Raw genomic sequence first — 83,560 nt, 5'->3', positions numbered from 1 at the left:
ATTATACAGACTTTAAAAATGGAACAGGCCAATATTACGATTACTATTATGATACAGGCATTTTAAAAGAAAAAGGCTATTATCGTAATGGTAAAAAATATTATGCTTGGATTGTTTACGATAGACAGGGTAACGAAACAAAAAGAGAGTATTATAATAATGGTGTTATTGTTAATGAATAGATTGGGTTTTAAATTATGAGAATTCCTATTCTATGTTTTATTGTAGTTTTTGTGTGTTCATGTAAGACTAAATTAATAGAAGTTCCTAATGTTGTTTATGAGAAAGTAGAATATTATCCTCATGACCATAATCAACCGTTGGAGGATGATGTAATTGTTGGTTTTGTTAAATTACCAGATGGAAAGATGTTAATTTCGGCTCCAGTTAAATTAATTGTTAACGATTCTACATGCGTAAATGCTTATTCAGACTTTGATGGTCAATTCGCTTTTTTATATGAAAAAGAATGGTAGTTGGATGTATTTTAAAGCGAATGATTGTGATGAAAAAATCACATACAGAAATGGAGTAAAATGGGGTTCTTATAGCTTTAAAAATAAATTTAATAACATTACGGGCCAATATAAAAAAGGGGGAAAAGCAGGTATTTGGATTAGTAAAAGTTCTTTTTTAGAAATAATAACTAAAGAGTTTTATAAGAATGGTAAATTAGATAAGAAAGAAATAATAAATTGAATTGATTGAGGAAGTAAAGTTTTTAGATGCTGTAACTCTAAACGAATCTTTACGTAATATATTTGAGTATAATCTAGTTTTATCTGTCAGTGTCTAGCCTTTCCTAAATAAGCATATATTAAAATATATTTTAATTACTCATTTCTTATAATTACAAGCACTAACTATTATAATTCTTAATGCTTCCTTAAAATTATTTTAATCTTTTCGATAAAGTGTTATAAAATTTGTTTGCAAATTTACAAACTCCGCTCTCCGTTTTTAAACATCTACAAATCAAGGTTTTTAATGATCTTCTCTGTATACTATCCATAAGTGTCTTGCGCTTTTTAACATATATTTTATGGGTTTCCCGTAGTAGAGCTACGGTTTTTGTGTAAAAAACACATGTTCTGTTTTATATAAATTGTAAGCTTAAACATATATAAATTATTATCTGTATTTATTTAGCTACTTTAGTCAACTCAATTAAAAATAGTTTCTTGTAAGGAAGTTGTTTTTTTATTAATTAAAGCGGCTTTATGTTTAGCCGTAAGTAAAATAATATTAATCCAAAGAAACAACAAGTTATTATTTAGTACTTTAAAATTATTAACCAAACTTAAAGTATTAAAAAATGAGAGACTTAAAAGTATTACTAGCTTTAACAGTATTATGTACTGGATTACTAACATCTTGTACAAAACAAGAATTAAATGAAGAAAAATTAAATGAAAAAAATCAAATTACTTTTAAAACAGACAAACCAAAAATCAGAAGACCAGGAAACGCAAATTAAAAATGTGGTCACTATAATTTTATTAATCTTGTCTGGAGTAATTCTTTTTTCAGACAAGATTTTAAATTATTACAATGTTAATGCTAATATAGAGTTTCGATATTATCTTGATTTAGAATCTTTCATATGGCATGTATCTCAAACGATTAGTCCTATTATAATTCTGTTAGCTTTTGCTTTATGGTTAAAAAATAGAATAGTAAAATATTCTCTATTAGCTCCTTTATCAATATATTCAATACAAGTTATGTATATCTTGCGAGATGAACATTATATCGCTAAAGACTATTTTTGGTTCTATACTATATTTTTTGTTGTTACATTGATATTCTGTTATTACTTTCTCAGTATTTTTATTAAAAAACATGCTCTTAAGGTTTCACTGCTAAAATTAAATATTAAAGATTTAATATCTTATATATTTAAAGTAGAGAAAGACAAAACCGTAAATGAAAACGAAATGTGGAATGTTTTAGAAAAGGTTTCAGATGAGTAGAAAGATAGAAATACTAAAAAAACTTCATGAATCTGGAAAAATTAAAGAAACTGATTTTCTTGATAAAATCAAGGTGTTAGAAAAAGAAATAGAAGCTAATAATTTTCAGATTGAATCCTTGAAAAATAAGAGGAATTTGAATAACAAACCTAACACTTTTTCAAAAGAATATATTCTTAAAATAATTTAACGAAAAAATATTACTACTTTTTTAGTTCTGTTCTCTTTAAAATGTTTTTCGCAAAACCAATATAAGACAAAATCTGGTATTATATATATAAAACTAATGACATCATTAATACAGGAAGACCATTAACCATTTAGGATGAATATCCTTCTTTACTCAAGATACTAAAGTTGAAGACTATATTAAAAATAAAAATTTAATTAATAAAAATGTTGTTTTATCTAAAATAGATACAACTAAGGTGTCTGTTCAGTTTCTTTTTTATTATAAGAAAAAAAAAATTATACTGAAATTGATGAGGCTATTAGAAATAAGGAGGTTATATCTCTATTTTCTAGAAAACTGGCAAATAATAGTAAAGTTAGTAATTTTATAATATGAAAAATTAAAATAACTAAAAGAGTTGTGTGATGATGAAACTCTAACGAAACAAGAATTTGATGCTGAAAAGAATACTAGAAAACTAATTATTATATTTTATTCACTGAAAAAGCCTTATTTTTAATTAAGCCTTTTATTACTTTAAATCAGAGCTTAAAATCTTTATAACTCCTTCTTGAACCTTTGTAGTTAGCCATAACTGGTATTTTTGGATTTGCTCCAACTTTTTCTCATTGTCTATTATGAAATCAACAACATCTTCAATGCTTTTTAAGTTTTCAATTCTTTCTGCTGTATTAACAAGCTGACTCTCTATTTCAAGGTTTTCTGTGTTATTAAATATTGAGTGAAGTAATTTCACTTTTGATATAGATAGGTTTTCACTTTGTTCCCAATTAATCACTGTTCTTTTTGATACACCTGCTTTATTTGCAAGTTTTTCTTGTGACCATCCTCTAGATTCTCGATGTTTCTTGCATTCTAAACCATTCATATTAATTAATTATGTTTTGTAGTGATATATTTTAAATAAAAAAGTGAAATAATTTCGCTTTTTTATTGTTTAGTGAAATAATTTCACTAAACTTGTATCGTCAACGAGTAAAGATAAACAAAAAGACAAGTTTAACAAGCCGTTAAAAAACATAAAAAAGATTATTTGGGGTTAGTATGATTAGTAGTTGAGAAACCACAGGGTATTTTAAGTCTCTCTTAAATAAATAATTTGGCCCTGTGGTTTTAATTAAAAAACACGTTTGTTAAAATTGTGTATGCTGCTAAAGTTTATATATTACTTTTAATTCTTACAAATACAGTATCTTTTACATCTAAATAAAGAAAGCAAATTCCTTATTTTTGAAATGCAAATTAGTATAGCAAACATATTTATTATTAGTGTTAAAGCAGGCTAAATAATGAGAACAAAACCATATTAAATGCGAGTAGAAATAATTTATTTAGGACTAAAAGTAGCACCAATTAAACTATCGTACGAGTTTTACCGAAAATGCGATAAAAAAGGAAAACCCAAAACAATGGTTTTAGGTGGTGGCGTAAAAGTAAAGTTAGAGGCCAATTATGAAACCATGCGTTTTTTAGAAGAAATTTTATCTATAGACGAGCGCTATAAAAATAGAGATTTAACAAACCCAACAGATAGCGAAAGTTATAAAAAAGTTTCCATTAATATTTATGATGATGAAGATTATAACATACGTAGTCTAGAACTACTAGATAGCTACATTTCTAACTTTAAAGAGGTTTTTTACACAGTAAAGGAGCATATTAAAAATGAAGAAACTAATAACTTTGTAAAGTTAGAATTTAAATCTGCTTCACAAATTATTAATAAAGGAGAGGCTGTAAATGTATTTGGCTGGTGGCTAACTCACCCAATTACAAATGCACCATATAAAACGCCAGTAAATACTGTAGAGGAAAAAGAAACAGATTTAAAATTTATAGCTAATTTTGAAAGATTAAGCTCTTACAAAGGAGAGTTTGGGTTTGATTGGATGCGTGATGAGTATAAAGATATTTGTGATAACTATGAAGCTCTAAAAAAAGAGTATAACCCAACTACTATTAATGGTAAAGAATATTTTGTGCCTTGGCTTAGTATGTTTCCTAAGCAAAACAATGTCTCATTACTTTTAAAAGTAAAACAAGTAAAAGGGAATAATGGAAAGGTAAAAAAAGATGATATAGTAAAACTTCCTACAAAACATGGCATACGTTTTGAGCCTAATGAGGTAAGAGTAAAAGATATTAAAGAAAACGGGGTGTTAATTAATGTGTTTTGTGATAGCCCGTTAAGTAGCGATACCGAAATAAGCTTGTTAAATAAGAATGATGCTACTGTGGGGAAGATTATGTTTTTTAAAAATGATGAAACAAGAAGATTTGGAGTTAAGTTTGTTAAAGTACTAGGAAACGAAGAAGATAATAAATATAATAATCTTACTTTTAATAGATTACAACCTTCTTGGGTAAATAAAACTATAACAGCTTTTAATGAAACATATTTTAATCAAGCATTAATTCAAGTAAAAAATGATGGGATAGAAGAAATGATAATAGATGTAGATGATTATGAAAATAGAGGAGTTTTAGAAGCTTTTATAAGTGATGGTAAAAAAGGTATTCCGAGATATAAAAATGGTTTTGATGAAGAGCTTTATAAGCAATATGTGAAAAACAATGGAGAGTACAGAGGCGTGATATTCTTTTTAAGTGCATTTCAGCAGCCTGATGATCGACAAGGACATGCGAAATTATATCCAACGGAACTAAATTATATTTTAATGACACCTAGCTCAGTTGGGACATCCAATTTACACTCTTATGCACACGAATTGGGACATACTTTAGGTTTAGATCACACTTGGGTGACAGAAGAGGATAATCGTAAGAGGTTGCAAGAAATTGAAAAATATATAGAAAAAAATAAAGCCAACGTAAAAATTTATCTTGATCAATATAAGGATTTACCAGACTCAACTCCTGTGAAAAATAGTCAAAAAACGCTAGGTGATATTCGCCAAGAGACGAAAGAAAAATTAAAAGTAGTATTGAAAGATATAGAAAATGAAAAAGCATCTAGATTGAAGTTTGTTTCAAAAAAAACTTTTAATAAAGCAACTACAGATAATATAATGGATTACCCAGGTTATGATTTACCTGATGGTACCAAAATAAGAAATTATTTCTCAGGTGTAAGCTTTTGGAAATGGCAATGGATAATAATGAGAAATGAAATAACAGCATATTATGGAGAATAGTATATTAAAACAAATAGTTTTTTTAATAATTGTTTTTTTATACACTGTAGCATATGCTCAAGACTTAAAAAAATTCGGTTATGTTTCGCTTACAGACTACGAATACGAAGAGATTATTAAAAATGGTATTCCAAAAACTATGGATGGGAATTTTATTGTCACCTCTCAAAAAGAAGGTAAAATCATTTTTCTATCAATAAAACATTTTAAAGATGGGAAAAAAGTAGGTGAATGGAAAACTTTTTGGAACTTATTAGGTAATGGGTTAAAACTTAATTTTGTAGCGAATTACCAAAGTGATGTGCTCAATGGGTATTATTTTAATACTGATAATCATACTTCTTCTGAAAAAGGTTTCTATAAAAATGGGAAAAAGAATGGTAGTTGGATGTATTTTAAAGCGAATGATTGTAATGAAAAAATCACATACAGAAATGGAGTAAAATGGGGTTCTTATAGCTTTAAAAATAAATTTAATAACATTACTGGCCAATATAAAAAAGGGGGGGGGAAAGCAGGTGTTTGGATTAGTAAAAGTTCTTTTTTAGAAATAATAACTAAAGAGTTTTATAAGAATGGTAAATTAGATAAGAAAGAAATAATAACTGAAACGATTTTGATTAAATAAAAAATTTAGGCTAATCAAAAAGCTTTTGGCAATGGCAATGGAGAGCTATGCAATATGATATAAAAACCTATTACACAGAATAACTATGAAATATAATTATATTATATATTTTTTCTTTTCGTTTTTAAGTTTTTCTAGTTGTTTTGGAGGTAAGATGATTATAGAGGAAGTTGAATTGATTGAGGAAGTAAAGTTTTTAGATGTTGTAACTCTAAACGAATCTTTACGTGATATATTTGAATATAATCTAGTTTTATCTGTCAGTGAAGAAGGATTATATAAGTATGTTAAAGATTCTACATTATATAATGGTAGTTTTTATATGACGCTACATGATAATTTTGATAGTGATACGGGGGAAATTCCATATGGATTTCTTTCAGGTAAAATAGAAGATGGAAAAAAAGAAGGTAATTGGGAAAAAGGAATATTAACCAATAAAGGAGCGGTAATAGTTAAACTAATAAACTATTCTAATGGGGTTTTACATGGCAAATATCAAGTTTTTGATCTAAAAGGAAACGTTTTAACACCAAATGAGGTGCATCCTTTATTTCCAGAGGAATATAAAGATTATACAGACTTTAAAAATGGAACAGGCGAATATTACGATTACTATTATGATACAGGCATTTTAAAAGAAAAAGGCTATTATCGTAATGGTAAAAAATATTATACTTGGATTGTTTACGATAGACAGGGTAACGAAATAAAAAGAGAGTATTATAATAATGGTTTTATTGTTAATGAATAGATTGGGTTTTAAATTATGAGAATTCCTGTTCTATGTTTTATTGTAGTTTTTGTGTGTTCATGTAAGACTAAGTTAATAGAAGTCCCTGATGTTGAAGAAGTGGAGTATTATGCTCATGATTATAAAAAATTCGGTTATGTTTCGCTTACAGACTACGAATACGAAGAGGTTATTAAAAATGGTATTCCAAAAACAATGGATGGGAATTTTATTGTCACCTCTCAAAAAGAAGGTAAAATCATTTTTCTATCAATAAAACATTTTAAAGATGGGAAAAAAGTAGGTGAATGGAAAACTTTTTGGAACTTATTAGGTAATGGGTTAAAACTTAATTTTGTAGCGAATTACCAAAGTGATGTGCTCAATGGGTATTATTTTAATACTGATAATCATACTTCTTCTGAAAAAGGTTTCTATAAAAATGGGAAAAAGAATGGTAGTTGGGTGTATTTTAAAGCAGATAATAATGAGGAATATATCACATATAAAAAAGGTGTGAAAAATGGTACTTATAAGTCTAAAAAAGAAGATTTTATTATAACGGGAAAATATAAAAAAGAAAAGAAAGATGGTGTTTGGATTATTGAAAATACGTTCACAAAAGAAGTAATCAAAGAATTTTATAATAAAGGAGAGCTTTATAAAAAAATAGAGATAAGTCCATTTGATGACTATTAGTCTAATCAAAAAGGCCTTTAGCAGTAGCAATTATGTGCTTTTTTACCAAGTAAATAGATGTTCCTCTATTGCATTTTTATTTAGAATGGATTCTCTAAATATTTTCGTTTGTAAGACAAATATCATAATTGATTATGAAAGTTTCTATTCTATGTTTTATCATTGTTTTATAGTGTTCCTCTATAACTAAAATAACAAAACCACATTTTAAAAATAAAATGTGGTTTTATTATATATTTTCCAGCAACTATATTACTTAAAAAATCAAGCCTTAAGGCTTACTATTCAATTAAACTATAATAGTCTTTCTCAGGAATGTCTATTAAATATTTCTTTCTAGATTTATTATTAAGATTAGGTTTTCTTAACCAAGGATTATGAAGTTTTAATATCTTATAATTAATACCAAATTGCTCTGCAAATTTAGTTAAATTAGTTACCGCTGTATCTACCTCAACTTTATAAGTTGGTATATGAGTATATAAATCTTTATCTCTAAAATTAAACCCATATTTTTTAGGGTTATTCATTATTTCTTTAAGTGCTACAATTCTAAACATATAACGCCCTGTTTCCTCATTTAATAGCAAATCGTAATAATTAGAAACACCTTGTTCTTTTAATCGCCTAGCTATACCAGCATTACCAGCATTATATGCAGCAGCAGCCAATGTCCACGATCCTAATTTTGCTTTAGCTCTTAACAAGTATTTACAAGCCACATGAGTTGCTTTTTCTAAATGATAACGTTCATCTACATTATCATTAATTTCTAAACCATTTTCCCTTCCTGTAGTTTTCATGATTTGCCAAAAACCACGTGCTCCAGCTGGAGAAACGGCATTGGTTAGGCCACTTTCTATAACTGCTAAATATTTAAAATCGTCTGGTACTCCGTACTGCGCCAAAATGGGTTCTATTATTGGAAAATATTTCCCTGAGCGTTTAAATAATAATAACCCGTTAGATTGCCAATAGGTATTAACCAGCAACTCTCTATCCATACGTTCTAAAATATCTGGATTTTTAAGCGGTAAGGTTTCTCCAGAAAACTCTAAGTCTTCGGGTACTTGAAGCGCATAGACATTATAATCATTTATCAATTTTGTTTCAAAATTCTCATCAGTTGGAGCATCTTGTAAAGCGTAAATAAATAATACACATAAACTTAATAACCCAAAAAACATCAATGCCTTTTGTACAATTTTCATCTTCAAATAGTTTTCTTTAAATATAAAAAATTTCGCTTAGTTATCTAAAATAATACGTGGTAAATTCTCATTAAACCACTTGTATTTATTAATAATCATAATATGTGTTCCATTTTTAATCGTTATACAGTTAGATATTTTTTTAATTGGAAAAACAGAATCATTATCTCCATGTATATGGATAATTTCAGGTTGGTAAACTTCTTGGCTCCAACACACCATTTCTTTTATAGCCCAACTTAAATATTTACTATCATTAACAGATAAATATTTTTTATACAATTCTAAACGCTTTGTTACCGTATCTCCAAAAGCATATTTTTCAAAAAGGTCTATTTTACTAACCAATTGTGTTGGGACTAACTTATAGGCCTTTATTGTTTTTGCTAAAAGCATATGCTTTGGTATTTCATGCATAGATTTAACACTGGATACTATAATAAGTTTTCTAACTTTTATATGCTTACTTATTTCTTGAACTAAAACGCCTCCAAATGAGACTCCTAACAGCACAATATTATTATGTTTTATATTTTTAGAGAGTCGTAAAGCATACTCTGTAATAGATTCATCTTTATTAGGTATTATCCATTCTAAGTAATAAATCTCAAATTTATGCTCTGGTAATTTAATATTTTCAAAAATCTTGGGGCTTGCTGCCATTCCAGGCATTAAGTAAACAGGTATTATCTCTTGATCCATAAGCCATTAACATTACGTTAACATTATATTAACGGTTTTTTTTTGTATTTTTGCAAAAACAAAGTTAAAAAAATAGTCCTCGCTATTTAAGCTTCCTAAAAAAAATAAAATAAAAACTACCATGGTTGATACTGCAGAATTAGTAGATAACGATTTTTTACGTCAGTTTGAGATAAAGGTTGATGATAGTCTCGCAAAGATAGAATATTCTCTTCAAGAGCGTAAAATTTTTTTAACAAAGTTGATTGTTCCTGAAGAAATTAAAGATAAGAACTTTAGTAAAGAATTTTTAGAGCTTGTTTTTGAACAAATTGGAGAGCGTAACTTAAGTGTTGTTCCAACAAGCCCAGAAATTGCTAAATTTGTAAGAAGCAACAGGAAATATAAACGTATGTTACCTGTAGGTTTAAGAATTTAATTAGATCTTATACGATATAAAAAAAGCGAAACTTTAAAAGTTTCGCTTTTTTTATATCTATATTTTATAGTTATAGCTTGGTGTAAATTAACGTTAAATCCTTAGTTGCTATGACTTCTGTTAAGTCTTCATTATAAATTTTATGTGCATTCTTAAAAACCCTTATTAGTTTATTACCATTTAAACTTGCCATTCTATCATTAATCATAACCCTATCTCCTTCTTTAGTATAAGAAGATGCTGTTCCTATAACACCTTCTGGACATATTACATTAAAAAAGTATTCATTATCTGTTTTATCTAATAAAACAATATCTATTTCTGGATTAAATGTTTCGTTTGAAGCTACAATACCTCGTTTATCAAAAACTAAAGTTTCATTATTAACACAAGTAACTTCATCTAAAAGATTGGTTGTAGTTGCACCATCTTTGTTTAAATCGACAGGAATATCAACACTCCAAGTAGTTAACTTCCAAACTCCTATAATATTATCATCTTCACTAGAACATGATACCCATATTAATGATATGCATAATGCACATATAGTTAAAAAAAATCTTTTCATATTGAGGGAATACAAATTACATTTTCAAATGTATGATATAAGCTTCATCATGCAAAATAAAACCGCATAATAATACACTGAAAGTAAATGATTTGCATTATAATAAATATTATAATACAATCTTAGAGGTAATTCCCTTTCAAATTAATTGATCTAATTGCTTCTTTTAAAAGATTTTTTTAAAGAAACTCAAATCGAACTATGCCATCATCGTCAATTTTAGTTAACTCGACTGGATGTAATGTATTTACAAGCTCGGGGTTCCAAGGCGCTTTAACTTTTACATAATTTTCTGTAAAGCCATGAATATAACCTTCTTTATTTTCGCTTTCGAACAAAACTGTTTTAGAAGAATTTAATTGATTTTCATAAAATGCTCTACGCTTTTTAACAGATAAACCTCTTAGCATCTTACTACGTTTACTTCTTACATTACCAAGTACAATACCTTCCATTTCTGCTGCTTCTGTATTATCTCGCTCGGAATACGTAAATACATGTAAATAAGAAATATCTAACTCACTTAAAAAATTATAAGTTTCCAGAAAATGTTCATCTGTTTCTCCAGGAAAACCAACAATAACATCTACACCTATACAAGCATGAGGCATTACTTCTCTTATTTTAGAAACTCTATCTACATACAATTCGCGCATGTAACGTCGTTTCATCTTTTTAAGAATAGTATTACTTCCAGATTGTAATGGAATATGAAAATGAGGTACAAAGGCTCTTGATTTTGAAACTAAATCGATAGTCTCATTTTTTAATAAATTAGGTTCTATTGAAGATATACGTAAACGCTCAATACCTTCTACTTTATCTAACTCTGTAACTAAATCTAAAAACGTATGTTCGTGTTTTTTATTACCAAACTCTCCTTTACCGTAATCTCCAATATTTACGCCTGTTAATACAATTTCTTTTATGTTTTGTGCCGAAATTTCTCTAGCATTCTTTAAAACATTATCCATCGTATCGCTTCTAGAAATACCACGAGCTAATGGAATGGTACAATAGGTACATTTATAATCGCAACCATCTTGAACTTTTAAAAACGCACGTGTTCTATCTCCAACAGAATAGGAACCTACATAAAAATCTGCTTCTTCTATTTCGCATGAGTGTACTTCTCCATAATCATTTTTAGATAGATCATTTAAATAATCGGTAATCTTAAATTTTTCGGTAGCACCAAGTACTAAATCAACACCATTAACATCTGCTAATTGTTCTGGTTTTAACTGTGCATAACACCCTACAGCAGCAACAAAAGCTTCAGAATTAGATTTTTGAGCTTGCTTAACAATAGTTTTAAAACGCTTATCTGCATTCTCTGTTACAGAACAGGTATTAATGACATAAATATCTGCTTTCTCTGAAAAATCAACTCTATCAAAGCCTTCTTCGGTAAAACTTCTGGCGATGGTAGAGGTTTCTGAAAAATTCAGTTTACAACCCAAAGTATAAAATGCGACTTTTTTTCTCATTTGTTGACTTTCGTTTCCGTTAGGATTAAAATGTATTTATATTTACCTGTTTTCTAATTTAAAAGCCTGCAAAGTTACATAATTGTTACAAGTATTACAATCTGGTTAAGAAGACTTATAATAAAAACAATTAATTCATAATAACTCAATGACAAAAGCCCAAATACGTATTAATGAAGTTATTACTTTTTTAAAAAACAAAGATATTTTCCTTGGCTATAGAAAACTTATGGATTGCGCTATTGACACTCAAGATTTGGATATCTATGAAGACGTTATAGCGCTTACAGATTGGAAAGAAAAAAATCCTTTAAAAGAAGAGCTTCTAATAAAAAAATCTTTAGAGGTTTTAAATAAAATTTCTAAAATCTCTATTACAGAATATAATACTGAAACCCCAGCAGTAATAGGAACAGAACTTACAAAAAGCTATGGCTATAATCGGTTTACTTTAGGACCTATTTCTATTAAAATACATAAAGGTGAAGTTTATGGATTAGTTGGTGAGAATGGAAATGGAAAAACTACACTTTTAAGAGTTTTAGCCAAAGAATTAAAGTTTAATGATGGATCATTGCTTTTTAATTTAGATTCTAAACATCATGATGATTATGATTTGCGCTCCAATTTGGTTTACATTCCGCAAAGAACTCAAAAATGGTATGGGAGCTTAAAAGACAATCTTAAATTTGTTTTATCCAGTTATGGAGTACCTCCCAAAGAAAACGAAACTCGAGTTTTAATGATGATTGCCCGTTTTGGATTATGGAATTATAAACATTTAAAATGGAATGAATTATCTTCTGGATATAAAATGCGCTTTGAGCTTGCCAGAACCCTTTTAAGGCAACCTGAAATTTTATTTTTAGATGAACCTTTAGCTAATTTAGATGTACTGGCGCAGCAGGTTATTCTAGAAGATTTAAAATCTATTTGCAATTCCATTAACAACCCCATAGCTTTAATATTAAGCTCTCAGCAACTTTATGAGGTCGAAAAAATATCTGATAAAGTTATCTATCTAAAAGATGGAAAATACAAAGAGAATACAGAGGTTATTGAAGAAGACTCTAAAAACCATTTAATTGTTGAAATAGATTGCCAATGCGAACGAGACACTTTAAAACAAGTTTTTACTAATTTAGGTTTAGAAAAACTAATATTTAACGGCGGTATTTATGTTGCTTATTTTTCTATTGAAACTTCTTTCTCCTCAATTCTAGAAGCTTTAGGAAAACACAAAATAGAGGTTACCTATACTCGTAATATTACCAAATCTACGCGTCGATTCTTTGTATCTTAAAGCTTAACCAATGAAAAATTTTATATCTAAAACCAATAAATATTTAATACAAAAACATCCCATTATTTGGAACACAAAATTAGTTTGGATGTTATCTATAGCATATATACTACATGTTATATTTTTTATGCTGGGTTTTGTTGCCTTAGCAAACCCAGAAGTACTCCATAATTACCGTGCAAAATCTATTTTTTTTGACAATAGCACTGTTTTTATTAATGTTATTTTATCCATACTCTTGTTAGTGTTATGGCTTATATATTTATTTAAAAATAATGCCTTCAAAAGCTTTTACCCGACTTCTAATTTAAAAATTTTTAAACAGTTTGCTTGTTATCTTGTTATTGTTTTTAGTTCTATAAGCTTCTTTTTATCTCATAATTTAGGTTTAAAAAGTTATATAAATAGCACTTACAATAATGACAGAATAAAAAAAGAGATACAAATATCTAATGATGCTGCATTGTTTTTTTCGCAAAACCTCAACGATTATACATTAAACCAACGTAGATATCCTGAGCCTCTTAATACATTATACTGTGAAACTTATCAAGGTACTAAATTAGCATCCGATTCTGTGACTCCTCATTTAAGTTTTTTAGATTATAATTATCGTTTTTATACACTTAAAACTAAAAAAGGATTAGGTCGTAATATATATAATGACTCTACTTACAAAAACTTTATCTACTATAAAATAAAAGATACGGTACACACTTATTTTTATAAAGATGCTGTCTACGATGTTTCAAATATTATAAAATCTGCTACACCTAGTTATTATAATTACTCAAAAACATTTTATGTAGCTGAAGATGAAAATCTGCACGAACTCGATATTACTTATAATAGTAACGACAACTACTATAATGATTATGATAACAGTTATTATAATAAAGAGTTTTCTATTAGAAATGAAATTAGAAATAAAAAAAATCATGAGTTATTAACACGAAATAACACTCAAGAAATTAAACAATTATTAGCTAATTTTTTAGCTGTAGTTAATCAATACCGAGTAGCACATAACCTTACTACTAATGAGTGGTTTGATTTAATTTACAATCCTAATGATTTTGAATTAAAATCCTTAATAAGAAGTGAACCTAAAAGACAATATGAGTACGGATTTGATGAAGCTAAAAATGCACCTGAGGTTTTTTATAAAAATCATGTCACAGATTTTTATTTAGATGATAATGCGCTTCATCAATCTTTTGAAAATATTGAATACATAAAGTCAAGCAATCTCTTCATAGAAAGTATTCATTTTTTTATGTGGGCATCCTTCTTATTGTCTGCTATTATTTTCATGTTTAGAATTACTGGACTAAAAGCGCTTTTGTTTAGTATTATTACTATTGGTTTACTTAGTGTTTTAGTAGGTTTACTTACCGTATTATGCGAATACCTTACGAATTTTCATGGTAATAGTATTAGTTATTTTGCTTTATATTTAATTTTTGTACTAGGGACTATTATTTTATCTATTCCTATATGCTGCGCAAAGCGTATAAAAAAATCTATTGTAGCTATTTGTTTAAACATATCTATTGGCGGATTACCGCTTTATATTTTTTTAATAATTTCTATAATTTCAATGCATCAATCTGACGCTTGTGGGTATTATAGCTTTAATACAAATAGTGAAGTCTGTTTCAATTTATTAGGAAGTATAGGCACCCTTTGGAGCTACATTCTTTTTATAATAGGATTGGTTTTTATTTACTTTTACTCCAAAGTGATAAAAAAATGGAAAGCTTTACCCGAAGGATAACACTTAAACTCTACTATTTTTAATGAATACGGTTAAAACTTACTATAAAAAACTAACAGCATATTTATTTATAAGTAGTATTGCTATAGTCTTTTTTTCTTGTAATAATAGTTCTAAATCTAATAAAGACCATCTTGTTTTTAGATATAATGAACATAAAAACATAGGCTCTTTAGATCCTGCCTTTGCTAAAGATAATGCCGATATATGGGCTACCAATCAATTATTTAATGGGTTAGTACAAATGGATAAAAACCTAAATGTGAAACCCTGTATTGCTAAAAACTGGACGGTTTCTAATGATGCGCTCACCTACTCTTTTTCGCTTAGAGATGATGTTTACTTCCATAAGCATGAGTTATTTGGAAAAGATTCTACCAGAACTGTAAAAGCTTCAGATTTTGTATATAGTTTTAACCGGTTAATAGACAAAAAAGTGGCTTCTCCAGGAAGTTGGGTTTTAAAAAAAGTTGATCATTTTAAGGCGATTAACGACACACTATTTCAAATTCAATTAAAACAAGCTTTTCCAGCTTTTTTAGGACTACTAACTATGAAATACTGTTCTGTAGTACCTAAAGAAATTGTTAGCTATTATAAATCTGATTTTAGAGCGCATCCTATTGGTACGGGACCTTTTAAGTTTAAGCGTTGGGAAGAAAATATAAAACTCGTTTTTAGAAAAAATACTGCTTATTTTGAAAAAGATACCAATGGAAATTCTCTACCATATCTTGAAGCTATTGCGATTACCTTTTTGCCAGATAAACAAAGTGAATTTTTACAATTTGCACAGGGTAATATTGATTTTGTTTCTGGTTTAGATGCATCTTACAAAGATGAAATTTTAACTGCTAATGGCAATCTAAAACCTAAATATGCGGAAAGTAAAAATATGATTCGTGGCCCTTATTTAAACACAGAATATTTGGCATTTTATATGGATTCCGATATACCAGAAATTCAATCTGAATTACTTAGAAAAGCTGTTAACTATGGCTTTGACAGAAAAAAAATGATGATATACCTACGCAACGGCATTGGTATTCCTGCTCATGGTGGTTTTATACCTAAAGGCTTACCTGGTTATAGTGCCTCTATTGGTTATAATTATCAGCCAGAAAAAGCAAAACAATTAGTAGAACAATTTAAAGATAAAACAGGTAATAAAACGCCAGAAATAACCATTACAACTATTAGTAATTACTTAAGTTTTTGCGAATATATACAACGTGAGCTTCAAAAAACAGGACTTATTGTTAATGTAGATGTTATTCCTGCTGCAACCTTAAAAGATGCTAAAGCTAACGGACAACTGGATTTATTTAGAGCTAGTTGGGTTGCAGATTATCCTGATGCCGAAAACTATTTATCTTTGTATTACAGTAAAAACTTTGCGCCTAACGGCCCTAATTACACGCATTTTAAAAGCGACCTATTTGATTTATGGTACCAACAAGCTTTTACCGAAACTTCTACTAAACGTAGAGAGCTACTTTATACTAAAATGGATTCTTTAGTTATGAGTAAAGCACCTATTATTCCTTTATTTTACGATGAAGTTGTACGTTTTACTGGGGAAAATGTTAAAGGTTTGGGTATAAATCCAACTAATTTATTAGATCTAAAACGTGTTAAGAAAAACTAACGCGTTATACTTTTCTTTTTATTAGCTAACATGCTTATTTATGGTTTTATTTTATTGCATATAATGCCTTAACTTGTTTAAAGTTGGTTGAGTCGTTTATTTCGAAAAAATAATCGAGCTGCCATTTTTGAGTGCGTTCTGCTTGCTTATTTTTAGCAATGTCCCAAATGGGATAAACACGAAACCCTCTTTTTCCTTCTTTTTTATTTGTTGAAATTATTCCTTTTTTAATTAAGACCTGTTTTGGAAATACAAATTGTCCGTTTCTATTTTCTGTTTGTACATTTATAACATAACAGTCAATTTGATCGGTTTCTTGGAACGGTTCTATAGATTCACCTTCACTACGCTTCCAAAATGTTACAAATTGCCCAACTTTTTTAGGTGTAATTTTAGCATTACGATAAACAATATGTAATCCGTTAAGCTCAAATTGACAAGCATCGTATGCCTTACTTTCGGGTTCTATTTGTAAATTATAAATTTGTAGCCCGCATGGGTCGTAAATTTTAGTTTTAATGTGATTTAGGGTGTTGTTCATAATACATTATCCTTTAATTAATTTGGCATAAAAGCACCGCAACCTTCATAATACACTCCTGTTTGTTTTGATAACAAATACATATAGCCCGTTTTACCCTGCAACTCTTCTAAGGTCCATTTTTTAGTTACATTAGCTGTAACCTCCCATCCTTTTAATATTAAAAATGTTCTTTTTGGGGTTATTTTAAAAGGGATATTAGATTGAGATAATTCCTCTCTTAATAATTCCATGTACTTTTTTTTTGAGGCATAAAAATTAAAAATAACTTTAAGGTCTGTATCTTCGTTTACACCTCTGGTTTTCCATGTACGCCACATATTCTCATTGTATTTAAAATGAGATTCTAATTCTTTTTCGTTACTCATGTTCTATATTTTTGATACTCCAACAATATTTATATTCTTTTATAAACCTTTAAAATCAAACATATTACAAAGTTCTAAGAATTCTGTATAAATATTTTCTTCATCCCATTCATTTCCTTTGATTTTTGACATCTTTACATTAGGATCTCGCATAGCTTTACCTTTATTTTCCTCGTAAACTTCTCCTGCCAAATACTCGAAATCTTCAAATATAGGATCTTCATCATCAAACACTGCTTTAAACTTAGAAGTGTTATAATCTTTAATTAACTCATACGCCTCTTTACCTTTTGAAACCACCCAAAGCCTAAAATAATCGAAACAATCATCTCCACAACCTCTGCGTACAATATAAGCTAAAGCCCAAACATTCCAATGATTTAATTCATTTTGATAAGTCAACAATAATTTCTGAAACCTTTTCATTTCAGGTGCTTTAAACCTTAGTAGTTTTTCTTTCAATATTTCAAAAAACTCATCTTTGGTTTCCCCTTCTTTTCTACTATTGTCTATCAATTCCCAAAAAACTGTTTCATCAATTTTTCTTTTATCAATAATGATTTTTTTAGAAGGTTCGTCAAAAGGTTCTTGTTTTAAATTATGTATACTCTGTATTTCTCTATTGAAATTTTTCACTTCCTCAATATCTCCCATTTTCTCTAATCCACTTTTACATAACTCAATTGCATTTAAGTAATACTTTCCCCAAAATGCTGCATTTTCTTTTTCGTCGTCTGTCCATTCACCATATGGTTTTATATAAGATGTGTTAATAGCTTCCAATTCAGACCAAGTTATGTTGGGGTAATCAATCTTTAGGTTATGAATTTGATATATCCAAAAATTTTTAGCGTTGTATCTTATAACAGGTGTCCATATTCTTTTATATAATTTTAGCTTTTTTTCTTTAGTTAATTGTTCTACTAAAGGAGTCATAAACTCAATACAGTTTCTTGAAGTATAATCATCTAGTATGTATGCTATAAGTTTATTATACTTCTTTTCTTTTATCCATTTATCTCTAATGAGCTCCTTGCTTTCTTCAAAATCTTTATCTTCTTCATGTAAAAGTTTATAAACTTCATCATAAAACTCACTTCGTGCAGACATACTTCTATTTTTATAATTTTATTACTAAATGCTGATAAACGAATTTTGTATTATACTTATTTTTTAATAAACTTGATTTTGCTTTAATCATTAAATATGGTGCATGTTTAAATCCTGATAAATGCATGCTAATTATAAATTTATCGAGGAAAATTCTGTTTATTAATCATTTTATTACAAATAACTACTCCAAGATTTTTGCCCTTCTTGAATTTCTTTTTCTTCGTACGTTTTATTGTACTTATTACTCGCTCGACTACCAAAAAAGACAGGAATATGTTCTGCTGGCGTAGTATCGAAATCGTTAATTGTAGTTGTTCCCAACGTCGCTAATTGTCTTAACTTAGGTAAATTTTCTACAAATTTTATAGATGCTAAATTTTTACAATCCATAAGCTCTAATACTTCTAATTCTTTTAACGCGCCTAAAGGGCTAAAATCTTGCATTTTCCAACAAATATCAAACTCTAAATATTTAAGTTTATGTAATGTTGATATACTTGAAATATCTGTAAGACTACGTACTCCTCCAAAAGAAATACATTTTAAATTAGTAAGGGTTTCAATACCTTTTAAAGATTTTATTTTTGCAGTTTTAAAACTTAAACTTTTAAGATTGGTTAAACTGCTTAATTTAGTGAGGTCTTTTTCATCAAATCCTGAAATAGTTAGATGCTCTAAACTACTACTTAAAACATCCAAATTTATCATCTTTTTTTTAGAGTAAACATAAATATGGAGTTGTTTTAACGATTTTGGTAGTTTATCAAAATCCAATACAAAATCTACATCTTTGTATAAAGGAACAACTAAACCTTGAAGATTAGGTAATTCATATATAAAAGAATTTTCTACTCCATACTGCATCCCGACATCTAGATATTCTAGGTTTTTAAAAATCTCAATAAATTGTTCTATAAATTGTTTTTCAAATTTCCCAAAAAGTCTTACCGTGTATTTATTCTCTAAAAAATCGGGATTAATATTATCTAAATCTGAATTTGGTTTCACCATTAAATATGGCGAATCTTTAAAACCTGATAAGTGCATAATAAATTAAAAATATCGCATTAAACATTGTTTATAAAGCATAAAAAGACATTATATTAATTTTGAAAATCATAAATTTTTGTTGACAAGTATTACACATTTACATTTTTAGTTTATTTTTTTAAAGTTATGTAATTAACTCCTAAATAATCATATATTGTAGGATCAATTGCTAAAGTATTTCCTGTTCTCATATTTTCAATAATTACAAAATCATGATCTTTAAAAAAAGGAGATTTAAAGTACTTATGAATGTTAATATCTAATAAATAAAGTTGACCTTTGTGTGGTGTGGCTACCCATATACTATCAAGGTCATATTTTTTTAAAAGATAGTTACAGCTTGCAGAGAAAAACGCAGCATACCCAATACAATTAGCTGTTCTTGTGCTTATTAACTTATTAGGGTCTCTATAGTTTTTAGTAGCAGTAAACCTTAATTGTTGTGATGTTACTGAAAGCCCTATATCTATTATTTTTTCAATTTTAAGACCTTCATTATTAATCAATTTTGTTTCAATTGAATTCACTAACTCCCCATTTACAATTAAATAATTTGTTCTTTTTTCTATAGGTTTATATGTAACAACATATCTATATATCCATCCTTTAAATACAACTCCAATTAATAATACAATCAATAAAGTTTTCATTATTCGTTTTATAAATCTCATAAATATTTAGATTAACTCTCTTGATTTAAAGAGATAATACTTCCTAAAATTAGAGCATAAATACTTATTTTGATAATAAAAAAGATAGCCATCATTAAAAAATACATCCAAACAATCTTCTTTTGTTTTTTTAAGGTTATTAAATTAAATACTAAACATATAGGAATTTGAATTACCTCTAAAAAAGGAGAAAAAATGAAAATCAAACCTGATGCATCTAATAAAAAATTAGGGATGTAAACTTCAAAATACATCACTAAAATATTAAATACAAATAGACCAAATATTATAATACTTGCACATATATTAATCTTCCAAAATAACTTCATTAATCAAACGGATTTAAGTCTTTTATTTTTTCTTTTATCCTCTCCATTCTTTCTTTATTTTTTTCAAAAGATGTTTTTCTTCGATGTTTAGGATCTGGATTAGTTCTTGCAGTAATCATGTCTTTAGGCTTATTAATAACATGCAATAGTCCATCCACAAAAATAGATGCTACTTCTTCTGATAATGGTTCAAAATGACCTAAAGCGTCATTAAATTCCTCTAAACCTCCACTATCCTTATCTTTCATTCTTAAACCTAAATACCATGAAGCAAACTCATCTAAATGTTCTGTAATTTTCTCTTCTACTTTAGCCCTATTGATTAAATTATTATTCCCATCAAATTTACCTCCAAGCATTTTTAAGAAGTACAGTGTTCTATTATCCCACTTACAATCAAAATAATCCAGTAAGGCCTCATGTATAGTTGAAAAATTTTCAGTTGGATTATCTATTTTTGATGGATTATTTTCATCCATACCAACTATGTATGATGCTATATCTCCTTCTAAATTTACCATAGTACCATAACTATGACCATTTATAGAAAACAAAGTTTTTGCTCTTATTTTTGAATTTTTAATTCTATCTACTGACAATTTTCCAACTCCCCCTCCTAAATCACCAACCCATGTGCATATTTCTAAACCTGTACCTCCTTGCGAGGGGATATGTATACTTTTCGCGACTTCGCTTTTTCTTGCTTCTAAACCAATAATTAAATGACCAAAATCAACAGCTACATATGGGGTATCAAAAACTTCATAGCTTTGGTACAATGAATTAAACAAATCAGATTTACACTCTTCTAAACATTTTAATTTTTCTCTTGCATCTGGAGGAGTTGTTGTTGTCGTATATGGAATATTAAATGCAATATTCCTCATTGTACTTTTCTCCACTGAATAATCTAAGCTCCATTTTGTGCCATAATAAATGCCTCTTAATATATGTATTCTATCCCCCATTTCATCATAGCCATTAAGTATTAACATTTCTTCTGCTTGTTTTACCAACTCTACCAATTCTTTAAAATTTTTAGCTGGCTTAGATTTTTCACATGAGCATTCAACATTCAACCTTAAGTCTTTTTTGTAACCAATAGATGATACTTCTAAAATAAAAGTATTCATAATCTTAACTTCCTTGTTGCTTAATTATCTCGAGTTCAAGTTTTTCTATGTTCTCAATTATTTTATAATTAGAAATAGTGTCATTAGGTAAAACCTTACCATTATATTTAAAATCTACATTTTTATCATCTAAAGTAATAGATAATAATTCACCTATTAAACTTTCAGTTTCAATATTTAAAAAAACTTTTTCTCCAATCTTCCCTTTATCAATTCTATTTCCATCAAGATTCGTTAAATAATAATCCAAAACTTTTGGTTCTCTACTCTCCTTTGATTTGTATGGCATTCTTTCACTTGGCGGAATCCAACTTACATTCCATCGTTTTACAAAATCTGCTCCGTAGTTTTGAATTGCGGGCGAAATGGTAATAATGGTTTGCATGGGGTCTTCTCCGTTGGCGTCAAAGATTTCTTTATAAAAAATAAGCAGCGCATCGTTAAACTCGTAGGTTTTTGTTGGCGGATAATCGAACCCATCTTTATAGAAACAGATTTTTCCTTTTTCCATTTTATCAACTTCTTCCCAAGTTTTATCCTTATTCTCTTTAGTCATCCAACGTAAAATAAGGTCGCTATCTTTTCCTGTTGCGAAACAAAGCGTTATTAAACCTCCCATAATTTCTGTTTTAGGCTTTCCGTTTACTCTTGTATCTCTATAATAATGCATCTGGGTCCAGAGTAATTCTATTTCTTGACCTAGTACGAACAGTTTTGCTTTTGTCATTCTTTTTCTTAAAAATTTTATAAGGATATTAACTTTAGAAACCTCTTTTTCTACCGGTGATCTACACTTATTCCCCTAATTTTATTAGTAATATTTCCTTAAAATATTACGCATGGAAATATAGTATTTTTCCATACAAATGTAATGTTAAATCTTACTTATATTATTGACATATTCTGAATATTAACACGAATAAATCCCACTTAAAGATATCCTTTAAATAATGTTGTACTAAAAAAATATTCAGTAATTTTTAGTTGAATGATCAAGTCTTTAAATAGAACTCATAATTATACAGATGCTATTGACTACGATTATAACAATTAATCAAGAAAGAAATAAATTATAAGACACCGTCTAAAGAACCTTCATATAGGAAACTCATAGTACCATTTTTTGATTCTCCTGTCTCCAGTTTTTCAATTCTGGTCATTTCAACTTTATAGAAGCCCACAACTTGTATATCATTTTGTCTCATTATATAAATTATTTCGACTATAACAAGAGGTATTAATTACTTTACTTCCAGGTGTAGATGGACACATCAATTTATGCCTGTTATTTGCATCATGACTCGAAGTCAATGATCCTTTATAAGATTAGTCCATAAATAAGGTTATTGTTTTGCCCTTGATTAGATAAACTCCCTGTAATAAAAACGTTATCAGAATCTCTAACTTGTCTGATTCCTTGAATAAAAGTCATTCCAGATTCTGGATAATTGAATGCCGAATATTTAAAAGTTAAAAATATAACCATGTCTTAAAGTTAGACTAAGTTCTAACATCTAATAAACGTATAAACATCCGAAAATTAAATACAGGTAATTTGGCTGGAGTCCTAGATAAACCTACCCGCTTTTCAATTGATATTTTAAAGTAGATAAAGAAAAGAGTGACCATTAATTTTAAGATATTTCATATAATTTGTAGGTTTGTTTTAATATTACATTAAACACATCTAATTATACCTTTATAATTCACATAGACTAATAGGGCGTTTATGAAGAAAGAAAATAAACCCAAAAAAATAAAGACTCCTTGGCCAACTAAAGATGTTATGGAACAAGTTTATAAAATGAAACTTTGGGGAAGTAACCAATCTAATTTTTATTCTGGTGCAGGATCACATCATCCTGAGGTAGTAAATCCATATCTAGATGTTTTAGTATCGTTTTTAACATCTTTTAAAACCCCTCTTACAGTATGCGATTTAGGCTGCGGCGATTTTAATATAGGTAAAGAATTGGTTAAACATACCAAAAAGTATGTTGCAATAGATATCGTAACAGACCTTATAGAACATAACAAAGAAAAGTTTAAAGAGGAAAATTTAGAATTCCATTGTTTAGATATTGCTCTAGATAATTTACCTTCTGGAAATTGTGCCATATTGAGACAGGTACTTCAACACTTGTCGAATACTGAAGTACAGAGTATAGTGAGTAAATTAACTAATTTTAAATATGTTATTTTAACGGAGCATTTACCAGAAGGAGATTTTACACCCAATATAGATATTATTTCAGGACAAGGAATTAGACTAAAAAAACAAAGTGGTTTAAACTTATTAGCTCCACCGTTTAATTTAAAGGTAAAAGAAGAAAAACAACTATCATCTATTTTTTTAAATGATTGTAAAGAGGTTATAGTAACTACGCTTTATACAATTGCTTAACTACTGTTTATATAATTATACAATTTTAGTTAAATTCCAAAAACGATCAAATTATATAGTTTGACTTTTGTTTTTCTAACTTTTCTCTTGTATTATTACCATATGTAACTCCACATGTATTTACATTAGCTCTTTGATTTCAATATCAAAAATCGTATCACCAACAACTAAACAGTCATTTAAATGATAATTATATCTATTTATTATAAGGTTTACAATATCAGGTGAAGGTTTTTTATTTTTCGTATCTTCTTCACCTCCTATAAATGTAAAAATGTGGTAGATATTCTGCTTTTTGAGAATTTTTATTAATGCATCCCTTCCTTTGCTTGAGGCTACAGTTAAATTTATTCCTTTGTGATGAAAATCTAATAAGTTGTCTTTTAAACCATTAAAAAGAGATAAGTAGATTATGTATAAAAAAACCTTTAAATATGATGTTTTTAAATAAAGTATAAGAATTAGAAAAAGCCAAGAAAACATTGTATCTTGATTAGTTTTTTAGAGCATTATAGTTGATGTAGTTTATACCTCATACAAAATTATTAACATGAATAAAAAAATCTCTATAACAAATGTTATAGAGACTATATTGTTAAAACCTAAAATGAGAACAGATATTTTCTTACCTGCCTATTTAATTAATCTCTTCTATATTTTTTAGTTTCCTCAAACACATACTCAAGAATTGCTTGATCTTGTTCTGTAAACTCTATTTTTCGTCTTGCCATAACAACTTTAGACACTTCAAAAGCTTTCTTAGTTAAATACGTTGTAAAACCACTACTACCTCCCCAACTAAAACTTGGCACAAAGTTTCTAGGAAATCCACTACCAAATATATTAGCGCTAACGCCAACAACCGTACCTGTATTAAACATGGTATTAATACCGCATTTACTATGATCTCCCATCATGAGACCACAAAACTGTAATCCTGTTTTTGCAAAACCTTCGGTTTCATAATCCCATAAACGAACTTCGGTATAATTATTTTTTAAATTTGAATTGTTAGTATCTGCACCTAAATTACACCATTCACCTAACACTGAATTACCTAAAAAGCCATCATGTCCTTTATTAGAATAACCAAAAATAACAGAGTTACTAACCTCTCCTCCTACTTTACTGTGTGGCCCTACTGTTGTTGGTCCATAAATTTTAGCTCCTAATTTTACAGTTGCACTTTCACATAATGCAAAAGGGCCACGTATAATTGAACCTTCCATTATCTCAGCATTTTTACCAATATAAATTGGTCCAGCACTCGCATTTAGTGTTGCAAATTCTAATTTAGCACCTTCTTCTATAAAAATATTTTCTGGAGCTATAATATTATTACTCTCTGGAATAGCTTGCGAATTTCTATCTTCTTTTAATAATATAAAATCTTGTTGAATAGCTTCTCCGTTTTTAGAAAAAATATCCCAAGTATTCTCTATTTCAATAATATCTTTATCGAACTCAATAGCTTCAAAAGTATCAAAATCAATATCATCTTGTGTTTCTTTAGTAAAAAATGCAATAACATCCTCTCCTTTAAAAATAGCCTGATTCTCTTTTAAACTTTTAACCATTTCAACAAGCTCTGCAGTTGGAAGATAAGCTCCATTAATCATAACATTTTCTTCCATTTCTACCATTGGAAACTTCTCAGACAAATAATCCTCTGTAATTGTTGTAGTTGTTGAGCCTAAAAACGTTTCCCATTTTTCACGAATAGTTAAAATTCCAACTCGAATATCTGCAACAGGTCTTGTAAAAGTAAATGGTAATAAATTATTACGCGAAGGACCATCAAAAAGAATATAATTCATTTTTAAATAAGAGTTTAAAGCTAAAGACTTAAAATTTTTAATCTTAAACCTTTAATCATATTAGTACAATCAAAAATAGCTTAATTGTGTAAAATAAAAAAGCCTTTCCGTTACAGAAAGGCTCAATATATATTATATAACACTTAAATTTATTTTTTAAACTTAGCGTATTTAGTTTTGAATTTATCAATACGACCAGCTGTATCTACTAATTTAGATTTACCAGTGTAAAAAGGATGAGACGTTCTTGAAATTTCCATTTTAACAAGTGGATACTCAACACCATCAACCTCTAGAGTTTCATTAGTATTTGCTGTAGATTTAGTTAAAAACACATCATCGTTAGACATATCTTTAAATGCTACTATTCTATAATTTTCTGGATGTATACCTTTTCTCATCGCGTTTATTCTTTTCAATTTTGGAAGTGCAAATTTAAGTGTTTTTTATAAATATGCAACACTTTTTATTATTTTTTATTTCAATTACAAATGTAACGTTTTACTACCTTTGAATACTAACAAATCAACTAACAAAATTAATCATATAAAATATTATGGAAAAATCTTTGAAATCTATTGCTACTAATTTCGGTCTTTATTTAGGTTTATTGCTTGCTTTAATTACTGTTATAGCTTACTTAGTAAGCTTAGAATTGTTAACCAATACTTGGGTTGGAGTTTTTATAATGATAGCTATAATTGTTTTTGGTATTATTTCGGTTGCCAAAACAAAACAAGCTCAAAACGGTTTTGCCTCTTTTAAACAATCTTTTACATCCTACTTTATAACCGTACTTTTAGGTTTATTAATTAGCACATTAGTATCTTATTTGTTATTTAATTTTATTGATACAGAAGCTGCAGAAGTATTAAAAGAGAAGACCATTGAAAAAACGGTTCAAATGCTTGAAGGGTTTAACTCTCCTAGTCATGCCATAGATAAAGCTGTAGAACAAATTGAATCTCAAAACCAATATTCATTAGGCAATATAGCTAAAGGATTAGCTGGATATCTTGTCGTTTTTAGTATCATAGGACTAATAGTAGCAGCTGCTATGAAAAAAAGTAATCCAGAGGCAGAATAAATTCAGTATTTTTGAAGGGTTAAAATTTTGAAAACACTTAAATGAACATATCTGTAGTTATACCACTACTTAACGAACAAGAGTCTCTAACAGAACTACATGATTGGATTGCTAAAGTTATGCAATCCAATCGTTTTTCATATGAAATTATTTTTATTGATGATGGTAGCTCAGATAATTCATGGCAAATCATTTCAAAACTATCAACGAAAGACAATAACGTAAAAGGCATTCGTTTTTTAAAAAACTTTGGTAAATCTCAAGCACTACATGCAGGCTTTAAAAAAGCGCAAGGCAGTGTTGTTATTACTATGGATGCCGACTTACAAGATAATCCAGACGAGATTCCAGAGCTTTATAGCATGATAATTAATGATGGATTCGATTTAGTTTCTGGCTGGAAAAAAAAGCGTTACGATTCGGTTATTGCAAAAAACCTCCCTTCAAAACTATTCAATTGGGCAGCAAGAAAAACATCTGGTGTTAAATTAAATGATTTTAATTGCGGGCTTAAAGCCTACAACCTTGATGTTGTAAAAAATATAGATGTAAATGGTGAAATGCACCGTTACATTCCCGTACTTTCTAAAAATGCTGGTTTTGGTAATATTGGCGAAAAAATAGTAAAACATCAAGCTAGAAAGTATGGAGAAACCAAATTTGGCATGAACCGTTTTGTTCATGGTTTTTTAGATCTTATAACTATTTGGTTTTTATCTCGATTTGCAAAAAGTCCTATGCATTTATTTGGAGCTCTTGGCTTTATTATGTTTGCCATTGGATTTGGATTTTCCTTTTATTTAGGAATCGATAAATTATTTTTAAATCGCTCTGGTCGTTTAATAACACAGCGCCCAGAATTTTACATTGCATTAGCCACCATGGTAATTGGTACTCAGTTTTTTGTTGCTGGTTTTTTAGGTGAGCTAATTCTACGCAACAAATCAGACAAAAAGCGTTATTTAGTTAAAAACGAATTAAACCTATAATAATAGCTTTTATCATAAAACCTATAAATCTTAAAAACAACTAAAACGTTTGCGTTAAGTTTGAGCATTTACACTAAAAAAAAAGGATTAAACTAACTAACGAATTGTTTACTTTTGTAGTCCATCTTTTTATATAATTTATGATACATATAGAACCTAAAATTTTAGATAGAATAAACACGTGGTTAACTCCTGCTTTTGATGAAGATACTCAATCCTTTATAAAGGAAAGTATGGCTAACAATCCAGAAGAAATACAGGAAAGTTTTTATAAAGATTTAGAATTTGGTACTGGCGGTATGCGAGGTGTTATGGGCGTTGGCACCAATCGTATAAACAAATATACATTAGGTAAAAGTACGCAAGGATTAAGTGATTATTTACACCAATCTTTTCCAGATGAAAAATTAAAAGCTGTTATAGCTTACGATTGTAGACATAATAGTAAAACACTTGCAAAAGTAGTTGCCGATGTCTTTTCTGCAAACGGCATTGAAGTCTATTTATTTGAAGACTTACGTGCGACACCAGAATTATCATTCGCTGTAAAACATTTAAACTGCCATTGTGGTATTGTATTAACGGCTTCACATAACCCACCAGAATACAACGGTTATAAAGTATATTGGCAAGATGGTGGTCAATTAGTACCTCCTCATGATAGTGGTGTTATTAATCTTATTAACGACTTAGATTACGCAAATATTAAGTTTGAAGCAAACGATAAACTTATTAATTATATAGGAAAAGATGTAGACGATGTATTTATCGATGCTTCTGTAGAAAACGGTAGTGTTGGCGCTTCACAAACTGCTAAAGACAATTTAAATATTGTATTCACATCATTACACGGTACATCTATTACAGCTGTACCAGAAACATTAAAACGTGCTGGTTATAAAAATGTCCATATTGTTAAAGAACAAGAAGTTCCAAATGGCGACTTCCCAACTGTAGCTTCTCCAAATCCAGAAGAACCTGCAGCTTTAAAAATGGCCTTAGAATTAGCAGATACAGTAAACGCAGATATTGTTATAGGCACAGACCCAGATTGTGATAGGCTAGGCATTGCTGTACGTAACTCAGAAAATAAATTACAATTACTTAACGGAAATCAAACGATGGTCTTAATGACCGATTTCTTGCTTAAAAAGTGGAAAAAAGAAAATAAGATTAATGGTAAAGAATTTATTGCATCTACCATAGTATCTACACCAATGCTAAATAAATTAGCAGAAGCTTATCAAGTAGAAAGCAAAATTGTATTAACAGGTTTTAAATGGATTGCTAAACTAATAAAAGACTTTCCAGAATTAAACTTTATAGGTGGTGGTGAAGAAAGTTTTGGATACATGGTTGGTGATTTTGTACGCGATAAAGATGCCGTTACCTCTACCCTTTTAGCTTGTGAAATAGCTGCTCATGCTAAAGATAATGGAAGTTCTTTTTACAATGAACTTATTAAACTTTATTTAGAGCATGGTTGTTATAAAGAAAAGTTAGTATCGCTAACTAAAAAAGGTATTGAAGGTGCTCAAGAAATCAAACAAATGATGATTGATGCCAGAGAAAATCCTCTTAAAACAGTAAATGGCTCGAAAGTCGTTAAAATTGAAGATTACGATACATCAATAGCCAAAAACATGCTTACGGGTGAAGAAAATGCTATCGCTGTTCCTAAATCAAATGTATTAATATATTATACAGAAGATGGTAGTCAAGTTGCTTTAAGACCAAGTGGTACTGAACCTAAAATAAAATTTTATGTAAGCGTTAATACCGCTTTAAATTCTGTTGAAGATTTTAAAGAAACAGAAGCACAACTGGATTCTAAAGTTGATGCTATTTTAAAAGACATGAACCTTATTTAATGGATTACTTAAAGAAACTTTCTCGTTTTATTATTCCTTATAAAAAGTACGCCTTTTTAAACATTTTTTTTAACATTCTATACGCATTATTTGGTACACTTTCGTTTGTATCACTAATGCCTATGTTAAAAGTTTTGCTAAACACCGCCGAACGTATTAGAGAAAAACCTAATAAAATTAAGTACGACGGTATATTAGAATACGGTAATTACCTTGAAGATTCTTTAAATTATTTTATAACACAAAAAATTGAAACAGATGGACAGTATAGTGTCTTAATTTTAATGATCTGTGTTGTATTATCTACTTTTTTACTAAAAAATGCAGCTGGTTATTTTTCTAATTTCTTCTTAGCATACTTAAGAAATGGTATTTTAAAAGATATTAGAAATGAGCTATACGAAAAAACAGTTGAGTTACCTATTTCATATTTTTCAGAAAAAAGAAAAGGAGATATTATCGCTCGTATTTCTACAGATGTTAACGAAATTCAAAACTCACTATTAGCCATCTTAGAACTTTTAGTAAGAGAACCTCTTACTATCATCTTTACCATAATTGTAATGTTTACAATTAGTGTTAATCTTACTATTTTTGTTTTTATATTCATTCCTGTTTCTGGATTAATAATTTCATGGGTTGGAAAAAGTTTAAAGAAACATTCCAGTAGAGTCCAAGAAGAAAACGGAATATTTCTGTCTATTTTAGATGAAACTCTTAATGGACTTAAAGTAATTAAAGGTTTTAATGCCGAAACAAAATTTAGCAAAATATTTAAAAACTCGACTTCTAGGTTATTTAAATTTTCAAATAATTTAGCACACCGTCAAAACTTAGCTTCACCTACATCTGAATTTTTAGGCATAGTCGTAATTGCTGTTATTTTACTTTATGGAGGTAAAATGGTATTAGTAGACAAAATACTAACCTCGGATGAATTTATTACTTATATGGCTTTAGCATATAACATTTTAACTCCTGCAAAAGCAATTAGTAAAGCTACTTATAAAGTAAAAACAGGTAATGCATCTGCAGACCGTGTTTTAGAAATTTTAAATACAAACTCAAGTTTAAAAGACAAGCCTGATGCCATAACAAAAGACAGCTTTATTCAACAAGTTAAACTAAACAATGTTTCTTTTAAATACGAAGACGATTTAGTACTAAAAAACTTTTCTATTAATGTTCCTAAAGGAAAAAGTATTGCTCTAGTAGGACAATCTGGCAGTGGTAAAAGTACAATTGCAAACTTAGTCACTAGGTTTTATGATGTCACAAACGGAAGTATAACTATTGATGAAGACGATATAAGAGATTTAACAAAACAATCTTTACGTAGTTTAATGGGTCTTGTTACTCAAGATTCTATTTTATTTAATGATACTATAAAAAATAATATTTTAATAGGAGATGAAGACGCTAGTGATCAAGAGATAATTGAAGCATTAAAAATAGCTAATGCCTGGGAATTTGTTAAAGAATTACCTAAAGGCATCGACACAAATATTGGAGATTCTGGAAACAAATTATCTGGAGGACAAAAACAACGTTTAAGTATTGCTCGTGCAGTTCTTAAAAACCCACCTATCATGATTTTAGACGAAGCGACCTCAGCCCTTGATACAGAAAGTGAACGTTTAGTACAAGTAGCCTTAGAAAACATGATGAAAAACAGAACATCTATTATAATTGCGCATAGGCTATCTACTATTCAAAATGCAGATGAAATTGTTGTTCTTAACAAAGGGGAAATTACCGAACAAGGTAAACACAAAGACCTCATCGCTCAAAAAGGAGTCTACCAAAAATTAGTAGAAATGCAAAGTTTGTAATAAAACAATATATAAAAAGAAAAAAGGATAGAAATTTAGATTTCTATCCTTTTTTTGTTCATTGCTAGACTTGGGGACGACTAACAACATTAGTAGGTTTCTGATACAAATATACAGTAAACACCCCTATCTAACAAGAAAAAATTACATTTTATCGTCAATTAATGCATTTCATCGATTTTAAATAGATTAATACACTGTTTTTCAAAACATTAAAATATCGCCCTAAAAAAGAAAAAAACAGTTTAAACTTTTAGTATATTTATTAGTCTAAAGACTAAACAATTTTTGTGATAGACGAAACACAACTATTAGAGGAATTAAAATCTGAAAACGAAAAAAACCAAGCCTTTAAAGTGTTATTGAAGCTTTATAAGGAACGGTTATATTGGCACATTCGTAATATCGTTAAATCACATGATGATGCAGATGATGTACTTCAAAATACGTTTATTAAAATTTATAAAAACATTCATAACTTTAAAGGAGATAGTAAATTATTTTCATGGATGTATCGCATTGCTACTAATGAATCTATTACATTTATAAATAAAAAAGCCAAACAATTACAAATTACAAATGAAGAAGTGCAACAGCTTGCCATAAATAATTTAACTTCAGATGTTTATTTTGAAGGTGATGCCATTCAACTTAAATTACAACAAGCTATTGCTACTCTACCAGAAAAACAACAATTGGTTTTTAACATGAAGTATTTTGAACATATTAAATACAAAGATATGTCTGAAATTCTTAAAACTAGTGAAGGTGCTTTAAAAGCATCCTATCACATTGCTGTAAAAAAAATTGAAACTTATATAACTAACAATTAAACCTTTTAAATAGATTTAAGTCAAAACTACAAGATGTTAAACAATGAATAACAACAACTTACATAATATAAAATCTACAGGTTTTACAACCTCTAACGATTATTTTGAGTCTTTTGATGAAAAAATGTTAAGTAAATTAAAAAATGAAAATTATTTTGATTCTATTAAAAATACAGGTTTTAAAGTTTCTGAAAATTATTTTGATACATTAGAAGACGCTATTATAAGTAAGGTTTCTAACGAAAGAGAACCCAAAGTCATTCAAATATTTAGTAAAAGAAATTTGGTTTATATTTCAAGTATGGCTGCTGCTATTTTATTATTATTTAATCTTGCCATTTTTGATGATAAGCCAACTTTTGATTCCTTAGACATTGAAACGGTTGAAAATTATATTATGAATCAAAATATAAATTCTTTTGAAATAGCCTCTCTCTTAACAGATGAAGAACTTTCAGAAGAAAACTTTATACAAAACCAATTAGAAGAAAAAACAATTGAAGATTATATATTGAATAATATAGAAATTGAAGATTTGATTATTGAATAAAACATATACTAATGAAAATATTATTAATCCCCATATTAACATTATTCTTATCAATAAGTGCTCTAGGACAATCTAAGAAAGACCAAATTAAAGCACTTAAAGTGGCTTTTATTACAGAAAAACTAGAGCTATCTGAGAAAGAAGCTCAAAAATTCTGGCCTATTTATAACACTTACGATGATACCACAAGAAGAATTAAACAAAAAAATATACATAGTATACGACGTGAGATTAGGAAAAACATAGAAACCCTTACAGATGAGCAAGCTCTAAAGTTTTTAACTACTTTGGGAGAAGCAGAAAAACAACTAGTTATACAGCGTAAAAAATTAACAGAAAAGTTAAAAGGTGTTATTTCTCCTAAAAAAATAATCTTGTTAAGAATCTCGGAAGATGATTTTAATAGAAAAATATTTGAGCAATTTAAAAAAAGACATAAAACAAATAAAAAGAAAAATTAAACCAAAAGAGAAGTCAAAACGACTTCTCTCTTTTTATACCTCTTTTAAAACTCTTCTATTTATATTTTATAAAAAGAACCTTAGACACTCTTCCTGCTCCTGCAGCATATGCTACAGAATCATTTAAAAACCGAATAGTATAAAAACCTTCATCACTTAAATGTTTCCAAGTATCTCCTGAGTCATTAGAATAATCTATACCTTTAAACCCAACAGTTACCAATTCTTTACCCGCTCTATTTGGTATATATTGCACACAACTTCTATAACCAGGGTTTTTATTTTGTGCAACTAATTGCCATGTTTTACCTCCATCATCTGTTCTAATTTTATTATCAATATTATTATCAGGTTTGGTATAATCGCCGCCAATAGCAAATCCATTTAATTCATCGTAAAAATCTATAGAATATATACCTGTTGTCTCTAAACCTTGGACAATAGGTGTGTTATAAACCTCCCATGTATGTCCCTTATCTGCTGAATATAAAACCCTACTAACCTTCCCTCCTGTTGCAACCCATGTATGATTCCCTACAATAGCAATATTAGAATCACTGGCCGCAAAAGCAGCTTCACCTTCTTTAGCTTTTGGTAAATCTGCACAAGGTGATTTAGTCCATGTATCACCGCCATCTCTAGTTATAATAATACTCATACAACCATCTATTGGATCACCAATGACAATCCCTTCTTCTTCATTCCAAAAATCCATAGAATCGTAAAATGCTTTGGGGTGGTCTTCTTTGTAAACAACCTCATCTTCTAATTCTCCAAATTTAAATAATAAAGCAGGAGAAGCTATGCTCATAGTAAAACCGTTATTTAAATTTCCAGCTAAACACCTAAAGTTTGGAACAATAGTATCATGCCCTAATTGAATTAAGTTCTTATACGCTAACACATCTTGATTAGTAGAAATCACACCTATTCTCCCTGTAGATGTAGCAAAATAAACCAGACTTTCATCATAAACCTCCAAAGCCCTTACATTTAGCAATGAATCTTGTAAAAGCGTTTCAATTTGAACAGAAGAAAAATTCCTTATTTTAAACCTTTGTTTTTTTTCGCAAGAAAAAAATACTGCTAATAAAACTAAAATTACGATGTGTTTCATTTTCAAAAGATTTCCTTAAAAATAGAAAAGCTTCACTAAAAATAGCGAAGCTTTTCATTTAAAAACAAATAATAAAATCAAATCGTGCTTCTTAAAATTTTTACATGCCGCTTTAACCGTTCCACATCGACCTCTAAAGTACCATTATAAACACCTCGAATATACCCTTCTTTATCTACCAAAATAAAGTTTTCGGTATGTATAAACTCACTTTCATCTTGTGTTTTTTTAAAATCTTCATCTGCAAAATACCCATGTCTTGCTATATCATATAATGCTTCTTTATCTCCAGTAACCAAATGCCATTTTATACTATTTACATTATTATTCTTTGCATAATCCTTTAAAACGGAAATTGAATCTTTCCAAGGCATTACTGTATGCGACAATAATTTAATAACTTCATCATTTTTATAAAACTCTTGTAAATTCCCCATATTTTTAGTGAGTTTAGGACAAATCCCAGGACAACTTGTAAAAAAGAAATCTACTATATATATTTTTCCTTCATATGTTTTATTTGTAACTATTTCTCCATTCTGATTTATAAATGAAAAATCAGGAATTTTATGCGTTCCTTTAGTCCATTGCGGCGTAAAATCTGCTGAGTTAAAATAAGGTAACTTAGCCACTTTTTGTTTCGCTTTATTTTCTTTACATGAATATAAAACTAAAACTAAAAACAATAATGATATATATTTCTTACTAAAACTCATATTTATTTTACATTCCAGCCTGCAGAGTTATATCATCTGAATTGACTGTTACTTTATAACATTTCTTTAAACCAATTAACCCATAACGCTCACCATTTACAACTTCATAGTTAGCTTTAATAGCTCCATCTATTTTCCACAAACGCTGGCTTCCAACTTCTTTACCCTTTTTATAATTAAATTTTCTAAAAAGCTGACCAGTTTTATACCATTCTTTTACACTGCCATGATACTCTCCTTTATTATTAAAATGATATTCAAACTTTAAAATGCCATTATGCCACCAAGCTTTGTGAGTACCTGTTTTAAAACCTTTAGAATAATAACGCTCCATAAACTTAGTTCCATCATCATACCATTGCTTTTCGTACCCATGCTTTCTTCCTCCTAAATATTCAATTTTAGATTTTAATTTTTCGTTTTCATATTTAGCTACCAATTCTCCATTAAATGGTGTTTTTTTATAAAACAAAACACCATTTTCAAGTCTTAAATTAGAATCTAAAACATCTAAAGTCTTCCTACTTCTTTCTGCTGAGTTGCATGAATAAAATAGACATATAAAAAGGGCTAAATATTTTAAACTCTGTAGCATCTAATTAGTTATATTTCCTGGTATCCCAAAAAATCCATTTCCATTAATATAAGGATCTTGATTTGTTATATGATAATGATATATACCTTCAGGAAAATCTGCAGTTGCGCTTGTATGACCATGATAAGCATCTAAATCGTCATTAGTAATTACAGTTCCATTCTCCATAGGACCATATACAGGAAAACCATCCGATAGTAAACCTAAAAAAGCATCTTCTCCAAATTCTTGAGTTAAATATGTAGGTTCTATATGATAATGATATTGATCTCTTCCTGTTGGATGCCCGTTCCATTGATCGAATGAATTTATTTCGCCAGTTAAAGGAGCTCCTCCAGCTGCATATTGATTAAAAAACACAACACCATTTCTTGAAATACCAATTGGCCCCATAGGAGTAGCTTCCTTATTAGGCGCTTCAGAAGGATTTAGTGTTATTGTAAATACAATATTTTGTGCTGCAATTTCATTAGGGTTTTGGTTCCAACTTGAATTTGTCCCATTATAAGCTTCATATAATGGATTACTCGTAGCGTAATACGGGCTTTTATGATTTGGTAAATTTTGAGTAGTAAAAGTTACTGTATTACCATTAACAGCATAAGATAAACCTGCTGCATTGAATTTTGAAAGTATTGATGCGATATTATAATCTGTTTCCTCTACAGCTTCTTCTTCAGCTGCTATTAAATCATCACTATTGCTGCAGGCAATAAATGTAAAAATTGCTAATATTAAAATGCATATTAATGCTAAAACCTTTTTTAATAATTTTTTCATATTCATATTTTTAATGTTCTATTCAAAACAATTTCCTGATTATTACTGTTTTCAATATAATTATCTTCCCATGAATTATAAATCCTTATAATATTTAAGACCATTAGAGTTATTGTAAAAACAGTTAAACATATAATTAGTGTATTTTTCATAGTCTTTCTTCTTCTTATATTGAGGGTATAATTATTTAGATGCACTTAATAAAAAAAACTTGCGGTTTATATAAAAAATTAATCTTTTTTAGGTTTATGCCCCTTGGGTTTGGGAGAATTCACCAATTCTTCTTGAGTAATAAAACCATCGTTATTAGCATCAACTTTAGAAAAATGCGCTTTTAATGGTCCTTTAATTTCATCTAAAGCAAGTTTTCCATCTTCATTAGTATCCATCTCTTTAAATAATTCTTCTACAGATGGAGGCTCTTGTCTATTCGGCCTTTTATTTGATTGTCCAAAAGAATTAATTGAAATAAATAATATTATTACTAATCCAAATCTTAATTTTCTCATCTTATAAAACTTTAATGTTACAATCTTTTAGATGCGTTTTACTTTTTAAACTTGCGCTTGGCTTTTCTAAAAAATCAAAAAAAAAGACCTTCAGTATTTTGAAGGTCTAAAATTGTATTGTAAATCATTAATGTTTTGGCTGTGGAGGCCTATGTCCTTTTGGTCTTTCTGGATGAGGAGGTCTTTGTCCCCTTTGCTCTCTTCCTGCCTTATGCAGTGCATCATTAATTATTTTCTTGAATTCTTCTTTTTGATCTTCATTACATATTTCCTGTATGCTTTTAAAATGATAAAAAGTCATTTTCTCCTTTTCTATTTCTTTTTCTCCTATCAATGTGGTTATAGAATCTATAACTTCTCTATCTATAACGGCATCAGATAATCTATTAAACAAAGCATCTTTTAACCTCTTAATTCCATGAGAAATATGCCTCATTTTTTGATGATGATCTGCATTTAATTCTCTAAATTCTTTTAATTGAGACCCATCAAATTGAAGTTCTTTTACAATAAAATCCATAGGCCTTGGTGGTCTTTTTCCTTTTTCGCTACTGGTACTCCCCATATAATTATATAAGAAAAAACCATTAACTACAATTAAAAAAATAAGAAGAATATATAAAAGCGTATTTTTTTGCATGATTAATTAAATAAAATGGGTTCAGTGCTTGTAGATAAACCATAAGATTCTGCAAACTCATTAATATTTTCATCATAAGTAGCGCCTTGTAACTTTGAAAAAGCAATCAGATTTAATGCAATTATACAAACTAAAGTTGCAAATTGTAATTTTGGGGTAAACCAAGACCATACGACCTGTGGCTCTTCCTTTTCTGTAAATAAACGTTGCATGGTTTTATCTTTAAAAAAAGGAGAGACATTAACCGATTCAATAACATCAACCGACTTAAAAGTCATATCTATTTTATCTTGAATATCTTTATTATTCTTCATTGTATTATTTTAGATGCAATAAGTTTTAAAAACTTGCGCTAATATTTATTTTTATAAAAATTTTCTAATAATTGTTGTAAATTCTTTTTTGCTCTAAACATTAGAGACTCTACAGACGAAAGACTTTTCTCTGTTATATCACTTATTTCTTGATAACTCTTACCATCTACTTTACTTAACGTAAATACTACTTTTTGAGCTTCTGGTAATTGGTTAATAGCTCTAAATAAAGTTTCATTTTCCTCTTTATTCTCTAAAATGATTCCTGGATGATTCATTTCGGTAAAATATTTTGTTTTATCTATAGGAATGTCATTACCAAATAACGCTTGTAAAAAGGCAAAGCGTTTTTTAGCATTTTTCTTTCTAATAAATTCTAAAGATTTATTGGTTGCAATTCTATAAATCCAAGTAGATAATTTAGAATTTCCTTTAAATTTATTAATAGAATTAAAAACTTCAACAAAAACTTCTTGAGCTATATCTTCGGCATCTTCTTTATTTGGTACAAAAGAAATACAAGTAGAAAATACTTTTTGCTGAAAAATATCGAGCAATTTACCATAAGCAGATTGCTTTCCTTCTCTTAAATCATTTATAAAATCTTTATCTTCCAAACATGAATTTTATTCCGGAGCAAATTAAGAAAATTAATTGACGAATTAAACGTAACTTTGCAGCCTTATTTATAGATGATGCGATTACACAGAAACTTATGCTTTTCAGTTATTGACGGTTTAACTTTAATTTTTAATGAAGGAAAGTATGCCGATAAAGTGATACAACAACTTTTAAAACGTGACAAACGTTGGGGAGCTCGCGACCGTGGTTTTGTAGCTGAAACCACTTATGATATTGTACGTTGGAAACGTTTGTACGCGGAAATTGCTGAAGTAAAAGCTCCTTTCGACAGAGATAACCTATGGCGTATGTTTGCTGTCTGGGCAACCTTAAAAGGTATAAAACTGCCAGATTGGAAGTATTTTGAAAATACACCTACACGTAAAATTAAAGGTCGATTTGATGAGCTTTCTAAAATTAGAAAACTTAAAGAATCCATTCCAGATTGGATTGACGAATTAGGCGAAAAGGAACTAGGGTCTGAAGTTTGGTCTAAAGAGATCACAGCTTTAAACGAGCAAGCCGATGTTGTTTTAAGAGTAAATACCTTAAAAACTACCAAAGAAAAATTGCAAGCCCAATTATTCGATTTAGATATAGAAACCGAATTTTTAAAAGGCTATCCAAATGCTTTAAAATTAAAAGAACGCGCTAATGTTTTTACTTCTGAAGCTTTTAAAAATGGCTATTTTGAAGTACAAGATGCATCTTCACAATTAGTTGCTGAATTTTTAAACGTAAAACCTGGTATGCGCGTAGTAGATACCTGTGCTGGTGCTGGTGGAAAAACATTGCATATAGCCTCTTTAATGGAAAATAAAGGGCAAATTATTGCTATGGACATTTATGAAAATAAACTTAATGAATTAAAACGAAGAGCTAAACGAAATGGTGCTCATAACATAGAAAATCGTGTTATTGATTCTACTAAACCTATCAAAAAACTTTATGATAAAGCCGATCGTGTTTTAATTGATGCACCTTGTTCTGGATTGGGAGTTTTACGTAGAAATCCTGATGCTAAATGGAAATTACAGCCCGATTTTATTGAAAAAATAAAGAAAACGCAACAAGACATTTTACAACGGTATTCTAGAATGGTTAAAGCTGGTGGACAACTTGTCTATGCAACCTGTTCTGTATTACCTTCTGAAAACCAAAATCAAGTCGCTACCTTTTTAAAATCTGAAGCTGGAAAAGACTTTAGCTTGGTTAAAGACAAGAAGGTATTAGTTCATAAATCTGGCTTTGATGGATTTTATATGGCATTACTAGAAAAGAAAGCATAAAAACTATTAAAATATAACCTAATAAATTTCATATTTTATTAGATCATTTTTTATAATTAAAAACCACAATAAAATCTAAGGTTTTACTATGGTTTTTAATTAAAATATTCTTTTTTAATGCTTAAAATAGCAATTAAAAATGAATAAACTTTTTAGTTTGTGTACCATCAGAAATTAAATAAACACCTTTATCTAATTTGCTAACATCTAGCTGAATAACATTATTGTTTTTAGTTGGTTTTAATTCCATAATAACCTGACCTGCTATTCCGTATACAATAATTTTTGATTTAGCTCCTTTTACATTCACCACTCCTAACGTTCGGTTTTGAGAAATACTAAATGAAGAAACACTTTCTTCTGTATTACTACTAACTTCACTCTTTCTTGATATAGCTAGAGAAGTTCTATTACAACCTCTTACTTTATCTCCATCATATACCACTTTTTTACTACGCCCACTTCTTTCAAACGTACCTGTTATATTAGATAGTTCTGGTAATACAACAGTAGGTTTATAACAGCCTCTTGCTTTAGACCCTACAGAAGTACAACTATTATCTGGATCTGCACTATCCCTTACGACAGCAATCGAAGTCCCATGAGTACTCTCTTCATCTTCGTTGCTTTTTGCCCGTTTTTTTAATTCTGCACTCGTATTACAGTTGTAAAACTGAAAGTCTTTTCCTTTAACCTGAGCTAAATTACCTCCAACCACTTTAGAAATTTGGATATACGATTTATCGCTAAAAGTCCCTAGGTTATCAATACTTCCTTTTTCTTTTCTATCTTTAAATCCTCCTGAAATTATAACGGCATAAGTAGAACCTATAGATGTAATTCCACTTATATCTACTTGACCTTGATTAACACGATGTGGAGATAAATCTACAGCAGATAAACCATTGGTACTTGTTATTCCTTTAGCTACAATATCGTCAACTGTTTCAATATTATTCACACTAATTTGACCAGATCCAGTTTCTATTCTAAGCGTTATTCCTCCTGTACAATTTATATTTTTAAACAAAACTGTTTTGGCAGACTGGGTTTGTACAGCACCATAACCAACATGATTATTTATAGTGTAAATGTTTTGAACGATGCCTCCCGTTGCTATATGTCTTTTATTTCTAGATTTTGGTAAATTCATAACAATATTATTGAATTTAGTGTAATCATCAATAATATCTATACCAGAAATTTTAAAGTTTTTAACATACCTAAGCGCTATAAGAGATACACCTCTATCTACATCTCCCTCTAATCTTGCCTTAAATGCATCTATTTTTTTTCGACTATTTTCTTTTGTACTTGTAATAGCTACATTTTCTACTAAACCTGTATCTCCAACATTAAATACTGTCGTATTAGAACTAACTATTAAATTTTCGATAGTTACTCTTGGATCTATTTTAAGGTGAATATTACTTTTTAAATGAACCTGATTCAAATAAAACACACTTTTTCCATTATGAGGTAGCAAGTATATAGTTCCTCCTCCTTTTTTTGATGTTTTATCAATTAATTCATTTAAAATATTAGAATCTCTAGTGTTTTTACCTCCAGTTAAACTCTTAACACTAATACTATCATTAGGAATATTATCTGTAAAGAAACGACGCTCATTAAGGTCTAGCCTTTGTGCAAATATTGAAGACGTAGACGTTGCCATTAAAAAAGCAATCGCAAATTTTATTTTAGTTCTTTTCATGTTTTTAAATTGATTAAATTATTAATTAGTATTTAAGGGGTGTATTTTATAACGTTAATAAAATCTTAGAGTTTTCAAACTAAGAACAAAGTAAATTACCACATAGATCTCCTGAATCTAAAAATCTCATATTAATTTTAATTAACATATAAACAACAATAAAAAATATTACTCTTAATAATAATATATAAAAAAGCAAATATCTTTATAAGTAAAGGATTATAGTTATTATATGAATTTTAATATATTTTTGTGATGTAAAAATGCTGAAAAAAAAATTAAAATCGTATAATAAAGTAATTTTTTTTAAGTTGCACTAACGCCTGAAACAAGAAAAACTCAGGCAATAACCCAAATCAATAATAATGAAAAAAAAAATTAAAATCGCTAGATCTAAATCTAACAAAAAACTACTGAAACACCTGTTTTCTTTCCTTTTCTTAATATGCATTAGCTCTATTTACAGTCAAACATTAGATGTCCATAAAGCTATAAAAAACGGCAATTGGTCTAACCCAAATACTTGGGATAAAGGAGTCCCCGATGTATCAGATCGTGTAATAATTAGCAATGGAATTACAGTAAACATTAATAATTCTCATGATGTTGGTGAAATTGTTGTACATGGTGTTTTAAAAGTTGCTGAAAATAATGTACTAGATAAAACACTTAATACCCGTTGGATACATGTAAATAGCGGTGGTCTTTTTCAAATCGGAACTTCTACAAATAGGTTTGACAAAGGAAATTTCACATTAACATTAAATGGAACTTCTCCAAAAGCTAACCATACCATTCCTATGGCAGGAGGAGCAAACATGAATATCTCTGGTAATGATGGATTTATCATGGCTGGAGGAAATGGTAGACTAGTGTTTTATGGTCAAAATAAATTAAGTTTCACAAAACTATCTCGAACCGCCGAAAAAAACGACAATTCAATTACTGTTGCTAATATTATAGATCGTAATCATGATGGAAACCTATCTTCTACAGAAGATGGTACTCTAAATTGGGAAGTAGGAGACGAAATTGTTATTGCAAGTAGTTCTGAAGATTACACTGAAGAAGATGTTAGAACAATAACAGCCATTGAACTAAGAGGAGTAAATACGCGTTTAACGCTAGATCGCCCATTAAGCTACAGGCATTATGGGGAAATTGAAACTTATGCTAAAAATTTTGATGCAAAAAGTTTTAATACAGACCGTAAACCTATTAAAATAGACTTAAGAGCAGAAGTAGCATTGTTAAGTAGAAATATTAAAATACAAGGCTTAGCTTCTCAAGATACTGATGATCATTTTGGAGACAGAAAAAAGCTTACAATAGATCAAGGAAAAGCTTCAAATGGTGTTGGTGGTAATGTAATGATAATGCCTACTGCTGGTCCTATTGAAGTTGATGGTATTCAACTTCACTTAATGGGGCAATCTGGTAGATTAGGTAGATATCCTTTTCATTGGCACGTAGCTCGAGATCGTAAAGGTGATTTTTTCAAAAATTCTAGTATCACCAACAGTAATAACAGAGCTGTTGTAGTACATACTACCGATAATGTTTTAGTAGAAGGTATTGTTGCTCATGATCTTCACGGACATGCTTTCTTTACAGAAGATGGTGTAGAAGAAGGAAATAGATTTATAAACAATATAGCTTTTGGAGTTCATAGAGTACATGAAAAAGAATCGTTTCAAGGTAAAGCGTTTATAGTAGATGATACAGATACGTTTCATGATGGTGGAGAGCGTTTTAGAACAACTGCTGCATACTGGATAGCTAATGCTGGTAATGAATTTACTGGTAACATATGTGCTGGTTCTCAAGGAAGCGGATTTTGGTTTGCTCCACCTCCTTCTCCAAGAGGTCTTGCTGGATATATTTCAGAATACGATAATTATAAGCCTAAAGAAATAGCTTTACTTAAATTTAAAGACAATTCGGTACACTCAACAGTTACCGGTTTTGTAACATTATCTCGTAGGTCAAGAAACTCAGGAGATTTTAATCAAAACGAAAACTTTTTCAACCATATAGATCCTGTTTTCGAAAACTTTACAGTATACCAAACAAATGTTGGTGTTTACCCTTTGTTTAGTAATATAACTCACATTTTTAAAAACTTTAAAGCTGCAGATGTAGAAACTATTAGTTACGACTCTGATCCTACTCTTTTTGATGGCGGGCTTTTTCTTGGTCTTAGCAAAGGAAACCCTTACAAAGGAAAAATTGTAGGTACTCATTTTTACCATGGAAACTCTATTTTTAAAGATATTCATATTGCTGGATTTAATAAAGGAGGTAATTCGATTATGTTTAAATCCATTAGTGGAAATCGTGTTCGCCCAGCTTGCGAAGTAGAAGGTTTAAGTTTTGAAAACGATAAATCTTATAGCAATATGATTGTTGCACAAAGAACAAATCACAGAGATACCAGAGAAGTTTATGATAGAGACGGTTCTCTTACTACTGGATTTGGAGGTGGTCCTGGCTATACTTTTATAGGAAATACAACTTGGACTGTAGACCCTAGTTTAGGAGAAACTCCTGCTCCAAATGATTTTAGATGGGTAGTTTCTAAACAACGATTTGGTAATCTTCAAACAAGACATAAAGGTAATGATAAAAAGATTCCAGACATCTTCTTAACTACTCCGCATGGTGTTAAAGAAAGGTTTCATATAGGTAATTCAGATCACAGAAGAGCTCAACTACGCTTAGGTGGTGAGTATAAAATGGAATTCCCTAATGGTTACAATACTTCTAATCATGAAATGGAATTAACATTTCATCAATGGTCAATGCCAAAAAACACTATTGGAGTAACCTTACGTATGGTAGATATGGCCAATATTATTAGACCAAGAAGTTCTAAATCTAATATAGATTTACCAGAATTTAATACTTTACAAGAGCTTCGTAATTCAAAAGAAGACGGTTATTACAAATCTAGAAAAGATCTTTACTTAAAACTTATGAACCGTACAAAAGGAGTTCATGAAGGTTACATTAAGTTTGTAAAAGACGAAGGTAGAAACAATAACAATGGAGAAGATTCAAACCCTAACCCTAATAACCCAAAACCTTTAAAATACTCATTATCAATAACCACAAATAATTCTAATCTTTCAGATAAGAGTATAACTATACACCCTAATCCTTTTTCTAATTTTGTAAATATTACATCGCTTTCCAATAATTTTAAAATAGAGCAAATTTCAATATTAGATATTACAGGAAAAAATCTTTTAGATCCTAAAGAAATAACTAAAACAAATAACATTGATTTAAGTTTCCTTTCTTCTGGTATTTATTTTGTAAAAGTTGATATTAAAACCTCTGAATCTTCAAGTACAGAAACTATCATAAAAAAGATAGTTAAAGAATAGTAAACTATTTAAATTAATTATGAGTAACCATAACACAAATAGCTTTATAATTCCCCGTTAGTTACTACATATATTTAAAGTACATTACAAATCAATATTTAAAAACCGAAGTCTACAAGCTTCGGTTTTTTTTATGCCTTTTTACTAATAACACGTATAATCCTACATATACTTTTGAATAAACGTCATTAATTATAAAAAAAACAACAAATTGACAAAACCTTAACATCTAAATCTATAAAAGAATTTATTTTCGCAAAAAATAAATTGTAAACCCATAAACCTCATTTTTATGAAGTTTATGCTCTCATTTCTAACAAAAAGAACTTATGAAAAAACATTTTTACCTAGTACTATTCTTATTTATCAATTATCTAGGGTTCTCACAATTAACACCTCCTGCTCAACTACAAGCTTATTATAAAGATGTAGATTTTACGCAAACAGGTTTAACTTTATTTAATGATTTAGCTATTGAAACTGCTGTAAAACACACTAATTATTTAACATACTCTCCAGGTATTTGGGAAGCTAGTAAAATTACAGACCAAGACCCTTTAAATACGAGCAATGTCCTTTTAATTTATGGTTATAATGATACCGATGCTAACTTTATTACTGATAGAAGTAGAAATAAAAACAACAATGGTGGTAATCAAGGAACAGATTGGAATAGAGAACATACCTTTCCAAATTCTTTAGGAAACCCTAAACTGGAAACGTCTGGAAGAAATGTTCCTCCATATGCAGATGCTCATAACTTAAGACCATCTGATGTAAAAATGAATTCTAACAGAGGTAATTTAAAATTTGCAGCTGGATCTGGAAACGCAGGTAATACTGGTGCCAATTGGTACCCTGGAGACGAGTGGAAAGGTGATGCAGCTAGAATACTAATGTATATGTATTTAAGATATGGCGATCAATGTAAACCCGCTTTTGCTAGTGTTGGAACAACAAACGCTGTAGATCCAGATATGATTAATTTACTGTTAGAATGGAATGCTTCAGATCCTGTTTCTACAACAGAAGATAACAGAAACACATACCACGCCAACACTACTAATGCTTACGCACAAGGTAACAGAAATCCTTTTATTGATAATCCATACTTAGCTACAGTTATTTGGGGAGGAGCTCCTGCCGAAAACCGTTGGGGTAGTTCTGGACCATCGGACACCGAAGCACCTACAACACCAACAAATTTAGCAGCATCAAATCCTACAGAAACCACTGTCGATTTATCTTGGACTGCATCTACAGATAATACTGCTGTTATAACTTATAATGTTTATGTAGATGGTGCTTATTATGTATCAACAAACTCTACAACAACAACTATTACTATTAAAAATTTGTCTTCTAGCACAACTTACAGTTTTAGTGTTTTAGCTGCAGACTTAGCAAATAATACATCGCCATTAAGCACTGCCGTTAATGAAACAACTTTAGCTGCATCAAGCGGTAGTATAAATGCTTGTGCTTTCGAAACTTTTGAAGGTATGGAAGCTAATAACAGTTCTTATGCAGATAGATCTTGGGCTGGAAATGGCGGACAATGGACAGCTAAAAGAGCCAGAACAGATCAAACACTAAACAATAGAGCTATTTGTATTGATGTAAGAGGTACTAAAGATGGCGCTTTAACATCTCCAGAAATTGCTAATGGTATTGGCGAATTAACCATATCTACTCAAAGAGCTTTTAGCGGTGGAACTGGAAATTTAGATATCATTGTAAATTCAGTATTAAAAGGAACCATTCCTTATAGTGACGCTACTCAAACAACCACATTAAAAGATATTAATGTTGCAGGAAACGTAATTATCGAAATCTCTGAGTCTACTTCTGGTGGAGATCGAGTTATTATAGACGATTTATCTTGGACGTGCTACTCAACTTTAAGTGTAGATGAAAATATCTCAGAGAAATTCAAAATAACTCCAAATCCAATAAATGGAGCCTTTCTAAATATAAAAACCAACGAAAAAGCGAATTATACTATTCACGACATGCTTGGTAAAGTATTACTAACAGGATCTGTAAACCAGTTTAAACAAACATTAAACGTATCTTCATTAAATAAAGGGACTTATATTTTAAGAATAGACTCCCCTTCTGGAAATTTTACTAAAAAATTAATAAAATAATTATAATTTTTATTTCCAGAAAAAGCGACTTAATAGTCGCTTTTTTTATGGTTAATAACCACTTGAATAAGGCTATATTTTCAACATCGTATTTAGTTTAAAATACCACAAAAGAAAGTATTACTTAACATTGAAAACGGTGAAATGAAAGATTATAATTAGTTTGCTTTAATATATGGTAAAAACCGAAAGAGGACACACAACTCACTTAATATCAAAAAGATTTAATAATTGTTCTGATTTAGACCTGACAGGTTTTGATTTTATAGACATTGTTATTTTAGTAGTAGTAGTAGTGAACTATTTTTTATAATGTACTAAGAACATGCCTTAAAAATTAAGAAATACTTCTATTAAAACGTTAAAACCCTGTAAAATAATCCTGTACATAAAAAAAAGCATTTGGTTTGTTTTGTTTTAAAATCTTATCATTGTTCAGTTTTATATGAGAACCTAAATACTCAAATAAATTCAGCACAGGCAAGTTCAGGTTAATGAAAAGTATTATTACTAGTTCTAGATTAGATTAACTATATATGACTCTGTTTTTTTGAGTCTTATTATTTTTTAATCAATAGGATTAAAATCTCTGGCAAAAAACTATTGTTTTTTTCGATTTTTAAATAGGAAAAATTACTTATTTTTATAAAATAAAAGCGACAGAAGCTTACTATATACTAACTCATTTGTAGGGTTTAAATAATAAGAGTTAGTAAAAGAAGTATTAGGAATAATATCTGAATAAAAACTGATTACACACCATAATAAGATTAATTGCTAACTCAAGTCTACTTACGAAAACCCTTTTAGGTTTTCTATTCAATTTATATTCGAAAACTTAGTCACTTAAAGCATGTAACTAGTTATACAAAATATTATATATAACTCATAAACCAATCAAAATCAATAAAAAATGACATCAGAAAATTTCGATAACCATACAATATTTGACAGACTAAAATCTTTGGAAGAAATTTTAATGAATGATGATGTTAAGAAAAAAATTGACCTTGAAAAGTTATCTTTTTTCTAGACTGTTTATTCATATATAAACCAACGTGTTAAATTGACTATTCCTGATTTAGTACAACAAACTGAATTAGATTCTTTGAGTATTGAACTAAATGGAGGGATTTCAAAAACAAATAGCTTTTTAGGAAATAATAATACAGGACATCTGATCAACGCAACAAATAGCTTTAATGCTGCTATAAATAAAATCAAGAGCTTTCCAATTCCTGTAGCCAAAGCTGACTTTAATTTTTCGCGAAAAATTGCTGATTTTGAGAAAACAGCAAAAAGCAAATACAAATCGTTAGAGAAAGAGAAAGACCAACTAAAATCTGAAATTGAAAATTTCAAAACAGATCTAATATCAAAAGAAACAGAAACCCAAAGATTGCTTAAACTCATTGAAGGAAAAGAAACAGAAATTCAAAACTTGAACTCAACATTTCAAACTAATTTTAATAATATAAAATCAAAGCACAATCAAAATTTTGAAAACGACAAAAAAACTTATCGTGCAGAGATAGATAAAGTCAAGGAATCATTTCGTGATGAAATTAACGAATTAAAAAACAGTATTGATACAGACACTACAAGTACAATTACACAACTCAATACTAAACTTACTGAAGCAAAAAAACTTGTAAATCTAATAGGAAATGTAGGTGTTACAGGGAATTATCAAAATATTGCGAACAATCATAAAAAAAGCGCTAATTTTTGGAGAGGCTTTGCAATTCTATTCATGAGTATTTTTTCTGTTCTTTTAGTATGGACTATTATTGATTTAAGTTCATTGGGATTTGATTGGACAAAGTCCCTAATTAGACTTGTTGCTGCAGCTGCTCTATCATACCCAGCAACCTATGCAGCTCGTGAATCATCAAAACACAGAAAATTAGAAACTATAAATAGAAATGCTGAACTAGAATTAGCTTCAATTAATCCTTTTATAGAAGATCTTTCAGATGATAAGAAACAAATAATTAAAGAAAAACTAGTCGGAAAATATTTTGGGAATAATAAGGATAATAACTTTTTAGACACAAAGGAAACTGAAGGTTTATCTATTCCTGCTTTTGAGAAACTATTAAGTGCTATATCAAAATTGAAAGAATAAAGTACTGTACCCAATTCTATAATTACTATATGCTTTTATATAATGAATAACCCCGCAGCAAGCTGAGAGGAATTCTTTAGATTAAATTAGATACTTAAAACAACGTAACAAAAATGGAATAATTTTTGTACATTTGAATTAGAATTCATTCTTTATGAAAAAAGAACAAACATCATTACTTGTTGCTTTAGCAGCTAAATTAAAAAAAGAACACACTTCTAAGGAGTCAGCTATTGAATCCTTAAGTTCAGCAGGTATTATAACTAAAACAGGAAAAATAACTAAATCTTTTCCCAATTTAGAAAGAGTACTTTCTGTTGCTGAATAAATAAATGTATAGTTCAAGGTCTAATATATTAATTGGATTTCACGGTTGTGATGAATCCGCTAGAGACGAACTACTCACAAAACCTAAAAATGTAAAAATTAGTGAAAAGCCTTTTGATTGGTTAGGTCATGGTTTTTATCTTTGGGAAAATAATTATGATAGAGCCCTAGAATGGGCAAAACACAAGCAAAAAAGAGGAAAAATAAAAAAAGCTTCAGTAATAGGAGTTGTTTTCACTTTAGATTATTGCTTAGATTTAATTGATAGTGAATTCATTAAAATGCTGTCAATTTACTATCAGTTAATGGAAAAAGACTTCTCATCCATTGGTAAAGAATTGCCAAAAAATAAAGACGTTAAAGAAGACGAACATAAAGATTTATTGATAAGAGAATTAGATTGTGCTGTAATACAATATCTTCATCAAAAAATAAAAGAAGAAATAAAAAGCGACAAAAATACTTCTATTAAAGAATTTGATACAGCTAGAGGTGTTTTTACAGAAGGAGGTCCGGCATTTCCAGGTGCTGGAATTCAGAAAAAAAGCCATATTCAAATTTGCATACGAAATATGGACTGCATAAAAGGTTTCTTTTTACCACGAAAATAGCCTATTCACTCTTCTTAAGGTTTATAACCAAGGTTAACAATCTTTCCCTACCTCCAAATTCAAAAACAAAACGAATAACTAACTACCCTCCAATAATCAACCTAAAACCCTTCCAACACCTCCAAAACCTCAGAAAAACCAATACGAGACTTAACATCTGTAACTCTGCAATCCGCAATTAATTTTTGCCATTTATTACGAAGCTCATTACTCATTTCGTTTTCACTAACAAGACCTAATACATCTTCTAACAAACAAGTATATGCACGTACTTCAATACGTTCAATATTATGGGCTAGATCTGAATTAACATCATAAAAAGAAGCAGCACCAAAATCTCCCAAAAGACATTCTGCCGTTTTATTTACCAATATATTGTGAGCATAGAGGTCACCATGATTAATCCCTTTGCTGTGTAGCTGAGAACAAACTGAGGCGATACTTTTTGCAATTTTCAACAACTCATCTCCATTAAAAACAGATGTCTCATCAAACACATCTCGCGTGCAAGTTTTAAAATTAGGCGGATTACCTAAATTAATATACGTTGGAGATATAAGCCTCATTATTAATCCACTTTTCTTTTCAGGGTGGTTCTTTATTTTCCCTAAAACTGAGATTAAATTATCATGTGCCCCAGCTGCGATAGATATTCCCATTTCATCTTCTGGTAATCCATCACTCGTTACATCACCTTTAAAAATCTTAACGGCGATGTCCTCTTTTTTAGAAATCCAATGTGCTTTCGAAATAAATCCTGAAGCACCTTCACCTAATTGCTCTTTAATAGTAAAGTCTTCCCATTGGAACGATTCAAAATCAGTATTTAATGGAATTTGGCGTGCAGCAGGGTTCCCTCCAAAGGCTACCCAAGATAATTTAGGCAACTCGAATAACCATTTTGGAATTGACTTAAGTTTATTAGCCGAAATTCTAATGAGTTCTAAATTCAAGCAATTTGCCATTTCTGGAGGTAACTCTTCAATTTGGTTACCTGCTAGTGCACATTTTTGAAGCAGCCCACAATCTCCAATACTTTTAGGTAATTTTTTAATCTTATTATCAGTTAAAATTAACCAATTTAGCTTGGGAGGAAATACATTTTCTGGCACAGTTTGGATTTGGTTGGATTTAAAACCAATCATATTCAAAACAGGGAATTCTTTTAATATTTTAGGGAATTTTGTAAAATTATTACGTGCAAAAAAAATGATTTTCAAATGTTTTAACTTAGATATACTATCTGGCAACTCGGTTAATTGATTGTCTGATAAATCTAAAATCTCTAAAGTATCTACTAAAGATAATATAGCTTCTGGGAAGGTTTTTAAACCACAAGCTAATTTTAATCTTTTTGTACCAATTAGTTCTCCTGATTTTAATGCTTCTAAAGTGTGCGTCATGTTTAAAATAATAGTCTGCAAACTTAAACTATTATTGACTTTTATTAGCTGTTAAACTTGTTAAACCCATTTTATGTATAAAAACATATCATTTTAGGAGGTACGACGAAGTAATCTCTCTAGATTTATAAAATTGCCATGTCATCCCCTCACAATGATACTTAAAATATTGATTTTAATGCTTGATAAAAAAAGCTTCAAACTACTCTAATGTTTTATGGAAACTCCTATTTGCGTTAGCGATTGCAACGGCATCCTTTTTTAACTTGAGAACTAAAAACTTTGTCTAGCACTATAAATTTACAGATTGCCATGCCGTGCCTCCTCGCAATGACATTTTAAAAAAGATATAGTGGAAAGCGCGCCCCCTTTTCGGGGTAACGCCCAAAACGTTAAAATAGCTGTTTAAAACATCATGAATAACTCTCAATTTTCAATATAATATTTAGTTCTAAATACGACAAAAAGAAGTAAATTTGCACTTTTAATAATCGCAACAAAATCAACATAATAATGATTCATTTCTTTGGAAACGTAAGTAGCAAAGTATTTGCTGTACAGACAGTAGAAGAATTATCAACAGAGAATATCTCAAAATTAAACTGGCTTTTTGGAGATCTGCCTAAAATAGAGCAAGCATCGTTGGATGCTTTTTTTATTGGTCCAAGAGCAGCCATGATTACGCCTTGGAGTACCAATGCTGTGGAAATTACCCAAAACATGGGTATTGAAGGTATTGTAAGAATTGAAGAGTTTGAAGCTAAGGCTGAAGATTTTAGTGATTTTGACCCGATGATTTCTGAGAAATTTAATGGACTGAATCAAGAGTCTTTCACGATTGATATTGAACCTGAAGCGATATTAAATATTGAGGATATTGCAGCTTACAACCAACAAGAAGGATTATCGTTAAGTGATGAAGAGGTTGCTTATTTGGATGGTGTTGCAAAAAAAATAGGAAGACCTTTAACCGATTCTGAGGTTTTTGGATTTTCGCAAGTGAATAGTGAGCACTGTCGTCATAAAATTTTTAATGGTACATTTATTATTGATGGTGAAGAAAAACCTATGTCACTCTTCAAGATGATTAGACAAACGTCTGAAGAAAACCCTAACGATATTGTTTCTGCATATAAAGATAATGTGGCTTTTGTAAAAGGTCCAAAAGTGGAACAATTTGCTCCTAAACGTGCCGATGTTCCAGATTATTATACAACTCAAGAATTTGAATCTGTTATTTCACTTAAAGCAGAAACGCATAACTTTCCAACAACAGTAGAGCCTTTTAACGGTGCTGCAACTGGTGCTGGTGGAGAAATTAGAGATAGACTTGCTGGTGGTAAAGGATCACTTCCTTTGGCTGGAACGGCAGTTTACATGACCTCTTATTCTCGTTTGGAAGAAAACAGACCTTGGGAACAAAAATTTGAAGCTAGAGATTGGTTGTACCAAACGCCAATGGATATTTTAATAAAGGCATCTAACGGTGCGTCTGATTTTGGTAATAAATTTGGACAACCCCTAATTTGTGGTTCGGTATTAACTTTCGAACATGAAGAAAATGCAGCAGCTAGTGCTTCGCTACCAAGAAAACTTGGTTTCGACAAAGTTATTATGCAAGCTGGTGGAATTGGTTATGGTAAAAATGAACAAGCTTTAAAGGATACACCTAAAAACGGAGATAAAATAGTAATTCTTGGTGGTGAAAACTACCGTATTGGTATGGGTGGTGCTGCAGTATCGTCTGCAGACACTGGTGAATTTGCTTCGGGTATAGAATTAAATGCTGTGCAACGCTCTAACCCTGAAATGCAAAAACGTGCTGCTAATGCAGTTCGTGGTATGGTAGAAAGCGATGAAAATTTTATAGTTTCTATTCACGATCATGGTGCTGGTGGACATTTAAACTGTCTTTCTGAACTTGTTGAAGATACTGGTGGAAAAATAGATTTAGATGCTTTACCTGTTGGAGACCCAACACTTTCTGACAAGGAAATTATTGGCAACGAATCTCAAGAACGTATGGGGCTTGTAATTGCCGAAGAACATATTAAAACGCTTAACAAAATTGCAGATCGTGAACGTTCACCAATGTATACTGTTGGAGATGTTACTGGAGATAATCGTTTTACTTTCCAAAGTAAAACCAAAGGTAATAAACCTATGGATTTAGCTTTAGAGGATATGTTTGGAAGTTCTCCTAAAACAGTTTTAACAGATAATACAATTAAGAGAAACTATAAAAACTCAAGATACAAAACCAAAAATTTACAAATATATTTAGAGCAAGTTTTACAACTTGAAGCTGTTGCTTGTAAAGATTGGTTAACTAATAAGGTAGATAGATGTGTTGGAGGTAAAGTTGCCAAACAACAATGTGTTGGTCCTTTACAAATACCTTTAAATAATGTTGGTGTTATGGCCCTAGATTATAATGGAAAAGAAGGTATTGCAACCTCTATTGGGCACTCGCCTATTTCTGGATTAATTCATCCAGAGGCAGGAAGTAGAAATTCTATAACAGAATCTTTAACTAACATTATTTGGGCGCCTTTAAAAGATAATTTAGCATCTGTGTCGCTTTCTGCAAACTGGATGTGGCCTTGTAAAAACGAGGGTGAAGATGCGCGTTTATATAAAGCTGTTAAAGCAATTTCGGAATTTTCTATCGATTTAGGAATAAATGTGCCTACTGGAAAGGATTCCCTTTCTATGAAACAGAAATATAAAGATGGAGAAGTTATTTCTCCGGGTACCGTTATTATTTCTGCAGCTGGAAATTGTAATGAAATTTCTAAAGTTGTAGAACCTGTTTTAAAACAAAATGGGCAAAACATCTATTATATAAATATTTCTCAAGATACTTTTAAATTAGGTGGTAGTTCTTTTAACCAAGTTTTAAATACAATTGGTAACGAAGCACCAGATGTAAAAAATACAGCTTTTGTAAAAGATACTTTTAATACTATTCAAAATTTAATTAAAGCAGATAAAATTTCTGCTGGACACGATGTGGCTTCTGGTGGTTTAATTACTACCTTGTTAGAAATGTGTTTTGCAGATGTTAATTTAGGTGCAGATTTTGATATCTCTGCTTTAAATGAAGAAGATTCTTTAAAAGTATTATTTGCTGAAAACTCTGGAATTGTTTTTCAAGGTGATGCTTCTATAGAAACTGTTTTATCCGAAAATAATATTGAATTTTTTAATATAGGTACAGTAAATAATACTGCTACTTTAAATATTAAAAACAACGAAGATAATTTCTCTTTTGATATTGCCGAAATGAGAGATGTTTGGTATAAAACTTCCTATTTATTAGACCAAAAACAAACGGCTAACAATTTAGCTAAAGACCGTTTTAATAATTATAAAAAACAACCTCTACAATATACATTCCCTAAGAATTTTACTGGAAAACTCCCAGTAATAGATTCTAATAAAACAAGACCTAAAGCTGCTATTTTACGCGAAAAAGGATCTAATAGTGAACGTGAAATGGCGAATGCCATGTATTTAGCTGGTTTTGATGTTAAGGATGTACATATGACCGATTTAATTTCTGGTCGTGAAACATTAGAAGATATTCAGTTTTTAGGAGCTGTAGGAGGTTTTAGTAACTCTGATGTGTTAGGTTCTGCTAAAGGATGGGCAGGCGCTATTAAATACAATGAAAAGGCTAATAAAGTTATTAAAGACTTTTTTGCTAGAGAAGATACATTATCGGTTGGTATCTGTAATGGTTGTCAATTATTTATGGAATTAGACCTTATTAATCCAGAACATGATGTGCATGGAAAAATGATACATAATGATTCTAAAAAACACGAAAGCTCATTTACTTCTGTAGCTGTTCAAAAAAACAACTCTGTAATGCTATCAACACTAGAAGGTACAACTTTAGGGGTTTGGATTTCTCATGGAGAAGGAAAATTTAATTTACCAAAAACAGAAGATCAATATAATATTGTTGCTAAATATGGTTACGAAGGGTATCCTAATAACCCAAATGGTTCAGATTTTAACACTGCTATGTTATGTGATAAAACAGGACGTCACTTAGTAACTATGCCACATATAGAGCGTTCTACGTTTCAATGGAACTGGGCAAATTATCCTGAAAACAGACAGGATGAAGTCTCTCCTTGGATTGAGGCCTTTACGAATGCCAAAAAATGGATTGAAAATAACTAACACACTCCTATAATGATTAAAAAAAACTTATGGGCTTTGGCCCTAACATTGCTATCTATTAGTACAGATGGCTTCTCCCAAGCAACAGTTACTGTTGAAAACAATTACAACAACTGGAATTGGGATAATGTCCATGTTGCAAAGAACCCCTATATTAGTATAGCTATTGTTCCAGATGCTGCTGGAAGAATGCTTGAATACAATTTAGGAAGTGCGACTTCTCTTTGGGTAAACCCAAATTTATTTGGACAAAAATTCACGAATAACGATGAAGTAAATGGCACTGCAGATTGGAGAAACTTTGGTGGCTTTAGGTTAGTAGCTATACCTAGAAATACTGTAGCTGTAAATAAAGACGGCAAAACAAACCGTTGGCCACCACCAGTAGTTATTGGTGATAGTCCCTATACCGTTAGTCATTCTCTTGCTAATGGCAAACATGTTATTAATGCCATTTCTGGAATTCAAGAATTACCAGTACCAACATTCGACCGTTCTACCAGAACCTATTTTCATCCAACAACCATTGATGAAGAACTTCAATACGAACGTGACTTATATATTGATGATGAAACGTCATTAGTACATATTAACCATAAACTTCACAATAGAGGTACTCAAAGTGTTAACCGAGGTATTATGACTACAAGTCAACATATATCAAGAAGCGCTCCTCTTTTAGAAGATGGAGAAAACTTTGTAGCCTATATTCCTTTTAGTGAAAATTTAAAGTTACCGAATGGTGAACAATACCATATTGGTGCAACTGCTCAAAGTCATTGGAATTTTGTTAACAGAAACAGAATGCCTTTAGATATGAACAACCAACAGCATTTGGATTTATATTATAACAATGGAACTAATTGGACTGGAGAAGTAGCTCCTGGTATTTTTGAATTACATTATGATTATTATATCATGAGTGAATTTCAAATTATTTCATCTAAAGCATGGATTTGCTTCGTAAACAAGACAAACAACACTGCTTTTGCCAAAATGTTTCAACCTTTAGATAAAAGTAAAACTTACGAATACGGCATCAACATGTCTATTTATAATAGTGCTTTAGAAACAGGATATTTAGAAACTGAAGTAAAAACACCTATTGAAACCATAGCTCCTGGCGCTTTTTTAGAGTACTCTGAAACTCAAGCCGCTGCCAAAATAGCTTCTACACCTGTTTTAGATGTTAATAGAACTGGTGTTATTACTCAAAAATTAAGTTATACTCCTAATACACAAAAACTAAACGGAAAGTTTGGTGTTTTCGTTGCTGGTCGAGCTTTTATTAGAGTACTAAACAATACAAATCCATTAGAGGAAATTCAACTAGAAAATGTAACCCCCTTAAAAGCACTAGTTATAGATAAAACTATTATCGAAAACGCTAATACTACAACGTATCAATTATTAATTGAAGATACATCTAATGTAGAACACTTGCTAGATACATTTTCTACAGCAGCTTTAAGCACAGAAGATTTTTCTAATGGTGATATACTATCTGTAACACCTAATCCTTTTATAAATAAATTAAATATAAACACTATCAATCAAAATTACCAAGTAGATTTATATGATTTAAAAGGAAAAAAATTAAAGACTATTAAAAACTTATCGGATAATCAAACCATAGACTATTCAAATTTTGCTTCAGGAATTTATTTCCTTAAAGTTCAAAACGAATCTAGTTCGAAAACATTAAAGGTTATTAAAAAATAACTTTTAAACCCCTATAGTGTATAAAAAAGCGTCTATTTAAAGGAGGCTACTGAAAAAAGTAAGTCTCTTTTCAAAAAGAGAGTTTCATATAAGAGATTTCACGAGCTAATTTTGTGAAATCTCTTTTTGGTTTATAGGTTCTCAAAGTTGTTTGGACTCTCTTAAAAAGGCTTATTTTAGTTTAAATGGTATTATAATCAAAACGGTATTGTTTTGTCTCATTTTGGACTAGTTTAAATTTAAAATTCTTTTCAAATTCACAGTAAATATGGTTAAAGCACTCTGCATTTGCATATTTTCTATACCATAAGATATAGCTCTTCCATAACTATGAGCGTTTTTTAATTCTCCATTTTTAGCTTCTATTTTATAACGATGTTTTGATTTCTCTTTGAAGTAATCTGATGTTTCAAACTCAATTTGTTCTTTATGAATGTCAAACTGTACTCGCTTAACCGAAGAGATTCCTGTTGAACTATCAGGAATACAAAATACAAAAAAACGGCAAGTATCTAAAATACTTACCGCTTTTATTTAAGTTCGTGACTTTTTCAATAGCCTCGTTTAAAGGCGCTTTTTTTTATGCAAATCATATCTCGTTTTTATCATTAAAAAAGGGAATATCTATTTAATACTAGAAAAACTACTTTTTAATAATTATATTATCAAATACCTACTCTTTTATAAACATATTTGAAAATCGTATTTATTTTCATACTTTGCAATACACTTTTTATAAAAAAAGCAAATGACTGAAATAACTAGACTTTTTGATTTCCCTTATTACCAATTAGAAAACAAACCCAATGCCTCTGCCTTAGTTACAAAATATAATGGTGAATGGGTGAAAACATCTATTCAAGAATATATAAATAAGGCTAATGCAATAAGTAGAGCATTATTAAAACTAGGTATCAATAAAAATGATAAAATAGCTATTATTTCTACAACAAATAGAACAGAATGGAATATCGTAGATATTGGTGTACTTCAAATAGGCGCACAAAATATTCCTATTTATCCAACTATTTCTTCTGAAGATTACGAATATGTATTAAACCATAGTGAATCTATTTATTGTTTTGTTTCTGACAAAGAAGTTTTAGAAAAAATAAATAAAATTAAAACTAATACAAAATTAAAAGAAATATACTCTTTTGATCATATTGAAGGTTGTAAACACTACTCAGAATTATTTGAGCTTGGTAAAGACGAGTCTAATCAAAAAGATGTTGAAGATAGAAAAGACAGTATAAAACCAACAGATCTGGCTACCATTATTTACACTTCAGGTACAACAGGAAAACCTAAAGGTGTTATGCTTTCCCATTGGAATATTACAAGTAATGCTTTAGATAGTTCTGTTAGACTTCCCTTTAAAGAAGGAGAAGTTAGAATATTAAGTTTCCTACCTATTTGTCATGTTTTTGAACGTGTACTTATATATCTATATCAATATGCGAGTTTCTCAATTTATTTTGCCGAAGGCATGGATAAAATTGGAGAAAACGCTAAAGAAATTAAGCCTCATTTAATGAGCGTTGTTCCTAGGTTACTTGAAAAAGTATATGACAAGATTATAGCAAAAGCGCAAGATTTAGGCAGCATAAAAAAAGGATTATTCTTTTGGGCTTTAAGCTTAGGCGAAAAATGGGAACCTTATAAAAAGAATGGGTGGTGGTATGAATTTAAACTTAGCATAGCTCGCAAATTAATTTTTAGTAAATGGAAAGCTGCTTTAGGTGGTGAACTAACAACAATGGTATCTGGTAGTGCTGCACTTCAACCAAGATTAGCTAGAGTTTTTTGCGCCTCTGGAATGCAAATTATGGAAGGCTATGGATTAACTGAAACATCCCCTGTTATATCTGTGAGCATGTACAAAGAAAATAAATTAAAAATTGGCACTGTAGGTAAACCTATTGATAACGTAGAAATTAAAATAGCTGAAGACGGCGAAATACTTATCAAAGGTCCTAATGTTATGCTTGGCTATTATAAAGATCCTGAAAAAACTGCTAGTGTTATGACAGGGGATTATTTTCACACGGGCGATAAAGGAGAAGTAGATGTTGATGGTTTTTTAAAAATCACTGGAAGAAAAAAAGAAATGTTTAAAACATCTGGAGGAAAATATATTATTCCTACACTTTTAGAAAATGACTTAAAACAATCTCGTTTTATAGAACAGATCATGGTTATAGGTGAAGGTGAAAAAATGCCAGCAGCGCTAATTCAACCAAATTTTCACTTTATTTCAGATTGGATTGACAAGAAAAACCATCCCATAGGTAAATCATATGAAGATATTATTAATTCAGAAATAATTCAATCTAGAATCCAAGAGGAAGTTGACAAATGCAACAAAAAGTTTGGTAAATGGGAACAAATTAAAAAATTCGAGCTAACGCCTGAAATTTGGTCTATTGATTCTGGTCACCTTACCCCCACTCTAAAAATGAAACGTGATATCATAAAAGAGAAGTATCTAAATCTAATTGAAAGAATTTACCGTCCTTAAAAAAATACTGTAGTATATTTAATCTACAAGGGTAAGTACAAATTTTAACACAATTTATTATGCATGCATAATAAAATTATTTATCTTTGAACTCGTCAAGCTAAAGAAATGAAAGATAAAACTATTGATTATGTACTAAGGACTACATGGTTAGCGGTTCAAAAAATGTATAATGAGGAAGCTGCTAAATTTGATAGCACGATGGCTACAGGATTTACTTTATTAAGTATAGATCCTGAAAAAGGTACGCCTTCTACTGCTTTAGGACCAAAAATGGGAATGGAAGCAACTAGTTTATCTAGAATCTTAAAAACAATGGAAAAAAAGGGTTTAATTCAACGTAAACCTAATCCTGAAGACGGTCGTGGTGTTATCATTTCACTTACCGATTTTGGTCTAGAAAAAAGAGACTATTCTAAAAAGAAAGTCTTAACATTCAATGAAGCTATAACTAATAATATTCCAGAAGAAAAATTAAGGCATTTTTATGAAGTTGCAGAAGTTATTAATGATATAGTTTCAAATAAAAAAATATACAATCAATCCGAATAGTTAACAATTTAGAATGAGCAAACGAAGAATTAAAAAAGTAGCCATTATTGGTTCTGGAATTATGGGAAGCGGCATTGCATGTCATTTCGCTAACATTGGTGTAGATGTATTATTATTAGATATAGTTCCTAAAGAACTTAATGATAAAGAAAAAGCAAAAGGCTTAACACTAAAAGATAAAGTCGTAAGAAATCGTTTGGTAAATGATGCTCTCACTGCTTCTTTAAAATCTAAGCCCTCCCCTATTTATCATCAAAAATTTGCTAGTAGAATTACTACAGGAAACCTTGACGATGATATTTCTAAAGTAGCCCATGTAGATTGGATCATGGAAGTTGTTGTTGAACGCTTAGATATTAAAAAAAGTGTTTTCGAAAAACTTGAAGAACACAGAACTCCTGGCACATTGATAACAAGTAATACTTCTGGAATTCCTATCAAATTTATGAGTGAAGGTAGAAGTGATGATTTTCAAAAACACTTCTGTGGAACACATTTTTTTAATCCTGCCCGATACTTAAAATTATTTGAAATTATTCCTGGGCCAAAAACAGATGCATCTGTTATTAATTTTTTAAATAACTATGGCGAAAAATTTTTAGGAAAAACTGCTGTAGTAGCTAAAGATACACCTGCTTTTATTGGAAATAGAATTGGTATTTTTAGCATAATGAGTTTATTCCATACAGTTAAAGATATGAATTTAACTATTGAGGATGTCGACAAATTAACAGGTCCTGTTATTGGCAGACCAAAGTCTGCTACTTTTAGAACCGTTGATGTTGTTGGTTTAGACACTTTGGTACATGTTGCTAACGGCATTGAAGAAAACTGCAAAAAAGATGAACATTTAGAATTGTTCAAATTACCAGGTTTCATCAATACCATGATGGAAAACAAATGGTTAGGAAGCAAAACTGACCAAGGTTTTTATAAGAAACAAGTTTCTACAGATGGTAAAAAAGAAATTTTATCATTAGACCTTAATACTTTAGAATACCGTTCTGCAAAAAAAGGAAAATATGCAACGTTAGAATTAACAAAATCTGTTGATAAAGTTGTAGATCGTTTTAAAATATTAATATCAGGAAAAGATAAAGCTGGTGAATTTTACAGAAAAAGCTTTACTTCGCTATTTGCTTACGTTACCAACAGAATACCTGAAATAACAGACGAGTTGTATAAAATAGATGATGCTATGAAAGCTGGATTTGGTTGGGAACATGGACCATTTCAAATCTGGGATGCTATTGGCGTAGAAAAAGGTATTGAACTCATGAAAGCTGAAGGTTTAGAACCTGCTCCATGGGTAAATGAGATGTTAGCATCTGGAAGTTCATCATTCTATACCATAAAAAATGGAGCAACTTATGCTTATGATATTCCAAAGAAATCCCAAGAAAAAATCCCTGGTCAAGATGCATTCATCATATTAGATAACATAAGAAAATCTAAAGAAGTCTTTAAAAACTCAGGTGTTGTTATAGAAGATTTAGGTGATGGTATTCTAAATTGTGAATTCCAATCTAAAATGAACACCATAGGGGGTGATGTTTTAGCAGGTTTAAATAAAGCAGTCGATTTAGCCGAAAAGGATTTTGAAGGCTTAGTAATAGGAAATCAAGGCTCCAATTTCTCTGTGGGTGCTAACATTGGTATGATATTCATGATGGCTGTAGAACAAGAATATGATGAGTTAAATGGTGCTATTAAGTATTTTCAAGATACTATGATGCGTATGCGCTACTCCTCTATTCCTACTATTTCTGCTCCTCATGGGATGTCACTTGGTGGCGCTTGTGAATTATCGATGCATGCCGACAAAGTTGTGGCTGCTGCCGAAACTTATATTGGTTTGGTAGAATTTGGTGTAGGTGTTATCCCTGGTGGAGCTGGATCTAAAGAAATGGCTTTAAGAGCTTCAGATACTTTTAGAAAAGGAGATGTAGAATTAAACACTTTACAAGAATACTTCTTAACCATAGGTATGGCTAAAGTAGCAACATCTGCTTATGAAGCCTTCGATATGGGAATCCTACAAAAAGGAAAAGATATCGTTGTGACAAATAAAGATAGACAAATAGCAACAGCCAAAGCACACGCCAAATTAATGGCAGAAGCAGGATATACAAAACCTGTTAAACGTAAAGATGTAAAAGTATTAGGGAAACAAGCTTTAGGTATGTTTTTAGTAGGAACAGACGCTATGGAAGCTTCTAATTATATTAGTGAACATGATCATAAAATAGCAAACAAACTAGCTTATGTTATGGCAGGAGGCGACCTATCTGAGCCAACTTTAGTAAGTGAACAATACTTATTAGATCTAGAACGCGAAGCCTTTTTAAGTTTATGCACAGAACGAAAAACATTAGAACGTATACAGCATATGTTGAAAACGGGAAAACCGTTGAGAAATTAAAAAATCTTTTGACATAAGACTAGATGACGAAAGACGATAAGACAGTATTTTAAAAATTAATAAATATGACTGCAAGGCATAACTATGGAAAATTAACTATTTGGAAAGATGACATAAGTATCGTTAAAGAAGCTTATTCAACAACTAAAAAATTTCCTAAATCTGAAGTTTACGCTTTATCTAGTCAAATGCAACGCTGTTCTATATCAATTCCGTCAAATATTACTGAAGTTACAAGCAAAGGTACTGATAAACATTTTTTACAATATTTAGAAACAACGTTAGGATCTGCTTCTGAATGGGAAAACCAACTGATAATTTTATTTGAAATTCGATATATCACAGAGGAAACATTCAAGCACTTATAAAGAAAAATTCAAACTATTCAAGGAATGTTAACACGTTATTATGGAAAACTTGAGCAAGTCTTAAGTCCTACGTCAAAACATTCTAAGTCAAAAATATAACTATGAACAAAACAGCATATATCGTAAAAGCATACAGAACAGCAGTTGGTAAAGCTCCAAAAGGAGTTTTCAGATTTAAGAGAACTGATGAGTTAGCTGCTGAAACCATACAACATATGATGAAAGAGCTACCGCAACTGGACAAAACCAGAATTGACGATGTCATTGTTGGTAATGCTATGCCTGAAGGTTCTCAAGGTCTAAATATGGCTAGGCTAATTTCGTTAATGGGATTAGAGTCTGTAGATGTTCCTGGAGTCACTGTGAATCGTTTTTGCTCGTCAGGAATTGAAACTATTGGTATAGCAACAGCAAAAATTCAAGCAGGTATGGCAGACTGTATTATTGCTGGTGGAGCAGAAAGTATGAGTGCTGTGCCTATGACTGGTTTTAAACCTGAACTAAATTATAATATTGTTAAAGCAGGACATGAAGATTATTACTGGGGAATGGGTAATACTGCCGAAGCTGTAGCGAATCAATTTAAAGTATCTCGAGAAGATCAAGATGAATTTGCATTCAACTCACATATAAAAGCTTTAAAAGCTCAAGCTGAAAATCGTTTTCAAGATCAAATCGTTCCTATAGATGTTGAGCAAACTTACATTGACACCAACGGAAAAAAAGCAACAAAAAAATATACAGTTACAAAAGACGAAGGTCCTCGTAAAGGCACAAGTATTCAAGCCTTAGCTAAATTACGTGCTGTATTTGCTCAAGGCGGAAGTGTAACTGCAGGAAACTCATCACAAATGAGTGACGGTGCTGCTTTTGTTATGATTATGAGTGAGGCCATGGTTAAAGAATTAAACCTTGAACCTATAGCACGCTTAGTTAACTATGCAGCAGCAGGTGTAGAACCTCGCATTATGGGGATTGGCCCCGTTAAAGCCATTCCTAAAGCATTGAAACAATCCGGTTTACAACAAAGCGATTTAGAACTTATTGAGTTAAATGAAGCTTTTGCTTCGCAATCACTTGCTGTAATTAGAGAATTAAATCTAAATCCAGATATCGTAAACGTTAATGGCGGTGCCATAGCACTTGGTCACCCATTAGGTTGTACAGGAGCTAAATTATCTGTTCAATTATTTGATGAAATGCGTAAGCGTGATATGAAAGGTAAATATGGAGCTGTAACCATGTGTGTAGGAACAGGACAAGGTGCTTGTGGGATATTTGAATTTCTTAACTAGAAATTAAATAATTAGAAGCCTAAAAATTAGACTTCAAAACAATATAAAATAATTACAAACAGTCTAGATTCTATCAATCTAACTGTCCATAATCTCAAAAAACTAAACTAATGGAAAAAGACATTTTACGTGGTGGTCAATTCTTAGTCAAAGAAATCAATTGCGAAGATATATTCACACCCGAAGATTTCAATGAAGAACAACTCATGATGAAAGAGGCTGTTACCGAATTTGTAGACAGAGAAATTTGGGCAAAAAAGGCACAGTTTGAAAAAAAGGATTATAAGCTAACAGAGTCTTGTATGCGTAAAGCTGGAGAGCTAGGATTTTTAAGTGTTTCTATACCTGAAGAATACGGAGGCATGGGAATGGGATTCATTTCAACCATGTTAGTTTGTGATTACATTTCTGGAGCCACAGGCTCTTTTAGTACTGCTTTTGGTGCGCATACCGGTATTGGTACTATGCCAATTACACTATATGGTACTGAAGAGCAAAAACAAAAATACGTTCCAAAATTAGCTAGTGGCGAATGGTTTGGAGCTTACTGCTTAACAGAACCAAGTGCGGGTAGTGATGCCAACTCTGGAAAAACTAAAGCCGTTTTATCTGAAGACGGAAAAACATATCGTATTACTGGACAAAAAATGTGGATATCAAATGCTGGTTTTTGTAGCGTTATGATCGTTTTTGCTCGTATTGAAGATGACAAAAATATTACAGGATTTATTATTGAATATGATCCTGAAAATCCTAATGGTATTACATTAGGAGAAGAAGAACATAAGCTTGGAATTCGAGCATCCTCGACAAGACAAGTATTTTTTAATGAAACAGTAGTCCCTGTCGAAAACATGCTTTCCTCAAGAGGGAATGGCTTTAAAATAGCTATGAATGCCTTAAATGTAGGGAGAATAAAATTAGCCGCTGCTTGTTTAGATGCACAACGCCGTGTTATCACAGAATCTGTAAAATATGCTAATGAGCGTATTCAATTTAAAACACCTATTTCTAGTTTTGGAGCGATTAGACAAAAAATTGCTGAAATGGCTACCAACTGTTGGGTTGGAGAAGCAGCTAGTTATCGTGCTGCAAAAAATATTGAAGATCGTATAGAATTAAGACGAAATAACGGAAAAGACACCCATCAGGAAGCTGAATTAAAAGGTGTTGAAGAATATGCCATAGAATGTTCTATTTTAAAAGTGGCCGTTTCAGAATATACTCAAAGATGTACAGATGAGGGTATTCAAATTTTTGGAGGTATGGGCTTCTCTGAAGAAACTCCAATTGAATCTACATGGAGAGATGCTCGTATTGCTAGAATTTATGAGGGTACCAACGAGATTAACAGAATGTTAAGTATTGGCATGCTTATAAAAAAAGCAATGAAAGGTCATGTCGATTTATTAGGCCCTGCTACAGCAGTTGCTAATGAGTTAACTGGTATTCCTTCTTTTGACACTCCTGATTTTTCTGAATTATTTTCTGAAGAAAAAAGTATTGTAAAAAACCTTAAAAAACTATTTTTAATGGTAGCTGGTGCTGCTTTACAAAAATATGGTGAAAAAATTGAACAACACCAACAATTAATGTTAGCCTCATCAGACATACTAATTCAAATATACATTGCTGAATCTGCTATTTTACGTGCAGAAAAAATGGTTAAAAAAAATGGAGAAGATAATGTAAAGGAACAAATAGCTATGGCTAAATTAAATTTATTCCATGCTATTGATGTTATTGAAACTGCTGGGAAACATTCTATTATTTCTTTCTCTTCGGGAGATGAACAACGTATGATGCTTATGGGACTTAAGCGTTACATTAAATATGTAAACATGCCCAACATTATAGAATTAAGAGATATTATTGCTAAAAAAGTAATCACAGAAAACAAGTATACCTTATAGCTATAAATAGTATTATAGTGTGACTAGCTCAATTCTAAAAACGCTTCAAGAGATATTTTTGAGGCGTTTTCTATTTTCATTAAATTAGATAAAAATAAAAAAACATGAAAAAGCTAGTTATTATATACTTATTCTTAATATCTACAACTCTAATAGCTCAAAAAACTCAAACTCTTGGATCCAAATTAGAAAATATATCATGGATTTCTGGTAATTGGAAAGGAGAAGCTTTTGGAGGTATTACAGAAGAAAATTGGAGTGAACCCTCTGGAGACTCCATGATGGCAACCTTTAAACTTATTGATAAAGGGCGTGTTGTATTTTATGAAATAGAAATTATTAGAGAAATAAATAACACACTCATACTTCAATTAAAACACTTTAATAATGATTTAAAAGGTTGGGAAGCAAAAGATGAAACCATAGACTTTCCTTTAAAAAAAATCACGCCAACTAAAGTCATTTTTGAAGGCATGACTTTTGAAAAAATAAATTCTAATGAAATGAATGTATATGTAGATATACATCAAAAAGATGGCTCTATAAAAACTGTTAAATTCAATTATACTAAATAATATGAAGTCTCTTATATTTACAATTTCACTTCTATTTTCATATGTAATAGTTGCTCAAACAAATCAACAACTATATGCTATTATTGATAGTATTTCCGAAAAAAGAATCCAAAAAGATATACTAACACTTGTTAATTTTGGTACAAGAAATACATTTAGTGATACACTTTCAAACACTAGAGGTATTGGTGCTGCAAGGCGTTGGATAAAATCTGAATTCGAAACTATTTCAAAAACATGTCATAATTGCTTGAATGTGTTTTACCAAAAAGACTTTGTTTCCAAAAAAGGTAATAAACGTGTACCACATGACGCTTGGGTTGTTAACGTTGTTGCTATTCAAAAAGGAACAAAATATCCAAATCGTTATATAATTATGAGTGGGGATATCGATTCTCGTGCTAGTGACACCATGGATTATAATACAGATGCTCCAGGTGCTAATGACAATGCTTCTGGAATGGCAGGCACTATTGAAGCAGCAAGAGTACTAAGTCAATATAAATTTGAAAGCAGTATTATTTATGTTGGTCTTTCTGGTGAAGAACAAGGTCTTTTTGGAGGTGCTGGATTAGCAAAGTATGCTAAAGAAAAAAATTGGGATATAATAGGCGTTTTAAATAACGACATGATTGGAAACATTAAAGGTATTGATGGTGTAATAGACAATAGAACCTTTAGAATATTTTCTGAACCGGTTGCCCCTACCGAAACTGAACGCGAAAGAACTTTACGTCGTTTTTATGGCGGTGAGGTTGATGGTATTTCACGTCAATTAGCACGTTATATATATAAGACCACTAAAACTTATATGCCCGAGATGAATCCAATGATGGTTTATCGGTTAGATCGTTTTGGAAGAGGTGGACATCATCGTCCATTTAATGATTTGGGGTATTCTGGTATTAGAATTATGGAAGCTCATGAAAATTACACGCAACAACATCAAGACATTCGCGAAGAAAATGGTATTAAATATGGAGATGTTATTGAGCATGTTAATTTTGAATATGCAAAAAAACTTACAGCCATAAACGCTATAAACTTGGCAAGTATTGCATCTGCTCCTCCTGCTCCAATGCATGTAGCTATTGGAGGTATTGTACAACCCTCTGTTAAATTTAAATGGAACAAAGTTAAAGGAGCTATAGGTTATAAAATTTATTGGCGAGATACCACATCTCCTACCTGGGATTACAGTCGCTATGTTGGAAATGTTTCAGAATTTACCTTAAAAGGTATTGTTATTGATAATTATTTTTTCGGAATAGCATCTATAGGAAAGAATGGGTTTGAAAGTGTTGTTACATTCCCTAATAAAATCTTTAAAGATTAACATAGTCTTAAAAACCTTTTTCGTTAATTTTAAACAAAATTAAACCCATGATTAATCGTTTCTTTTTTCTATTATTCGTTTCCATAGTTTCATGTATTTCGATACAAGCTCAAGGTTTATTAAGTGAAAAAGCAAACTTTTCTAGACAAGATACTTTAAGAGGAAGTATTACTCCCGAACGTCAATGGTGGGATTTAACTTACTATCATTTAGATATTAAAGTTGATATCGATAATAAATTTATCTCTGGAAAAAACACTATTCAATATAAAGTTTTGGAAAATCAAACTGTAATGCAGATTGATTTACAATCACCTATGAAATTATTAAAAGCAATACAAAGTGGTGAGGAATTACAAATTAAACATGACGGTAATGCACATTTTATTACATTAATAGATAATCAAGATATAGGAGAAATTAAAATCCTAGATGTATATTATGAAGGCCATCCAAAAGAAGCTATAAAGGCACCTTGGGATGGTGGTATATCATGGAAAAAAGACAATAATGAGAATCCTTTTGTTGCCTCTTCATGTCAAGGTTTAGGTGCTAGTGTATGGTGGCCTTGTAAAGATCATATGTATGATGAGGTAGATAGCATGACTATTAGTGTTAATGTTCCAAAAAACCTAACAAACGTTTCTAATGGAAGGTTACGACGCATAGATCAATATGGTGATACAAAAACATACACTTGGTTTGTTAAAAACCCAATAAATAATTATGGTGTAAATATTAACATAGGGGATTTTGCTAATTTTTCGGAAACTTATGATGGTCTAGGAGGAAAATTAGATCTTAATTATTACGTTTTAAAAGATAATCTTGAAAAAGCGAAAGCACACTTTAGACAAGTGCCTATGATGATTGAATCTTTTGAGCATTGGTTTGGACAATATCCATTTTACGCAGACAGTTTTAAACTTGTGGAAGCCCCTTATTTAGGTATGGAACACCAAAGCTCTATAACTTATGGTAATGGTTATAAGAATGGTTATTTGGGTAATGATTTATCTGGTACTGGTTGGGGCTTAAAATTCGATTTTATTATTGTACATGAAGCTGGACATGAATGGTTTGCTAATAACATTACTAACAAAGATATTGCAGATATGTGGATTCATGAAAGCTTTACTGCATATTCCGAAAGTTTATTTTTAGATTATCACTATGGCAAACAAGCTGCTTCAGAATATATTATAGGTACTCGTAAAAATATTCTAAACGATCGCCCTTTAATAGGTCTTTATAATGTAAACCATGAAGGATCTTCCGACATGTATTATAAAGGGGCTAATATGCTTCATACATTAAGACAACTAATTAAAGATGATAACAAATGGCGTAAAATTTTACGTGGGTTAAATATAACTTTTTATCATAAAACAGTTACTACACAGCAAATTGAAGATTATTTATCTAAAGAAACAGGCATGGATTTAACGGCTTTTTTTAATCAATATTTAAGAGATATACGTATTCCTACTTTAGAGTATTCTATAAGACAAAAAACGTTAAAATATAAATGGACTAATATTGTAGATAAATTTAATATGCCTATAATCATTGAAATTGGAGATAAAAAACAATGGTTACATCCAAAATCAGAATGGCAAACATACACAATTCCTTCTAGTAAAATGCTACTTAACATCGATCCCAATTTTTACATCAATTCTAAGAAAATCATTCAATAATAAATAACAAAAAATATTCTTAATTTTCATAAAAAAACAAGAATAAAAGACAGAAGGAAGAATTATTTCTTATAATAATATAGCTTTTATATTAAATTATTAAAGATTAATTATTCCAAGAAAGAAATAAACTACAAATCGTAACCTTTTTTAAATCAGTGCTATAGATTAATACCACTTTTTTTTACTCATATATTTCTAGTTACAATAAACAAATTGTGTTTTACATACTATCTATAACTAGAAAATTATTAAATTAGTCTTAAAAACCAACCAAATGCCAATTTTTTTTTCTAATCGCTATTTACATATAATAGCTATTATATTATTTTTTTTATCAATTAATACATGTAGTAATACATCTATCTTATCTGAAAAAGAAAGTACATATCTAGAAAACAACCCTGATTTAACTGTAGGTATATATATAAGTTATCCACCTTATGAATTCTTAAACAATAAAGGGCAAGTAGATGGTATCTTATTAGACTATTTAAAAAAACTAGAAAGCAATATTAGTCATACTTTCAAAAAGAAATATTACCGAGAATGGCAATTACTCATTGATGACGCTAAACAAAATAAGGTTGATATCATTCTAAATATACAAAACACTGAAGAAAGAAGAACTTATTTAACTTTTACTGAACCTGTTTTTAAAGGGAAACACATTATACTAACTAAAAACGATAAAAAACTATCTATTAAAGACTTAAAAAACAAGAAAGTAGCAGTAGGCTCTAAATACTCAATAGAGGAATATTTAAGTAAGAAATATCCCGAAATAATTCTTACTCCTAGAATAGATGAAAAAGCATGTATTAAAGCTCTTATTAATAATGAAGTAGATGCTTATATAGGACTAGAAACCATTAGTCTGCACATTATTGCTAAAGAGGGTTATACAGGCTTAAAAAAACAAAGTACTTTAAAATACAATAATGAATTAAGTTTTGCGTCTTCAAAAGACAAACCTATACTTGCAAGTATTATAAAAAAGGGAAATAATTCTATTAACTTAGAAGAAAAAAATGAGATTATAAATAAATGGCTGTACGATATCAATGTCCCGTTTCATAAAAAACCCGATTTTTGGAATATAGCACTCAAAGTATTAGTATTAATACTCATACTCTTTTTGTTTTTTATATACTATTTAAAACAAGAAGTTAAAAGAAGAACTAAAGCGCTATTCAAAGCAAAACTAATAGCTGAAAAGAATAACCAGCTTAAAACCTTATTCTTACAAAACATATCTCATGAAATAAAAACACCTCTTAATATTATTACAGGTTTTTCAAATCTTTTAAAATATAATAGTTTAAGTAAAGAAAGTAAAGCTGAATATTTAAACAATATTATTCAAGAAAGTACTAATCTTACTAGTATATTAAATGACATTATTGAAATATCTGAACTCAAATCGCAAAAAATAGAACCAAAAAATAAAATTATAAACATATACAAAGAAGTCAACTCTTTGTATGAAATATACAAACCAAAAGCACTTCACAAAAATTTAAGTTTTGAGTTTCAAAATTTAATAACATCAGATAAAAGTTATATCATTACTGATAAACATCGATTAATTAAAGCCATTAGCAAGATACTTGATAATGCTATAAAGTTTACAGATAAAGGGCACATCTCATTTATTTCTACTATTCAAAATAATGAATTATTAATAACTATTAACGATACAGGCATTGGTATAAACCCTGAAAAAATTAATGCTATTTTTAGCGAATTTTATCAAGAAGAGAGAAAACTTTCTAAAAAATATGATGGCTTAGGTGTTGGGTTATCTATTGCTAACAAAAATATAAAATCTTTAGGCGGACATATAACAATTGATAGCACTCCAAATGAAGGTTGTAAATTTTCTATTAATTTACCTTTAGAAATATCAACTTCTCCTATAAAAGATACTTTAGTTACAAAGCCTTTAAATAATAATGATTCTTTAAAAATTATTATAGCTGAAGATATGAAGCTTAATTATCTTGTATTACATAAAATGTTAGACAAGTTAATTGCCCAAGAAAACCATATTTCTTGGGCTCAAAACGGTTTAGAGGCTATTAAACTAGTTGAACAATCTAGCTATGATATTATTTTTATGGATATAAAAATGCCTATTGTTGATGGATATGAAGCTACAAAAAAAATAAAAAAAATAGACCCTAATATTTGTATTATAGCTCAAACTGCCTATAACCATGAAGAAGCAATAAACAAAGCCTCTATAGCTGGATTCGATGGTTATTTAACAAAGCCCATAGATTCTGGAATCTTAAAAGTTGTTTTGCAACAAGACCTCCAAATCAATGTACTGGATTAAATACCGCTAATAAAGCTACCATATGGATCTTTAAATTGAATCCCTTCAGAAAATCTATGTTTACTTAATTGTTTAAATTCAACTAAAGCCCATAACACAAACTCTTTAACAAAATAACTATCTTCTTTTAATAAATTAGGTTGATGCTCCCTTAATAAACTATCTAATGGAGAAATATTATCTAACAAACTTTTATATTCTTTATCATTTAAATCGTCTAATAGCTTAAAACCTTCTTTTTGATTAAAAAACCAAGAAACAACATCATCATAAGGACTTTCTTCTTCTTGTTTTTGTAGTTTTCCTATTTTAGGAAAAAATTTAGAAAATAAGCTTTTAACAGCTGCACCAATTAAATTATAAGCTACAACGGCTGCACCTTCTTGCTCTCCTTCATAAACCAATTCAACTTTTCCAGTAATAGACGGTATAATCCCTACAAAATCTGACAATCTTAAAGTTGTTTGCTCATCCCCCATCATTAAAGCGCGTCTTTCAGCTGTACTTAATAAATTTTCTAAAGCTGTAATACTTAAACGTGCACTTACACCACTTTTTGCATCTATATATTCACTTTCTCGGGCTTCAAAAACAATTTGTTCTAATAAATCTCTTGCTAAATCTGGAACTTGTACTGTGTCTTTTTGGCTCTCAACACTTTTTGCTTCTTGTTCGGTAATTAACCTTGCTGTTTCAATATCAACTGGATAGTGCGTTAAAATTTGAGATCCTATTCTATCTTTTAAAGGCGTAACAATACTTCCTCTATTTGTATAATCTTCTGGATTTGCAGTAAATAAAAACTGAATATCTAAAGGCAACCTCAACTTAAATCCTCTTATTTGAATATCGCCTTCTTGCAGAATATTAAATAGCGCTACTTGTATTCTAGCTTGTAAATCTGGTAATTCATTTATAACAAAAATACAACGGTTGGCTCGTGGAATCATACCATAATGAATTACTCTATCGTCTGCATAACTTAGTTTTAAATTAGCTGCCTTTATAGGATCTACATCTCCAATAATATCTGCTACAGTTACATCTGGAGTTGCTAGTTTCTCAGCAAAACGATCATTTCTATGCAACCAAGAAATTGGAGTATCATCCCCTTTTTCATTAATTAATTCTGTTGCAAAACGAGAAATAGGTTGTAAAGGATCATCATTAATTTCAGAACCTTCTATAAAAGGAATATACTCATCTAATAAATTTAGCATTAAACGTGCTAACCTTGTTTTTGCTTGTCCGCGTAATCCTAATAAGTTAATATTGTGTCTTGACAAAATGGCACGTTCTAACTCTGGAATTACAGTGTTTTCATAACCATGAACACCTTTAAAAGTGGTTTCTTTATTTTTTATTTTCCGAATTAAATTATCTCGCAGCTCATCTTTTATAGATTTACTTTTATATCCTGATTTTTTTAATTCTCTTAATGTGTTTATTGTTTCTATATTCATGTTCTTTTTTTAGAGAAGAGCCATAGCTTGAAGAAAACAAGTATTATACCCTGATTCTTTTTTCTATTGTCTATATTCTTTTGTCTTTTATATTTACCCCTTAATTCTTTTTTTTCTGTTTGTTTCGTAATCTTCAAAAATCATTTCACCCAATCCTTTTAAGCCTGTATAAAAGGCTTTACCCTGATTTGCTTGTGTAAACGCTCTAACAAATTGCATTAAATAACTATCTTGAGCAATCATAAAGGTTGTTATAGGAATATGCAATTTCCTTGCTTGTTGTGCCATAGCATAACATTTATTTACAATATGCTTATCTAGACCATTACTATTCTTATAATATTGACCGTCTGGCAAACGTAAACAACTTGGTTTACCATCTGTAATCATAAAAATTTGTTTATTGGTATTTCGTTTTCGTCTTAATAAATCCATAGCCAATTGTAAACCCGCTACAGTATTAGTATGGTAAGGTCCTACTTTTAAGTATGGCAAATCTTTAATTTCTATTTGCCATGCATCATTACCAAAAACTAAAATATCTAAAGTATCTTTTGGATAACGCGTTGTAATTAATTCTGCCAAAGCCATAGCTACTTTTTTAGCTGGAGTAATTCTATCTTCACCATATAATATCATACTGTGACTAATATCAATCATTAAAACAGTACTCATTTGCGATTTATGTAACGCTTCTTCTACAACTAAGTCGTCTTCGGATATGCTAAAATCTCCTACACCATGATTAATTTGTGCATTTTTTAAGCTTTCCGTCATAGATACCTTATCTAAAGCATCACCAAACTGATAGCCTCTGTAATCACCTGTATGCTCATCTCCCACTCCAGGACTCTTACTTTTATGATTTCCTCGTCCACTACGTTTAATCTTTCCAAAAATGTGATCCAGTGCTTGTTGCCTAATAGCCCGTTCTGTTTTAGCAGTAATTGCCATACCACCCTGTCCATCTGGATCAATTTCTTCTCGTATATATCCTTTCTTTTTTAAATCTTCAATAAAATCATCAATAGTATATTCAGGAGTTGTTAGTTTATATTCTTTATCCAATTCACGTAACCAGTTGATAGCTTCATCAAAATCTCCTGAAGTATGGGTAATTAACTCTTTAAAAATTTCAAAAAGTTTATCAAAAGGTGATTGGTATGGGGCTTCATATGTTTTAAACACAAAACCTTTTCTATACGTTTTATTATTTTTCATAGCTGTATAAAAATACTATATTTAATTATACGGTTTGTAGCATTAACATTTATTTTATTAATCCAATAATAAGTTTTCACTATTTTAGACAACATAAACCCTTTATAATGAAAAACCCTTTTTTATTTATTTTTTTATTAGCTTCTTTTATAGTTTTTAGTCAAGATTTCTCAATAAACTTACTAAAAAATAAACACCCTAGAAATATTGGTCCTGGCGGTATGTCTGGTAGAGTTACCTCTATAGATGTTGTACATTCAAACCCAGATATTATATACGCTGGTACAGCTTCTGGTGGTTTATGGAAATCTACTTCTGGAGGAATAAAATGGCAAGCTCTTTTTGACAAAGAAGTTACTGCTTCTATTGGAGCTGTAGCTATTCAACAATCTAACCCTTCTGTAATTTGGGTTGGCACAGGAGAAGGCAACCCCAGAAATAGTTTAAACGGTGGTTATGGTGTATATAAATCTCTTGATGGCGGTAAGAATTGGAACTTAATGGGATTAGAAAACACCCGCCATATACATAGAGTTATTATAGATCCAACAAATCCGAATATAGTTTATATAGCTGCCATTGGGTCGCCCTGGGGAGAACATCCTGAACGCGGTGTTTTTAAAACTATTGACGGTGGCAAAACATGGAACAAAATTCTTTTTGAAAATAATAAAACTGGAGCTGCAGATTTGGTTATGGATCCAACAAATCCAAACAAATTAATAGCTGCAATGTGGGAACACAAACGCGAACCATGGTTTTTTAACTCTGGTGGCAAAGGTTCTGGTCTACATATAACGCATGATGGCGGGAATACATGGAAAAAATTAACAGACCAAGACGGTTTACCTAAAGGTGATTTAGGTAGAATTGGTATTGCCATTGCATCAAATAAACCTAATATTATATATGCGCTTATTGAAGCAAAGAAAAATGCATTATACAAAAGTGAAGATGGCGGATTTAAATGGAAAAAAATAAATGATAAAAGTGATATTGGAAATAGACCCTTTTATTATTCGGAAATATATGTAGATCCACAAAATGAAAACCGATTATATTCTGTTTTTACATATATAAATAAGAGTGAAGATGGTGGCAAAAACTTTTCTCAACTTATGCCTGCTTATGGTGTAGATAATGGTGTTCACCCAGATCATCATGCATGGTGGATTCACCCAACTAATGGTAATTTTATGATTGATGGAAATGATGGCGGTTTAAATATTACTAAAGATGGTGGTAAGAACTGGCGATTTATAGGCAATCTTCCTGTTGCTCAATTTTATCATATTAATGTAGATAACGAAATTCCTTATAATGTTTATGGTGGTATGCAAGATAATGGCTCTTGGAAAGGCCCTGCTTATACATGGCGAGCTCAAGGTATTCGTAATTCATATTGGCAAGAAATAAGTTTTGGTGATGGCTTTGATGTGATTCCGGATAAGGAAGATTCTCGTTATGGCTGGTCCATGAGTCAACAAGGCTATGTTAGTAGATATGATTCGGAAACTGGTAATAACTACATCGTAAGACCAACACATCCCGATGCTAATACATTACTGCGTTTTAACTGGAATGCTGCTATGAATATAGATCCTTTTAACTCTAGCACACTTTATTTTGGAAGTCAGTTTGTACATAAATCGACAGATAAAGGCTTAACATGGTCTATTATTTCTAAGGATTTAACAACTAACAATCCTAAAAAATTAAACCAATCTGAAAGTGGTGGATTAACTATAGATGCTACTGGAGCAGAAAACCATTGTACCATTTTAGTTATCGAACCTTCTCCTTTAGAAAAAGATATGCTTTGGGTTAGTACTGATGATGGCAAAGTTCACATCACTCAAAATGGAGGAAACACATGGATCGATATTACTAAAAACATAAAAGGATTGCCTGAAGGTTGTTGGATACCACAAATAAAAGCATCAAACAAAAATAAAGGTGAAGCGCTTTTAATAGCTAATGACTATAGACGTTTTAACTACAAACCTTATGCTTATAGAACCAAAAATTATGGAAAAACATGGGAACGCATTGTTGATGAAAACGATGTAAAAAGCTACACACTATCTATTATTGAAGATATTGATGAGCCTAATCTAATGTTTTTAGGAACAGATGATGGTCTTTATATTTCTATAGACGCAGGAAGAAAATGGACAAAATGGACCGAAGGCTTCCCTACTGTTTCTGTGAAAGATTTAATTATACACCCTAGGGAACATGATTTAATTATTGGAACTTTTGGAAGAGCTGCATGGATACTTGATGATATCCGTCCATTACGAGCTATTGCAAAAAACAATAAAATCATTAATAAAAAGCTAAAACTATTTACGCCTCCTACTGCTTATCAAGCAGCTTACCAACAACCTTCGGGGAGTCGTTTTGGTGGTGATGCCATGTATAATGGAGAAAACAGAAGTAAAGGCGCACATATTTCCTATTATGTGAGAATTGATGAAAAAAGGAAAAAGGAAAAAGAAGAAAAAGAGAATGAGAGTGAGGATGATTCTATTAGTGAAAAAGAAAAAAATACTATAAAATGGGACTCACTTACCTTGAAAATCTATGACAATGAACGCTTAATTAGATCTTTAAAACAAAAAGCTCCTGAAGAAAGTGGTATTCAAACATGGATTTGGTTTATGGACGAAAAGGGTCCAGATACCCCTAAACGTACTATTAACAAAAAGCAAAACGAACCTGGAGGGACATTAGTAAAACCTGGAACTTATAAAATTGTAATGAGTTTTGGAGATCAAACGTCTGAGGAAATGATTACTGTAAAAAGTGATCCTCGTTTAAACAAATCGACTAAATCTTTAACTGAAGTTTACAACAGATCTAAAGATATTGAAAACATGACTCAAGTCATGGCTGATGCTGTTAAACAATTAATAGAAAGTAAAAAAACAGCTAAAAAATATTTATCTAACTTGAAAGAGCTAGATAAAGAAAAATACAAAAATCAAATAAAAGAGTCCAAAGAAATTATAAAAAAAACAGAAAGCATTATTGATCTTTATCTTGGTAAAAAGGATAAAAGACAAGGCCTTACAAGAAATCTCAAACCCAATATTAACCAGCGTATCAATTTAGCAAAAAACTATGCTAAATCAAGACAAAAAGGTTTAACATCCACAGAGAATGCTTTACTTATACATGCAAAAAAAGCATTAGAAGATGGATTAAATAAAACAAATATCTTTTTTGAAAAAACATGGAACGCATATAAAACTTCAATGGAAAAAATAGAATTATCTCCTTTTAAGAAAATAAAAACTTTTAATTACCAATAGTAGTATTTAAACTAGTATAAAAAAGCCCTGAAAATCAGGGCTTTTTTATACTCTAAACTAAGAGATGGATATTCATTTCTAATTATTTTTTTTTATTAACATAAATTTAATTGTTTTAATCTTGATTTTAATAGTATTACTATTATATTTGAAATCAAATTAACCTATTATGATAAGTTTACTTTCAAATTTAAAAATAGCTGTCCCTGAGAAAATCTATGTAAAAGATCCTGAATCTTCTAAATTGGGTAAACGAATTGTTGAACATAGTATCTTATTAATTAATGATATTGGTTTTGATACTTTTACTTTTAAAAAGCTTGGAGTTTTAATTGGTTCCAATGAAAGTTCAATTTATCGTTATTTTGAAAGCAAACATAAACTACTACTCTACTTATCTTCATGGTATTGGGCTTGGATTGAGTATCAGTTAGTTATTGAAACACATAGTATTTCTGAAAACAAAAAAAAACTAATTAAAGCCATTAGTATTGTTTGTAGAACGACTCAAGAAGATTCAAAATTCTCTCATATTAATGAAGTAGTTCTAAATAACATTATAATAAATGAAAATTCTAAATCCTTTTTAACAAAGGAAGTTGATATAGAAAATAAAGACGGTTATTTTATTATATACAAACGTGTTGTACAACGTTTAGCAAACATGATAATTGAAACTGCTCCAGAATACAAATTCCCTTCATCTTTAGCTAGTACCATTATTGAAGGAAGTTTGCATCAACATTTTTTAAAGGATCACTTTTCTTCTATAACAGACTGTAAAAAAGACATATATCCATCAGACTTCTACATAGATTTAACCTTAAATACATTAAAACTTTAATTATGGCTCACCAAAATATGACCCCATGGCAACGCCTAATTGGTCTATTGCAACTCGAAAAAAAAGACATAATACAAATCTTTTACTATGCTATTTTTTCTGGTATAGTTGCATTATCACTTCCTCTTGGTATTCAAGCTATTATTAGCTTAATTCAAGGCGCACAAATATCTACATCTTGGATTATTTTAGTAACATTAGTGACTCTTGGTGTAGCATTTTCAGGTGCATTACAGCTCATGCAATTACGTATTATTGAAACCATACAACAACGTATTTTTACGCGTTCGTCTTTTGAGTTTAGTTATCGTTTTCCTAAAATAAAAATGTCTGAATTACGTAATTACTACCCTCCGGAATTAGCAAATCGTTTTTTCGATACCCTGACCATTCAAAAAGGCTTATCAAAAATATTAATAGATGTACCAACTGCTATCTTACAAATAGTATTTGCTCTTATATTGTTATCATTTTACCACCCGTTTTTTATAATTTTTGGTATTCTTTTACTAGCTCTCATTTTTATAGTATTTAAGTTTACTGCAAAAAAAGGACTTGAAACAAGTCTTAAAGAATCTAAAAACAAATACAAAGTAGCACATTGGATTCAAGAAGTTGCACGTACTCTTGTTAGTTTTAAATTATCTGGTAGTACAAATTTAGGATTAAATAAAAATGATGATTTAGTTAGCGAATATTTAAAATCTAGAGAAAGTCATTTTAAAGTTTTAGTACTACAGTTTATTCAAATGATAACTTTTAAAGTTATAGTTACTGCCAGCTTATTACTTATTGGTGGTGCTCTTGTTTTAAATCAAGAAATGAATATTGGACAATTTGTAGCTGCAGAAATAATCATACTTCTTGTAATTGCTTCTGTAGAAAAATTAATTCTTGGTTTAGAATCATTTTACGATGTATTAACTTCTATAGAAAAAATAGGACAAATTGTAGACAAGGATCTAGAGCCTCAAGATGGTGATATACCTCATTTTAAAGATGGATTAAATATAGAACTAGATAAAGTATCTTATATCGTTCCCAATAAGAGTACGCCAATTCTCAACAACATATCATTAAAAATCACTCAACAAAGCAGAATACTTATTAAAGGCGAAAGTGGTTCTGGAAAATCTAATCTACTACGAATTATTTCTGCTGTTATCGAACCTAGCTCTGGTAATGTTTATATTAACAACCTATCTATTAGTAGCTTATATTTAAATCATTATCGTTCTCAGTTAGGTCTATCTTTATCTGAAGAATCTCCATTTGAAGGTACTATAAAAGAAAATTTAACTTTTGGTAATTCTAACATTTCTGATGACGAATTATTTGATGTTCTTAATAAAGTTGGACTAGCTTCTTTTATTAAAGAACAGTCAAAAGGTCTAAACACTATTTTATATCCAGATGGAAAGCAAATACCTTATACTATCTCTAAAAAACTAGTTTTAGCACGTGCCATAATAAAAAAACCTAAAGTCCTAATTCTTGAAGACGCTCTCGACAGGTTTAACGAAACAGAAACCAATTCAATTATTGATTACTTATCTCATAAAGACAGACCATGGGCTTTAATTGTAGTAAGCAGCAGTAATGCTTGGGCAAACAGATCTAATGAACTAATCACCCTTGATCATGGTGAAATTATAACTAAAAAATAATTAAGTTATGCTCAATATATCTCATAATCAATTAAATAAAAAGATTAAATTGACTCATTATAAGTCTGGAAAAAATATTTTTAATAAGTCCTATTACAAAAGATTTAATCAATTCTTACTAGTATTTGCCCTTATAGGTTTAATTGTATTGTTTTTACCTTGGACTCAAAATATAACAGGAAAAGGCTTAGTTACAACTTTAAAGCTTAACCAAAGACCTCAAACAATTCAATCTCAAATTCCAGGACGTATTGAAGAATGGTTTGTTCAAGAAGGTGATTTTGTAAAGCAAGGAGATACAATTCTAAGAATTTCTGAAGTTAAAAGTGACTACTTTGATGATAAACTTGTAGAAAGAACCAATGATCAAATTGAAGCAAAATCATCTTCAGTTATTGCCTACAATGACAAAGTTAAAGCTCTAAATAGACAAATTACAGCTTTAATAAGCGAGCAAAAATTAAAAATACAACAAACACAAAACAAATTATTGCAATCACGTTTAAAAGTAAAAAGTGATAGTATTGACTTTGAAGCTTCTAAAACTAATTTAACCATTGCAGAACGCCAGTTTAATAGAATTCAAACTTTACAAAACGAAGGCTTAAAAGCAGTAAGAGATGTTGAAGAAAAACGTTTAAAACTTCAAGAAACACAAGCAAAATTAATTTCAAAAGAAAACAAATATTTAGCTAGTAAAAATAACGTGATCAATAGCCAAATTGAACTTTCTAGAATACAAGCCACCTATACTGATAAAATATCAAAAGCACAAAGTAATATGTATACGGCTCAATCTAGTGGTTTCGATGTTAAAGCCCAAGTCACAAAACTTGAAAACACCTATAGTAATTACAAAAAGCGTAACAGTTTACTATATGTTACAGCTCCTCAAAATGGGTATATAAATAAAGCTATAAAAGGAGGTATTGGAGTAACGTTTAAAGAAGGCGAAGAATTAGTTGGTATTATGCCTGCTCAATACGATTTAGCAGTAGAAACCTTTGTAAAACCTATTGATTTACCACTTTTACATATTGGAGAAACTGTACGGGTACAATTTGATGGGTGGCCTGCTATTGTATTTAGCGGATGGCCCAATGTATCTTACGGAACCTATGGCGCAAAAGTAATTGCAATTGAAAATTTTATAAGCAATAATGGTAAATACCGTGTATTATTAGTACCAGATAAAAGTGATCATAAATGGCCAAATGCAATACGCATTGGTTCTGGAGCCAAAACTATAGCTTTACTAGAAGATGTTCCTATTTGGTTTGAGTTATGGAGGCAGATAAACAGCTTCCCTCCTAATTATTATCAACCAGAAAACAGCAAAAATAATACTTCTAAAAAAGATAAAAAATGAGAGTTTTTTTATTGATAATATTACTATCTACTGCTCACTTAGCCATGTCTCAAGACAGTACATCTGTGATTAGCTTATCTGAGTATTTAGGTTACGTAAAATCTTTCCACCCTATTGTAAAACAAGCCAATTTAGTTATAAACGAAAGTGAAGCTAAACTTATGAAAGCCAGAGGAGCTTTTGATCCTAAATTAGAAATAGACTACGACAGAAAAAAGTTTAAAAACACAGAATATTACGATAAATTAAATGCTGCATTTAAAATACCAACATGGTACGGCATAGAACTAAAAGGAAATTTTGAAGAAAATACAGGTGATTTTTTAAACCCAGAAGCAAATATTCCCAATAATGGTCTATACAGTGCAGGTATATCTATTTCTGTTGCTCAAGGTTTACTTACCAATAAACGTATGGCTATGCTAAAACAAGCTAAATTTTATGTTAAGCAAGCTAAAGCCGACAGGCAATTATTAGTTAATAACATTTTATACCAAGCAACACTTAGCTATTTTAATTGGTTAAAAACATATAACGAAAAGCGTGTTTATGAAAAGTTTTTAGTTAATGCCGAAATACGATTTAAAGGTATTAAAAAAAGCTATGAAGTTGGTGAAAAACCCGCTATAGATACCTTAGAGGCTAGAATAACGTTAAACAACAGAAAATTAAATTTAGAAAAAACACGAATTAAATTTATTAAATCATCTCTGGAATTATCAAACTATTTATGGCTTAACCAAGATACGCCCATAGAAATAAAAGAAGGAATGATTCCCGATATAAAAACGTTTCAAACTATAGATAAAACGTTAAATACATCGTCCTTTAATGTGGAAACTATAAATTTAGATACCCATCCTAAATTACAATCACTAGGTTATAAATAT

At 30.1% G+C, this 83,560-nt stretch carries 74 protein-coding genes and 2 pseudogenes (1 of these 76 running past the window's edge); 45 read left to right on the top strand and 31 right to left on the bottom strand.

The window, feature by feature from the left end:
• From A8C32_RS20700 to A8C32_RS12465, 6 genes and pseudogenes are all read left to right on the top strand, one after another.
• Positions 1 to 182, top strand: a pseudogene (locus tag A8C32_RS20700) (hypothetical protein); the annotation flags it as partial.
• A gap of 15 nt (positions 183 to 197) precedes the next feature.
• On the top strand, positions 198 to 476 hold the full coding sequence (locus tag A8C32_RS12480) for a hypothetical protein (protein WP_069830762.1): 279 nt from the start codon (positions 198 to 200) through the stop codon (positions 474 to 476).
• Positions 460 to 699 carry a hypothetical protein gene (locus A8C32_RS12475; protein WP_069830761.1) on the top strand — a complete coding sequence of 80 codons (240 nt, stop codon included), beginning with the start codon at positions 460 to 462 and terminating at the stop codon, positions 697 to 699. Before A8C32_RS12480 ends, A8C32_RS12475 begins: the two co-directional genes overlap by 17 nt.
• Before the next feature lie 616 nt (positions 700 to 1,315).
• Complete coding sequence (locus A8C32_RS20695) at positions 1,316 to 1,477, top strand: hypothetical protein (protein ID WP_165605840.1); 162 nt, start codon at positions 1,316 to 1,318, stop codon at positions 1,475 to 1,477.
• The gene (locus A8C32_RS12470) at positions 1,410 to 1,973 is read left to right on the top strand and encodes a hypothetical protein (RefSeq protein ID WP_205635391.1); all 564 of its coding nucleotides are present in this window, start codon (positions 1,410 to 1,412) and stop codon (positions 1,971 to 1,973) included. The genes A8C32_RS20695 and A8C32_RS12470 overlap by 68 nt, the downstream gene beginning before the upstream one ends.
• The gene (locus A8C32_RS12465; RefSeq protein WP_069830759.1) at positions 1,966 to 2,163 is read left to right on the top strand and encodes a hypothetical protein; all 198 of its coding nucleotides are present in this window, start codon (positions 1,966 to 1,968) and stop codon (positions 2,161 to 2,163) included. Before A8C32_RS12470 ends, A8C32_RS12465 begins: the two co-directional genes overlap by 8 nt.
• A gap of 514 nt (positions 2,164 to 2,677) precedes the next feature.
• Here A8C32_RS12465 and A8C32_RS12460 read toward each other — a convergent pair.
• Positions 2,678 to 3,034, bottom strand: a complete 357-nt coding sequence (locus A8C32_RS12460; RefSeq protein WP_069830758.1) for a helix-turn-helix domain-containing protein — start codon at positions 3,032 to 3,034, stop codon at positions 2,678 to 2,680.
• 442 nt (positions 3,035 to 3,476) lie between these two features.
• Between A8C32_RS12460 and A8C32_RS12455 the strand changes: the two genes are divergently transcribed.
• The 4 genes from A8C32_RS12455 to A8C32_RS12440 all read left to right on the top strand — a co-directional run bounded on the left by A8C32_RS12455 (position 3,477) and on the right by A8C32_RS12440 (position 7,381).
• Positions 3,477 to 5,321 carry a hypothetical protein gene (locus A8C32_RS12455; protein WP_069830757.1) on the top strand — a complete coding sequence of 615 codons (1,845 nt, stop codon included), beginning with the start codon at positions 3,477 to 3,479 and terminating at the stop codon, positions 5,319 to 5,321.
• Complete coding sequence (locus A8C32_RS12450; RefSeq protein WP_069830756.1) at positions 5,311 to 5,949, top strand: toxin-antitoxin system YwqK family antitoxin; 639 nt, start codon at positions 5,311 to 5,313, stop codon at positions 5,947 to 5,949. Before A8C32_RS12455 ends, A8C32_RS12450 begins: the two co-directional genes overlap by 11 nt.
• A gap of 85 nt (positions 5,950 to 6,034) precedes the next feature.
• On the top strand, positions 6,035 to 6,703 hold the full coding sequence (locus A8C32_RS12445) for a toxin-antitoxin system YwqK family antitoxin (protein WP_123803421.1): 669 nt from the start codon (positions 6,035 to 6,037) through the stop codon (positions 6,701 to 6,703).
• A gap of 15 nt (positions 6,704 to 6,718) precedes the next feature.
• Positions 6,719 to 7,381 (top strand): toxin-antitoxin system YwqK family antitoxin, encoded by a 663-nt coding sequence (locus tag A8C32_RS12440; RefSeq protein WP_069830754.1) that lies wholly within the window; start codon positions 6,719 to 6,721, stop codon positions 7,379 to 7,381.
• 281 nt (positions 7,382 to 7,662) lie between these two features.
• On the opposite strand, the gene A8C32_RS12435 is transcribed toward A8C32_RS12440, so the two are convergent.
• Positions 7,663 to 8,592, bottom strand: coding sequence for a lytic transglycosylase domain-containing protein (locus A8C32_RS12435; RefSeq protein ID WP_069830753.1), 930 nt, complete (start codon positions 8,590 to 8,592; stop codon positions 7,663 to 7,665).
• 36 nt (positions 8,593 to 8,628) lie between these two features.
• Positions 8,629 to 9,294 (bottom strand): alpha/beta hydrolase, encoded by a 666-nt coding sequence (locus A8C32_RS12430; RefSeq protein ID WP_069830752.1) that lies wholly within the window; start codon positions 9,292 to 9,294, stop codon positions 8,629 to 8,631.
• Between the two features lie 121 nt (positions 9,295 to 9,415).
• Here A8C32_RS12430 and A8C32_RS12425 point away from each other — a divergent pair, with 121 nt between their 5' ends.
• Entirely contained in the window at positions 9,416 to 9,712 is a 297-nt protein-coding gene (locus tag A8C32_RS12425; protein ID WP_069830751.1) for a GNAT family N-acetyltransferase, read from the top strand.
• Between the two features lie 70 nt (positions 9,713 to 9,782).
• On the opposite strand, the gene A8C32_RS12420 is transcribed toward A8C32_RS12425, so the two are convergent.
• On the bottom strand, positions 9,783 to 10,280 hold the full coding sequence (locus A8C32_RS12420) for a hypothetical protein (protein ID WP_069830750.1): 498 nt from the start codon (positions 10,278 to 10,280) through the stop codon (positions 9,783 to 9,785).
• Between the two features lie 179 nt (positions 10,281 to 10,459).
• On the bottom strand, positions 10,460 to 11,770 hold the full coding sequence (gene mtaB, locus A8C32_RS12415; protein WP_069830749.1) for a tRNA (N(6)-L-threonylcarbamoyladenosine(37)-C(2))-methylthiotransferase MtaB: 1,311 nt from the start codon (positions 11,768 to 11,770) through the stop codon (positions 10,460 to 10,462).
• A gap of 148 nt (positions 11,771 to 11,918) precedes the next feature.
• Here mtaB and A8C32_RS12410 point away from each other — a divergent pair, with 148 nt between their 5' ends.
• The 3 genes from A8C32_RS12410 to A8C32_RS12400 are packed head-to-tail and all read left to right on the top strand — an operon-like array spanning position 11,919 to position 16,498.
• Positions 11,919 to 13,073: an ABC transporter ATP-binding protein gene (locus A8C32_RS12410; protein ID WP_069830748.1), complete on the top strand. Its 1,155-nt coding sequence runs from the start codon at positions 11,919 to 11,921 to the stop codon at positions 13,071 to 13,073.
• A gap of 10 nt (positions 13,074 to 13,083) precedes the next feature.
• Complete coding sequence (locus A8C32_RS12405) at positions 13,084 to 14,850, top strand: hypothetical protein (protein ID WP_069830747.1); 1,767 nt, start codon at positions 13,084 to 13,086, stop codon at positions 14,848 to 14,850.
• Between the two features lie 22 nt (positions 14,851 to 14,872).
• The gene (locus tag A8C32_RS12400) at positions 14,873 to 16,498 is read left to right on the top strand and encodes an ABC transporter substrate-binding protein (RefSeq protein WP_069830746.1); all 1,626 of its coding nucleotides are present in this window, start codon (positions 14,873 to 14,875) and stop codon (positions 16,496 to 16,498) included.
• Between the two features lie 46 nt (positions 16,499 to 16,544).
• Here A8C32_RS12400 and A8C32_RS12395 read toward each other — a convergent pair whose 3' ends face one another.
• From A8C32_RS12395 to A8C32_RS20690, 10 genes are all read right to left on the bottom strand, one after another.
• Positions 16,545 to 17,039, bottom strand: a complete 495-nt coding sequence (locus A8C32_RS12395; RefSeq protein ID WP_069830745.1) for a MepB family protein — start codon at positions 17,037 to 17,039, stop codon at positions 16,545 to 16,547.
• Between the two features lie 17 nt (positions 17,040 to 17,056).
• Positions 17,057 to 17,407: a ribonuclease E inhibitor RraB gene (locus tag A8C32_RS12390; protein ID WP_069830744.1), complete on the bottom strand. Its 351-nt coding sequence runs from the start codon at positions 17,405 to 17,407 to the stop codon at positions 17,057 to 17,059.
• 39 nt (positions 17,408 to 17,446) lie between these two features.
• Positions 17,447 to 18,517 (bottom strand): DUF4240 domain-containing protein, encoded by a 1,071-nt coding sequence (locus tag A8C32_RS20345; RefSeq protein WP_069830743.1) that lies wholly within the window; start codon positions 18,515 to 18,517, stop codon positions 17,447 to 17,449.
• A gap of 174 nt (positions 18,518 to 18,691) precedes the next feature.
• Positions 18,692 to 19,567 carry a leucine-rich repeat protein gene (locus A8C32_RS12380; RefSeq protein WP_069830742.1) on the bottom strand — a complete coding sequence of 292 codons (876 nt, stop codon included), beginning with the start codon at positions 19,565 to 19,567 and terminating at the stop codon, positions 18,692 to 18,694.
• Positions 19,568 to 19,680: 113 nt separating this feature from the next.
• A complete protein-coding gene (locus A8C32_RS12375; RefSeq protein WP_069830741.1) occupies positions 19,681 to 20,220 on the bottom strand; it encodes a hypothetical protein in 540 nt (179 codons plus the stop codon).
• A 32-nt stretch (positions 20,221 to 20,252) separates the two neighbouring features.
• Positions 20,253 to 20,570, bottom strand: a complete 318-nt coding sequence (locus A8C32_RS12370; RefSeq protein ID WP_069830740.1) for a hypothetical protein — start codon at positions 20,568 to 20,570, stop codon at positions 20,253 to 20,255.
• Positions 20,570 to 21,703: a hypothetical protein gene (locus A8C32_RS12365; protein ID WP_069830739.1), complete on the bottom strand. Its 1,134-nt coding sequence runs from the start codon at positions 21,701 to 21,703 to the stop codon at positions 20,570 to 20,572. The genes A8C32_RS12370 and A8C32_RS12365 overlap by 1 nt, the downstream gene beginning before the upstream one ends.
• 4 nt (positions 21,704 to 21,707) lie before the next feature.
• Positions 21,708 to 22,430 (bottom strand): type VI secretion system tube protein TssD, encoded by a 723-nt coding sequence (gene tssD, locus A8C32_RS12360; protein ID WP_069830738.1) that lies wholly within the window; start codon positions 22,428 to 22,430, stop codon positions 21,708 to 21,710.
• Between the two features lie 343 nt (positions 22,431 to 22,773).
• Positions 22,774 to 22,908, bottom strand: coding sequence for a hypothetical protein (locus tag A8C32_RS21275; protein WP_276205028.1), 135 nt, complete (start codon positions 22,906 to 22,908; stop codon positions 22,774 to 22,776).
• Positions 22,909 to 23,021: 113 nt separating this feature from the next.
• Entirely contained in the window at positions 23,022 to 23,189 is a 168-nt protein-coding gene (locus tag A8C32_RS20690; protein WP_165605839.1) for a hypothetical protein, read from the bottom strand.
• 243 nt (positions 23,190 to 23,432) lie between these two features.
• Here A8C32_RS20690 and A8C32_RS12355 point away from each other — a divergent pair, with 243 nt between their 5' ends.
• On the top strand, positions 23,433 to 24,107 hold the full coding sequence (locus tag A8C32_RS12355) for a class I SAM-dependent methyltransferase (protein WP_069830737.1): 675 nt from the start codon (positions 23,433 to 23,435) through the stop codon (positions 24,105 to 24,107).
• A 120-nt stretch (positions 24,108 to 24,227) separates the two neighbouring features.
• Here the strand turns inward: A8C32_RS12355 and A8C32_RS12350 are convergent, their stop codons facing one another.
• The 3 genes from A8C32_RS12350 to A8C32_RS12340 all read right to left on the bottom strand — a co-directional run bounded on the left by A8C32_RS12350 (position 24,228) and on the right by A8C32_RS12340 (position 26,325).
• Complete coding sequence (locus tag A8C32_RS12350; RefSeq protein WP_069830736.1) at positions 24,228 to 24,590, bottom strand: HAD family hydrolase; 363 nt, start codon at positions 24,588 to 24,590, stop codon at positions 24,228 to 24,230.
• 158 nt (positions 24,591 to 24,748) lie between these two features.
• Positions 24,749 to 25,924: a GlmU family protein gene (locus A8C32_RS12345; RefSeq protein WP_069830735.1), complete on the bottom strand. Its 1,176-nt coding sequence runs from the start codon at positions 25,922 to 25,924 to the stop codon at positions 24,749 to 24,751.
• A gap of 149 nt (positions 25,925 to 26,073) precedes the next feature.
• Positions 26,074 to 26,325, bottom strand: coding sequence for a type B 50S ribosomal protein L31 (locus tag A8C32_RS12340; RefSeq protein ID WP_069830734.1), 252 nt, complete (start codon positions 26,323 to 26,325; stop codon positions 26,074 to 26,076).
• A 155-nt stretch (positions 26,326 to 26,480) separates the two neighbouring features.
• On the opposite strand from A8C32_RS12340, the gene A8C32_RS12335 reads away from it, so the two are divergent.
• From A8C32_RS12335 to A8C32_RS12305, 7 genes are all read left to right on the top strand, one after another.
• A complete protein-coding gene (locus A8C32_RS12335; protein ID WP_069830733.1) occupies positions 26,481 to 27,011 on the top strand; it encodes a DUF4199 domain-containing protein in 531 nt (176 codons plus the stop codon).
• A gap of 41 nt (positions 27,012 to 27,052) precedes the next feature.
• A complete protein-coding gene (locus A8C32_RS12330; protein ID WP_069830732.1) occupies positions 27,053 to 28,000 on the top strand; it encodes a glycosyltransferase family 2 protein in 948 nt (315 codons plus the stop codon).
• A 140-nt stretch (positions 28,001 to 28,140) separates the two neighbouring features.
• Positions 28,141 to 29,871: a phospho-sugar mutase gene (locus A8C32_RS12325; protein ID WP_205635390.1), complete on the top strand. Its 1,731-nt coding sequence runs from the start codon at positions 28,141 to 28,143 to the stop codon at positions 29,869 to 29,871.
• Entirely contained in the window at positions 29,871 to 31,703 is a 1,833-nt protein-coding gene (locus tag A8C32_RS12320) for an ABC transporter ATP-binding protein (RefSeq protein ID WP_069830731.1), read from the top strand. The genes A8C32_RS12325 and A8C32_RS12320 overlap by 1 nt, the downstream gene beginning before the upstream one ends.
• Positions 31,704 to 31,993: 290 nt before the next feature.
• Positions 31,994 to 32,536: an RNA polymerase sigma factor gene (locus tag A8C32_RS12315; protein WP_069830730.1), complete on the top strand. Its 543-nt coding sequence runs from the start codon at positions 31,994 to 31,996 to the stop codon at positions 32,534 to 32,536.
• 43 nt (positions 32,537 to 32,579) lie between these two features.
• The gene (locus tag A8C32_RS12310; RefSeq protein ID WP_069830729.1) at positions 32,580 to 33,086 is read left to right on the top strand and encodes a hypothetical protein; all 507 of its coding nucleotides are present in this window, start codon (positions 32,580 to 32,582) and stop codon (positions 33,084 to 33,086) included.
• Positions 33,087 to 33,097: 11 nt separating this feature from the next.
• A complete protein-coding gene (locus A8C32_RS12305; RefSeq protein WP_069830728.1) occupies positions 33,098 to 33,547 on the top strand; it encodes a hypothetical protein in 450 nt (149 codons plus the stop codon).
• Between the two features lie 55 nt (positions 33,548 to 33,602).
• On the opposite strand, the gene A8C32_RS12300 is transcribed toward A8C32_RS12305, so the two are convergent.
• The 8 genes from A8C32_RS12300 to A8C32_RS12265 all read right to left on the bottom strand — a co-directional run bounded on the left by A8C32_RS12300 (position 33,603) and on the right by A8C32_RS12265 (position 38,835).
• The gene (locus A8C32_RS12300; protein WP_069830727.1) at positions 33,603 to 34,664 is read right to left on the bottom strand and encodes a WD40/YVTN/BNR-like repeat-containing protein; all 1,062 of its coding nucleotides are present in this window, start codon (positions 34,662 to 34,664) and stop codon (positions 33,603 to 33,605) included.
• A gap of 77 nt (positions 34,665 to 34,741) precedes the next feature.
• Positions 34,742 to 35,380, bottom strand: coding sequence for an SCO family protein (locus A8C32_RS12295; RefSeq protein ID WP_069830726.1), 639 nt, complete (start codon positions 35,378 to 35,380; stop codon positions 34,742 to 34,744).
• 7 nt (positions 35,381 to 35,387) lie between these two features.
• Positions 35,388 to 35,975, bottom strand: coding sequence for a toxin-antitoxin system YwqK family antitoxin (locus A8C32_RS12290; RefSeq protein ID WP_069830725.1), 588 nt, complete (start codon positions 35,973 to 35,975; stop codon positions 35,388 to 35,390).
• Complete coding sequence (locus tag A8C32_RS12285) at positions 35,976 to 36,755, bottom strand: YHYH protein (protein ID WP_069830724.1); 780 nt, start codon at positions 36,753 to 36,755, stop codon at positions 35,976 to 35,978.
• 230 nt (positions 36,756 to 36,985) lie between these two features.
• A complete protein-coding gene (locus A8C32_RS12280; protein WP_069830723.1) occupies positions 36,986 to 37,264 on the bottom strand; it encodes an EF-hand domain-containing protein in 279 nt (92 codons plus the stop codon).
• Positions 37,265 to 37,391: 127 nt separating this feature from the next.
• Complete coding sequence (locus A8C32_RS12275) at positions 37,392 to 37,904, bottom strand: hypothetical protein (protein ID WP_069830722.1); 513 nt, start codon at positions 37,902 to 37,904, stop codon at positions 37,392 to 37,394.
• Positions 37,905 to 37,906: 2 nt separating this feature from the next.
• The gene (locus A8C32_RS12270) at positions 37,907 to 38,218 is read right to left on the bottom strand and encodes a hypothetical protein (protein ID WP_069830721.1); all 312 of its coding nucleotides are present in this window, start codon (positions 38,216 to 38,218) and stop codon (positions 37,907 to 37,909) included.
• A 38-nt stretch (positions 38,219 to 38,256) separates the two neighbouring features.
• Positions 38,257 to 38,835, bottom strand: coding sequence for an RNA polymerase sigma factor (locus A8C32_RS12265; protein WP_069830720.1), 579 nt, complete (start codon positions 38,833 to 38,835; stop codon positions 38,257 to 38,259).
• 78 nt (positions 38,836 to 38,913) lie between these two features.
• Between A8C32_RS12265 and A8C32_RS12260 the strand changes: the two genes are divergently transcribed.
• Positions 38,914 to 40,128 carry an RsmB/NOP family class I SAM-dependent RNA methyltransferase gene (locus A8C32_RS12260; protein WP_069830765.1) on the top strand — a complete coding sequence of 405 codons (1,215 nt, stop codon included), beginning with the start codon at positions 38,914 to 38,916 and terminating at the stop codon, positions 40,126 to 40,128.
• Between the two features lie 133 nt (positions 40,129 to 40,261).
• On the opposite strand, the gene A8C32_RS12255 is transcribed toward A8C32_RS12260, so the two are convergent.
• A complete protein-coding gene (locus A8C32_RS12255) occupies positions 40,262 to 41,842 on the bottom strand; it encodes a T9SS type A sorting domain-containing protein (protein ID WP_069830719.1) in 1,581 nt (526 codons plus the stop codon).
• A 365-nt stretch (positions 41,843 to 42,207) separates the two neighbouring features.
• Here A8C32_RS12255 and A8C32_RS12250 point away from each other — a divergent pair, with 365 nt between their 5' ends.
• The 5 genes from A8C32_RS12250 (at position 42,208) to A8C32_RS12235 (ending at position 50,447) form a co-directional block, all read left to right on the top strand.
• On the top strand, positions 42,208 to 45,231 hold the full coding sequence (locus A8C32_RS12250; protein WP_069830718.1) for a G8 domain-containing protein: 3,024 nt from the start codon (positions 42,208 to 42,210) through the stop codon (positions 45,229 to 45,231).
• A gap of 329 nt (positions 45,232 to 45,560) precedes the next feature.
• Positions 45,561 to 47,381 (top strand): endonuclease, encoded by a 1,821-nt coding sequence (locus A8C32_RS12245; protein ID WP_069830717.1) that lies wholly within the window; start codon positions 45,561 to 45,563, stop codon positions 47,379 to 47,381.
• Positions 47,382 to 48,447: 1,066 nt separating this feature from the next.
• Positions 48,448 to 49,509 (top strand): hypothetical protein, encoded by a 1,062-nt coding sequence (locus A8C32_RS12240; protein WP_069830716.1) that lies wholly within the window; start codon positions 48,448 to 48,450, stop codon positions 49,507 to 49,509.
• Positions 49,510 to 49,663: 154 nt separating this feature from the next.
• Positions 49,664 to 49,837, top strand: a complete 174-nt coding sequence (locus A8C32_RS20685) for a hypothetical protein (RefSeq protein ID WP_165605838.1) — start codon at positions 49,664 to 49,666, stop codon at positions 49,835 to 49,837.
• 4 nt (positions 49,838 to 49,841) lie between these two features.
• Positions 49,842 to 50,447 carry a hypothetical protein gene (locus A8C32_RS12235; protein WP_069830715.1) on the top strand — a complete coding sequence of 202 codons (606 nt, stop codon included), beginning with the start codon at positions 49,842 to 49,844 and terminating at the stop codon, positions 50,445 to 50,447.
• Between the two features lie 101 nt (positions 50,448 to 50,548).
• Here the strand turns inward: A8C32_RS12235 and A8C32_RS12230 are convergent, their stop codons facing one another.
• Complete coding sequence (locus A8C32_RS12230; RefSeq protein ID WP_069830714.1) at positions 50,549 to 51,850, bottom strand: leucine-rich repeat-containing protein kinase family protein; 1,302 nt, start codon at positions 51,848 to 51,850, stop codon at positions 50,549 to 50,551.
• 513 nt (positions 51,851 to 52,363) lie between these two features.
• Between A8C32_RS12230 and purL the strand changes: the two genes are divergently transcribed.
• Together purL and A8C32_RS12220 are read left to right on the top strand one after the other, a co-directional pair.
• Positions 52,364 to 56,044: a phosphoribosylformylglycinamidine synthase gene (gene purL / locus A8C32_RS12225; protein WP_069830713.1), complete on the top strand. Its 3,681-nt coding sequence runs from the start codon at positions 52,364 to 52,366 to the stop codon at positions 56,042 to 56,044.
• A gap of 12 nt (positions 56,045 to 56,056) precedes the next feature.
• On the top strand, positions 56,057 to 57,766 hold the full coding sequence (locus A8C32_RS12220; RefSeq protein ID WP_069830712.1) for a T9SS type A sorting domain-containing protein: 1,710 nt from the start codon (positions 56,057 to 56,059) through the stop codon (positions 57,764 to 57,766).
• Positions 57,767 to 57,994: 228 nt separating this feature from the next.
• On the opposite strand, the pseudogene A8C32_RS19985 reads toward A8C32_RS12220, so the two are convergent.
• Positions 57,995 to 58,213: pseudogene (locus tag A8C32_RS19985) on the bottom strand (transposase); the annotation flags it as partial.
• Positions 58,214 to 58,514: 301 nt separating this feature from the next.
• On the opposite strand from A8C32_RS19985, the gene A8C32_RS12215 reads away from it, so the two are divergent.
• The 10 genes from A8C32_RS12215 (at position 58,515) to A8C32_RS12170 (ending at position 72,789) form a co-directional block, all read left to right on the top strand.
• On the top strand, positions 58,515 to 60,287 hold the full coding sequence (locus A8C32_RS12215; protein ID WP_069830711.1) for an AMP-dependent synthetase/ligase: 1,773 nt from the start codon (positions 58,515 to 58,517) through the stop codon (positions 60,285 to 60,287).
• A 108-nt stretch (positions 60,288 to 60,395) separates the two neighbouring features.
• Positions 60,396 to 60,839, top strand: coding sequence for a MarR family winged helix-turn-helix transcriptional regulator (locus tag A8C32_RS12210; RefSeq protein ID WP_069830710.1), 444 nt, complete (start codon positions 60,396 to 60,398; stop codon positions 60,837 to 60,839).
• Positions 60,840 to 60,852: 13 nt separating this feature from the next.
• Complete coding sequence (locus A8C32_RS12205; RefSeq protein ID WP_069830709.1) at positions 60,853 to 63,261, top strand: 3-hydroxyacyl-CoA dehydrogenase/enoyl-CoA hydratase family protein; 2,409 nt, start codon at positions 60,853 to 60,855, stop codon at positions 63,259 to 63,261.
• A gap of 65 nt (positions 63,262 to 63,326) precedes the next feature.
• Entirely contained in the window at positions 63,327 to 63,629 is a 303-nt protein-coding gene (locus tag A8C32_RS12200) for a four helix bundle protein (RefSeq protein WP_069830708.1), read from the top strand.
• Positions 63,630 to 63,730: 101 nt separating this feature from the next.
• Positions 63,731 to 64,924 carry an acetyl-CoA C-acyltransferase gene (locus A8C32_RS12195; protein ID WP_069830707.1) on the top strand — a complete coding sequence of 398 codons (1,194 nt, stop codon included), beginning with the start codon at positions 63,731 to 63,733 and terminating at the stop codon, positions 64,922 to 64,924.
• 110 nt (positions 64,925 to 65,034) lie between these two features.
• A complete protein-coding gene (locus A8C32_RS12190) occupies positions 65,035 to 66,837 on the top strand; it encodes an acyl-CoA dehydrogenase FadE (protein ID WP_069830706.1) in 1,803 nt (600 codons plus the stop codon).
• A 104-nt stretch (positions 66,838 to 66,941) separates the two neighbouring features.
• The gene (locus A8C32_RS12185) at positions 66,942 to 67,412 is read left to right on the top strand and encodes a DUF6265 family protein (RefSeq protein WP_069830705.1); all 471 of its coding nucleotides are present in this window, start codon (positions 66,942 to 66,944) and stop codon (positions 67,410 to 67,412) included.
• Position 67,413: 1 nt separating this feature from the next.
• Entirely contained in the window at positions 67,414 to 68,748 is a 1,335-nt protein-coding gene (locus tag A8C32_RS12180) for a M28 family peptidase (protein WP_069830704.1), read from the top strand.
• Between the two features lie 47 nt (positions 68,749 to 68,795).
• A complete protein-coding gene (locus A8C32_RS12175) occupies positions 68,796 to 70,448 on the top strand; it encodes a M1 family metallopeptidase (RefSeq protein WP_069830703.1) in 1,653 nt (550 codons plus the stop codon).
• Positions 70,449 to 70,725: 277 nt separating this feature from the next.
• Entirely contained in the window at positions 70,726 to 72,789 is a 2,064-nt protein-coding gene (locus A8C32_RS12170; protein ID WP_069830702.1) for a hybrid sensor histidine kinase/response regulator, read from the top strand.
• Here the strand turns inward: A8C32_RS12170 and A8C32_RS12165 are convergent.
• Positions 72,786 to 74,252, bottom strand: coding sequence for a MoxR family ATPase (locus tag A8C32_RS12165; RefSeq protein WP_069830701.1), 1,467 nt, complete (start codon positions 74,250 to 74,252; stop codon positions 72,786 to 72,788). The genes A8C32_RS12170 and A8C32_RS12165 overlap by 4 nt on opposite strands.
• A gap of 93 nt (positions 74,253 to 74,345) precedes the next feature.
• Positions 74,346 to 75,473 carry a vWA domain-containing protein gene (locus tag A8C32_RS12160; protein WP_069830700.1) on the bottom strand — a complete coding sequence of 376 codons (1,128 nt, stop codon included), beginning with the start codon at positions 75,471 to 75,473 and terminating at the stop codon, positions 74,346 to 74,348.
• Between the two features lie 107 nt (positions 75,474 to 75,580).
• Here A8C32_RS12160 and A8C32_RS12155 point away from each other — a divergent pair, with 107 nt between their 5' ends.
• From A8C32_RS12155 to A8C32_RS12135, 5 genes are all read left to right on the top strand, one after another.
• A complete protein-coding gene (locus A8C32_RS12155) occupies positions 75,581 to 78,790 on the top strand; it encodes a VPS10 domain-containing protein (protein ID WP_069830699.1) in 3,210 nt (1,069 codons plus the stop codon).
• Positions 78,791 to 78,959: 169 nt separating this feature from the next.
• The gene (locus tag A8C32_RS12150; protein WP_069830698.1) at positions 78,960 to 79,634 is read left to right on the top strand and encodes a TetR/AcrR family transcriptional regulator; all 675 of its coding nucleotides are present in this window, start codon (positions 78,960 to 78,962) and stop codon (positions 79,632 to 79,634) included.
• A gap of 2 nt (positions 79,635 to 79,636) precedes the next feature.
• Positions 79,637 to 81,301 (top strand): peptidase domain-containing ABC transporter, encoded by a 1,665-nt coding sequence (locus A8C32_RS12145; RefSeq protein WP_069830697.1) that lies wholly within the window; start codon positions 79,637 to 79,639, stop codon positions 81,299 to 81,301.
• Positions 81,302 to 81,308: 7 nt separating this feature from the next.
• Positions 81,309 to 82,670 (top strand): HlyD family secretion protein, encoded by a 1,362-nt coding sequence (locus A8C32_RS12140; protein WP_069830696.1) that lies wholly within the window; start codon positions 81,309 to 81,311, stop codon positions 82,668 to 82,670.
• Positions 82,667 to 83,560: the 5' portion of a TolC family protein gene (locus tag A8C32_RS12135; protein ID WP_083253337.1), read on the top strand. It continues 510 nt past the right edge of the window; only the first 894 of its 1,404 coding nucleotides appear in the window; the start codon lies at positions 82,667 to 82,669; the stop codon falls past the right edge of the window. Before A8C32_RS12140 ends, A8C32_RS12135 begins: the two co-directional genes overlap by 4 nt.

Source organism: Flavivirga aquatica, from assembly GCF_001747085.1.
Classification (GTDB): Bacteria; Bacteroidota; Bacteroidia; order Flavobacteriales; family Flavobacteriaceae; genus Algibacter_C; species Algibacter_C aquatica.
The sequence above is the reverse complement of the archived record's forward strand: the minus strand, read 5'-3'. Positions and strand labels throughout refer to the sequence as shown.

Coding starts and splice junctions, on each gene's coding strand:
- A8C32_RS12310 (WP_069830729.1), top strand. CDS start 32,580: ATGAATAACAACAACTTACATAATATAAAATCTACAGGTTTTACAACC.
- A8C32_RS12480 (WP_069830762.1), top strand. CDS start 198: ATGAGAATTCCTATTCTATGTTTTATTGTAGTTTTTGTGTGTTCATGT.
- A8C32_RS12215 (WP_069830711.1), top strand. CDS start 58,515: ATGACTGAAATAACTAGACTTTTTGATTTCCCTTATTACCAATTAGAA.
- A8C32_RS12170 (WP_069830702.1), top strand. CDS start 70,726: ATGCCAATTTTTTTTTCTAATCGCTATTTACATATAATAGCTATTATA.
- A8C32_RS12425 (WP_069830751.1), top strand. CDS start 9,416: ATGGTTGATACTGCAGAATTAGTAGATAACGATTTTTTACGTCAGTTT.
- A8C32_RS12145 (WP_069830697.1), top strand. CDS start 79,637: ATGGCTCACCAAAATATGACCCCATGGCAACGCCTAATTGGTCTATTG.
- A8C32_RS12200 (WP_069830708.1), top strand. CDS start 63,327: ATGACTGCAAGGCATAACTATGGAAAATTAACTATTTGGAAAGATGAC.
- A8C32_RS12405 (WP_069830747.1), top strand. CDS start 13,084: ATGAAAAATTTTATATCTAAAACCAATAAATATTTAATACAAAAACAT.
- A8C32_RS12235 (WP_069830715.1), top strand. CDS start 49,842: ATGTATAGTTCAAGGTCTAATATATTAATTGGATTTCACGGTTGTGAT.
- A8C32_RS20695 (WP_165605840.1), top strand. CDS start 1,316: ATGAGAGACTTAAAAGTATTACTAGCTTTAACAGTATTATGTACTGGA.
- mtaB (WP_069830749.1), bottom strand. CDS start 11,770: ATGAGAAAAAAAGTCGCATTTTATACTTTGGGTTGTAAACTGAATTTT.
- A8C32_RS12260 (WP_069830765.1), top strand. CDS start 38,914: ATGCGATTACACAGAAACTTATGCTTTTCAGTTATTGACGGTTTAACT.
- A8C32_RS12160 (WP_069830700.1), bottom strand. CDS start 75,473: ATGAAAAATAATAAAACGTATAGAAAAGGTTTTGTGTTTAAAACATAT.
- A8C32_RS12460 (WP_069830758.1), bottom strand. CDS start 3,034: ATGAATGGTTTAGAATGCAAGAAACATCGAGAATCTAGAGGATGGTCA.
- A8C32_RS12165 (WP_069830701.1), bottom strand. CDS start 74,252: ATGAATATAGAAACAATAAACACATTAAGAGAATTAAAAAAATCAGGA.
- A8C32_RS12340 (WP_069830734.1), bottom strand. CDS start 26,325: ATGAGAAAAGGTATACATCCAGAAAATTATAGAATAGTAGCATTTAAA.
- A8C32_RS12230 (WP_069830714.1), bottom strand. CDS start 51,850: ATGACGCACACTTTAGAAGCATTAAAATCAGGAGAACTAATTGGTACA.
- A8C32_RS12320 (WP_069830731.1), top strand. CDS start 29,871: ATGGATTACTTAAAGAAACTTTCTCGTTTTATTATTCCTTATAAAAAG.
- A8C32_RS12400 (WP_069830746.1), top strand. CDS start 14,873: ATGAATACGGTTAAAACTTACTATAAAAAACTAACAGCATATTTATTT.
- A8C32_RS12180 (WP_069830704.1), top strand. CDS start 67,414: ATGAAGTCTCTTATATTTACAATTTCACTTCTATTTTCATATGTAATA.
- A8C32_RS12205 (WP_069830709.1), top strand. CDS start 60,853: ATGAGCAAACGAAGAATTAAAAAAGTAGCCATTATTGGTTCTGGAATT.
- A8C32_RS12185 (WP_069830705.1), top strand. CDS start 66,942: ATGAAAAAGCTAGTTATTATATACTTATTCTTAATATCTACAACTCTA.
- A8C32_RS12190 (WP_069830706.1), top strand. CDS start 65,035: ATGGAAAAAGACATTTTACGTGGTGGTCAATTCTTAGTCAAAGAAATC.
- A8C32_RS12380 (WP_069830742.1), bottom strand. CDS start 19,567: ATGCACTTATCAGGTTTTAAAGATTCGCCATATTTAATGGTGAAACCA.
- A8C32_RS20685 (WP_165605838.1), top strand. CDS start 49,664: ATGAAAAAAGAACAAACATCATTACTTGTTGCTTTAGCAGCTAAATTA.
- A8C32_RS12335 (WP_069830733.1), top strand. CDS start 26,481: ATGGAAAAATCTTTGAAATCTATTGCTACTAATTTCGGTCTTTATTTA.
- A8C32_RS12455 (WP_069830757.1), top strand. CDS start 3,477: ATGCGAGTAGAAATAATTTATTTAGGACTAAAAGTAGCACCAATTAAA.
- A8C32_RS12140 (WP_069830696.1), top strand. CDS start 81,309: ATGCTCAATATATCTCATAATCAATTAAATAAAAAGATTAAATTGACT.
- A8C32_RS12450 (WP_069830756.1), top strand. CDS start 5,311: ATGGAGAATAGTATATTAAAACAAATAGTTTTTTTAATAATTGTTTTT.
- A8C32_RS12295 (WP_069830726.1), bottom strand. CDS start 35,380: ATGAGTTTTAGTAAGAAATATATATCATTATTGTTTTTAGTTTTAGTT.
- A8C32_RS12440 (WP_069830754.1), top strand. CDS start 6,719: ATGAGAATTCCTGTTCTATGTTTTATTGTAGTTTTTGTGTGTTCATGT.
- A8C32_RS12270 (WP_069830721.1), bottom strand. CDS start 38,218: ATGAAGAATAATAAAGATATTCAAGATAAAATAGATATGACTTTTAAG.
- A8C32_RS12355 (WP_069830737.1), top strand. CDS start 23,433: ATGAAGAAAGAAAATAAACCCAAAAAAATAAAGACTCCTTGGCCAACT.
- A8C32_RS12150 (WP_069830698.1), top strand. CDS start 78,960: ATGATAAGTTTACTTTCAAATTTAAAAATAGCTGTCCCTGAGAAAATC.
- A8C32_RS12330 (WP_069830732.1), top strand. CDS start 27,053: ATGAACATATCTGTAGTTATACCACTACTTAACGAACAAGAGTCTCTA.
- A8C32_RS12365 (WP_069830739.1), bottom strand. CDS start 21,703: ATGAATACTTTTATTTTAGAAGTATCATCTATTGGTTACAAAAAAGAC.
- A8C32_RS12375 (WP_069830741.1), bottom strand. CDS start 20,220: ATGAAAACTTTATTGATTGTATTATTAATTGGAGTTGTATTTAAAGGA.
- A8C32_RS12245 (WP_069830717.1), top strand. CDS start 45,561: ATGAAAAAACATTTTTACCTAGTACTATTCTTATTTATCAATTATCTA.
- A8C32_RS12475 (WP_069830761.1), top strand. CDS start 460: ATGAAAAAGAATGGTAGTTGGATGTATTTTAAAGCGAATGATTGTGAT.
- A8C32_RS12250 (WP_069830718.1), top strand. CDS start 42,208: ATGAAAAAAAAAATTAAAATCGCTAGATCTAAATCTAACAAAAAACTA.
- A8C32_RS12370 (WP_069830740.1), bottom strand. CDS start 20,570: ATGAAGTTATTTTGGAAGATTAATATATGTGCAAGTATTATAATATTT.
- A8C32_RS12435 (WP_069830753.1), bottom strand. CDS start 8,592: ATGAAAATTGTACAAAAGGCATTGATGTTTTTTGGGTTATTAAGTTTA.
- A8C32_RS12445 (WP_123803421.1), top strand. CDS start 6,035: ATGAAATATAATTATATTATATATTTTTTCTTTTCGTTTTTAAGTTTT.
- A8C32_RS21275 (WP_276205028.1), bottom strand. CDS start 22,908: ATGAGACAAAATGATATACAAGTTGTGGGCTTCTATAAAGTTGAAATG.
- A8C32_RS12255 (WP_069830719.1), bottom strand. CDS start 41,842: ATGAAAAGAACTAAAATAAAATTTGCGATTGCTTTTTTAATGGCAACG.
- A8C32_RS12395 (WP_069830745.1), bottom strand. CDS start 17,039: ATGAACAACACCCTAAATCACATTAAAACTAAAATTTACGACCCATGC.
- A8C32_RS12325 (WP_205635390.1), top strand. CDS start 28,141: ATGATACATATAGAACCTAAAATTTTAGATAGAATAAACACGTGGTTA.
- A8C32_RS12390 (WP_069830744.1), bottom strand. CDS start 17,407: ATGAGTAACGAAAAAGAATTAGAATCTCATTTTAAATACAATGAGAAT.
- A8C32_RS12420 (WP_069830750.1), bottom strand. CDS start 10,280: ATGAAAAGATTTTTTTTAACTATATGTGCATTATGCATATCATTAATA.
- A8C32_RS12350 (WP_069830736.1), bottom strand. CDS start 24,590: ATGTTTTCTTGGCTTTTTCTAATTCTTATACTTTATTTAAAAACATCA.
- A8C32_RS20690 (WP_165605839.1), bottom strand. CDS start 23,189: ATGGTTATATTTTTAACTTTTAAATATTCGGCATTCAATTATCCAGAA.
- A8C32_RS12175 (WP_069830703.1), top strand. CDS start 68,796: ATGATTAATCGTTTCTTTTTTCTATTATTCGTTTCCATAGTTTCATGT.
- purL (WP_069830713.1), top strand. CDS start 52,364: ATGATTCATTTCTTTGGAAACGTAAGTAGCAAAGTATTTGCTGTACAG.
- A8C32_RS12410 (WP_069830748.1), top strand. CDS start 11,919: ATGACAAAAGCCCAAATACGTATTAATGAAGTTATTACTTTTTTAAAA.
- tssD (WP_069830738.1), bottom strand. CDS start 22,430: ATGACAAAAGCAAAACTGTTCGTACTAGGTCAAGAAATAGAATTACTC.
- A8C32_RS12220 (WP_069830712.1), top strand. CDS start 56,057: ATGATTAAAAAAAACTTATGGGCTTTGGCCCTAACATTGCTATCTATT.
- A8C32_RS12290 (WP_069830725.1), bottom strand. CDS start 35,975: ATGCTACAGAGTTTAAAATATTTAGCCCTTTTTATATGTCTATTTTAT.
- A8C32_RS12300 (WP_069830727.1), bottom strand. CDS start 34,664: ATGAAACACATCGTAATTTTAGTTTTATTAGCAGTATTTTTTTCTTGC.
- A8C32_RS12155 (WP_069830699.1), top strand. CDS start 75,581: ATGAAAAACCCTTTTTTATTTATTTTTTTATTAGCTTCTTTTATAGTT.
- A8C32_RS12470 (WP_205635391.1), top strand. CDS start 1,410: ATGAAAAAAATCAAATTACTTTTAAAACAGACAAACCAAAAATCAGAA.
- A8C32_RS12195 (WP_069830707.1), top strand. CDS start 63,731: ATGAACAAAACAGCATATATCGTAAAAGCATACAGAACAGCAGTTGGT.
- A8C32_RS12345 (WP_069830735.1), bottom strand. CDS start 25,924: ATGAATTATATTCTTTTTGATGGTCCTTCGCGTAATAATTTATTACCA.
- A8C32_RS12465 (WP_069830759.1), top strand. CDS start 1,966: ATGAGTAGAAAGATAGAAATACTAAAAAAACTTCATGAATCTGGAAAA.
- A8C32_RS12210 (WP_069830710.1), top strand. CDS start 60,396: ATGAAAGATAAAACTATTGATTATGTACTAAGGACTACATGGTTAGCG.
- A8C32_RS12280 (WP_069830723.1), bottom strand. CDS start 37,264: ATGAGAAAATTAAGATTTGGATTAGTAATAATATTATTTATTTCAATT.
- A8C32_RS20345 (WP_069830743.1), bottom strand. CDS start 18,517: ATGTCTGCACGAAGTGAGTTTTATGATGAAGTTTATAAACTTTTACAT.
- A8C32_RS12275 (WP_069830722.1), bottom strand. CDS start 37,904: ATGCAAAAAAATACGCTTTTATATATTCTTCTTATTTTTTTAATTGTA.
- A8C32_RS12430 (WP_069830752.1), bottom strand. CDS start 9,294: ATGGATCAAGAGATAATACCTGTTTACTTAATGCCTGGAATGGCAGCA.
- A8C32_RS12285 (WP_069830724.1), bottom strand. CDS start 36,755: ATGAAAAAATTATTAAAAAAGGTTTTAGCATTAATATGCATTTTAATA.
- A8C32_RS12305 (WP_069830728.1), top strand. CDS start 33,098: ATGAAAATATTATTAATCCCCATATTAACATTATTCTTATCAATAAGT.